This window comes from Xanthomonas sp. NCPPB 2586 (assembly GCF_041475775.2).
GTDB classification, from domain to species: Bacteria; Pseudomonadota; Gammaproteobacteria; order Xanthomonadales; family Xanthomonadaceae; genus Xanthomonas; species Xanthomonas campestris.
On sequence record NZ_CM192981.1, the window covers coordinates 4759180 to 4874522 of the forward strand.

Here is a 115343-nt window from a genome sequence, read left to right on the forward strand (position 1 = left end):
AGCGGTCGTTGACGCGGTTGTCGGTGGCTGCGGAAATCAGCTGCGCGCCGGTGTAGTTGGCGCTGATGCGCGCACTGAACGGGCCCACGTCGTACAGCAGCGACGCATTGGCGCTGCGCCTGGGCGATTCCATCAGCCCGGGCAAGCCGCGCTGGCTGCCATCGGCCATCTGTATCTCGGCCGTGCGCGGGTCGAGCACGGTGAGGTTGAGCATCGCGCCCAGGTTGGACCAACCGCCGGGCAGAAAATCGAAGCGGCTGTCGATGGCGGTGAACTCGATGCCCTGCACCTGCGCGGTGCCGGCATTGATCGCCTGGGTGGTGGTCACCTGGTAGGTGCCGCTCAACCCGCCGGGATCGCGCTGGGTGTCGGTGCTGGTGGTGCGTACGATCTCGTCGTCGATGCGCTTGTGGAACAGCGCCACCGACAGTTGCGAGTCGCGGTCCGGGTACCACTCCAGCGACAGATCCAGGTTGTCCGAGCGGCGCGGGCGCAATTGCGGGTTGGCGATGCTGCGGTTGATGGTGAAGCCGGTGACATCCACCACCGGGCTGCTGTTCTGGCCGATGTCGCCATAGGTGGGCAAGCCAATGGTGCGGCTGCCGGCCATACGCAGCTTGAGTGCCTGGGTGATGTCCCAGGCGAAGTTCGCCGATGGCAGCAAGAAGCGGCGGTCGCTGTCGGCCGATTGCTGGACGTAGTTGCTGGTGCTGGTCAACGGCTGCGGCACCGCGCTGAGCACGGTGCGTTGCAGGTACTCGTTGCGCAGGCCCAGCGTGGCCTGGGTGCGTGCGCCATGCCAGACACCCATCGCGTAGGCGGCGCCATTGCGCTCATCGATGCGGAAATCACTGATTGCGCTGTTGCGCGCGTTGGTATTGGCCAGCACGTAGGCGCCAGGTGCAGCAGCGGCGAATGCGGCCACCTTGCCGGGGTCGACCAGCAGCAGGCAGTTGAAATCAGCGAACGGGCAGATGCGCGCGTCATCGGTACCAACAGTGGCCAGCGTCACGCGCCCGGATGGATTGCGGCGCACTTCGTCCAGGTTGTAGCGCTGTTGCAGATCGCGGTACTGCAGTCCGGTGCGCAGCCCCCAGCCTTGCGCGTCGGCATCGGCGTTCTGGCTGTAATCCAGCTTGACCGTGGTGGTGTCGGTGCTGCTCTTCTCAGTACGGGTCAGGAAGTACGACTGCGTATAGTTGGCCGGGTTGGCGTAGTACGCCGGGTCGGCCAGCGTGATGGTGGGCCGCGTGTTGCTGCCCAGCGCATAGCCAAAGCCCAGCCGCGCGGACGCGGCCGCCGCAAAGACGTCTTCGCGGGTGTCCTGCACATAGCGCCCGGTGGCGCGGTTGAGCACCAGATCCACATGGCCTTCGGGATTGAGCCGGAAGCTGCCGCCAAGCTGGGCGTAACGCAGCGTGCGGGTCTGGTCGAAACGGTTGGCATCCACCTGCGCGCTGCCCTGCGCGAACCGGCCGCTGTCGGCATCGGTCACCGCCGCATTGCCGACGCGGTTGATCCACTGCGAACGGCGCTGCTCGTCGTTGCTGTGCTCGAACACGCCGGCGCTGAGCGCAAGTTTCAGGCTGTCGCCATCGTCGTATTCCAGTTTGCCGAACGCGCTGCGGCGCTGGCGCACGTTGTCGTAGCTGAGCGGGCGAAACCGGTCTGGCGCGATCGCCAGGCCCTCGGTGTCCAGTGCCGGGGTGAGGTCCTGGCGGCGGCCGTTGGCGTAGTAGCTGTAACTGTCGATGGCGGTGTTCAACGACGACGAATCGCGGCGGAAGTAGTCCGCAGCCAACACCACGCCGAAGTGATTGTCCGGCCCGAAGGTCTGGCTGAAACTGCCTTGCACCTGCCCGGACGGCGTGCTGCCCTGCAGCTGCCGGCGGTTTTCCCAATCGGCCACATTGGCCCGCACGGTGGCGAAGCGGCCGTCGTGATCGAAGGCACTGCGCGTGCGCAACGCGGCGATGCCGCCAATGGCATTGCTGTCCATGTCGGCGTTGAAGGTCTTGTAGATATCCACCTGCTGCGCGAGCGAGGCGGGAATGACGTCCAGCGATTGCACGCGCCGGCTGGTTTCGGTGGACGGCAGCGCCACGCCGTCGATCAGCACCGTGTTGTAGTCCGGGTTGAAGCCACGCAGGCTCATGAACTGCGCTTCGCCGCGGCCGTTGTTGACCACCATCGACACGCCGGGCACGCGCTGCAGCGCCTCGCCCAGGCCGAAGTCCGGGATCGAGCCGATGTCATCGGCCGCCACGCCATCGGAGACCACCGCCGCCTCACGCTTGGCGCCAATCGCCTGGCGGATGGACAGGTGCTGGCCGGAGACCTGCACGGCATCCAGCTGCACCGGGGCGGTCTCGCCCCCGGCCGCGGCAACCACGGGTTCGGCGGCCTGCGCGCTCAGGCTGGCCGCGACACCCAGCGCCAGCAGACCGCGACGAGGGCAAAGAAAGGTGCTGAAACGTGACATGGCGCAACCAATGAGGGCGGAAGCTGCTAATTTAATAACTTACTGTGAATTAATTATTTCAGCCGCAGCGGCTATGCTTGCGCGTTGCTGCCCCGCCCTGCTCACCCATGCCGTCCTCGACCGCCTTCGCCGCGCCCGCGCACCGCCAGCCCTTCGAGGGGCTGAGCCTCAATGAGCGCGACATGCTCAACCGCCTGCGTCTGGCCGGCGTGCTGACCCGCGCCGACCTCAGCCGCGGCACCGGGCTGACCGTGCAGACCGCGGTGCGGCTGATCGAAAGCCTGCAGGCACGCGGCATGGTGCGCATGGGCGAAGGGCTGGCGCGGCCCGGCCGCGGCAAGCCGGGCATCGCGGTGTCGTTGCGCCACGGCCACGGGCACACGCTCGGGGTTTCGATTGCCACCGACGCGCTGACCCTGGCGCTGATGGACTTCGCCGGGCAGGTGCTCGGCGTGCAGGAGCTGCCGCTCACCGATCCCAGCGCCGCCGGCGTGCTGGCGCAGCTGCAGGCCGGCGATGCCGCGCTGCTGGCCAGCCTGCCGCATGCGCCCGGCCCGCGCCTGGGCATCGGCGTGGCGATGACCGGGTTCTTCACCGGCCAGGACGGGCGTATCAATCCGCCCGACCCGTTGCGTGCGCTGGGCGAGTTCGCCCTCTGCCCGTGGCTGGCCGAGGCCTGCGCGCAGCCGGTGTGGATGGACAACGACGGCAGCGTGGCCGCCGCCGGCGAGGCGATGCTCGGAGTAGGCCGGCGTCATCGCGACTTTGCCTATCTGTATCTCAGCTACGGCCTGGGCGGCGGCCTGGTGATCGATGGCCAGGTGCTACGCGGCGCGCGCGGCAACGCCGGTGAATTCGCCGGCATGTTGCCCGCACAGCGGCTGGAACGCGCCACCCTGGAATTGCTGCGCGAGCTGCTGGCCGAAGACGGCGTGGAGCTGCCGGATATCCGCGCACTGCTGGCCGCCTACGACCCGCGCTGGCCGGCGATCGAACGCTGGCTGGCGCGTAGTACCCCGGGTGTGTCGCTGATCGTCTCGGCCATCACCGCGGTGTGCGACCCGGAGGCCATCGTGTTCGGCGGCCGCCTGCCTGCAGATCTGGCACGCCGCCTGATTGCCGCGGTCCGCATCGACAACCAGCCACGCCGCGGGCAGGCGCGCCCGATGCCACTGCTGCTGCCGGCCGAAGCACCGGCCGATGCCTGCGCAATTGGTGCGGCGACATTGCCGTTGCAGACGCGCTATTTCGGTTGAGCAATTGCACCGCGGTTAGGTGCGTCATCGGCTGCACGACGACAGCAGGCATCGAAGATCTCCCACGCCAGGGTGCGTGCCTGCGCGCCCTGCTGTTCGCTCAAACCGTCGAGCAGTTCCTCCTCGCCTTGCAACGCTGTGGAAGCATCGTGCGATGACCCCGCAGGTTGGCGCGCGGCCAGGCGCCAGGCCGCGGCATACACCGGGTCAGGCGCACGCAGCAGTGGTGATGCCACCACCTGCGCCAGGCTCTCGATGGCATCGGGCTGCCCCTGCAGCGCCAGCAACTCCAGCGCACTGACGATCGAGGCCATCTCCCGCTCGTCATTGGGCGCCAGCCGTGCCTGCTGGCCGGCGGGTGTCGCGGCGGCAGTGGCTTGCATCACCTGCGCGGCACGTTGCGCCAACAGATAGCGCTGCGCGGCCAGATCGCCACGCGCCGCCGCCGTACGCAGCAGCGCGTCGACCTGTTCTGGCGGCATCGCCGTGCACAGCGCCTGCGCAGGCTGCGCGGTTGCGCCACGGGCGATCTGCGCCGTGCGTTGCTGCAGCCGCTCGGTGCAGGCAAGCGCCTGCATCGCAGTGTCGAACAGGTCGCCTGATGTTGCGTGTCGAACGGGCGCACGAGCGGCGACCTTCACCGCCGCTGGTACGGCCACGACGGCTACAGCACGGCCCGCGGAGTTCGCCGCACCGTGCATGCACCACGCCACCACCAGCGCGGCGACTGCCAACACGGCCGCCAACACCCAGCGTGATCTGCCGACGGCAGCGCGCGCAACGGGGACGGACATCTCCATCGGTTCCTGCCTTTAGCGCAGCGCCGCTTCCAACGCGGCATGATCGAACTGCAACGGGTTGGCCTGCCGCAGTCGCTCCAGCGCGGCCGTCGCCGCCTGCTCACGCAACTGCACCTCGATCTGCCCGCGTGCAGTCTCCAGCGTGGCGGGGATGCGCGCGTCCACACGGATCAGGTGATAGCCCTCTGGCCCACGCACCGGTGCCGATACGTCGCCCACGCCCAGCGCCTGGACCGGGGCAGCGAAGACATCGGCCACGTTGCGCAGGAAGATCGATGACAGCTCGCCGCCCTCTGCGGCCGTGCTGCCATCGTCGGATTCGCGCTTTGCCAGTTCCTCGAACGGCGTGCCGCTGTCCAGCTGACGCTTGAGCTGCTGTGCACGGGCCAATGCCTGCGCATCGCTCAGCGGCGTCCCACGGCGGGCATCGCCTTGTGGCTGCAGTGCCACGAACAGATGGCTCAAGCGGACTTCGTCATAGTCGTGCGGGTGCGCGTTGAATTGCGCCTGCACTTGCGCTGCATCGATGTGGGCCGTGGTGCGGGCGCGCCGCTGCATCGCGTCGGCAAGGATGGCGTCAGTGGCCTGGCGGAGCTGCACAGCGACCACCGGGTCGTCTTGCAGGTGCACCTGACGTGCCTGATCCAGCAGCAGCCGCCTGTCGGCAAACGCGCGGACAAATGCCGGGTCAGCCGCACCGGCCGGGTTGGCGCCCCGCGGCAGATCAGCCAGCGCAAGCGCGCGATATTCCGGTGCAGTAAACGCCTGCTTGCCGATCTGTAACACCGTGGTGACGCTGTGGGATACGCCGGAATCGGCGGTGGCGGCCTGCGCCGACGGCACGCCAGCAATCAGACCCAGCGCAAGCGCGCCGGACAAACAAAGGGACTGCAACATGCAAGAGATCTCCGTGATGACAGGCCCCGACGACGGGCGATGCCGGCGTCGGGGCCACTGGCCCGCATGGGCCGGGAAAGGCACCAGTTAGTCGTGCTTGTGGGCTGCCTGCAGATACCGGATCGCGGCCTTCGGATCATCAGTGGTGATCAGGCCGAAGGCCTGACTGTGGACGATGTAGTCCAGATTGCCGCGGTTGTCTGCGGTATCGCGGCCACCGGAATAGGAGAAATACAGATCCGACAGGGCGTAGCAGCAGGCGCCGCTGTTCTGATAGAACTTGCCGGCAGACGGGCCGTCCGGAATCGCCTGGAACACGCCGACACGATAACCACGCTCGCGGATGAAATCGGCATCGCTCTGCAGCAAGCCACGGAGTTGCTTGACGTTGATCTCCATCGTCTGGTTACCCGCACTCATCCATGCCGAGATCGTCTGGCGCACATTGATCTTGCCCAGCATGTTGGTCGTGAACACTGGAATGCCGACCATGCCGCTGCCATCTGCACGGTAGGCATCGCGACTGGTATACAGCGTCGCATTGACCTTGGCGGCGACGTAGCTTGCGGATGCCACGCCGAACTGGCTCTCGGCGGCCTTGCGCACCGCGCGTACCGTGGCCGCATCCTTGATGTCGAACACCATCGGGGTACGCAAGTTGTGCTGCTTGTAATAGGCGAACAGCTCATCCACGCGCGGCACGTGATAGCCAGTGGCGGTGCGGCGGTCCGGAGTCAGCAGGAATAACTGGCTGACCTCCGACCATGGGGTGACCAGAATGGATGGATTGACGCCCTGGTTGGTGATCGGGTCGTACTTCACCCCCGGATGGTGCTGCCACACAGTGGTGGTGCGGCCCAGGTTGTAGTCATGCAGCAGCACCGGCACGCCGTCACTGGTGAGCTTGACGTCAAGCTCCACGCCGTCCATGCATTGGTCGTTGGCAGTCTGCAGTGAGCCGCGCGAGTTTTCCGGCATGTCGGGGATACCGGCGTATTTGCCCCATAGGCCACGGTGCGCCAGCACAACGGTATTGGAGGAGTTGAACAGGATGCGTTGCATTTTGAGGCTAGAGCTGTCGCTGCAGGCGGCCAGCGCCAGCTGCGGCAGTGCAGTCAGCACGGCCAGTGCGCCGAGCAGGCGGCAGGCGCGGGCCAGCGGATGTGGAGCAAGGATGGTAGACATGGTCTCTGTGTCCCGGTTCGTAGGTGCAGGAAGGGCAAGGGATGGACGAGAGCCGATGGGTCGACGCAATCGGCGAACTCGCTTGCAGCGCACTCGCCAGCCGGTGGATACCGGGGAGAGGCCAAGCCGGGCGTGATCAGCGTTCGGCTTGCGGGCCAATTTAGTCACTCTCGATGACTTAATTTCTTCGCTGGTGTTGCCGTTTTCTACGACCACGCAGCAGTGGCGCGAAAAACGAAGTAGATGACGGCATCACCCGAATCGGCGCGAGATGAGGCGACGCCTGACCGCATGCAGATGCGTGCACATCGGGCATGGCGCGCCGACGTCGACGGTCAGGGGTGTGGTGGTCAGGCGCGGGACCTTCGGCATTCGATCCGTGCATCGCGTGCGCGCTTCGCAGACGGTCGGCTTCTGGAGAAGGGTTCGGCTGCGCCTTTGCACAGCCGCAGCCGCCGGTGCACGCGCAGGCGCATGAACCCATCGACGAAAGGTATCGCAGCACGCCGGTCCGTCGCTCGGTCTCATCGCCCCCAAACGCAAGACGCCGGCACAAGGCCGGCGTCTGCGTGACAGCACTCAGTGATGTGGTGGATCAGTGACCGGAGGCGCCGGACGCACCCAGGCCGGTTTCGGCACGGATCTGCTGTGCCTTGAACGCGGCGCGTTCGTTGGCCGCCTGCGGGCTGCGGTCCAGCACCGAGAACAGCCAGATACCGACGAAACCAATCGTCATCGAGAACAGCGCCGGCGAGGTGTACGGGAACGGCGCCGAACCGGCTGCGTTACCCAGCGTGTCCACCCACACCGACGGCGACAGCACCGTGAGCACCAGCGAGGAGATCAGGCCCAGGAAGCCGCCGACCACCGCACCACGCGTGGTGCAGTTCTTCCACAACAAGGACAGGATCAGCACCGGGAAGTTGGCCGAGGCGGCGATGGCGAAGGCCAGCGACACCATGAAGGCCACGTTCTGCTTCTCGAACACGATGCCCAGCAGCACGGCGATCACGCCCAGCACCAGGGTGGTGGCACGCGAGACCTTCAGCTCCGAACCCGGCGCCGGCTTGCCCTTCTTGATCACCGTGGCGTACAGGTCATGCGACACCGCCGAGGCGCCGGACAGGGTCAGGCCTGCGACCACCGCCAGGATGGTGGCAAAGGCTACCGCCGAGATGAAGCCCATGAACACGTTGCCGCCTACGGCGTTACCGACCAGCACCGCCGCCATGTTGGCCGCGCCCTTGCCGCCGTGGATGGTGCCGGTGGCGACATCGGCGAACTGCGGGTTGGTCAGCACCAGCGCGATCGCACCGAAGCCGATGATGAAGATCAGGATGTAGAAGTAGCCGATCCAGGTGGTGGCCCACAGCACCGACTTGCGTGCCTGCTTGGCATCGGGAACGGTGAAGAAGCGCATCAGGATGTGCGGCAGCCCGGCGGTACCGAACATCAGCGCCATGCCGAAGGAGATCGCCGAGATCGGGTCCTTCACAAAGCCGCCCGGCCCCATGATCGACAGGCCCGCCTTGGCTGCATCCTCAGGCGATGCACCGCCATTGGCCGCAATCGCGGTCTTCACCCGCACGCCCTCGGCAAACAACGCCTCGAAGCTGAAGTTGAAGTGCCACATGATCGCCACGGCCATGAAGGTCACGCCGGTCAGCAGCAGCACCGCCTTGATGATCTGCACCCAGGTGGTGGCGGTCATGCCGCCGAACAGCACGTAGATCATCATCAGCACGCCGACCAGGGTGACCGCCACCCAGTAGTCCAGGCCGAACAGCAACTTGATCAACGCACCGGCGCCGACCATCTGTGCAATCAGATAGAACAGCACCACCACCAGCGTGCCCGATGCGGCAAAGCTGCGGATGGCGGTCGGCGCGAAGCGGTAGCCGGCCACGTCGGCGAAGGTGTACTTGCCGAGGTTGCGCAGCCGTTCGGCCATCAGGAAGGTCAGGATGGGCCAGCCGACCAGAAAGCCGATCGCGTAGATCAGGCCGTCGTAGCCGTTGGCCATCACCGCCGCGGTGATGCCCAGGAACGAGGCCGCCGACATGAAGTCGCCCGCGATCGCCAGGCCGTTCTGGAAGCCGGTGATGCCACCGCCGGCGGTGTAGAAGTCAGCCGCCGACTTGGTCTTGGCGGCCGCCCATTTGGTGATCCACAAGGTGCCCAGCACGAAGAAGCCGAACATGCCGATCGCCACCCAGTTGGTGGGTTGCTTGTCGACCTGGCCCATGTCGCCGCCGGCGGCCAGCGCGAGGCCGGCCGGCAGCAGGCCGGCCAGAATCAGGAGAAGGCGCGAAGTCTTGCTCATTTGCGGGCTTCCTCCAGGATCTGCGCGGTCAGCTGGTCGTAGGTGTTGTTGGCACGACGCACGTAGATGGCGGTGATGATGATGGTGAACACCATCACCCCGATCGCGATCGGGATGCCGACGGAGGTCACGCCGTCGCCGATGGGTTTGGCCAGGAACGCCTTGTCGAAGGCGATCAACCCGATGTAGCCGTAGTAGGCCAGCAACATCAGCGCAGTGAGGGTCCAGCCCAGCGTGTTGCGCTGGCGCTTGAGGGCGTGGTACTTCGGATTGGCATCGATCTTGGCGATCAGTGCGTCATTCGAGACGGTCATGGTCAGTCTCCAGTGCTGCGGGGGCGGTACGGCCCCTGCCACCGCGGTGGGAGGGGCGACCGATGGGTGAAACTTAGAAGCTGTACTTGGTGGTGAACTGCAGGCGCGAGATGTCGCCGCTGTCGCCGTTTTCGGCTTCGCGGCGGCCATACATCAGCTCTGCGCCCACATCCACCTTGGGCAGTGGTGAGTAGAAGACGTTGGCGCGGATGCTCTGCTGCGACTTGCTCGCCAGCGCGCCGGTATTGGCAATGTCGTGATCGTAGTTCACGCGCGAATACATGATCGTGCTGCGCAGCTTGGCGTTGTAGTCGTGGCGCCAGGCCACCCAGCCGGCAAGCGTGCTGACGGTCTGGATCTTGCCGTCGATGTCGATCTCCACGTCCGAGCCGTTACCCAGGCCCAGATACCGCCCCAGGCCTTCGCCGTAGCTGAGCTGGTAGCGCAGATCGTTGTTGGCATTGATGATCCAGCGGCCGCCGCCGGCGATGGCGCCGCCGAAATCGGTGTCGTTGGTCAGCGCGCTACGCGTGCGGTACTGGCGCGCAATCGCCGACAGGCCGAAGGTGCCCCAGGTGCCCTTCCAGTTGTAGCGCGCGGTCAGGTCCGGCATGGCGCCGTGGTCCGAGGCCAGGATGGTGTTGCCGCCCTGGTAGGGCGTGGTCAGGGTCTCGGGGTTTTCTGCCGACACGCTGAAGGCGCCGCGGGTGTAGCGGATCTGGGTCTGGCGGCTGAACAGCGCGCCGTCGGTCGGCCCGACGATGTCGGCCGCTTCGGGCAGGATCGTGGCATCGACGAAGTTGGACCAGGTCTGGCCGGCCAGCCAGTTGTTCCAGCTCATGTAGGCGTGCCGCAAGGTGCCGCCGTACAGATTGTTGACTTGGTTGGCCAGCGCGTTGCCGAAGAAATCCAGCTCGATGAAGCCGGTGAGCTTGTCGCCGTTCTCGGTGACGGTGTCCACGCCCAGGTTGAAGCGCGAGAACTTGGCATGGAAGTCGGTGTCCGTGCTCGAGGCCTGTCCCCCGACAGGCGTCTGCGTCGGGATATACAGGTACCGCCCCACCGCGCCTTCGGGCAATGCGCCGTCGGAGGTGCGGGTGGTCATGAAGTCGGCCTTGATGAAGCCATCGAAACGAAACGTCGTCCCCGGCAACGCATTCGGCGTAATGCTGGTCAGCTGGATCGGCCGCTTGCCCGCCGGCAGTGCCGGGGCCGCAGGCGCCTGTGCCTGCGCCGCACGCACCTCGCCGACCTGGGTCTGCGTCTGGGTGATCTGGCCCTGCTGTTGCTGCTGGGCGGAGACCAGCATCTGGACCTGGCGTTCCAGATCGGCAATACGTGCTTCCAGCGCCTTTTCCTTGGAGGTCTGCGCGAACGCGACACCCGGCAGGATGGTGGCCACGAACAAAGCGGCAGCCAGCGGTTTGCGCACCAACGGTGCTTTACGGTGTTTCATGGAACCCCCTCCCCGGTGAAGGCATCGCGCATGGACGGCGACGCTAGGCGGAGCGTGCGGCAGGCCACGCTTTGCCGCCTATTCGCCTTTGGTCGTAGCTGCAATGCAGCATTTCGCAAGGCGACCGACTGTCGCAGCGGCAGTTACGACCATGGTCTAAGACTCCGTTGACCGCCGGGACAGAATGGATGCGGCACACTGATTGTCTACGGGGCGCGCGCAAGCGGCCCTCTTCCGACAAGTTGATCGCAAGTGAGGGTGCCATGGCTGATGTTTATCCCGTCGATCCCGCGTTCGCCGCTGATGCGCGCATTACGCGCGAGCAGTACGCAACGCTGTACCGCGAATCGATCGAACACCCCGAGCAGTTCTGGGGCAAGGCCGCGCAGCGGCTGGACTGGTTCAAGCAACCCACCCAGATCAAGGACGTCAGCTTCGCGCTGGACGACTTCCACGTGCGCTGGTTCGGCGACGGCGAACTCAATGCCAGCGTCAACTGCCTGGACCGCCAGCTGGCCACCCGCGGCGACAAGACCGCGCTGCTGTTCGAACCCGACAGCCCGGATTCGCCGTCCTACCCGGTCACCTACCGCGAGCTCTATGAGCGCGTGTGCAAGCTGGGCAACGCGCTGCGCAACCTGGGCGTCAAGAAGGGCGACCGGGTCACCATCTATCTGCCGATGATCGTCGATGCGGCCGTGGCGATGCTCGCCTGCGCGCGCATCGGTGCGGTGCACTCGGTGGTGTTTGGCGGCTTTGCGGCCAACTCCATCGCCGACCGCGTGATCGACTGCCAGAGCAAGCTGATCATCACCGCCGACGAAGGCCTGCGCGGCGGCAAGAAGATCCCGCTCAAGGCGAACGTGGACGCGGCGCTGAAGATCCCCGGCACCAACACGGTCGAAACCGTGCTGGTGGTGCGCCACACCGGCGGTGCAGTGGACATGCAGGCCCCGCGCGACCGCTGGTTCCATGACGTGGTCGATGGCCAGCCGGCCGAGTGCGAACCCGAGCGCATGAACGCGGAAGACCCGTTGTTCATCCTCTACACCTCCGGGTCCACAGGCAAGCCCAAGGGCGTGCTGCACACCACCGCCGGCTACCTGCTGTTTGCCAGCTATACGCATGAAGTGGTGTTCGATCTGCGCGAGGACGACATCTACTGGTGCACCGCCGACGTGGGCTGGGTTACCGGCCACAGCTACATCGTCTACGGCCCGCTGGCCAACGGCGCCACCGCGGTGATGTTCGAAGGCGTGCCGAATTACCCCAACGTCTCGCGTTTCTGGGAAGTGATCGACAAGCACCAGGTCACCATCTTCTACACCGCGCCCACCGCCATCCGCGCGCTGATGCGCGAAGGCGAAGCACCGGTCAAGAAGACCTCGCGCAGCAGCCTGCGCCTGCTCGGCAGCGTTGGCGAGCCGATCAATCCCGAAGCCTGGCGCTGGTACTACGAGGTGGTCGGCGACAGCCGTTGCCCGATCGTGGACACCTGGTGGCAGACCGAAACCGGCGGCATCCTGATCTCGCCGCTGGCCGGCGCGGTGGACCTCAAGCCCGGCTCGGCCACCCTGCCGTTCTTCGGCGTGCAGCCGGCCCTGGTCGATGCCGAAGGCAAGATCCTGGAAGGCGCCACCGAGGGCAACCTGGTGCTGCTGGATTCGTGGCCGGGCCAGATGCGCACCGTCTACGGCGACCACCAGCGCTTCATCGACACCTACTTCCGCACCTACCCGGGCAGCTACTTCACCGGTGACGGCTGCCGCCGCGACGCCGATGGCTACTACTGGATCACCGGCCGCGTGGACGACGTGATCAACGTCTCCGGCCACCGCATCGGCACCGCCGAGGTGGAAAGCGCGTTGGTGTCGCACCCGAAGGTGGCCGAAGCGGCCGTGGTCGGCTTCCCGCACGACGTCAAGGGCCAGGGCATCTACGCCTACGTGACCCTGATCGCCGGCGAGACGCCCAGCGAAGAGCTGCACAAGGAACTGGTGAGCTGGGTGCGCAAGGAGATCGGCCCGATCGCCTCGCCGGACCATCTGCAATGGGCCCCGGGCCTGCCGAAGACCCGCTCGGGCAAGATCATGCGCCGCATCCTGCGCAAGATCGCCGAAAACGCCCCGGATCAGCTGGGCGATACCTCCACGCTGGCCGATCCATCGGTGGTGGATTCGCTGGTCAATGAGCGGCTGACGCGCTGAGGAGCTGGGAGTGGGGAATCGGGAGTGGGGAATCGTGAGAGCGGTTCCCTGGGGGCTGGGGAGTTAGGGCGCGAGGTGGGGATTGGTGAGACGCCGATCCCTGTTCGCGCACCTCCTCTTCGGCGCCCCGCTCCCGCCGCCTTACACGCCCAACGCCAGATCGCACGCCCTTCGCTTTCCGCTGTTGCTTTTGCAATTCCCGATTCCCCACTCCCGATTCCCGGCCCCACAATGACCACCCTGCTGATTGCCGACGACCATCCCTTGTTCCGTGAAGCCTTGCGCGGGGCGGTGCAGCGGGTGATGCCGGGGGTGGAACTGTTCGAGGCCGACAACGTGGATGCGCTGTATACCCTGGCCGATGCGCAGCCCGATGCAGACCTGTTGCTGATGGATCTCAACATGCCGGGCGCGCAGGGATTCAGCGCGCTGGTGCATATGCGCTCGCTGCATCCGCAGCTGCCGGTGGTGGTGGTGTCTGCACGCGAAGAACCCACCGTGATGCGGCGTGCGATCGACCATGGCGCGTTCGGCTTCATCCCCAAATCCGCCGACTCCGACACCATTGGCCGCGCCCTGGCCACGGTGCTCGATGGCGAACGCTGGATTCCGGCCGAGGCACAGAACCTGCCGCCGACCGACAGCGAAGAACGTGAGGTTGGCCAGCGCCTGCGCGATCTCACCCCGCAACAATTCCGTGTGCTGCAGATGCTGGGCGTCGGCCGCCTCAACAAGCAGATCGCCTACGACCTGGGCGTGTCCGAAGCGACCATCAAGGCACACGTCACTGCCATCCTGCGCAAGCTTGGCGTGACCAATCGCACCCAGGCGGTGCTGATGGCAGGCAAGCTCGCCATCGATGCCGACGGCATCGTGCTGCCGCCGCCGGAAGACGACTGACGCCCGCCAGCGTGCGTGTGCGGGCGTTGGGTTGGTCGGGAGAAGGCCGGTCGCGCGCGAGCGCGCTCCTACGTGTGATCCCGCTACCCTTGCCGTCGTTGTCGTTGGGTAATCGATAGAGTTGCTATGCCGCGCAACGCAACCCGCACCAGCGCCCGCACCAGCGCAGGAGCGCACCTGGGCGCGAAGGCTCTCTCGTCAAAGCCGCGTGTTGCAGAAGAATCCTGATGCGCGTTGGCGCGTACGACTGTGGTGGGCGTTACCGGTAAAGCTCCGTAGCGCCCGGGTGCGCGCCTACATGTGGAGCTCTGCCGTCTATTCCGGCGCGCGCACGAACAAGATGTTCAGATCGCGCATCGGCACGAAGTTGGCCTGCGTGAACTGGAAGGTCAGCGGGTCGACCTTTTTCAGCTCACCATCGAAGCACAGGCTGAGGATGTCGCTGGCGGCCTGCTTGCGGATGGTCAGCTGGAAGTCCTTGATCGGGCCGTTCCAGTTCTTGCCGGTGGTGAGCACATAGCGCAAGTTGGCCCAGGCCAGGCCGGACTGGCCTTCGCGGCGTTGCATACTGGTCTTGGTGCCCGGTTCAATGCAGGTGTCCTTGGCATAGGACTCCAGCAAATACGTGCTGGGCCGCGGCACGCCGGTGGACAGGCTGGGCGCATACGCATGCCGGATCTGCACGCTGCGGCGCGCCGGAAAAGCCTGTTGCCACACGAAGTACTCGTTGAGGGTGAAACGCGGTTGCGCGTCGGCATCGACCCAACGCGCGGGCAGCGGTTTACGGCCCTTGGGTGGGGTGCCGGATTCGGTGAAGGCGGCCACATCGTCCTGGGTCCAGCCGGTGGCGGCGAACGCCTTGGAGATGTCGCTGCCGTCGTCCAGCAACACCACCAATTTGCGCGTGGTGGCGATCGGCCTGCCGTCCGCCCACAATTTGAAATCGGTGAGTTCGCTGTGGTCGGCCATGCCGAAATACATCGGCGGCATCGGGAAGGCCACCGGCACGCTGAGGTCGCGCTCGCTGTTGTTGGTGAACACGTAGTCCACCTGCACGCGCTCCTCGCTCAGGAACAGCACTTCCTTGTCCATGCTGATGTCGGGCTGGTGCAGCAAGCGGATGGTGCCGTTGTCATCGCCAAAGCTGCTGTCGTTGGCCTGCGCGCTGGCGCAGACAAGCACGGCCAGCGCCAGCAGGCGGCGTGCGGAAAAGAGCGTATGCATGGGTCCCCTGGTACAGCGCGCACCGACGCGCCGCAGAGCGCTAGCATGCCACGCCGTCTCCAGGCGCAGCAGACCCAAGCGCCACACCGCAGTCACTGCGCGCAAGCGGGTGCGACACGCTTGCTCACCTTTTGCCGGCCGCCGGCGAACCCACACGTTCTGTAACACGACCTGTTGGCAACATGCGCACCGCGCGCCAACCGCGTGCACTTGCGCAACTACCGGCTACGTCACGCTGAAAGACTGGCAAGCCCAAGCGCTGCGGCGTGATCGCTTCCACATCCAGGTGCCGCGCGCCATCGCAGTTGTCGATATCACCATTGACCATCTGCTGATGCCTGGACAAGGCTCGTGCTCACGCGATGCAGCAGGAGCACAGATGGCGCGACGTTTCCCATGGCTATGGTTGGGCTTGCTGGCGGCGTGCGTCCTGGTGGCGGTGCTGGCGTGGCAGAACCAGCAATTGCGCACGCAGCAACAGTGGCTGCAGACGCGCGTGACTGCGCCCTACGCCGGCATGTACGTGCCGACCATCGCTGCTCCGGGTGTGGATGGACGCAGCTATACGCTGGGCGCCGCGCAAGGGCAGCCACAAGTGCTGTTCTTCTTCACCACCATCTGCCCGTATTGCCGGCGCTCGGCGCCGACGGTGGTGCGTGCGGCGCGCCAGTTGCAGGCCAACCTGCCGGGCCGTCCGCAATTGCTGGGTGTCTGCCATTGCGACCCGGCGCAGGCTGCGCGCTATGCGCACGTGCATGGTTTCGATTTTCCGGTGGTCACGCTGACCGACCGCCGCGCGCTGATGCTGTTTCGGGCGCGCAATGTGCCATTGGTGATGGCCGTCGATGGGGAGGGGCGCGTGCGCCATTCCCATGTTGGCCTGTTCGATACCACGGAGCGGGTGCAGGACCTGGTCGCCGCGTTGCGCCGCACGGATGCGCCAGCGGCATTGGCAACGGTGAAGGAGTGAGTGCATGAACAAGCGTTGGTTATCTGTACGCAATGCGTTGGTGGCAGCGGCGTTCCTGGCCAGTACCGGCTTCGGCGCATTCCAGGTCATGGCAGGCAGCAACACCCAGCCGACGGCCGAGGCCTGCAGCGCATGGCAATGCGCGGCCGAGTGTCCGGAATTCGGCGGTCAATTGGGGCAAGGCAACGTGTGCTATTGCTGCGGCTAAGCCGCCAGGCGGGGCCACGTGGCCCCGCTTTTTTGCACGCACGAACTGTGAGGCGCACTGCGTGCAAGGCAGCAAGCACCTGGTGGATATCGCATTAGACGGCGCGCGTGATGTGCGCTGTTTTTCTCGGCGTTGCAATGTAGTGACGTGCGCATGCGCTGAGTGCCTAGGTGATAGCGCTGCCTCAACGTGTTCCTGCATGGCCTCGCGCATGCTGTCCACACGTGCGCATGCACTGGCAATTCACCCAAGCGCAGCCAGCCGCATCAACCCAGCGCGCGATAGCGGAAATCACGTAGCACCACGCTGCCCTCCTGCGCGGCGTAGATGCCCAGCTGCAGACTCAGAAAGCCACCGAACACGTTGTGATGCATGCCGGAGACTTCCATGCGGGTGGGATGGCGCACCCAGTTGCGGCCCTCATCGAACGAATAGTGGTAGGTCACCACTTGCTGATCGTTGGTCAGGCGCAGGCGGATGTGGCGCTGCGTGGTGGGCGCGCGTGCCCACACCAGTCTTCGGAATATTCGTAGGTTTTCATGGTGTCGGCGGTGAAGCCAATCCCGACGAACGCCTTGTGGTTGTAGAACAGCAGGATGCCGCCTTCGGCATTGCCTACCAGCTCCAGTGAGACCTCGGCCGCGTAGGCATGATCGGGGACGCCGCAGGTCAGCGGTGCGCTGTCTGCCGGCGATGTGCCGGTGCAGGCCAGCGTGAGCACACGGTCGCCACGTTGGATCCGCGCCTGTTCGCCCGGCTTGGGCGCATGCAGGCTCCACTGGGTGCCGAGCTTGTCGGTGGAAAAATCATCGGACAACGCGAAACCGGTCGCCACGTTCGCACTACCGGTGGCAGTGCGCGCCGGCGTGCGCAACGGCCTGGACAGATCACCGCCGGTGGCCCGGAACCAGCCATCGGCGGTCCATTCGATCGGCTCCAGCAAGGTCTGCCGGCCCAGCGTGCGGAAGCCGTTTTCGTAGCCGTGATAGACCATCCACCAATCACCGCGTGGGCCTTCCACGAGCGTGGCATGGCCGCGCGACCACCACGGCTCCTGCGGTGATTGCGTGCGCACCAGTGGATTGTGCGGGCAGTGCTCCCACGGCCCATGCACCGAGCGCGAACGTGCGGCGATCACCATGTGCCCGGTCACCGGCCCGGCGGTGCCGCCGACCGCGGTGACCAGATACAGCCAGCCGTTGTGCCAGGTGAGCTTGGGGCCTTCGGGCGCGAAGTTTTCCACCACCCAGTCGTCTGGGTAACGCCACGGCGCGTATGCCGGTTCGAGCGGGCCGTCGGTGGCCAGGCCATCGGCGCGTAGACGGATCTTGCGGATGCCGTTGACGAACAGATAGCGCGCGCCGTCTTCGCCCACCACGTGGCCCGGGTCGATGCAGCCGGCGATCTTCAAATCGATCGGCGCGCTCCACGGGCCACGAATGTCATCGGCCCAGATCACGAAGATCGACCAACCGCGGTCGTCCGGATTGGCCGGGATGTAGATGAAGTAGCGGCCGTCGTGCTTGCACAGGTCCAGCGCCCAGATGGTGCCGAGCTGCTGGCGCAGGGCCGGGCCGATCGGCGTCCAGTTGACCAGGTCGGTGGAATGCCACAGCACGATGCCCGGGTAGGAGAAGAACGACGAAAACGTCATGGAGTAGTCGTCGCCATCCTTGAGGATGGTTGGGTCCGGGTGGTCGCCGGCCACGATGGGATTGCGATAGGTGCCGTTGCCCAGATCCGCAGTGCGCTGGCCCTCGACTCCGCGCCCCCACTGCAGGAGTTGCCCGCAGGCTGCGGCCGGCGGGGCTGCGGTGGCGCCCAGCGCCGCCGGTGCCACGGCGGCACCGGCACTTGCCGCCAGCAGCTTGAAAATGTCCCGCCGGGTGGTGGCTGGCATGCAGGGCCTGTGGCGTCATGAGGACCTGGTATCTAGCCCCAGCGCCTGCGTGCAGGCAACCGCAATCGGCCCTGCTATAGGAACCTCGACTGGCAGGCGCGCCTGCCGGCATATGCTGCACTGCAGCGTGCCCTGTTCACTTATGATTGCGATATTCATATGCGAACAGCCCGGCCCCACCGGCTGCTGGATGTCCCCGATGTCGCATCACCGCTGCGCCGATCACGTTCGCCCACTTGCCGCCCGCGCCCTGCGCACCCGGTGGCCGGCATGAATGTGCCGCGCCAGCGTGTGGGCAGCACCGCGGTGCAGTTGTCGGCGCTGGGCTTTGGCGCGGCGCCGATCGGCAATCTGTACAGCGCGGTCGACGAGGGCGACGCGCTGGCCGCGGTGACGGGCGCGTTCGAGGCCGGCATCCGCCATTTCGATACCGCGCCGTACTACGGCTACGGGCTGAGCGAGGCGCGCCTGGGCCGTGGACTGGCCGGCGTGCCGCGCGCGGACTACACGCTGTCGACCAAGGTGGGCCGCTGCGTCTACGACGACGCAACGGCGGTGGCCGGGCGCGACGGCTTTGCGGTGGCCGGCCGGCGCGCCGAGTTCGACTACAGCGCCGATGGCGTGCGGCGCGCGTTCGCCTCCAGCCTGGAACGCTTGGGCACCGACTACATCGATGTGCTGTTGCTGCACGACATCGGTGCGCTGACCCACGGCGACAACCACGCCAACGTGCTGCGCCAGGCCTTGGAGGAGGCCTTGCCGGCGATGGCGGAGCTGAAGGCGGCCGGTGCGTGCGGGGCGATCGGGCTGGGCGTCAACGAGCAGGACGTGGCACTGGAGGTGTTGCCACGGTTTCCGCTCGACTGCGTGATGCTGGCCGGCCGCTACACGCTGCTGGAACAGCACGGCGCACGCGCGCTGCTGGACCAGGCGCAGCAACGCAACGTGGCGATCCTGTCGGCCGGCCCGTACAGCTCGGGCCTGCTGAGCGACGCGCGCGGCCCCGGCGCCACCTATAACTACGCCCCGGTGGATGCGGCCACGCTGGACCATGCGCAGCGTCTGTACGCCGCCTGCGCCGCGTTCGGCGTGGATATCGGTGCGGCCGCGCTGCAGTTCCCGCTGGCGCATCCGGCGGTGATCACGGTGGTGGCAGGCATGCGCAGCGTGGCAGAAGTGCAGTCGGCCAGTGCGCGCCTGCAGGCGACGGTGCCGGCCGCGCTGTGGCAGCGGCTGCGCGACGACGGCCTGCTCGACGCGGCGTTACCCACGCCATGAGCCGGGTCGATGCGCACCTGCATTTCTGGCACCTGGGCCGTGGCGACTACGACTGGCTTACGCCGGAGCTGAGCGCGCTGTACCGCGACTTCGGCCCGGACGATATCAGCGCCGCGCTGGATGCGGCCGATGTCGACAGCGTGGTGGTGGTGCAGGCCGCCGCCACCGAGGCGGAAACCTGCTACCTGTTCGAGCTGGCGCGCGACACCCCGCGCATCGCCGGCGTGGTGGGCTGGGTGGATCTTGCCGCGCCCGATGCACCTGCGCGGATCGGCGCATTGGTGCGCGCCGGCGGCGGCCTGCTCAAGGGCCTGCGCCCGATGGTGCAGGACATTGCCGATGTGCAGTGGCTGGCCAGCCCCGCGCTGGATGCCGCCTTCGATGCACTAATCGCGCACGACCTGGCATTCGATGCCTTGATCCGCGCCGCGCACGTGCCCGCGTTGCAGGCGCGCGTGCAGCGTCATCCCGGCCTGCGCGTGGTCGTCGACCATGGTGGCAAACCGGCGATTGCCGCTGGCGAATTCGTTGCCTGGGCCGCCGGCATCGCGGCGCTGGCGCAGCATACCGGCGTGCACTGCAAACTCTCCGGCCTGCTCACCGAAGCGGCGCGCGGCGCCACCGCGCAAACGCTCGAGCCCTATGTGGCGCATCTGTTCGCACGCTTCGGCGCGCAACGTGTGCTGTGGGGTAGCGACTGGCCGGTGCTGACCCAGCGCGCGGACTACGCACAGTGGCTGCAGATCGCACAGCAGCTGGTACAGCAGTACGCCGACGGCCACGCCGCGGCGGTGTTCGGCGACAACGCACGCACGTTCTATCGTCTGCCACGGCCGGCGGCCCCCACCCACGGAACCTTATCGGTATGACAGTCTCCATTCCCACGACGCCCAACACCCGCCTGCAGGGCAAGCGCTGCCTGATCACCGCCGCCGGCGCCGGCATCGGCCGCGAAAGCGCGCTGGCCTGCGCACGCGCCGGTGCGCACGTGATCGCTACCGACATCGACGCCGCCGCGCTGCAGGCGCTGGCCGCCGAATCCGACGCCATCACCACCCAGTTGCTGGATGTCACCGACGCGGCGGCGATCACTGCGCTGGTGGCCGCGCACGGCCCGTTCGATGTGCTGTTCAACTGCGCCGGCTACGTGCACCAGGGCAGCATTCTGGACTGCGACGAGCCGGCCTGGCGCCGCTCGTTCTCGATCAATGTCGATGCGATGTACTACACCTGCAAGGCGGTGCTGCCGGGCATGCTCGAGCGCGGCCGCGGCAGCATCATCAACATGTCCTCGGTCGCTTCCAGCATCAAGGGCGTGCCGAACCGCTTCGTCTACGGCGTGACCAAGGCCGCGGTGATCGGCCTGAGCAAGGCGCTCGCCGCCGACTACGTGGCCCAGGGCGTGCGCTGCAATGCGATCTGCCCCGGCACCATCAAGACGCCGTCGCTGGACCAGCGAGTGCAAGCGCTGGGCGGCGACGAGCAGGCGGTGTGGAAGAGCTTCACCGACCGCCAGCCGATGGGCCGCCTGGGCGACCCGCGCGAGATCGCGCAGCTGGTGGTGTACCTGGCCTCAGACGAATCGTCATTCACCACCGGCCAGACCCACATCATCGACGGCGGTTGGTCCAACTGAGCGCGGCAACGCATCAAGGTGCCGCTCCCCACACCGTGGACGCGGCCAGTCCCAGATGCGGTCTGTATCGCACGTCCGCCTTGATTTGAGCACCCCGTCCTTACCCACCCGATGCACGCGCGCTAGGTTTGCTAGCCGCTCCATTCCTCATCTGCAAAGGAAGACTGCATGAAACTCGTACGCGTAGGCGCCCCCGGCCAGGAACGTCCCGGCCTGATCGACAGCGACGGCAAGCTCCGCGACCTGAGCGGCGTGATCAGCGATGTGGCCGGTGAGCACATCACCAACGCCGGTCTGGACACGTTGCGCGCGCTGGATGTCGCATCGCTGCCGCTGATCGAAGGCGAGCAGCGTTATGGTGCGGCCGTTGGCCAGATCGGCAAGTTCATCTGCGTGGGTCTGAACTACGCCGACCACGCCGCCGAATCGGGCATGGAAGTACCCAAGATGCCGATCCTGTTCATGAAGGCCACCACTGCGGTGTGCGGCCCCAACGACACCGTGATCATCCCGCGCGGCTCGGTCAAGAGCGACTGGGAAGTGGAACTGGGCGTGGTGATCGGCGATGTGGCGCGCGATGTGTCGGTGGACGAGGCGCTGAACCACGTAGCCGGCTATGCGGTGATCAACGATCTGTCTGAGCGCGAATTCCAGCTCGAACACGGCGGCCAGTGGGTCAAGGGCAAGAGCGCCGACACCTTCGGACCGATCGGCCCATGGCTGGTGACGCGCGATGAGATCGCCGACCCGCAGAGCCTGTCGATGTGGCTGGAGGTCAACGGCCACCGCTACCAGCACGGCAGCACCCGCACGATGGTGTTCGGCGTGGCCGAACTGGTCAGCCACATCAGCCGCTACATGACGCTGATGCCGGGCGATGTGATCAGCACCGGCACCCCGCCGGGCGTGGGCCTGGGCCAGAAGCCGCCGGTGTACCTCAAGCCGGGCGACGTGATGGAGCTGGAGATCGAAGGCCTGGGTCGCCAGCGTCAGCCAGTGGTGGCCCATCCGCGTGATGCGGCCTGAAGCTGCCTAAAGCCTTCCCTCTCCCTTCCCGGGATGCTGGTCCCCTGGGAGCGAGCTTGCAGTCAAGACAGGTAATGATGCATCCGCGCGATGCAACTTAAGCCCCTCTCCCCGCGGGAGAGGGGTTGGGGTGAGGGTACGTAGCGACGTATCCGAACAGTTCGTCGCGCTGTCACGATTGTTGTTAGATGTGACGTGTCGGCGCTTGTATTGATACGTCATGCGTAATTTGTTTGCGGTACGGCTGCGCGTTGAATGACTAAGCGCTGTCGCGCGTTGATATCGATGCATCGTGAGTTGTGCAGTAATTCGTCGGTCTGTAGTGCAAACGCTTGAGTGACTGCAGTGCTTCGACAACCTAGGCGCTGCGCGTTCGTACCCTCACCCCAACCCCTCTCCCGGTGGGAGAGGGGCTCTGGCGCCTTTCTCCGCCTCCGTCTCCGTTCCCCGTTTCTGTTTTATTTCGCACGTTTTATCCCCGTTTCCATCGCCCAGGACTTCCATGCGCACCATCATCGCCCTCGAGACCCACGACGTCCGCTTCCCCACCTCGCGCGAGCTCGATGGGTCGGACGCGATGAATCCCGATCCGGACTACTCGGCCGCCTATGTGGTGCTGCGCACCGACGGTGCGGAAGACCTGGCCGGTTACGGCCTGGTGTTCACTATCGGCCGCGGCAACGACGTGCAGACCGCCGCCGTGGCCGCATTGGCCGAGCACGTGGTAGGCCTGTCGGTGGACGAAGTGATCGCGGACCTGGGCGCGTTCGCACGCCGCCTCACCAACGACTCGCAGCTGCGCTGGCTGGGCCCGGAAAAGGGCGTGATGCACATGGCGATCGGCGCGGTGATCAACGCCGCCTGGGATCTGGCCGCGCGCGCAGCCAACAAGCCGCTGTGGCGCTTCATTGCCGAGCTCACGCCAGAGCAGCTGGTGGACACCATCGACTTCCGCTACCTCAGCGACGCCCTCACCCGCGACGAAGCGCTGGCCCTCCTGCGCGATGCACAACCGCAGCGTGCAGCACGCATCGCCACGCTGATCGAACAGGGCTATCCGGCCTACACTACCTCGCCCGGCTGGCTCGGCTATTCGGATGAAAAGCTGGTGCGCCTGGCCAAGGAAGCGGTGGCCGACGGCTTCCGCACCATCAAGCTCAAGGTCGGCGCCAACGTGCAGGACGATATCCGTCGCTGCCGCCTGGCGCGCGCCGCGATCGGCCCGGACATCGCAATGGCGGTGGACGCCAACCAGCGCTGGGACGTGGGCCCGGCGATCGACTGGATGCGCCAGCTGGCCGAATTCGACATCGCCTGGATCGAAGAACCCACCAGCCCGGACGATGTGCTTGGCCACGCCGCCATCCGTCAGGGCATCACCCCGGTGCCGGTCTCCACCGGCGAGCACACCCAGAACCGCGTGGTGTTCAAGCAGCTGCTGCAGGCCGGCGCAGTAGACCTGATCCAGATCGATGCCGCGCGCGTGGGCGGCGTCAACGAAAACCTCGCCATCCTGCTGCTGGCCGCCAAATTCGGGGTGCGCGTGTTCCCGCACGCCGGCGGCGTGGGCCTGTGCGAACTGGTGCAGCACCTGGCCATGGCCGACTTCGTCGCGATCACCGGCAAGATGGAAGACCGCGCCATCGAATTCGTCGACCACCTGCACCAGCACTTCCTGGACCCGGTACGCATCCAGCACGGCCGCTACCTCGCTCCAGAGGTGCCCGGTTTCTCGGCGGAAATGCACCCCGCCTCGATCGCAGAATTCAGCTACCCCGACGGCCGCTTCTGGGTCAAAGACCTGGCAGCCAGCAAGGCGAAGTCATAAGCAGCGTCAACGCACCGCGTGCTGCAGCAGTGCGCGGTGCAATAACGGCTTCAGTCGCGACAGGCAGTTCGCCAAGCCTGATTGCGACTGAAGCCGTTCTTCGTTGGGGCGCAGTGCACTCGCGCCTGGACCGAGCGGCGCACTGACAAACACAGTTAGGCGGCGCGGGGCGCTGCTCTATGGGTCACTTAGTGCGCAGGTGTGGAGTGACGCACCTCCAACGAGCGACAAGGGGCGGCAACGTGCCGCATTCCACAACAACCCCACACCGATCGGCTGCCCAACAGCCGCGGCCGGCACTGCGACCGCCACAGCAAGAAACGCATCTTCGGTACGCAACGTCAGCACCGAAGCGAGAAGGCAACACGACAACAAGGACAGGCCAGGCACATCGCGTAAGCGTCACCACGCAACGTGACCGCCTTCTTCGCGCTTTTCTTCAGTGCTTTGGCAAACCGGGTCGGGAAACTGACGTTGATGTACAGACCTTCTGGCACCTGGTATCGCTTGCACATCCGCGTTTCCGGCGAGCGACGCGGCAGCACACCAACCGATGAGAACCTACTGCCCTCGCCTAATACCTGAGCCGCCGTTATTGCTTGGCTATTGTTGCTTTGGCACTGCTGCAATGCTTGCTGCACCGACTTTTTTCTTCGAGCGTGGCTCCGAATGTTGCGCTGACTCTCGCTCTCACTCGCTCACTCGCTTTGGCTTTCGCTGTTGCTCTTGCTTTGCCATTCCGCTTCCGGGGCCCCATACCGCAGCGGCAAGGCCGGCAGATACAACCCGCAGGGCGGCGCGCATGGCTCACCGCCTCACTCAACGCAAAAATCCGCCCAGCCTCCCGCCACTTCTCCCCAGGCGCACTCCCAGGCAAGGCTTTCTGAAACCGCCACATCAGCGCCTCCCATGCCTGGATGCGCGGATCCCCCGCATCACGCGCGGCCTTGGCCGCCGGGTCGTAGTCCTCACCGACCGTCATCAACATCACCAACCGGTCACCGCTGCGAAAGATTTCCAGCTCCGCGATCCCGGCCTGCTGCAACGACGCCACCACCTCCGGCCACACCTCGCTCGGCCGATGCCAACGCTCGTACTGCGCAATCAACGCCGCATCGTCGTGCAGATCCAGCACATAGCACAGCCGCTGCATGCTCATGCCCCCGCCACCACAGGCGCAGCGCGACGGGCACGCAACGCGAACAGCAGGATCACGCCGAAGCACACGCCGGGCACCACCATCGCCCAATGGATGCCGGCCATGTCCGACACCGCACCCATGAGCGCAGTGAGCAAGGCGCCACCAATGATGGCCATCACCAGCAACGAAGACCCCAGCTTGCGTGCGTCATCGTGCATGCCATCCAGGCCCAGCGCGAAGATGGTCGGGAACATCACCGACATGAACACGCTGGCCGCAACCAGCGCATACAGGCCAGTCCAGCCGGGCAAGGCAATCGCGACTGCGCACAGCAGCAGATTGATCGTGGCAAAGCTGGCCAGCAACTTGGCCGGCGCCAGATAGCGCAGCAGTGCGGTGCCGACAAAGCGCCCGGCCATGAACAGCACCAGCGAGATCGTCAGATAGGTGGCCGCGCTTTTTTCCGGCGTACCCGGCACTGCATCCTGCAGATAGCGGATCAGGTAACTCCAGATGCCGACCTGCGCGCCCACGTAGAAGAACTGCGCCACCACCGAAAACACGAACAGCCGGTTACGCAGCAATTCGCCGAACTTGGCACGCTTGGGGGCCGCCGCGCCCACGCCGGCGTCGCCGGTCGGGAAGCGCACCAGCGCGATCAGGATCGCCCATAGCACCACCACCACGCCGATGATCAGATAGGGCATCTGCACCGCTGAGGATTCGGTGGCGAAGAAGGCCTCGCGCGCGGCCGGCGCCATCGCCGCCAGCTCGGCTGGGGTGTGCTCGACGCCGGAGAAAATGAAATGCTGGCCCACCAGCACGCCGGTGATCGAGCCCAGCGGATTGAAGGCCTGCGCAAGATTGAGCCGCCGCGCCGCGCCGTCGGCCGGGCCCAGCACGGTGACCAGCGGATTGGCGGTGGTTTCCAGAAACGCCAGGCCGCTGGCGATCACGAACAACGCCAGCAGGAACAGCCAGTAGGTGTGCACCTGCGCGGCCGGATAGAACAGGAACGCGCCGCAGGCATATAGCAGCAGGCCCAGCACCACCGCGGCCTTGTAGCTGTAGCGGCGCATGAACATCGCCGCTGGCATCGCGAACACGAAATAGCCCAGATAAAAGGCGCTTTGCACCAGCCCGGCCTGCAGGTCGGACAGTTCGAAGGCCTTCTTGAACTGCTTGATCAGGATGTCGTTGAGGTTGTTCGCCATGCCCCATAGAAAAAACAGGCTGACGATCAACAACAGGGGCACCACGGCGGTACGCGCCAGGTTGCCGCGCGGTGACGCGGCGGTATCGCTGTAATGCATGCGACCTCTCCCCTCCCAAGGCTGTGGCGCTTGCGCAGATTGTGCAGGCGAGCGTACTGCGCGCCGCAGTGGCATGCAAATATAAAAACTTTGTTTATATTTGCACCGAGTGGCGTTGGCGAGCCTCCAGCCGATGCCTGTACCCTGACGCGCCGCATCGTGCCTGGAGTTGCAAACGGATGAGCATCGAACCCGCCAAGTACCGTGCCCCCGCCCTGGACAAGGGCCTGGACATCCTGGAGCTGCTGGCGCGCCAGGCGCAGCCCATGAGCATGGGCGCGATCTCGCAGGGCATTGGCCGTTCGCGCGGGGAGATCTTCCGCATGCTGCAGGTGCTGGAAGAGCGCGGCTACCTCACCCGCGATGGCGAAGGCGACTACGTGCTGACCAACCGGTTGTTCATGCTCGGCATGCAGCAGCCGCAGGTGCAGACCATCACCGATGCCGCGCTGCCGGTGATGCGCCGGCTGGCCGATGCGATCTTCCAGCCCTGCCATTTGGTGGCGCCCTCCGGCGACCAGATCGTGGTGATCGCGCAGATGGACGTGCCCAGTGACCTGGGCCTGGTGGTGCGGCCCGGGCATCGCCGCCCGCTCGCCCATTCCACCTCGGGCCTGGTGCTGTTCGCCTTTCAGCAGCCGGAGGTGCAGACCCGCTGGCTGGAGCAGCTGGACGCCAGCGACGTGCCCTACAACCGCGCGCAGTTCCTGCGCGATGCCGAGCAAACCCGCCAGGCCGGCTACGCGATGCACGCCAGCGAGGCGGTGGTGGGCGTGGTGGACCTCACCGCACCGATCCTGCAGCGCGGCAGTGCCACCTACACGCTCACCGTGCCCTTCATCGAACGCCGCCCGGAGCTGGTCGGCCCGCAGGCCGCATTGAGCGCGCTGCGTGCGGCAACTGCCGAGATCTCGGCCGGGCTGCATTGACACACCGTTGTTGCGAGGCTGCGGAGATGGCTGCACGCACCTGATGCACCGCGCCGCGGACGCGGGCCTATACTCGGCGCGATCGGCACAGCGGGATGACATGTCCAGCATCAGTTTCGGGATGTGGAGCACCAGCCTGCTACTCGGGAGTGCGCACGGCGTGATCGGCGCGGGACTGCTGCTCTGGGCGCCGCGCAACCGCATCGCCAACCGCTGTCTGGCCGCACTGCTGCTGGTGGTGGTGGCGCTGATTACGCCCTATACGCTCGGCTACGCCGGTGCCTACGACGCCTATCCCGACCTGACCTACGCCCCCTTGTTTTGGGAGCTGGCGATCGGCCCGCTGGTCTGGCTCTATGTGCGCCAGTTGGCGCGCGCGCATCTGCCACGCCGGTGGGCGCTGCACTTGCTGCCGGCACTGCTGCAGGGCGGCTACTACGCCTGGCTGTTCACCTGGCCGCTGCAGCGCAAATGGGCCTGGGACGACGCCGTGCAGCGGCCCTGGATCGCGCCGCTGCAGGACGCGCTGGTGCTGCTCTCGCTCGGCGTGTATCTGCTGATGGCCTGGCGCGAATATCTGAGCTATCAGCGCTGGCTGGAACATCACAGCGGCGCACGCGAGGAACTACGCCTGCCCTGGCTGCGCGGCTTCCTGCTGGCGGCCAGCGCGCTGCTGCTGTTGCGGCTCGGCTTCACGGTCAGCGACCGCTGGTGGCACCGGCTGTCGTACTTCGACGAATTTCCACGCTACCTGGCCACCGTGGCAGTGGTCTATTACCTGGGCCTGGAAGGCTGGCGCCATGCGCGGGCCCGGTATCCGCGCCGCGATCTCCTGCTGAGCGGCGATGCGCTGGCCGATGCGCCGGCACGTGCAGGGTCCGCGCCACCCGTCGTTCCGCTGCCGGAGCACGCCAGCGCCCCGGCGGGGCTGGCAGTGGTCAGCGCGACCCAGGAAAAAGACTGGCACGCGTTTGGCGCGCGCATTGCGGCCGAGGTCGATGCACATGGTTGGTGGCGCGAGCCGGACCTGAGCCTGCCGGAGCTGGCGCGGCGCATGGGCACCAACAGCAACTACCTCTCGCGCGGCCTCAACGAGGGGCTGGGGCAGACCTTCAGCGGGTTCATCAATGGGCTGCGGATTGCCGAGGCGCGGCGTCTGCTCACCGGCGACCAGGACATCCTCACCATTGCACTGGCGGTCGGCTTCGGCTCCAAGGCCAGCTTCAACCGCGTGTTCCGCGCCAGCGTGCAGTGCACGCCCAGCGACTACCGCCGCTCGCAACGTCCCATCGCCTGAAAATCGTCGCGTCATTGGGCCGTTGAGTCGTCTGCTGCAGCAGCGATCAGCAGGCTGGGTGCTCCCTATCAAGGAGTCGCCATGTCCCGTCGCCTTCGCCTGTTGTTGGTCGTGGCACTGCTGAGCTGGCAGCCGGCTGGCGCCACCCCTGCAGCCTCTGCGCCACCGGTGCGCAGTGATAGCGTCCTGCCCGGCCCCGCCCTGCTTGCCGACATCGCGGTGCTGGAGCAGGCCTACGCTGCGCTGCATCCTGGGCTGTATCGGTATTCCAGCGAGCAGGCGGTGGCGCAACGCTTTGCAGCGCTGCGTGCCGAACTCGGCCAGGGCGCCACCCTGGCCCAGGCCTATCTGGCGATCTCCCGCCTGACCGCCAGCGTGCGTTGCGGCCACAGCTTCCCCAATTTCGTTAATCAACCCGAGGCGATCCAGCACGCGCTGTTCGACCACGACCGCCATCTGCCGTTCTACTTCCGCTGGCTGGACGGGCGCATGGTGATCAGCCGCAACGGCTCGAACCAGCGGTCGCTGGTCCCCGGCACCGAGGTGCTGGCGATCGACGGCGTGCCCGCCGCGCAGATCCTGTCGGCCCTGATGGGCGTGGCACGCGCGGACGGCAGCAACGATGCCAAGCGCATCGCGCAGATGGAGGTGCAGGGCTTCGCGCGCATCGAGGCGTTCGATGCCTACCTGCCGCTGCTGTTTCCGCAGATCAGCGCCGAACCGCTGCTGCGCGTGCGCGGGCCTGGGGGTGGCGCAGTGCGCACGCTGCAGGTACACAGCCTGACGGCGGCGCAACGGCAGGCGATGGCGCCGATCCAACCGCGCGACAGCACCGCGCCGGCATGGCGCCTGGAGATGCCAAACGCACGGCTGGCGATCCTGCGCATGCCCGATTGGGCCTTGTACGACAGCCAGTGGGACTGGCGCGGATTTCTGGCGCAGAGTTTTTCCACCCTGGCCGCGCGCAAGGTCCCCGCGCTGGTGATCGACCTGCGTGGTAACGAAGGCGGGCTTGATGTGGGCAGCGTGCTGCAGGGGTATCTGTCCGCGCGTGCGCTCGGTGTGCCGCCGATGCGCAAGCGGGTGCGCTACCGCCGCCTGCCCGCGTCGCTGGCGCCATTCGTCACCACCTGGGACGCTTCCTTTCGCGATTGGGGCGCGCGCGCGGTTGAAGACGCTGACGATGCGCGCTTCTACACACTGCATGACGCGGCCAGCGACGATGCATCTACCAAGACGTCAACGCAGATCGCGCCGCGCGCGCCGCATTTCGCCGGCAAGGTGTTCGTGCTGATCGGCGCCGAGAACAGCTCGGCCACGTTCGAATTCGCCCAACGCGTGCAAGCCAATGGGCTGGCCACGCTGGTCGGGCAACCCACCGGTGGCAATCTGCGTGGCATCAATGGCAGCGCGTTCTTCTTCGTGCAGCTGCCCAACTCGCACATCGAAGTGGACCTGCCGCTGGTGGGCCAGTTCCCTTTGACCGCACAACCGGATCGCGGCGTGCTGCCCGACATCACCGTGCGGCCAAGCGCTGCGGATCTGCAGCACGGCACCGATGCGGAAATGGCGGCGGTCACCGCGTTGCTGCCCGGTGCGTGAGCCGGGTCAGTCGCCTTCCGCAGTGCTGCTACATAGCTTCGGCTATAAAGATCAGACCGACCTTCGCGTGCAGGCAAAACGCGCTGATCCGTGGCGCACGTTGGTACACTGCGCGCCCCCTTGGGGAGTAGCCTGCTTCCAGTCGATGGAAGCGCCCGCATCAACATACTCGGCCGTTGCGCCGTGGTGCGGGCAACCACTCTTGGTTTGGCGAGACCAGCGGCATGCGTGCACAACGATGGTTGGGCGCGGGCGCATGCCGTTGTGATCGTGCCCAACCCGAGGTTGTCGATGTCTCCGCTCTCTATCGTGTTGCTTGGTTTTGCGATGTCCACCGACGCGTTTGCCGCGGCCATCGGCAAGGGCGCGGCGATGCGGCGGCCGCGCTGGCGTGATGCCGTGCGTGCCGGGTTGGTGTTCGGTTGCATCGAAGCGATCACCCCGGTGATCGGCTGGATGCTCGGACGCGCGGCCTCCGATTACCTCGCCGCCTTCGATCACTGGATCGCCTTCGGCCTGCTCGGCGCGCTGGGGGCGCACATGATCGTGGCCGGGCTGCGCAACGAGTCCGAGGTGGATGAAGCACTGCGCGATACGCCCAAGCGCTATGGCTTGCTGGCACTGGCCGCCACCGGCTTTGCCACCAGCATCGATGCGATGGCGGTGGGCGTGAGCCTGGCGTTTCTGGATGTGCACATCGGCGTGGTGGCGGCCGTGGTCGGGCTGTGCACGTTGAGCATGGTCACCGCCGGCGTGATGCTCGGCCGTGCACTGGGCGCGCTGATCGGCAAGCGTGCGGAGATCCTGGGCGGCGTGATCCTGATCCTCATCGGCAGCACCATCCTCTACGAACACCTCAGCGGCGCGGCGTAGGCAGCGCGATTGCCGTGGTAGGAGCGCGCTTGCGCACGATGGGGCGTTATCGGTGATGTGGCGTTCTCGGTAACGCTTCATCGCGCGCGAGCGCGCTCCTACCGTGTTGCGTGTCCTGTAAGAAGCGTGGTGCATCATAGATGCCGCCGTGCATCAACGCATCTTGTCGCGATGGGCGCTCAAGAATGCGCACGGCAACATCAGCGACCGTTGCCTGCGCACAGGCTCCTGGATCAGGGCGCGACTCACTCGTAGGAGCGCGCTCGCGCGCGATGGGGCGTTCCCGGTGATATGTGGCGTTCCCGGTACGGCTTCATCGCGCGCGAGCGCGCTCCTACGGTGCTGCGTATTCTGCAAGCAGCGCGATCGAGTCAGGCCTCCGCGTATCAACGCATCATGTCGTGATACGCGCTTAAGACGTGCACACGTCGAGATCAGCCGACAACTACCTGCGCGCAGACTTCTATATCGGCCCGGGCACTGGTAGGAGCGCGCGCGCGATGGGCATTCCCGGTGATGTGTGGCGTTCTCGGTACGGCTTCATCGCGCGCAAGCGCGCTCCTACGGTGTTGCGTGTTTTGTAAGCAGCGTGGTGCATCATAGATGCCGCCGTGCATCAACGCATCTTGTCGCGATGGGCGCTCAAGAATGCGCACGGCGACATCAGCGACCGTTGCCTGCGCACAGGCTCCTGGATCAGGGCACGACTCACTCGTAGGAGCGCGCTCGCGCGCGATGGGGCAGTCCCGGTGATGTGGCGTCCTCGGTAACGCTTCATCGCGCGCGAGCGCGCTCCTACGGTGCTGCGTGTTTTATAAGCAGCGCGGTCAAGCCACAACTGGCGCACGTCACCGCATGGTGTCGTGATACGCACTCAAGAACGCGCGCAATGACGCCGGTTTGACCGGTTTGGTGAGCAGGCGGTAGCCGCGTTGGCGCGCCAGTTGCTTGAGTTCATCGCGGCCGTCGGCGGTGAGCAGTGCGCCGGCGATCGGGTCCACGGCGGCGGCCTGCAAGGCGTCCAGGGTGTCCAGGCCATCGAGGCGGTCGTGCAGGTGGTAGTCCACCAGCATCACGTCCGGGCGTTCGCGGGCAAGCTCCAGCGCCTGGTCCACGGTGCTGGCAGTGATCACCTCCACCTGCCAGCGGCCGAGCAGCGCGCGCATGCCGTCCAGAATCTCGCGGTCGTTGTCCACGCACAGCACGCGCAACCCGGCCAGCGAATCGCCGCTGGCCTGCGGGCGCACCGCCAGCACCGGCACCGGTGCGGCCGGCACCGCGTCCACGCGCGGCAGCAGGATCGAGAACATGCTGCCCTGGCCCACCTGGCTGCGCGCGCTCAGGTCGTGATCGAGCAGGCGCGAGATGCGCTGGCAGATCGACAGGCCCAGCCCCAGCCCTTGTTCGCCCCAGTCGAATGGCTGCTGGTAGCGGCGAAATTCCTCGAAGATCTGCCGCATGTGGTGCTCGGGAATGCCCGGGCCGGTGTCCCACACCTGCAGCTCCACCTGCGCGCCGCGCCCGCGCATGCCCAGCACGATGCGGCCCTGGCGGGTGTAGCGCAGCGCATTGGCCAGAAAGTTCTGCATCACCCGGCGCAGCAGGCGGCGGTCGCTACGCACCCACAGCGCGCGGGCGTGCACCTGCAGCCGCAGCCCGCGGCTGGCCGCCACCGGCGCGTATTGCGCGGCCAGCTCGTGCATCAAGGCACTGGCATCGAAATCCTCCACCGTGGGCCGCAAGCCGCCGGCATCCAGCCGCGAGACGTCGAGCAGGCCGTCCAGCAACTCTTCGGCTGCACGCAGCGAGGCATCTACGCGCTCGGCCAGGTGGCGCTGTTCTTCGTTGTTCTGGTGGCTCTCGCGCAATGCCGAAGCAAACAGCCGCGCGGCGTTGAGCGGCTGCAACACGTCGTGGCTGATCGCCGCCAGAAAGCGCGTCTTGGACTGCTGCGCCAGCTCGGCCTCGCGCGAGCGGTCGGCCACGCGTTGCTCCAGGTTTTCGTTGGCGTCCAGCAGCGCGCGCTCAGCGCGCTTGTAGTCGGTGATGTCGTTGTAGCTGGTGACGTAGCCGCCGCCGGGCAGCGCCTGGCCACGCATTTCGATCACCTTGCCGTCGCTGCGGGTGCGCTCGAACACGTGCGGCGAGCCGGCGCGCATGTGGCGGATGCGGCGGTCGATCTGGTCTTCGATATCGCCCTCGCCCAGCTCGCCGCGCTCGGCGTTGTAGCGGATCAGGTCCGCCACCGGGCGGCCGACGTAGAGCATGCCGTCGGGGTAGCCGAACAGCTGCTGGTAGCGGCGATTCCACGCGGTCAGGCGCATGTCCGGGTCGACCACGCTGACTGCGGCGCTGATGTTTTCCAACGTGGTGGAGAGAATTTCGCGATTGAAACGTAGCTCCTGGCCGGCCTCGTCGAGCACCGCCACCACCTCGCCCAGCTCCATGCCCGAGCCACGCAACAGGCTGGTCAGCACCAGGCGCGCGGACGCGGCGCCAATGGACGCGGCCAGCAGGCGCTCGGTGAACTGCACCCAGGCGCGGTCGGCCACGGCGGTGGGCTGCAGCTCGCGTTCCAGCAACTGCGCCTGATCCAGAAACGCACGATGCGCATGCCGCTCGCCCACCACGCGCTCGGCCAGCGCCTGCAGGTCGGCCACATGCACGTGGCCAGGCCATTCGCCGGCCACCGCTGGCCGCTGCGAATACGGGTCCAGGAACGGCGCTGCGCGCAGGCGCTCGTCCACACCGGGCCGCCAGCGCGCCGACACCACCATCATGGTGCCGGTATTGATCAGCAGCGACCAGAACGTGCCATGCGCCAGCGGGTCCCAGCCGCTCATGCCGAACAGTTGCTGCGGCTGAAGCCAGCCGATGCCGAACGGGCCATCCACCAGCCACTCCGGCTGCAGCCAGCCGGCGCGCGTGGCCGCCGGCAGCAGCAGCGTGTAGATCCAGGTCATGAAGCCCAGCACCATGCCGGTCTCCACGCCCTTGCGGCTGGCGCCGCGCCAGTACAGCCCGCCGATCACGCCCGGCGCGAACTGCGCCACCGCCGCGAACGCCATCAACCCGTAGGCGGCCAGCGTGGTGTCGTTGGCCACGCTGCGGTGGTAGCCGTAGGCGATCAACGCCAGCAACAGGATTGCCACGCGGCGGATCCACAACACCCGCGAGGCCACGGTGGCGCGCGCGTCGGCACTGCTGCGCCGGCGCAGCAGCACCGGCATCACCAGGTCGTTGCTGACCATGGTGGCCAACGCAATGCTGGCCACGATCACCATGCCGGTGGCCGCAGAGAACCCGCCCACGTAGGCCACCAGTGCCAGCACGGTATTGCCCTGGCTCAGCGGCAGCGCCAGCACCACCGCATCGTCCACCACCGAGCTGTCCTGGCCGAACAAGGCCACACCGGCCGAGGCGATGGGCACCACCATCGCCGAGATGATCACCAGGTAGGCCCCGAACAACCAGCGCGCGCGGCGGATGTCGCCGACATCGCTGCATTCCACCACCGCCACATGGAACTGCCGCGGCAGGCACACCACGGCCAGGAAGCTGAGCAAGGTCTGCGAGATGAAGCCCACCGATGGCGTGTGCTGGAACAGCGTGCGCGCCGAATCGGCGATGCGCAGCTGGTGATCACCCAGCCACAGCCAGGCGAACACGCCCACCGCCACGATCGCCACCAGCTTGATCACCGACTCCAGCGCAATCGCCAGCATCATGCCGTGGTGATGCTCGGTGGCATCCACCTGGCGGGTGCCGAACAAGGTGGCGAACAACGCCATCAGCAACGCCACGTATAGCGCCGGATCGGCAAAGATGCCGCGCCCGGCGCTGCTGTGGCCGGTGAGCACTTCCAGGCTCATCGCCACCGCTTTGTACTGCAGGGCCAGGTAGGGAACGATGCCGACCAGCGCGATCACCGCCACCAGCGCCGCCAGCCGCCGCGAGCGGCCATAACGCGAGGAAATGAAGTCGGCGATGGAGACGGTGTTTTCGGCGCGCGCGATCAGCGCCAACCGTTCGATGATGCGCCAGCCAAACAGCAGCAACAGCAGCGGGCCCAGGTAGATCGGCAGGTAGCCGATGCCGTTGCGCACCGCCGAGCCCACGGCGCCGTAGAAGGTCCACGACGAGCAGTACACCGCCAACGCCAGGCTGTAGACCGCCGGCCGCAGCCACGGCCGCTCCGGGTACAGCGGGCGGTGATCGCCCCACCACGCCACCCCGAACAGCAGCGCGGCATATCCCAGCGAGACCAGCAGCAGTATCCAGCTCGAGACCAACGGGCTTCCTAGGCGGGAATGCGAGGGGGGAGTTTACGCAGTGGGGTCGGAAATCGGGAATCGGGAATCGGGAATGGGGAATGGGGAATGGGGAATGGGGAGTCGGGAATCGCAAGAGCGGCTGGCTGGGGCGCGGTGGAGGGTGTTGGCTATGGCGGTGGATGCCGGTTATCCGCGCAGGGCACTGGCCGGCGTCCGCTGGCCGGCTGTCGTAGGAGCGCGCTTGCGCGCGATGGGCTTCACCGGGACGCCCTTCGTGCTCCTCACCCACGCTGCGCCGTTATCCGAGCGCTTAGCGCGGGCAGCCGTATCTGCCGCTGGGCCGTAGCTACAGCTACTAGATGAGGCGCCCTGCCGGACGTGCACGGCCTGGGGGCTAACAGCCGCGGTGAGACGGCGCTATGCGTTCGGCGTATCGGGACAGCTTCATCGCGCGCAAGCGCGCTCCTACAGGGCGTTGTGTTCGTGGCGACTGGCTGGTGGCGGCCTGCGGGGGGCATCGAGAACCGCATGTGCTGTCGTATCGAAACGCGCGTGGCCTATCCGTTGGCGTTTAACGTGACAGCGCGGCCGATGGCGCCCATCCGCACAGGAACGATCTGGCCAACGTCCGCTGCCCCGCTCCCGTAGGAGCGCGCTCGCGCGCGATGGGCTCTACCAGCGATGGGCGTCACCAGGAACCCCATCGCGCACCTCAATCCTCAACACTGCGCCGTCAAACGCTCCACCGTCACCGGGCGCTTAGCCCGGCAACCGTACCTGGAGCTGGTAGGTGCGTCCGGCGACGATGCCGTGCACGCGCTGGTCCGGGCTGACCACGCCATCCACCTGCACTTCCAGCTGCGTGCGGCCCGGCTCGCGGGTCAGGGCCACCTCGAACTGCGCGCCGCGGAACTGCCGGGTCACCTGCGCCTGCGGCCAGTGCGAGGGCAGTTGCGGGCGCACCGCCAGTGCATCGCCGTCACCCACCAGCCCGAACAGGCCCTCGAGCACGCAGCGGTACACCCAGGCCACCGTGCCGGTGTTGAAGAGCTGGCTGGAACGCCCGGCGGTACGCGGATACTGGTGCCAGGCACCGCGGTAGTAATTGGGCAGCGACACCGGCAGATGGCCGCGTTGCAGCGCGTCGGCCATGTCCGGGCCCGGCAACATGGCGCGCAGGATCTCCCAGGCACGATCGGCGTCGCCGATCTGATACAGGCTGTAGAGATAGAACGCCACCGCGTGGTTGTAGACCGCACCGTTCTCCGCGGCGCCCGGCCATTTCTGGGTCAGGCGGCCCACGTCGTCGCGCATGTGCGTGTACGCCGGCGCCAGCATCACCGGCCCGTACGGGGTATGCAGTTGCTCGCGCACCGCGGCCAGCAGTGCCGTGCGTTGTTCGGCATCGGCGGTCCCGGCCAGCAGCGCCCAGCTCTGTGGATTGAGATAGATACGGCCTTCTTCATCGTCGGCGATGCCGAAGCGCACGCCATCATCGGTGATGCCGCGCGCATACCAGTGGCCATCCCACAGCTCGCGGTTGGCGGCAGCGTTGACCTCCTCCACCGCCTGGCCGAACTGCGTTGCCTGCGCGCTGCGCCCGTTAGCGGCGCAGATCCCGGACCACAGCCGCAGCGCATAGGCCGTGGCCACGGTCAGCCAGCCGGACACCCCCACGCCGCGCCAGCCCACCATGTTCATCGGGTCGTTCCAATCGCCTTGCGCGATGAAGCTCAGCCCGCGTGCATCGCGCGCATCCAGCAGCCATTGCATCGCTGCGTCCAGCCGCGCGGCCACGCTGAGCGCCTGCCCGTCGTGCGTGCGCACCACTGCATCCAACACCGCCACATCACCGGTTTCGGCCAGATACGCATCCAGGAAGATCGGCAGCCACACGCAGTGGTCGGTATGCGGCACCTGGTTGATGTATTTGAGCTCGGCGCCTTCCACCAGCAGGATGCCGTCCGGCATCGCACCGCTGGGCTCCTGTTGCGACAACGCATGCAGCAACGCCGCGCGCGCGGTGGCCGGCTGCAGGTAGGCCATGCCCATGTGGTCCTGCAGATAGTTGCGCGTCTGCGGATCGGTGGTCAGGCGATTGACGTCGCCGTGATAGAACACCTGGCGCGGCAGCCAGTGATTGACCAGGTTGTCCAGCGCCGCATCGGGCGTGGCGATCTGCACGCAGCCGCGCCCGGCCTGCAGATACTGCGCATAGTCCTGCGCGGCAGCGGCGAAACCTTCGGCAGACAGGTACCGCGCACGCAGGGCCGCAATCTCCGCATCGTCCTTGGCCGGGCCGAACGCGAAGCGATACACGGTTGCCGCATCCGGCGCCAGGCTGAGCCGGTACTGCAGCGCCGCGGCGGGGTTTTCGTAATGCGCGTCGTGGTTGCCTAGTTGCTCGGCCTGCACTGCCGACGGTGCATGCAACCCGCCCTCGCCTTCGAACGCCATTTGCTGCGCGTCCCAGGCCACTGGCGGCTGCTCATGCAGCAAGAAGGTGCAGTCCTTGAAATCGCGCTGGCGGAAGTAGTCATCCACCTTTTGATACGGCGTCACGCTGCGGCAGACGATGCCACCGAGCTCCGGCGAGTAGCCGCCGCTCTGGTGCATCCACGACATGTAGCCGATCGGGAAATACGGATACAGGCTGAGCCGCCGCGTACGCCCGGACTGGTTGTGCACGCGGCATTCCCATAGCTCCACCGCATCGTCGGTGGGCAACGACACGCACAGCTCCACCACGATGCCGTCGTGGCGCACCCGCCAGCGCACATCGTGCTTTCCGGCGGAAAACTCGAACGTTTCCGCCGGCGCACGCACCGGTTCATGCGGCACCGAATACAGCGCGCCGGTGTCTTCGTCCTTGAGGTAGAAGAAGCGCCCGGGATGATGCGCGTAGTACGGCTGCTCAGGCATCATGAAATTGCGCGCTTCCAGCAGCGGCGCATGCGCGTACTTGGCCGGCTCCGGCTGCATGAATTGCGCGGTGGCGTAACCGCGGCAGGTCAGCTGCACCATCATGCGGCGGTTCCACAGGAAGCCGCCGGCCGTGGGCATGGCGGTGGGGCTGTAGAGCGCATAGCGCATGCCGTCGGCGCTGGGCGCCATCAACGTGGCGAGATCGTCGGGTGCGGGGGAAGCTGCAGACACGGTCAGGGGTGCTCCGGTTCGTCGCGCTTGCGCGCGGCCAGTTCAAGCTGGATGCGACGTAGCAGGCCGTCGTCCAGCGGGTAAAAACGCATGGTCCAGGCGGCCAGCAAGGCCACCACGCCGGGGATCACCGTCAACAGCAGCACGATGCCCGTCAACGATGCTTGCGACTGCGCGCTGTTGGCGACATAGCCCATGCCGGCCAGCACCCAGGCGATGCCGGCCGAGGCCAGCGCGCCGCCAAGCTTTTGCGAGAACGTGGCCGCGGCAAAGGTCATCGCGGTGGCACGCCGCCCGGTGCTCCATTCGGTGTAGTCGGCGCTGTCGGCATACATCGAGAACGCCAATGGCGATTTCGGCCCCAGCGCCACGCCGATCAGCATGTTCAAGGCGAAGATCGCCCACACCATGTCGGCGGGGATGAAGAACATCAGGCAGCTGAGCAGGCCCACGACGGCCATCAGCGCAGTCATCAGCGTTCGCTTGTCCCAGTGACGCGTCAGCAGCGGCGTGATTGCCGCACCCACCGCCAGCGACACCGAATAGCCACCCAGAAACAACCCGGTGAGCTCCGGGCGCTGCACGTAATACTTGAGGTAGTACACGCCGGCACCGCCGCGCATCACGATGGTGATCATGATGATCAACGACAGCACGAACAGCACGCACCACGGGCGGTTGTGCAGCAGGTCGGCGATGTCCTGGCGGATCGGTGAGCGCTGCTGCGGCGGTGGCTGCACACGTTCGCGCGTGGTCAGCGCCACGGTGACGAACAACGCCACCGCCACCGCGCCATACAGCATCATCGTGCGTTGCCAGCCCAGCGCATCGTTGCCGCCGCCGAACCACTTCACCAGATCCATCGTGCAGTAATTGACCAGCGTGGTGCCGGCAAAGGCGGCGATGAAGCGCAGGCTGATCAGACTGGTGCGCTGGTTGCTGTCGGCGGTGATCACGCCCGACAACGCCGAGTACGGAATGCTCACCACCGTGTAGGCCAGCATCATCACCAGGAAACTGATCGTGGCCCACCACATGCGCCCGTTCTGATCCAGCGCCGGCGTGGTGTAGGCGAGCACGCCGGTCACCGCCATCGGGACGGCGCCCCACAACAGATACGGGCGGAACTTGCCCCAGCGGCTGCGCGTGCGGTCGGCCAGCGCGCCCATCGCCGGGTCGGCGATCGCATCGGCGATCTTGGTGAGCAGGATCATCGTGCCCACGGCCGCGGCCGGTAGGTGCATGGTGTCGGTGTAGAAGATCAGCAGGAACGCGGAAATGTTGGCCCAGTACAGATTCAGGCCCAGATCGCCGGCACCGTAACCGAGTTTTTCGCGCAGGCGCAGTGGCGCCAACGGCGGAGGCGTTGCAGGCGATGACGTCATCGACAGACCTTCGGATGCGTTGAACCCGGCGGAGCGCACCGTTACGCTGCTGGACCGCTCACCTGGCAAGGAGCGCCGACGCTACACCACGCATCGGCCTGCCGCCAACGTGAAATCCGGCAACATGCCGAATCGATCCGGAGATATAACCTGACGTGATGGAGACTGCAGCAGCTGCCACGCCCGCGTCCGCTTCGCCCCTGGCCATCGTGGTGATGGGCGTTTCGGGCAGCGGCAAGACCACCATTGCGCAGGCCCTGGCCACGCACTACGGCTTCCGTTTTCTCGATGCCGACGACTATCACAGCGTGGCCGCGCGCGCGCAGATGGCATCCGGGCAACCGCTCACCGATGCGATGCGGCTGCCCTGGGTAGAGCTGCTGTCGGCGACCTTGCGCGACTGTGTGCAGAGCGGTGAATCGGTGGTGCTGGCGTTCTCCGGATTGCGCGGCACGCACCGCCAATTGCTGCGCCGCAGCGGGGTTCCGATGCGCTTTGTGTTCCTGCATGCCGCGCCGCACGTGATCGCCGCACGCCTGAGCGCACGCGCGGGCCATTTCATGCCGCCGAGCCTGCTCGACAGCCAGCTGCAGACGCTGGAACTGCCGCTGGACGAAGCCGACGTGGTATCGGTGGACGTGGATGCCACCGTGCCGGAGGTGGTGCAGGACGCGATCGCGCAGCTGGCATTGGAGTAGCGCAACGCGTTGCAGTGGCAGTGGGATCGATGGGTCGCATGTGTGGGCGGCGTGCGTGCGATAACGCCGCTGCAACGCCAACTCAGGTGCGGTGACGGCGTGATGTGTGGCAGCGCGTGCGGTCCGCCGCACAGCATGTAGCTTCAACTTGCGGATGCGATAGAAATTGCTGCCGCAGAACGCGCTGCTGACGCTGCGGCGCACGGCACGTTGCAGCAAACGGCACCATCGCGTTCGCATTCGGCGACGATGCGCAGCTGGCTGCTTCCGCGACATCCAACTCAGTGCGCCCTCGCATATCCGCGGGCACGCGCCAATACGTAATCGGTGCATGCATCGAACCCCACCGTGACCCGCGCGCGCGTAGACACGCAGCATGCTGCGCCGCTACAGGATTGAACGCATCGCGCCGCTTGAAGCGCGGCGTATTGGTAGTCTGCAGATGCCGCGATGCAGGGCAGCTCACGCGAGTGCCAGGCGTCACACAGGATGCGCAACGTGGCCAGGTTACTTTCAGTAGACCGCTGTTTTACAGGGGTTTGCGTGATCGTCCGATTGAATCATTTTGTCTATCACAGCCCGCGCAGATCGTGATGCATCATCAGTATTTGTGCGAATAACGAACGCGCTGAACAGAATTTTTCCAAGCTGGTACTACCAGACACAACCAGACCCGACCGCGACATGAACACGGCGCCACCGATGGGTTGCACGGTCATCGCAATCGGCGATCTTCACCACGCAGATCCGGGGGGATTCAGCGCTTTCCTTCACCAATGGACACGCCGTGATGACCAATTCTCTTCGCCGCTTGCGGTTTCGCAGTTTGACGCTCATCCCCTGCCTGCTCGCCAGCGCAGTGGCTTTCGCCCAGTCCGGCACAACCGCCCCACCGTCGGTGTCCTCCCTGGATACCCGCGCCTTTGCAGCGTCCGGCCAGGTCTGGCGTTCCTTTGGCAGCAATCTTCCGTTTGCCAGCCCCAATAATTGGCCTACCGCTGGTGGCGGTTATTTCAACAGCCGCTTCGCGCCTGGCGAATGGAAGATCAATCGCACTACCGCCCCGACCCTCAAGCCGGCGTGGACCTTGACCACCACTGGCGACATCTCGGCGACGCCGAGCGTAGAAGGCGGCACGCTGTACGTGCCCGACTGGGGCGGCACGCTGTATAGCGTGGACACGCAGAGCGGCAAGCCGAACTGGCAGGCCAAGCTGTCCGACTACACCGGCAACGCCAACTCGGTGACGCGCAATACGCCGGCGATCAGCGGCAAGAGCATCATCGTTGGCGACCAGGCCTCCGGTACGGTGATGGCAATCGACAAGAAGACCGGCAAGTTGCTGTGGAGCAGCGTGGCCGAATCCAACCCGCAGGCACGCATCACTTCTTCGCCGGTGATCTACGGCAACCGTATCTACGTGGGTATTTCCTCGGGTGACTGGGGCAACCTGGACGCCACGCATACGTTCACGTTCCGCGGCAGCGTGGTGGCGCTGGATCTGAACACCGGCAAGAAAGTCTGGCAGTTCTACAACGTGCCCGAGGGCTATACCGGCGCATCGGTGTGGGGCCAGGTGGCAATCGATCCGATCAGCCGCCGCCTGTATTTCGGCACCGGCAACAACTACAACATCCCCGCTGGCGTGGGCAACTGCGTCTCCAATGCGCGGTCCTACCGCGGCAGCGAACTCACCGTGCAGGATGAGTTGAACTGCATGGCGCCGGACAACTACGTCGACTCGGTGGTCGCCTTGAACCTGGACACCGGCAAGCTGGCCTGGGCCGACCGCGCGCAGGGCTACGACGCCTGGAACCTGTCCTGCATCGTGGCGCCCACCAATGGGCTGTGCCCGAACACGCAGGCCACCAACCTGACCGGTCCTGACTACGACTTCGGCGGCGCCGGCGTACAGCTGTTCACCGTCTGGCGCGACGGCAAGCCGCAGCAGTTGGTCGGCGCCGGCCAGAAGAGCGGCATTTACTGGGCCTTCGACGCCAGGACTGGCGCCAAGGTGTGGTCCACGCAGGTGGGCCCGGGCGGCACCACCGGCGGCGTCGAGTGGGGCACCGCGTTCGACCCGTACAAGTCGCAGGTCTATGTGGCCATCAATAACAGCTCCAACGCCACCTATACCCTGGGGCCGGACAACACCGTCAGCCACAACGGCGGCTCGTGGGCAGCGCTGGATGCGGCCACCGGCAAGATCAAGTGGCAGGTCAAGGTGCCCGGCGTAAACAGCGTCAACCCGAACGTGCCGGCCGGTGGTCAGGGCTCGCTGACCGTGTCGCCGAACCTGCTGTACGCCGGTTCGATGGCCGGCAACATGGTCGCCCTGGATACCGACACCGGCGCCACATTGTGGAACTACAACGCCACCGGTTCGGTGATCAGCTCGCCGGCAGTGGTCGACGGCGCGCTGTATTGGGGCGCGGGCTATGGCCGCTTCAACTTCGGCACCGCCGCCACCAGCAACCAGCTGATCAAGTTCGTGCCGGACAGCGGCGCGGCCAAGTAATCGGCTAGCACGTGCGCTGCGTTGAATGACGCGTAGTGACAGCAAAACAGCGACGCCACCTTCGGGTGGCGTCGTTGTGTGTGGCGCCAAGCGACGGGCCACATCTGATGTGCATGTGCACTTGATCGGCGCCCTCATTGCTGCACGTCCCACACCGGCCTTGCTTCGAGCGCGAGCACGCCCTACAGCCGCGTGACCTGGCATAAGCGGATCTGTCCCGCCTCCAACCCATGCGCTTCGGCCGCGCGACGGCGCAACGCGCACACCAGTTCTGCGGCATCGAGCACACCATCGGCAGGCACCGCCACGCTGTGGGCCAGTTGCCCCCACAGCACCGGCCGACCATCGCAATAGCCTTCGTAGTCGGCGAAGTAATGCAGCAGCTGCCGCTCAGGTGCCAACGTGGACATCGCCCTGAATCTCCGTGCAGCCCAGATGTTCCAGCGCGATCTCCAGCCCAAGCAAATAACTCTGCGCGCAATAGCCACGCACGATGGCCACCCGCTGGCCCAGCCCGGCGGGCAAACAACGCTCCGGCCGGTCCGTGCTGTCGTCGTGGGCTTCCACATACGGATACGCGAGCCCGGCGAGCACGCGGTGCAGCCGCACGCTGTCCACGCAGCTGCCCGGATCGATCAGCGCGATCTCCATGCGCGCCTGCCCGGCCACGCGTAAGGCATCCAGCAACTCCTGCTCCGACCCACAGGCGCGCAGCGCCACCGTCTTGCCCGCATCCCCGGCGCAGCGCACCAACTGGGTGATCACCGCACGCGGCAATGCCTGCGGCCCACGCACCAGCGACGACGCCGCTTCCGGCCCACGCAGAATCATGATCGACATGTCGGCGGCCTCAGACAGCCACGCGCATCGGCGCATGCAGCGCCGGCAAACACCGCGCCGCAATGCCGAGTGACATCGCATACGCACGCGGCGCATCGTGTGGCGTAATCACCACCGCCAGCGGCGCATGCTGCGGATGCAGCCACGGCTCCAGCTCCTGGCCGGCGTCGGCATGCAGCTCGATGTACGGCGTGGGCAAGGCATCTACTGCCGCACGCAAGGCCGTCGCACACGTCCGCTCGTGCAGCGGCAGATCGCCGGAATCAAGCAGCACCAGTTCCACATCGGAATCGCCACCGGCTGCCTGCAGCCCGGCAATCAGGCTCGCAAGGTCAGCACACGCCAGCGTGCGCAGGTCACGCCCGGCACACAGCGGCAGCGGCGCCACCGGTATCGCATCGGACTGCGGGCCACGCAAAATCAGGATACACATCGTCTTCGACTCAACGCACCACGGTGCGGGAGTGCCAAAGTAGGCCTGCCGGGCATAAAGCGGCTATGCGTACGTCAGAGTGCCGGCATAAAGAGTTAGTAAATACATAGAAATGGACGCGCGTCGATCCGATCACTCGCACTCCAAGAATAAAGGCAGCCGTGGTAGCGCTACAGCTTGATCGCGGACTGCTACAGGGATTTTATCCTCGGCCCGATCAATCCTAAGGCATTATGCTGTTCGAATGAGATCCCCCCTCTCGGCAAGATATCGAAGCATCCACCCGTAAAAAAGGCCGGCAGTAATTTTGAAGTCCCAAATTGGGTCACCTTCTCCAAACTGACGTTTGCCGCTGCCTTTGCCATATAGCTCGATCGCGCTCACCATAACGCTAGGGTCACTCATAAATAGCGCCTCGCGCAAAGCATCTACCTTTTCGGCAAACTTGAAAACATCTTCGCGTCTAAGCTGGTGGCCGAGCCTATGCCCTAGTTTATTTCGCAATCCATTTAGCTCAAGCGTCGCCAACCCCATCTCCACTGGCATTCCAAACGCAGTGGCGAGTTGAACTTTGTGAGAAAAGTTTTGAGGCAATGTGATTATCTTTGCAGTTTCGATCGTGATTGACGAATTTATGAATACGGCCAGTAACTCCTCAATGTGAAGGTGGAGGCGAAGCACGCAACCGATAATATCCTCAGTCTCGAGGGCCCTGACAAATTCGTCTTGAGGGGAGGGTCCGATAAAATCTGCACTAGTCACCATTGACCATCCTTCCTTCTCGAATTTCGATATAGCTAAATTATGTCGACTCCCAGCAATTCAGTGCTAGATAAAGCTAAAAGTCTGCACTTTGATTTCATTCGCCGAGGCCGGAGAGCGCTGATCCGCTAAGGCTCTTTCGCCCGGCATCTATTGGTCTTAGTTGGCTAACCAATGTTCGTTATGTTCGCAAACCTGCTCAGCGTGCGGAAGATCTCGATGTCAAACACGCCACGACAATACACCTTCATGCTCTTGCCGTACCCGCTCTTCTGGACAAAAAGCTACTTCTCCCGCCGCCAATTGATCGATCCCTTGGTCTCCACCGTGCTGGATTCGGCTTCCACATCGAAGCCGCGGCTGAGCAGATATTTCAGCGTCAATACCGAGCCGCTGCCGACCATCGAGACGCCGTAGCCGACGTAGAGTTTGGGCGAGAGGTACTTGCCGAAGCCCACGACCGAGCCGACGGTGCTGGATTCGCTCACGCCGGCTTCGTCGAGGCCGAGCTTGGCGCCGATCTGCGAGGCAATCAGGCTGCTGCCGGCCGACAGGGCCGCCGAGGCGGCGCTGACTTGCTGGGTTTCGTCGCTGCTGGCGGTGGACAGGCCGCGGCCGAGCACCAGGTACGACAGCGCTTCGGATTGCGACATCGCGGGCTCCGACCACACATCCGCACGCGGCGATTCGGCGCGGCCGCTGACGTCGATGCCGGCGGTGACGTCGCCGATCTTGCGTTCGGCGCGCAGGCTCACGCGCGGGTCGGAGACGATGTTGTTGTTCCAGGTCAGCTGGCCGCGGCTGATGGTCAGATCCTGGCCATAAGCCTTGTAGCGGCCGCGCACGTCCAGCCCGCCATTGGCAGTCATTTCGCGGCCCGGGCGCGCGCGGATCTGCATCTGCCCGCTCAGCCCGCCTTTCAGGCCGAAACCGCTCATGTTGACCTTGTCGCCGAGCACGATGGCTAGGTCCATATCCAGCTGCGAAGCGGGTGCGGCTTCCGGGTCCACCGGGTCCAGCACCACCACGTCTTCGGACACCGAGGTGCCGCGGTCGAGCCGTTCCAGATCGATGTCGGCCTCGGGCACGGTGACCTTGCCGCGCAGCTGCATGGTGGTGTCGACGATGCCGAACTGCATGTCCGGGTTGGCGACGATGCGCAACTCGCTGGTGTTGTAGGCCAGCACGTTTTCACCGCGGATATTGAGCAGCAGCGGCGTACTGGTGCCGAACCACGACAGCCCGCCATCGATGTTGAGCGTGCCGTCGCCGGACTTGGCCGAGGCGGTGATCTTGGCCGAGCCATCCGGCAGCGCGTCGAAGCGGCCCTTGCCCTCGCTCAGGGTCAGGCCCATCGACGGGTATTCGGCGGTGAAATCGCTCAAGGTCGCATCGCCGCCAAGCAGCGGTTTGTCGCGGGTGCCGCGCAGGCTCACGTGGCCTTCGACCAGCCCCTTGGGCCGCACCACATCGGCCACCACCAGCTCCAGCCAATACAGCCGCGACATGTTGAGATACAGCTCGCCGTTGAGCGGCGCGTACGCATCCCAACCGGTGTTGAACTTAGCGTCCACAAAGCCATTGCCCTGGAAGCCCACGCCGAGCTTGCCCTGGATCTGTTGCGGGGTGAAATCGGCCTGCACGCTGAACTGGTCGTAGCGCAGCAACTCGCCACGATTGGGATTGCCGGCCACCGCCGCGTAGCGGTTCTCGCCCAGGCGCACGCCGCCTTCTGGCGAAGCGATGCGGAACGAGCCTTCCCAGGCATTGCCGCGTGGCTTGAAGCTGCCGTCCAGGGTGAGGTCACCGCGCAGATAGATCTGCCGGCCTTCCTGCTTGGGCAGCCACGGCTGCACCAGCGACAATGGCAACGCATCGCCATGCACCACCATGCCCTCACGCGGCCAGTTGGCGCTGGCGCACAGCGCACCGCCGGTGGCTGCGCCGAGGCAGGTGTCCGACAGGGTGAATGCGGCACCTTCGGTGCTGAACTGCGCCGGCTGGCGCAGCGCCCAGGCATCGCCCTTGGCCGGCACGATGCGCAGCGTGCTCACCTGCCCCTGCCAGCGCGCGCCGTTGCGGCGCACATCGCCCTGCAGCGCGACGCTGGCCATGCTGTTGGCGATGTCCGCATCCAGCCGCAGCGCTTCCACCGCACCGCGTGCCTGCACGCGCACGCTATCCAGCACCACGCCCGCTTCGATGGCAGTGCCCTGCAAGGCCAACTGCCCGTCGCTGCCGCTCCATGGCAGGCGCCCGCGCAGGCTCACGCTCTGCGCGCTGTAGTCGTTCCAGCGCAGGCCAGTGCCGGCCAGGTCGGCGGTGATGGTCGGCGCACCGCGGCGGCCGTTGACCTGCAGCTGCCCACGCACGGTGCCGGTGGCGCCAGGCAACAGGTCGTCCAGCTGCAGCGGCTGCAATTGCGCCGCGATGTCGAGCTCGTCGCCCACGGTGCCCTTGGCGTCGATGCGGCTGCTGCCCAGTGCCAGCTGCAGCTGGCCTTCGCCCTGCGTGCCGCGCAAGGCGAACTTGCCATTGGCCGACAGCGCGCGTTGGCGCAACTGCCCGGTCAAGGTCGGGATGTCGGCGGTGGCCTCGTAGCCCGGCGAGACGCCCCCGGCCGGTGCCGGCAACCGGCGGCCCTTGGAGGCGACCTTGCCGGACAGATTGCCGTTCCAGCCCGGCACGAAATAGCCCGGGTCGAACTTGGCCAGCTGCGCGGTGAGGTCCCACTGCAGTGCGGGCGCCCAGGCCACCTCGCCGGTGAGATCCAGCGAGCCACCCGGGGTCTTGGCCTGCACCTGCTTGAGCTGGGCACGCTGGTCGTTGCCGCGGCTGTCGAACACCAGTTCGGCCTGCTGGCCATCGCGCTGCACGGTGGCCCGCCCGATGGCGGCCCAGGCCTTGAGCGTCCCGGCCAGGCCCAGGCGTGCGTCGGTGAGCTCCACCGGCACCGCCGGCGCATCCGGAGTGGCGGGGTCCGCAGCTGGCGTGAAGCGCAGGCCGCTGGCATTGACCGAAAACCGGAAGCTGGCGTTTTCGGGGTCGCGGAAATCGGCGCTGCCGCGTAGCTGGGTGCGGCCTTCGAACGCATCGATGATCAACGGCTCCACCGTGAGCACCTGGTCTTGCAGGCTCACGTGCGAGGGCTGCAAGGTGGCGCTCAACTCGCCTTGTTTGACGCTGCCACGCAGGTCGGCCTTGCCGCCCTTACCCGAGGCCTGCAGGTCCAGCGCGATCGGCGTGGCCGGCGGGGTCTCCTGCCCGGCGGGCGCCGGTATCAGCAGCGAGGTATCCAGAGCCTCGGTCACCGCCTTGAAGGCCCAGGTCGGGTCGTCGCGGCCGGTGAACACCAGGCTGGCGCGCAGCGGCGCCGGCGCGCGCCCGGCGATCGCCACTTCCATCTTGTCCAGGTCACCGCGTGCCACCAGGCCCAGGCTGGCCGGCGTGCGCCCACGTGCGGCCGGCAACACCGCGGTGGCGGTGAGGTCGGCGCGGTAATCGTCACTGGGCACGTAATCGCCGTTGAGGCGGAAGTCGCCCATGTCGGTATCGACCACCAGATTGCGCGTGCGCAATTCGCCGGTGGCCACTTCCAGGCCGCCCTGCACGCGGTGCAGGGTGATCATTGGCTGTTGCAGCTGGGTGATACGCAGGTTGTCCACGCCAATGTGGTCGGCCTGGATCGCCAGCGGCACATTGATCTGCGGCAGCGACTCCGGCCAGCTCGGCAGGGTGAAGGGCTCGTCACTCTTGCCCAGGTTCAACGTGGCATTGCTGACCTGCACCGCATCCAGTTGCAGCTTGCGGCCCAGCAGCGGGCGCAGGTCGGGTTCCAGGTACACGCGCTCGGCGGTGAAGTGGATGTCCTGATACCTGAAGTCGACATTGCGCAGGGTCAGCGGGCCGGCCACCGGGCCTTCGACGCTGCCATAGGTGAAGCTGGCACCCACCGGCAGGCGCGCGGTGACCTGGGCCAGCAACACATCGCGCCCGGCCACGGTCTGCAGCAACCAGTACAACGCAATCAATGCCAGCAGGCCCAGGCCGAGCACGGTCAGGCCGGAGCCCACCCAAAAACGGCGGCGCCGGTAGAAGCGCGGGCGCGGCGCGGGGCTGGTGGGGGGCGTTGGTGTACTCACAGGTTCGCCCCGATGTCGATGTAGAGCTGGAACTGCGAATCGGGGTCGTTCAAGCCGTGCGCAATATCCACCCGCACCGGCCCCACCGGCGAGCGCCAACGCAAGCCGAAGCCAATGCCGGTGCGCCAGTCCGGGGTGTCATCGAAAGCACTGCCGCTATCGACGAACACCGCCCCGCCCCACGGCCCGCCCTTGAGGTAATGCTCGTATTCGGCGCTGGCGGTGACCACGTTCTTGGCACCCAGCGCGAATTCATCCGGCTTGGGCGTGCGCGGGCCCACTTCGCGGAATGCATAGCCGCGGATGCTGTTGGGGCCACCGGCAAAGAACCGCAGGCTCGGCGGCATCGCCACCAGATCGCTGGTCCAGGTGGTGCCACCTTCGCCACGCAGGATCACCCGCCCATTGTCACCGGCGCCCAGGAACCACCGCAGCTGGCCATAGAGCTGACCGAAATTGGTGTCCGACCCGGCGCCCTCGGCGCCGCCGCGGATGAACATCTGCCCGGACACGCCGCTACGTGGAAACAGCCGGTCATCGACGTTGACGTAGTTGGCCTGCAGCTGCGGATAGATCAGCGTGGAGGTCTCGTACACGGCATCGGTGAAATCGCTGCCGCTGCTGAAACGCCAACGCTCGCGCAAGGCGTTGATCGAAGCGATCGCACTCCAGCGCTCGTTGATCTGGCCACTGCGGCTGCCGGTGAGTTTGACGTTGCGCAGGTCGATGTATTCGGTCTGCTCGTCGTACAGCCGCGCCGAGGCGGTGTACCAACCATCCAGCCAGCGGAACGCCGGCACCCGGTAGCTGGTGGTCAGGCTCTTGCGGTTCTGCGCGTAGTCCAGCTGCGTGTCCATTTTGTGGCCGCGCGAATTGACATAGCGCCGCTCCACGCCCCCGCGCACGCCGGCGCCGCTCTCGCTGCCATAGCTCAGACCGGAGGTGTACACGGTGCGCTTGGCGCGGGTCAGCTTGACGTCCACCGGCACCCGGCCCTGGTCATCGGCTTCCTCCGGCTTGGGCTGGATGTCGATGGTGCTGAAGTAATCGAGCTTGGTCAGTGACTCGCGCAGCCGATCCAGCTTGCCTTCGTGGTAGTAGCTGCCCTCGTCCCAATACACCAAGGGCTCGAACAGGCCGGGGCGGAAGTAGTCGTAGTCAAAGCGCACCTTGCCCATGTCGTAGCGGCGGCCGCTGTCCCAGTTCAGATCGATGTCGGCGGCATGCTCGGCACGCGTCACCGCCACCCGGCGCTGGGTGAAGTCGGCATCAAAGTAGCCGCGCTCGGCCAGGCGGCGGGTGATGCGCACCTTGCTGGCTTCGTACTGTGGATGGCTGAAGACCTGCCCTTCGCGCGGCTCGAACTGCTTGAGGTCCTGGCCCAGGTAGCGGTCTTGCTCGGCCCAGCCGGTGATCGAAATATGCGACTGCCGCACCCGCACCGGCTCGCCACGGTTCACCGTGATCACCACGGTCAGGCGCTCGCCATCGCGCGGCGCGGCGATGTCGATGGTGGGCGAGTAATAACCAAAGGGCTCCAACGCCTCGCGCGTCTGCCGCTCCGCCTGCGCCAGCAGGTACTCCAGCCGCGACTCGCCCTGCTCCTTGCCGACAGCCTCATACAACGACAAGGACACCTCGATGTTCTCGATCATCTCGGCGTCGTCGTCGCCGTCCAACCCCTTGATCTCGACCTTGTCGATGGTTCCGCGGGCAAAGGCAGAACCGGCCAGGATGCACAAGAGCAGAAAAACGGGACGAACCCGGAGAATGAATCGCATCGGCGCAGGATACCGGGAGGACCGCGAGGGTCTGTTAATGGGGCGTCTAGGCGTCGAGAGTGCCATGCCGTGTGTCATATAGGCATGCACATCATGGACATACATGCACAGGTCTTCGCATGGAAGGCGGTCCGGGCGTCTCACCTGGTGCGGCAAATGCCAGGTTTCGGCGTGTTCGGGCCTGCTGTGTTGGGCGCAAGCGCTGCTGTGGCGTGCAGGCATGCGGCATCTGCAGCGGGAATGGCACAGCAGCCTCGTGGCAGCGGCTACCGATGAACCAGTCAGCATTCGCCAGCCCTGTCCGGCACGCGATAGTTGCAGCGCCATCGCGCGCGGTTCGCATCAGCTGGACAGATGCTCGATGGCGGCCACGCTGCCCAGGCGGTCGCCGAGCTTCTTCAGCAGGGCGAGCCGGTTGGCGCGTAGTTGCGGGTCGTCGGCATTGACCATCACGCCGTCGAAGAATGCATCCACCTGCGGGCGCAGGCGGGCCAGGCGGGCGAGCACGGCGACGTAGTCGTGGCGGTGCAGCGCATCGCCGGTGTCGCCGATGGCCGCTTCCACTGCTTCGGCCAGGGCTTCTTCGGCCGGTTCGCGCAGCAGCGTGGTGTCGATGTCGCCGGGGATTTCACCTTCGACCTTGCGCAGGATGTTGCGGATGCGCTTGTTGGCTGCAGCCAGCGCTTCGGCCTCAGGCAAGGTGGCGAAAATGCCGATGGCGTCGATGCGGCGGTCGAAGTCGTAAAGCGATGCGGGCGTCAACTCGGCAACGGCATTGAAGTGCGTGGCCGCGACGCCCTTGTCGGCGTAGTAGCCCTTCAGGCGGTCGAGGATGAAGTCGTAGAGATCCGCCCGTACCGTCTCTGTGTTGCGGTCGGCATGCGGTTTCACTGCATCCGGCAACGACGCCAGGCCCACATCAATCAGCTTCGGCAGATCCAAATCAAATCCAGACTCAATCACCGTCCGCGCCAACCCCAACGCATTGCGCCGCAACGCAAACGGATCCTTGTTACCCGTCGGCTTCAATCCAGCCGCAAAGCCACCCGCCAACGTATCCAGCCGCTCGGCAATCGCCAGCACCTTGCCCAGCGGCGAGAGTGCGATGTCATCGCCGGCAAAACGCGGCTGGTAGGCCTCGTCGATCGCCAGCGAAATTTCGCTCGGCTCACCGGCAGCCTTGGCGTAATGCCGGCCGGCGATACCCTGCAGTTCCGGGAATTCGTTGACCATGCGCGACTGCAGGTCGTTCTTGGCCAATTCCGCGGCGCGACGCGCCTGCACCGGATCGGCACCTACTTGCGGCGCAATTGCTTCCGCAAGCGCGGCCACACGCGCAACCTTGTCGGCCACCGTGCCCAGCTTGGCCTGATACGTGACGCTGGCCAGGCCCGCGCCCATCGCTTCCAGCCCCTGCTTGAGGTCTTCGTCAAAGAAGAACTTGGCATCGGCAAACCGCGGACGGATCACGCGCTCGTAGCCCTTGGCCACTTCGGCGACATCCTTGGAGACGATATTGGCAATCCCGATGAACTGCTCGGTCAACTTGCCGCCGTCGTCCAGCACCGGGAAGAATTTCTGGTTGATCTCCATCGTCTCGATCAGCGCTTCCTGCGGCACCGCCAGGAACGCGCGCTCGAAACTGCACAACACCGCCGACGGCCATTCGACCAGGTTGACCACCTGCTCCAGATTGTCGTCGCTGATGCGTGCGCTGCCGCCGGCCTGCCTGGCGGCCGCATCGACTTCTTCGACAATGCGCGCACGGCGTGCGTCCGCATCCACCAGCACGTGCGCGGCGCGCAGCGCGTCGATGTAATCGCCCGGCGCCGCCAGCGCGATGTCGCCGTCATGCATGAACCGATGGCCGCGGGTGATGCGGTCGCCACGCACGCCCAGCAGCTCGGCCGGGATTACCGTATCGCCGAACAACAGCACCAGCCATTGCACCGGCCGCGCGAACGCGTATTCGTGTGCGCCCCAGCGCATCGGCTTGGGGATCGGCATCGCGGCAATCGCTTCGCGCAGGATCTCCGGCAGCAGCGCGGCGGTCTGTGCGCCCGGCGTCACCGCACGGTGCACGAAGCGCTCGCCCTTGGAGTCGCTGGTGCGCTCCAGCGCGGTCCAGTCGATCCCGGCCTTGGCCGCAAAACCGGCCAGCGCCTTGGTCGGGTTGCCTTCGGCATCGAGCGCGATGTTGAGATACGGGCCCAGCACTTCGGAGCGTTGCTCGGGCTGCTCGGTGGCCACGCCGGGCAGCAGCACGGCCAGGCGCCGCGGTGTGGACAGCGGCTTGGCATCACCGCGGGTGACGGCGACGCCGCGCTTTTCCAGCCCGGCCAGCACGCCGTCGAAAAAGGCCTGCGCCAGGCCCGGCAGCGCCTTGACCGGCAGCTCTTCGGTGCCCAGTTCGATCAGCAGGGGAAGTTGTTCGCTCATAAGACGTGGACCTTGACGTGTTCCCTTCTCCCGTCGGGAGAAGGTGCCCCGAAGGGGCGGATGAGGGTACGGGCGAAGCTTTGCGGAGTTTGGATGCACGAGGGCTACGCCCCGTACCCTCACCCCAACCCCTCTTCCGGTGGGAGAGGGCTTGCTGGTCCATTCTCCCATCGGGAGAAGGTGCCTCGAAGAGGCGGATGAGGGTACGGGCGAAGCTCTGTGGAGTTTGGGTGCACGAGGGCTACGCCTCGGACCCTCACCCCAACCCCTCTCCCGGTGGGAGAGGGGCTTTGAGTTACTTCTTCACGCCGGGAAAGCCCAGCTTCTCGCGCTGCGCGTAGTAGGCCTGCGCCACGCCCTGCGCCAATGCACGCACCCGCAGGATGTAGCGCTGGCGCTCGGTCACGCTGATCGCACGGCGCGCATCCAGCAGATTGAAGGCGTGGCTGGCCTTGGTGACCTGTTCGTACGCCGGCAGCGGCAGGCCCACCTCCACCAGATGCTTGGCTTCGGCCTCGCAGGCGTCGAAGCGGTGGAACAGCTCTTCCACATTGGCATGCTCGAAGTTGTAGGCGCTCTGCTCCACTTCGTTCTGGTGGTACACATCGCCGTAGCTCACCGGCGTGCCATCCGGGCCATAGGTCCACACCAGGTCGTAGACGTTGTCGCAGCTCTGCAGATACATGCACAGCCGTTCCAGCCCGTAGGTGATCTCGCCGAGCACCGGCTTGCACTCCAGCCCGCCAGCCTGCTGGAAGTAGGTGAACTGGGTCACCTCCATACCGTTGAGCCAGACTTCCCAGCCCAGCCCCCAGGCGCCCAGCGTGGGCGATTCCCAGTTGTCTTCGACAAAGCGCAGGTCGTGCACCAGCGGGTCGATGCCCAGCGCCTTGAGCGAGCCCAGGTACAGGTCCTGGATGTTGTCCGGGTTGGGCTTCATCGCCACCTGGTACTGGTAGTAGCGCTGCAGCCGGTTGGGGTTTTCGCCGTAGCGGCCATCGGTGGGACGGCGCGAGGGCTGCACGTAGGCCGCATTCCACGGCTCCGGTCCCAGCGCGCGCAGGAAGGTGGCCGGATGGAACGTGCCCGCGCCCACTTCCAGGTCCAGTGGCTGGATCAGCACACAGCCCTGTTCGGCCCAGTACTGGTTGAGGGTCTGGATCAAGCCCTGGAAAGTGATTGGAACGCGCCGGGAATCGGACATGCAGCAAAGGCCGTGCGGAAGGGGTGCGCTAGTATACCGGCCGACCCGTAGCGCTTTGCCGCGGGAGCACCGCCGCAGGGGACTACAGCAGATGGAACAGCGGCGCCCGGCCGACCCCAGCACCTCCGCACCGCTGCCGCGCGGACGCCTGATGTTCGATCCGGTGGCCGCCGCGCTGCTGGCCGATGGCATGGTGGTGCCGCACGAACACGAGCGCGTGCAGTTCTCCGCTGCCGGCGTGCGCAACGCCAGCGAAGTGCATCCGCTGGTACTGCTGGCCAACCTCAAGCTGCACGCCGCGCAGCCGCCGGCCGGTGAACTGGGCCTGGAGCGGCTGACCGAATGGCTGGCCACCCGCACCGGGCTGCGCTACCTGCGCATCGACCCCACCCGCATCGACGTGGCCGCAGTCACCGGCGTGGTCTCGCATGCGTATGCACGCCGCCACCGCATCCTGCCGCTGGCACTGGACGCCGAGCGCGTGCTGGTGGCCACCAGCGAGCCGCTGGCGCTGGACTGGCTGGCCGACGTGCAGCACCTCAGCCGCCGGCGCATCGAGCTGGCGCTGATCAACCCGCTGGATCTGCACCGCTACACGATGGAGTTCTTCGGCGTCACCCAATCGGTGCGTGGCGCGCGTGGCGATGCGCGCAGTGCCGAACCCGGCTCGGGCCTGCCCAGCTTCGAACAGCTGGTGGAACTGGGCCGCGCCGGCGACGTCAACGCCGACGATCACCACATCGTGCATATCGTCGACTGGCTGCTGCAATACGCTTACGAACAACGCGCCAGCGACATCCACCTGGAACCGCGCCGCGAAGCCGGGCGCATGCGTTTTCGCATCGACGGTGTGCTGCACAAGGTGCTGGAAGTGCCGCCCACGGTGATGACCGCGGTGGTCAGCCGGATCAAGGTGCTCGGGCGCATGGACCTGGCCGAACGCCGCCGCCCGCAGGACGGCCGCATCAAGACCCGGTCGCCGGGCGGGCGCGAAGTGGAAATGCGTCTGTCCACGATGCCCACCGCGTTCGGCGAGAAGTGCGTGATGCGTATCTTCGACCCGGATTCGGCATTCAAGAGCATCGAACAACTCGGCTTCAGCGCCGAAGAGGCCGCCGGCTGGAGCGCGCTGGTGGAGCGCCCGCATGGCATCGTGCTGGTCACCGGCCCGACCGGCTCGGGCAAGACCACCACGCTGTATTCCACGCTCAAGCGCCTGGCCACGCCGGATGTGAATGTCTGCAGCGTGGAAGACCCGATCGAAATGATCGCCCCCGAATTCAACCAGATGCAGGTCCAGCAAAACATCGACCTGGATTTCGCCAGCGGCGTGCGCACGCTGCTGCGGCAGGACCCGGACATCATCATGATCGGCGAAATCCGCGACCTGGAAACCGCGCAGATGGCGGTGCAGGCCTCGCTCACCGGGCATCTGGTGCTGTCCACCCTGCACACCAACGATGCCGCTTCGGCGATCACCCGTCTGCTCGATCTGGGCGTGCCGCACTACCTGGTCGCCTCCACGCTCAACGGCGTGCTTGCCCAGCGCCTGGTGCGCACGTTGTGTGTGCATTGCAAGCGCCCGCACACGCTCAGCGAGGCGGATTGGGCGGCCATCCAGGAACCGGGCGAAGCCTTGCCGGAGGTGCTCACCGTGCACGCGCCGGTCGGCTGCCTGGAATGCCGCCGCACCGGTTACCTGGGCCGCGTGGGCCTGTACGAACTGCTGCCGGTGACCCCACGCTTGCGTAGCCTGATCCGCGCCGACACCGACCTGGCCAGTTTCAGCCAGGCCGCCCGCGGCGACGGGCTACGCACCCTGCGCCGCACCGGCCTGGAAAAGGTCGCCGCCGGGCTGACCACGGTGGAAGAGGTGTTGTCGGTGTTGCCACCTCGGGAATAGCGGATTGCCGGGGTTTGCACCGTTAACGGCGCAGGCAACCCTCACCCCAACCCCTCTCCCGGCGGGAGAGGGGCCTCGATCGCGCCCCGGCCCGCGTTTGCGACGTGGGCGCCCGAAGGCACGCGCGCCAGTGGCGCGCAAGCCGAGCCCTCTCGCCCGGGCGGTAGAGGGGCTCGCTCCGTTCTCACACCGTTGCTCCCTTCTCCCAGCGGGAGAAGGTGCCCGAAGGGCGGATGAGGGTACGTCAGCACGCACATGTCGCCATCGGCGGGGGAATTCTCACCATTGACCAAGTCCACGACACGGCCGAGGACGGCCGGATCAGTGGCGCGGCGATCACTGCACAATCAAGTCGGGGACCAACGTGACCACAAACCATCTCAACCATCACTGCTCTTCCCTGCACAGCGCGCGTAGCCAGCCCCCCGCCTAGCCCGGTCTCCAAACCTCATACATAGCCATCCGGCATAACCTTAGCTACATGCGTTGGCACGCCAGTTGAAAAAACCCGGCCGCTGCTGCCTACAATCGGACCCATCCATCGCTGCCGGGTGTTTCGTCCGCATGTCCGCCTTGCCGTTCCTGATCATCGAAACCGGCCACCCTGTGTCGGGGATGAAACGGTACGGGCGATTTCCGCATTGGATCCGCGTGGCGGCCGGGCTGGCCGAGCGTGAGACGGTGGTCATCGATGTCGCCAACGGCGACCGCCTGCCCGACCGCCGCGGCTTTGCCGGCACCTTGATCAGCGGCTCGGCCGCGTTCGTCACCGATCGCGCCGACTGGAGCGAGCGCAGCGCCGAGTGGCTGCGCGATGCCGCCCACGCCGGCATGCCCTTGCTAGGCATCTGCTATGGCCACCAGTTGATCGCACACGCGCTTGGCGGGCAGGTCGACTACAACCCGGCCGGGCGCGAATCCGGCACCATCGCCCTGGAACTGCACCCGCCCGCGCACGAAGACCCCTTGTTCGCCGGGCTTCCGCCGCAGTTCCCGGCGCATGCCACCCATTTGCAGACCGTGCTGCGTGCGCCCGACGGCGCGGTGGTACTGGCGCGCTCGCCGCAGGATCAGTGCCACGCGTTCCGCTGGGGCCAGTCCACCTGGGGCGTGCAGTTCCACCCCGAATTCGCCACCCACCATATGCGCGGCTATGTGCGCGCGCGGGCGGACTGCATCGCCCGCCACGGCCGCTGCGCCCGCACCGTGGCCAGCGAGGTCAGCGCCGCACCGATGGCGCGCAAGCTGCTGCGGCGCTTCGTCCACCACGCACGTGGCTTGCAAACTGTGGCCGGCCATCCCGCCGCGCACACGCAAAAGCAGCGATAATCCCCATTCGCCGGGTGGTCCGGTGCGTATCGATCCGGAATGGGAATGAGCGAAATCCGCAAGGTGCCGGCATCTGCCGGCGCAGAATGGCTGTTGACCGGGTTCTCCCTGCTGAAGCGGGCGCCGCTGGCGCTGGGCACGCTGGGGGTGATCTGGAGTGTGGCCGCCACCCTGGTGGTGTCGCTGTCGGTGCTGGTGCCGTTGCTGGGCCCGGCGCTGCAATTCCTGATGGTGCTGGCCGGCCCGTTGTTCATGGGCGGCCTGCTGTGGGCGGTGCGCGAAGTGGACGAAGGCCGCGTTGCCCGGCCCGGGCACCTGTTGCACGGCCTGCAGGACGGCCGCGCGCCGCATTTGCTGGTCTCGCTGCTGCCGCAGTTGCTGGCCGGCCTGGTCCTGGGCGTGCTGCTGCTGGTGATGATCGGCCCGAGCGGGCTGCAGCAGCTGTCCGAGGTGATGGTCAAGATCAACGAGATCAGCCAGTCCGGCGCGCAACCGGACCCGGTGCAGATCGAGCAACTGGCCGCCAGCTTGCCGGCCGGCCGCATCCTGCTGTGGTTGCTGCTGATGGTGGCGACCTTCGCCGCGCTGACGCTGGCCCTGTTCGTGATGCCGCCGCAGGTGATGTTCGACCGCAGCACCGGCGGCCATGCGTTGCGCGAAAGCCTGCGGGCCAGCCTGCACAACCTGCCGGCGATGCTGGTGTTCTTCGTGCTGGCCTTCATCGCCATCTTCGCGATCTATTTCGCGGTGATGATCGTGGCGCTGATCGTCGGCCTGGTGGCCGGCCAGACCGTGGCGATGTGGCTGGCCCAGCTGCTGCTGATGGCCGTGCTGATGCCGGTCTTCGCCGGCTCGGTATACGCGGCCTGGAAGCAGATGTTCACCCACGAAGGCGCCGTCGCCCGCCCGCCGCCGCCCTCGCGCCCGGACGTGTTTGCTGCCTGATACCGCAGCAGCCGTAGGAGCGCGCTTGCGCGCGATGAAGCGCTACCGGTAAGGCCTCATCGCGCACAAGTGCGCTCCTACCAGAAGCCATTCTGGCGAGCGCGGAGGCTAGCTTCTCTCGACGCCGAAGATTCCCGCCAAAGCCCTTCGCGCCCGGGTGCGCTCCTACGAAGCCGCATCTGCCAGCGCTCTCTCGTCGCGCGTATGGCCGTTGCTTTGGGCGGCTATGGCACGCCCTAGAACCAGATCATGCCTTCACGTCTACTTTTGGATGAGCCGAGCCTGGTAGGAGCGCGCTTGCGCGCGATGCGGCTCTACCGGTAAGGCCTCGTCGCGCACGAGTGCGCTCCTGCAAGCAGCCGTCCTGCGGCGCGCTCTAGCTTGCCTTCGGCGCCACGGCACGTGAGGCGATGATGCCAAGTTCGTAGAGCAGGCACATCGGGATGGCGAGCATCAGCTGCGAGACCACGTCCGGGGGGGTGAGCACGGCGGCCAGGACGAAGATGCCGACGATGGCGTAGCCGCGGCCTTCGCTCAGTTGCTTGGGGCTGACCCAGCCCATCAACACCAGGATCACCAGCGCCACCGGCAACTCGAAACTCGCGCCGAAGGCGAAGAAGATCGCCAGCACGAAGTCCAGGTAGGAATTGGCGTCCGGCGTAATGGCGATGACGTCCGGCTTGAAGGTCGTCAGGAAGTGGAACACCGCCGGCAGCACCAGGAAGTACGCAAACGCACAGCCGATGTAGAACAGCGCCACCGCCGAGGCCAGCAACGGGAAGGCCAGCTTCTTTTCGCGCTGGTACAGGCCCGGCGCCACGAACGCCCAGGCCTGGTACAACAGCCACGGCACGCTGAAGAACACCGCCACGAAAAAGGTCAGCTTGAGCGGGGCGAAGAACGCGCCGGCCGGGTTCATCGCGATCATCGTCTGCCCCAGCGGCAGCTGCGAGATCAGCGGGGCGGCGAGCCACGAGTAAATGGTGCGCGAGAACGGCAGCAACGCGATCAGCACCACACCCAGACCGATCAGCGCGCGGACCAGCCGGCTGCGCAATTCGACCAGATGCTCGATCAGACTGCTTTCGGCCTGTGCGTCGTCGAACAGGCTCACGGCGTCTTCTCCTGGGGACTGGTGCTGCTGGCGGTCGCCGACGCGCTGGGAGCATGCGTCGTGACCGGGGTGGAGGTCAGGCTGCCGTGCGGTGCCGGCACCAAGGTCTGCTTGGGCGCTGGCGCCATCGGTTGTGCCTGGGCGACCACCGGCGCAGGCGCTGGAACAGGGGTGTGCGGCTGCGCGCTGCCCGGCTCCAGCACCACCGGTGCATCGGCCTGAAGCTCGAGCGGTGCGGCAAGCGGCGTGGCGCTGGTGCGGATGTCGATATCGCGGCCGACCTCATCGTGGAGTTCGCGTGCCTGGTCATGCAGGCCGCGGGCGCCGTCTTCGACCTGTTGCTGCGTATTGCGCAGCTGGCCTTCGGCTTCGCGCAGCGAGGCCTGCACATCCTGCAGGCTGCGCTTGAGCTCTTCGGCTTCGAGCTCGCGTTCGAGTTCCTGCTTGACCGAATCCCACTGCATGCGCGCGCGGCGCACCCACAACCCGGCAAATCGCGCGGCCTTGGGCAGGCGCTCGGGACCGAGCACCACCAGGGCAACCACCGCGATCAGCGCCAGCTCGCTAAACCCAATATCGAACACGGACGCTGTTCCGGATCAGCGCGCGTCGCGGTCGCGCTCGGCCTGCGCCTCGCGGGCCTGCTCGGCGCTACGCGAGTCGTCGCCGAGCTTGCCAGCCGGCTTGTCGTCGTCGTGCATGCCCTTCTTGAATTCCTTGACTGCGCTGCCGAGATCCTTGGCACCACTGGTGAGCCGCTTGGTGCCAAACACCAGCAGCACGATCACCAGCACGATCAGCCAGTGCCAAATGCTGAAACTGCCCATGATCCGCTCGCTCGCTTGAAGAATAGGAGACTCAGGATACCCCACCGCACCGCGCAGGGGGATGACAGCCGGTCAGCGGTTGCCGTCTAGTGATTCGGTGCGGATTTCACCATCGGAGACCGGCTGAAAGCCTTGCTGCTGTGGCGGCGTGGCCGAAGGCTGGATCGGCATGGTGCTGGCCTCGTTGCTCGGCGGCGGTGGCGTCGCCGGGGCCTGCGCGGGTGACTGGCTGACCGGGCGCGGCGCGGGCGGCGGCGTGTCGCCATCGCTGCTGCGGTTGGTGCGCGCGGTGTAGGTGACCTCTTCCAGACGGTCGCGGAAGGCGATCACGTCGGTGGACGGGCGCTCGTTGGTGCGGCCTTCGAAGATCATGCGCGGGGTGGCGCCGCCGCCGTAGGCGTTGAGGTCGGCGGCATCGTCGATCTGCAGCACCGCACCGTCCAGCGCCACGCCGGCAAACAGGCCGCGCGCGCGCGACCAGGACCAGATTTCGGCCTTGAGCTGGCCGTCGGTGGCGGCAGCGGCGTTGCGGCCCACCGGGCCTGCGGCCACGCCGGCATCGGCGCCCAGGGTGAACTTGCCGTTGACGATGTTGTCCAGGCTGCGGTCGTTGCGGAACACCAGCACCACATCGGAAGACTGCACGCCGGCCTGGAAGCCGATGCTGCCGCCGGTGAGCTTGACGAACACCGGTTGCGACCAGCTGCCGTCGGCGTTCTTCATCGACATCAGGCCGTGGCCGCGACGGCCGCCAATCACCAGGCCGGCCTTGAGCGTGTCGGGGATGACCACGATCGCGCGTGCCTCATCGAGCAGCTTGTCGGGGATGGCCTGCTCGGGGATGTTCATGATCTCGTTGAGCACCCGCACCGCATTACGCGCGCGCTGGTCCTCTTCCGGGCCCGCCACGGCATGGCCGGCGGCGAAGGTCAGCGACAACAACAGGGCCAGGCGCGACAAACGGGGCATGACAAGCTCCAAAGGGCAATCCGTCAAAGATAAATCAATGGCGCGACGTTAGTCGCGGGGCAATGAATCGGTGGTGAGCGCAACCGGGGCGCAGACGGGCCCGATCGCAGTGATCGGATCGGTGCATTCGGCAGGCTCGCCAAGCTCTGCCAGAATGGTCGCCATGAACACCACTTCCGACACCGCCCTGCTGGTGGTCAACCTCGGCACCCCCGAGTCGCCCACTGCCCCGGCCGTGCGCCGCTACCTGGCCGAGTTTCTCAGCGACCGCCGCGTGGTCGCCATCCCGCCGCTGTTCTGGAAGCCGCTGCTGTATGGCGTGATCCTGCCCATCCGCGGCCCCAAGTCGGCAGAAAAATACGCCAAGGTGTGGCTGCCGGACGGCTCGCCGCTGGCGGTGTACACGCGGCGTCTGACCGAAGGCCTGCAGCAGGTCATGCCCGACTGGCACGTCACCTGGGCCATGCGCTACGGCGCGCCGGCCCTGCGCAAGGCGCTGGACGGCCTGCGTGCGCGCGGCATCAAGCGCATCGTGGTGCTGCCGCTGTATCCGCAGTATTCGACCACCACCACCGCCTCGATCCAGGACGTGGTCGATGCCTGGCGCCCGAGCGCGCCAGAGATCGCGGTGGAGGTGATCCAGGACTATTGCGAAGACGCCGGCTGGGTGGCGGCGATCGCCGATTCCATCCGCACGCACTGGCAGGTGCATGGGCGCAGCGAGAAGCTGATGTTCTCCTTCCACGGCCTGCCGCAGCGTGTGGCCAACGCCGGCGACCCGTATCCGCAGCAGTGCGAACGCAGCGCGCAGGCGATCGTCACCGCGCTGGGCCTGGGCCCGGATGCGTGGCAGATGGGCTACCAGTCGCGCTTCGGTGCAGAACGCTGGTTGCAGCCGTATGCCGAACCCACGCTGTGGGCACTGGCCGAGGGCGGCGTGCGCAGCTTCGACCTGGTGTGCCCGGGCTTTGCCACCGACTGCCTGGAAACGCTGGAAGAAGTGGCGCTGGGCTTTGCCGAAACGCTGGCCGAACGCGGCGCCACGCTGAGCTACATCCCCTGCCTCAACGACAGCACCACGCATGCGCAGGCGTTGGCCGCAGTGGCCCGCCGCGCGTGAGGTTGCAGCCGTTTCACTGCGACCTGCCGATTGGCCGCATCACCGGGCTGCGCACTGCCGAGCGCGGGCCACGCCGGGTGCTGGCGCTGCATGGCTGGCTGGACAACGCAGCCAGCTTCCTGCCGCTGAGCGCACACCTGCCGGCCGATGCGCTGGATCTGGTGTTGCTCGACCTGCCCGGCCACGGCCATAGCGCGTGGCTGCCGGTGGGCGCCGAATACACGCTCAGCAGCGCCATCCACAATTTGCTGCTGGTAGCAGACGCGCTGGGCTGGGAACGCTTCACCGTGCTGGGCCACTCGCTCGGCGGCGGTGTGGCCAGCCTGATGGCCGCGGCCGCGCCAGAACGGGTCGAGGCCTTGATCGCGATCGAGGCGCTGGGCGCGCTGGCCGAGCCGGTGGAGAGCACCGCCAGCCGTCTGCGCGAGGCTGTCAGCTCCACGCGCACGCTGGCGCAGCGGCCGCTGCGGGTGTTCCCGTCGATGGAGATGCCGGTGCGCGCGCGCATGATGGCCAACCAGCTCACCGAGCCGGCGGCCCGCCTGCTGGTGGAGCGCGGCGTGCGCGTGGTGGAAGGGGGCTACAGCTGGTGCTCGGACCCGCGGCTCACCCTGCCCACCGCCATCCGCATGACCGAAGTGCAGATCGATGCGCTGTTGAGCAGTATTGTTTGCCCCACCCAGGCCATTTTCGCCACGCCGGCGCAGCCGTATTTCCCCGACGACCTGCGCGACCATCGCGTGGCGATGGTGGCCGATGCGCGCCTGCACCTGCTGCCCGGCACGCACCATGTGCACATGGAGGCACCCGAGGCGGTGGCGGCGGTGATCAATGCGTTCCTGGCCGGGCTGCCGACGCCGCGCGTGTAAGAACCTGTTCACGATCTTTCCTGAGCAGTGCAGACTATGCGGATGCGCCAAAAGACCTATCCGAGTGACATGAGCCGGGAGCAGTTCGAACACGTGCTGCCGATCCTGGAACAAGCGCGTAAGCGCACCAAGCCACGCCGTGTGGATGTGTATGAGGTGTGGTGCGCAGTGTTGTACGTACTGCGAACCGGTTGCCAATGGCGAGCGTTACCCAGCGACTTTCCGAAGTGGCGGACCGTGCACTCGTACTTTGCCAAGTGGAGCGAGTGCGACGATGAGGGAGTGAGCCTGCTGGAGCAGGCACTTAAAAAATCAGGTTGGCGTGGCCCGCGCCAGACAGGAGCGCAACGCCTGCACCAGGTTCTTGATCGTGGACGCGCAGAGCGTAAAGAACACGGACACAGCGGGGCAAAAGGGATATGACGCGGGCAAGAAGGTGTCGGGCATCAAGCGGCATATCGCTGTTGATACTCAGGGATTGCCCCATGCAATCGCGGTGACGACGGCGGAGGTGACCGACCGCAAAGGTGCGCTGCAGGCGTTGGAGCGCTGCCAGTCAAATTTGACGCATGTACAAAGCTTACTGTGCGACAGCGGTTACACCGGCGTACGGTTTGCCGACGGCGTGCGAGAGATTTTAGGCGAGCAGCTCACGGTGCAGATTGCCAAGCGCAGCGAACTGCACACCTTCAAGGTCATGCCCAAGCGATGGATCGTCGAGCGTAGTTTTGCTTGGCTGGAGAAGAACCGAAGGCTATGGAAGAACTGCGAGCGCAAACTCAACACCAGCCTGCAGTTCATCCATTTGGCCTTCTTGGCACTATTACTCAGAAGATCGTGAACAGGTTCTAAGAACACACGCTCCGCTGACAACGGCACTCGACAAACGCGTGCACTGAAAAACGCATCGTCTGTAGTCGTCTGCACGGCGGATCACTGCACATACCATCGAGGTCCCGCGCTGGAGACGCACCTACACGTTGTCACCGCGATCGAAGCGTTCCAGGCGTGGCACACGCCGTGGACATTCTTCGACAGCGTGTGCGCAGCACTGCAAGCGCAGGAACGTCCTCTTCTGCAGCAGGTCTGGGCCGCAGCCTGCGACCCGCCGCTATGGCGCGGCAACGCGCCGCTTGCTGTGATGATTGATGCCGTGCAGACCGCATTGGCGACCCGTTATCCGTGGCTGTCGTCGCGTGCGTGTGGGCAGCTGGCGCGCGCAGCGGCGTATGCGTGGCGGTAGCGCGATGCACGTGGCACGGCACGCACTGCCGTGAGGTCTGCGTTGTCCAGCCCGACCCTGCCCGTTCTTTCAGCACTGCCAAGCGTCGGCGAATCAAGACGGCTGGACAGATGGGAGATCGGTGCGGCGTCAGCGCACCACGCGTCCGTTCTCTGGCGCCAGTGACGTTGCGTTCGCCAAGAGTTGCCCACCACGCGCGCACCAAGCCTCGCACGCACGCTTACGCGCCGCCGATCACTCCGCCTGCAGCAACCGCCGCAATTGCGCCTTGAGCTGGCGGCCGTGTTCGTGGAAATAGCTGCGCTCGTCGCGCCAGGCGGGAAAGCGCTGTTCCACCTCGGCCCAGAACGCAGGCGAATGGTTGGCCTGCACCAGATGGCAGAGCTCGTGCACCAGCACGTATTCGAACGCCGAGGGGCGGCCGAGCACGAGCGCCAGGTCCAGCGCCAGCGAGCCGTCCGGTGCCAGCGAGCCCCACTGCGAGGACATCACCTTCAACCGCAGACGGGCAGGCGCGCGCGGTAATCCTGGCAGGTAGGTGGGCAGCCAGCGGCCGAGATCGGCGCGCGCCTGCGCTTCGTAGAATTCCTTCAAGGTGCGCCGCAGCCCGGCATCCCCCAGGCGCGCCGGGACGTGGAACCGGGCGCCGTCATCGGTGACGTCGATGCGGGCATAGCGGCCGTCGTGCCAGCTCAACGGCAGCAGCGCGCCGCGCAACGGCAGCAGGCCTGGCACGCCACGCTCCAGCGGCGGTAGCGCTTCCGCCTGCTGGTAGCGCGACAGCTGCGTGCTCAGCCAGTCCAGATGCGCGTGCAAAAACCGCTCGCCGGCCACCAGGCTTGCACGCAGCGGCAGGGTCAGCCGCGCGCCGCGTTCATCCACGCTGAGCTTGATGCGCCGCGCGCGTGGATCGCGCACGCGCAGCACGACGATCTCGCGCCCTTCCAGCTGCAGGCGCACGCAGTCGCGTTCGACAACCTGCGGTGCGGGTGCGATGAGGCGGCGGACAGGCTTGAACATGGCCACAGGATAGCGCTGCGATGTGTCAGCCGGTGAGACCGATCAGGCCTCGGCCTTGCTCAGCTTCAAGGCGTCTTCCAGCAACAGGAACAGGCGTCGCACTTCGGCGCTCATCAGCGCAAAGCGCGCGTCGAGTTCGGCACGTGCGCCGTCGCCTTCGCTGTGCTCGAGCTGGTCCAGTGCGCCATCGAGGAACTTGAGCTTGCGGATCACCAGATCGTCGCCGAGCACGAAGGACAGGTTGTCGTCCATCACCAGCGCCAGCTTGGTGACCTGCTTGCCGGCTTCCAGGTGCTTGTCGATCTCGTCGCCGCGCAATTCCTGGTGCTGGCACTTGACCACCGCACCGCCTTCGATCGGGTCCTTCATCTCGCACTCTTCGCCCAGGCTCAGGCCTTCGGGCAGCGGTTCGCCGGCGATCCAGCCGGTGAGGATCGCGCGCGGGGCGACTTCGGCATTCAACGGCAGCGCCGGGAAGCTGCCGAGTGCGCCGCGGATCTCGCTCATCACGTTCTCGCCGCTCTTGCGGCTGGAGGTGTTGACCGCGATGTAGCCGTGCTGCAGGTCCAGGATGGCGTCGGTGCGCGAGCTCTTGACGAAGGCACGCGGCAGCAGCTCATGAATCAGGTCGTCCTTCAGACGCTTGCGCGCCTTGCCACCGGGGCGGCGGCCTTCCTTCTCTTCGATCTCGGCCACCTTGCGCTCGAGCAGATCGTTCACCACCGCGCCGGGCAGGATCTTGTCCTCGCCGCCAATGGTGAGCCACAGGAAATCCTCAAGCCGGTGCGAGAGCACTTCGTGCTCGTCGCGGCCGAACGGGGAGATGAAGCCGCGCGAGGTCATTTCCAGCGGGCCAACCGGCTTGAGCTGCACCTGCGGCAGCAGCGTTTCGATTTCGGAAAAATCCAGGGTGGTCGGGAAGCGGAACAGCGTGAGATTGCGAAAGAACATGCGAAAGACCGAAGAGGAGGAAAGAAGGTGGCGCGGGAGTGAGGTGGTCGGTAACGGCGTCTGCGCTAGTCGCGCGCGTACTCGGCAGCGCTGCCGGCCAACCAGCCAGCGGCATCGGGCAGCGGTGCGTCGGCGCCGCCGCCCAATCCCAGAAAATCAAACAGTGTGCGGTCGGCCAGCTGCTCCGGACGCACATCGCCCAGCGCGCGGGCGATCTGGTCCACGCGACCGGGCTGCTCGCGGTCCCACTGCTGCAGCATGCGCCCGACCTGCTGACGCTGCAGGTTTTCCTGGCTGCCGCACAGGTTGCAGGGAATGATCGGGAACTGGCGGGCCTGCGCGTAGGCGGCGATGTCGGCCTCGCGCACATACGCCAGCGGACGGATCACCACATGCGCGCCGTCGTCGCTGCGCAGCTTGGGCGCCATCGCCGCGAGCCGGGCGTGGTGAAACAGGTTCATGAAAAAGGTCGCCACGATGTCGTCGCGGTGATGGCCCAGCGCAATCTTGGTCACGCCGTGAGATTGCGCGTAGGCATACAGCGCGCCACGGCGCAGCCGCGAGCACAGCGAACACATCGTCTTGCCCTGCGGAATCACCCGGCTGACCACCGAATAGGTGTCCTGCTCGATGATGTCGAACGGCACCTGCTGGGCGCGCAGGTAGGTGGGCAACACGTCGGCGGGAAAGTCCGGCTGCTTCTGGTCCAGGTTCACCGCCACCAGCGTGAACGGCACCGGGGCCTTGCGCTGCAGCTGCAGCAGCATGTCCAGCAAGGTGTAGCTGTCCTTGCCGCCGGACAGGCAGACCATGACCTTGTCACCGGGGGCGATCATGCCGAAATCGGCAATCGCCTGGCCCACCGCGTGGCGCAGCCGCTTGGCCAGGCGCAGCGGCTCGCGCTGCAGCCGCGGGGTGCGCGGCGCGGGATCGGCCAGGGGAAGCGGCAGCGGCAGGACAGCGGTCATAAGCCGGCCATTGTAGCTGGCCGGACCGCCGCTGCCTGAGCGCCGGCCCGCTGGCGCGGTGTGACCGCGCCGATGCCGGCGATGGCCGCCGCGCCTGCCTTGGCGGCGGCCGGCCGCTGGCGGCCCCGCCCCTGCGGCGATTGTGTGACAGCGCACGCGGCCACGCTGCGCATCTCGCAGCGCAGCAAGCCTTTCTGGCGCGGGCTGGGTAAAGTCGCCCGGACCGTTCGACGCAGGATCGGCATGACCCACTCGGCTTCGCTCCATGGCGCGGCTTTTTTCAGTCGCAGTTTTGGTAGCGCTAACATTGCGCAATCCCCGAGCGTGCGCTGCATGCAACCCTGCTCCGCGCGCAGCACCGTCACGGCGTTGCGCGCAGCCCCATTGCCCTCTCCCTCTGCAGGAGCTTGACCCCATGAGCAACACCGTTTTCATCGGCGCGAAAGAATATTTCCCCGGCATCGGCAAGATCGGCTTCGAAGGCCGCGATTCGGACAACCCGCTTGCGTTCAAGGTGTACGACGCCAACAAGCAGGTCGCCGGCAAGACCATGGCCGAGCACCTGCGCTTTGCAGTGGCTTACTGGCACAGCTTCTGCGGCAATGGCGCCGATCCGTTCGGCCCGGGCACGCGTGCGTATCCGTGGGATGTGGGCAACACCGCGCTGGCACGTGCCGAGGCCAAGTCCGATGCCGCGTTCGAATTCTTCACCAAGCTCGGCGTGCCGTACTACTGCTTCCACGACATCGATCTGGCGCCGGATGCGGACGACATCGGCGAGTACGAAACAACCTCAAGCACATGGTGGGCATTGCCAAGCAGCGCCAGGCCGACACCGGCGTCAAGCTGCTGTGGGGCACCGCCAATCTGTTCTCGCACCCGCGCTACATGAATGGTGCGTCCACCAATCCGGACTTCAACGTCGTGGCGCGCGCCGCGGTGCAGGTCAAGGCCGCGATCGATGCCACGGTGGAGTTGGGCGGCGAGAACTACGTATTCTGGGGCGGTCGCGAAGGCTACGCCTGCCTGCACAACACGCAAATGAAGCGCGAGCAGGACAACATGGCGCGCTTCCTCACCCTGGCGCGCGACTACGGCCGTGCAATTGGCTTTACCGGCAACTTCCTGATCGAGCCCAAGCCAATGGAGCCCATGAAGCACCAGTACGATTTCGACAGCGCCACGGTGATCGGCTTCCTGCGCCAGCACGGCCTGGACCAGGATTTCAAGCTGAATATCGAAGCCAACCACGCCACGCTGTCCGGCCACAGCTTCGAGCACGACCTGCAGGTGGCCAGCGATGCCGGCCTGCTCGGCAGCATCGATGCCAACCGCGGCAACCCGCAGAACGGCTGGGATACCGACCAGTTCCCGACCGACCTGTACGACACCGTCGGCGCGATGCTGGTAGTGCTGCGGCAGGGCGGGCTGGCACCGGGCGGGCTGAACTTCGATGCCAAGGTGCGGCGTGAATCGTCCGACCCGCAGGACCTGTTCCTGGCACACATCGGCGGCATGGATGCGTTCGCACGCGGGCTGGAAGTGGCCAATGCGCTGTTGACCTCCTCACCGCTGGAAACCTGGCGCGCGCAGCGTTACGCCAGCTTCGACAGCGGCGCGGGCGCAGACTTTGCCAACGGCACCAGCACGCTGGCGGATCTGGCCAAGTACGCCGCCGGCAAGGGCGAGCCGACGCAAGTCAGCGGCCGCCAGGAAGCCTACGAGAACCTGATCAATCAGTATCTGACGCGTTGATGCCTCGCTGCTGCTCGCCCAGTGCATCGGGCGAGCGCGCAATGCCGTGACGCTGGCGACAGCGTTTACGGCCCGGCGGAGGGCTGCTCTGCCGCGTCGGCTGCCGGTGCAGCCACCGAATCCCGCTTGACCAGCAGGTGTGCGACCACATGATCGACCATCGTCCGCGCGGGCCGCTCCTTGGCGCGAATCGTCTTCAACAAGATGTCCAATGCGGCATCGGCCATGGCGGCGATCGGCTGCTGCACGGTGGTGAGTTCCGGCCACACCGCGGTGGCGGCAGAGGTATCGTCGAAGCCGACCACCGACAGATCACGCGGCACATCCAGCCCACGCCGGTGCGCGACCGAAATGGCAGCGGCGGCCATGTCGTCGTTGCTGGCAAAGATCGCGCTGGGGCGCCGCTTGCGTGCGAGCAATTTTTCGGCCGCAAGCAGACCCGAGCGGTAGGTGTAGTCGCCGGTTTGCACCAGGTGACGATCCAGACGCAGGCCGGCATCGGACAGCGCAGCCTGGAATCCCTCAAAACGCCGCGTGCTGGCCGACAGGTTCGGGTGGCCGGCGATATAGCCGATGCGCGTGTGGCCCTGCGCGATCAGATGCTCGGTGATTTCCTTGGCGGCGGCGAATTCGTCGATGCGCACGCAGGCCACATCCGGGCTGAAATGGTTGGAGGCGATCGCCACCACCGGCACCTTGGCACGCACCAGTTCCAGCACCGCCGCCTTGGATTCGCACAGCGGCGGCGGCAGGATCACACCGGCCACGCCCTTGGCGAGCTTGCGTGCGGCCTTGCGCTCGGCATCGGCGTCCAGATCGTCCCAGCAGTCGATGACCAGCTGGATCGAGGTGCGCGAGGCCACACGCAGCACGCCGAGCAGCAATTCGCGCAGATACGCACCGCTGGGGTCGCTGTAGATCAATGCGATGCGCGTGCTCTGCGCGGCGGCCAACGCGCTGGCAGCGAGGTTCGGGGTGTAACCCAGTTTGTCGACTGCGCGCATGACGCGCGCGCGCGTGGCATCACGCACATTGCCGTTGCTGTTGACCACGCGCGATACCGTCATCGGCGAGACCTTGGCCAGCGCTGCCACCTCGTTGATGGTGATCGCACGGCTGGTGCGGCGGACCGATTTCCTGACCTTCTCCAAGCGTGGCCTCTTCAAATGGCTGACGAACATGCGGTATGCAAGCGCACCGCGGCGCTGGTGCAGCGGCGAGCAACGCGCCGAGCTGTGCGTCGCATGGTACCGGGAAGCAGGCAGAGCGGCGACAGGCACGCACATCACGATCAGGCAACCGGATGCAAGGTATGAGCGCACGCATGACCAGGAAATTTGTGCGGCGCACGCAGGCCGCCTGCGCGCATTGGCTGCTGCTGGCGTTGCTGGTGTGCAGCGCGGTGTTGCCAGCGATGACCGCACATGCCGAAGACGGCTACGATTTATGGTTGCGCTACCATTTATTGCGCGATGCGGCACAGAAGCAAGGCAGCGCGCGCGAATTGGTCGTGCTGGGCGCAACGCCCACGCTGCAGGCGGCCAGTGACGAGTTGCAGCGCGGCCTGCACGGTCTGCTCGGTGTGGCGCCAGCGCTGACGCAAGCGGCCACGCGCGATGGCGCGATCGTGCTGGGGACCGCGCAGACACCGCAGATTGCCGCGTTGGGCCTGGCAACCCAGGCGCTGGGGCGCGAGGGCTACCTGATCCGCAGCACGCGCGTGGATGGCCATCAGGCGACCGTGATTGTTGGCGGCAGCGATGTGGGCGTGTTGTACGGCGCGTTCCATCTGCTGAGGCTGGTGCAGACCGGGCAGTCGCTGAGCGCGCTGGATATCCGGCAGACGCCACGGCTGCAGCTGCGCCTGCTCAATCACTGGGACAACCTGGATGGCGTGGTGGAGCGCGGCTATGCCGGCGCCTCCTTGTGGAACTGGCAGACCCTGCCCGGCTACCTGGACCCGCGCTACACCGACTATGCACGCGCCAACGCCTCGCTCGGCATCAACGGCACGGTGCTCAACAACGTCAACGCCAAAGCGTGGAGCCTGACGCCGCAGTATCTGGACAAGGCCGCGGCGCTGGCCACGGTGTTTCGCCCCTATGGCATCCGCGTGTTTCTCAGCGCGCGCTTCAGTGCACCGATCGAGATTGGCGGTTTGAAGACCGCCGACCCACTGGACCCGCAGGTGCAGCGTTGGTGGCGTGAAACGGCCGATGCGATCTATGCGCGCATCCCTGATTTTGGCGGGTTCTTGGTCAAGGCCAATTCCGAAGGCCAGCCGGGCCCGCAGGATTACGGCCGCAGCCACGCCGACGGTGCCAACCTGCTTGCCGATGCACTGGCGCCGCACGGCGGCGTGGTGATGTGGCGTGCGTTCGTCTATTCGCATGAGCAGCCGGACGACCGCGCCAAGCAGGCGTATAGCGAATTCCTGCCGCTGGATGGCGCGTTCCGCGACAACGTGATCGTGCAGGTGAAGAACGGTGCGATCGATTTCCAGCCGCGCGAGCCGTTCCACCCGTTGTTCGGTGCAATGCGCAAGACGCCGCTGATGCCGGAGTTCCAGATCACCAAGGAATATCTAGGCTTCTCTACGCATGTGGCCTACCTCGGCAGCCTGTTCTCCGAAACGCTGCAGGCCGATACCTATGCGCGTGGCAAGGGCTCGACCGTGGCAAAGACGGTCGATGGCAGCCTGTTCAAGGCCACCACGCGCTCGCCGCTGACCGGGATTGCCGGGGTGGCCAACATCGGAGCAGATCGCAACTGGAGCGGCTCGATCTTCGACCAGGCCAACTGGTATGCGTTCGGAAGGCTGGCCTGGGATCCGGATCTGCGCCCGGAAGCGATCGCGCAGGAATGGGTGCGCATGAGCTTTTCCAACGACAGCGCGGTGGTCACGCCGGTGGTGGACCTGTTGCTGCGCTCGCGCGAGGCGGTGGTGAATTACATGACTCCGCTCGGCCTGCATCATCTGATGGGGCGTGGCCATCATTACGGTCCGGCGCCGTGGGATGCCGGCAGCGAGCGCCCGGACTGGGACCCGGTGTATTACCACCGTGCTGATCACAACGGGATTGGATTTGATCGCAGTGCCAGTGGCAGCAATGCGGCTGCGCAATATGCCGCGCCGGTGGCGCGCGTGTTCGGCAACGTGCAACGCGTGCCCGAGCGTTACCTGCTGTGGTTCCACCACGCGCCATGGGACCACCGCATGGCCTCGGGGCGGCCGCTGTGGGACGAGCTGGTGTGGCATTACGACCACGGTGTGGATGAAGTGCAGCAGATGCGTGCAACGTGGCAGCAGCTGCACGGCCGCATCGATGCGCAGCGTTACCAGCAGATCGCAGCGTTTTTGGCGATCCAGCAGGACGAGGCGCAGTGGTGGCGCGATGCCAGCATTGCGTATTTCCAGCAGGTGTCCGGCCGTGCGTTGCCGGCTGGCACGGCGCCACCGGCGCATCCGCTGGCGTACTACCAGGCGCTGAAGTTTCCATACGCACCGGGGAACCCGAAATGAGTGCACGGACACGGGTGGCATTGATCGCGGCGCTGGGCGTGTTGCTCGCACCTTCCCATGCAGCGGCAGCCGACGCGCCATTGCTGCATGCGTTATTCCAGCCGCACATGGTGCTGCAACGTGATGCGCCGATCCGCCTGTGGGGCGATGCGCCGGCTGGCGAACAGGTGACGCTGCGCCTGGGCGAGCAGCAGGTGCAGGTACGTGCCGACCGCCAGGGACATTGGCAGGCACGCCTGCCGGCGCGCGCCGCCGGTGGCCCATACACGCTGAGTGCGCGCAGTGCAGGCGGCGTGACCCAGCAACTGGACGATGTGCTGGTGGGCGATGTCTGGCTGTGCTCGGGCCAATCCAACATGGAGCTGCAGGTGCATCGCACGCTGGATTCCCGCAGCGAAATCGCCGACGCCGATCACCCCACCATCCGCATGTTCAAGGTGCCGGCGCAGTCCAGCCCGACCCCGCAACGCAGCTTCGCTGGCGCTGCCGTCTGGCAACCCACCACGCCTGAAACGGTGAAGGATTTCTCGGCAGCTTGCTATTACTTCGCACGCGAACTGCAGAAGACCGTGGCGGTGCCGATGGGCTTGATCAATGCTTCGTGGGGCGGCTCGCAACTGCAGGCGTGGATCGGTGACGCCGCACTGCGCGCGGCCGGCGATGATGGCCCCGCGCTGGACGTGCTGGCGCGTTACGCCACCAGCCCGACCGATGCCGCGCCACGCTGGGGCAGGTTGTGGGAAACCTGGTGGCGTACGCATGGCGACGGCGCGCCGTGGCAGCCGGATGCGCCGGGCGCATGGCAACCCGCGCCGGCCACGCTCGGTGCCTGGGACGAGTGGGGCGTGCCGCAGCTGGTCGGTTTCAACGGCATGGTCTGGTACCGCAGCACTGTTGAGCTGACCGCGGCGCAGGCCGCGCAGGACGCTACGCTGCTCCTCGGGCCGGTGGACGAGCTGGACCAGACCTGGGTCAACGGCCATGCGGTGGGCAGCAGCTACGGCGCCGACCAGCCGCGCCGCTACAGCGTGCCACGCGGGCAGCTGCAGGCCGGGCGCAACAGCATTGTGCTCAACGTGCTCAACACCTACCGCCGTGGTGGGTTACTGGGCGATGCGTCCTCGCGTGCGCTGCAGTTTGCCGACGGCAGCCGCGTGCCGCTGGACCGCCCCTGGCAGTACCAACGCGTGCCGGCCGCAGTGGGCATGCCGCCCCGCGCGCCCTGGTCGTCGGCGGCCGGGCTGACCACCTTGTACAACGGCATGATCGCCCCGCTCGGCCAGCTGGGCCTGCGCGGCGTGCTCTGGTACCAGGGCGAATCCAATGCCGGCGATGCGGCGCACTACCCGGCCTTGCTCGACGCCTGGCGGCGCGACTGGCGGCAGCGCTTCGGCGCGCAGTTGCCGCTGCTGGTGGTGCAGCTGGCCAACTACGGCATGCCGCCTACCGAACCGGTGGAAAGCGGCTGGGCACAGCTCCGCGAAGCGCAGCGCCGCTTCGTGGCCGGCGATGCGCATGCCGGGCTGGCGGTGGCCATCGATATCGGCGACCGCTACGACATTCATCCGGCCAACAAGCAAGAACTTGGGCGGCGCCTGGCACGTGCGGCGCGCAAGGTGGTGTATGGCGAGGCGATTGCCGCTTCCGGCCCGGTACCGCGCGATGTGCAACGCGATGGCGAGGCACTGCGCGTGCGCTTCGATGCCGTGGACACCGCCTTGCAAAGCTACAGCGCCAGCGCGCCGATCGGCTTCGAGGTCTGCGGCGCGGCCAGCGGCAGTTGCCGCTATGCGCCGGCCAGCGTGCACGGTGACACCGTGACGCTGCGCGTGCCGGCCGACCTGCAGGCCACGCGCGTGCGCTACTGCTGGGCCGACAGCCCGGTGTGCACCTTGTACGACCGCAGCGGCCTGCCTGCAGGCCCGTTCGAACTTCCCATCACTGCCGCCACTTCCCGATGAGCGAGACCCCGATGTCACAGACCGTCGACTCCCCCTCCCCGCTGCAAGGCTCCGCCCGCGATCGCGAGATCGTCGAGGCGCGCGTCATCGTCACCTGCCCGGGGCGCAACTTCGTCACCTTGAAGATCCGCACCCGCTCGGGCATCACCGGGCTGGGCGATGCCACGCTCAACGGCCGCGAACTGGCGGTGGCGGCGTACCTGCAGGAACACCTGGTGCCGAACCTGATTGGCCGCGATGCCGGGCGTATTGAAGACATCTGGCAGTTCTTCTACCGTGGTGCGTACTGGCGGCGCGGGCCGGTGACAATGAGCGCGATTGCCGCGGTGGACGTGGCGTTGTGGGACATCCTGGGCAAGATGGCCGGCCTGCCGCTGTATCAGTTGCTGGGCGGGCGCTCGCGCGAAGGCGCGCTGGTCTACGGCCACGCCAACGGCCGCGACATCGCCGAAACCAGCGACGAGGTGGGCCGCTTCCGCGAGATGGGCTTTATCGCCATCCGCGCGCAATGCGGCGTGCCCGGCATCAAGAAGACCTACGGCATCTCCAGCGGCGGCAAGCCGTACGAGCCGGCCGAAAGCGAACTGCCCACCGAAACCGTGTGGTCCACGCCACGCTACCTGGGGGTGGTGCCGAAGTTGTTCGAGCAGCTGCGCGCCGACCACGGCGATGAGATCGAATTGCTGCACGATGCGCATCACCGCCTCACACCGATCGAAGCTGCGCGCCTGGGTCGCGACCTGGAGCCGTACCGCCTGTTCTGGCTGGAGGACGCCACCCCGGCGGAAAACCAGCGCGCGTTCGAAGTGATTCGCCAGCACACGGTAACGCCGCTGGCGGTGGGCGAGGTGTTCAATTCGCTCTGGGACTGCAAGCACCTGATCGAGCAACAGCTGATCGACTACATCCGCACCACCATTGTCCATGCCGGCGGCATCACGCATGTGCGCAGGCTGGCCGATTTTGCCGCGCTGCATCAGGTGCGCACCGGCTTCCACGGCGCCACCGATCTGTCGCCGGTGTGCATGGGCGCGGCCCTGCACTTCGACACCTGGGTGCCCAATTTCGGTATCCAGGAATACATGTTCCATTCCGACGAGGCCAATGCGGTGTTCCCGCACGACTACGTGTTCCGCGACGGGCGCCTGCATTGCGGGGAAACGCCCGGGCATGGCGTGGACATCGATGAAACCCTGGCCGCGAAGTACCCCTACGTGCCCAAGCAGTTGCCGATCGCGCGTCTGGAAGACGGCGCGATGTGGGACTGGTGAGGCGCATGCGTGCCTTACTGCTGGCTGTAAGCGTGGCGTTGGTCGCGCCGCTGGCGGCGTATGCGCAGCCAGCGGCGCCGAAGCAGGCCGTGGCGTTCGACTGGTTCGAGTACCGCGGCGATGACCCGGTGTTCGCAACGCCACTGCCCGCCGGGCATTATCGCAATCCGATCCTGGCCGGGTTCTATCCCGACCCCAGCATCACGCGCGTGGGCGAGCGCTATTACCTGGTCAATTCCACCTTTGCGTATTTCCCGGCGATTCCGGTGTTCGAGAGCACGGACCTGGTGCATTGGACGCAGGTCGGCAATGTGGTCGAGCGGCGTGAGCAGCTCGATTACGATGGCCTGGGCGTGTCGCGCGGCATGTTCGCCGCCAGCATCCGCCACCATGCCGGGCGGTTCTATGTGGTGGGCACCGCGGTGGACAGCGGCGGCAATTTCATTGCCAGCGCGACCAGTGCGGCCGGGCCGTGGTCCAGGCTCAGCTGGCTACCCGGCGTGGACGGTATCGACCCGTCGTTGTTCTTCGATACCGATGGCAGCGCGTACCTGCTCAACAACGGCCCGCCTGAAGGCACTTCGTTGTACGAAGGCCATCGCGCCATCTGGATGCAACGGTTTGATCTGGCCACCCACCAGCCGGTGGGCCTACGCAAGGTGCTGCTCAACGGCGGCGTGGACCTGGCCAGCAAGCCGATCTGGATCGAAGGCCCGCACCTCTACCAACGCGATGGCTGGTACTACCTGTCGTGCGCCGAAGGCGGCACCGGGCCGCAGCATTCACAAGTGGTGCTGCGTAGTCGCAACGTGTGGGGCCCGTACGCGCCCGCGCCGCACAACCCCATCCTCACCCAGCGCGACCTGCCTGCCGGGCGCGCGCAGCCGATCAGCAATGCCGGCCATGTCGACCTGGTGGACACGCCCGACGGACAGTGGTGGGCGGTGTTCCTGGCCAGCCGGCCCTACGCGCACGACCGCTACAACACCGGGCGCGAAACCTTCCTGCTGCCGGTGCAGTGGCGCGATGGCTGGCCGTCGATCCTGCCGCCGGGCGCACCGATTCCCTACGTGGCCAAGGCACCGCACGGCACGCCGGCGCGCATCGACCAAACGCCGCTGTCCGGCAACTTCACCTGGCGCGACGGGTTCGACGCCCCCACGCCGCAGCGCGAATGGCTGTCGTTGCGCGTGCCCAAGCGTGACTGGGCCGACCTGCGTGCACGCCCGGGCTGGCTCACCCTGCACGCCACACCGCAAGGACTGGCCAGCACCGGCAACCCGGCGTTTCTGGGGCGGCGCCAGCAGCACACGCACTTCACCGCCAGCACCGCGCTGGAGTTGCCAGCCCACGCGGGCATCAGCGCCGGCCTGGCCGCGGTGCAGAATTCCAACGCGTGGTACGCGCTGGGCGTACGCCGTGATGGCGATGGCGCGGAGGTCTTCGTGGACAAGCGCGACGGCACGCGCACCACCACCCTGGCACGTACGCGCATCCCGGTCACCACCGCCCCATTGCGGCTGCAGATCAGCGGCGATGGCGGGCGCTACAGCTTTGCCTTTGATGCAACCGGGCACGGCTGGCAATGGCTGCAGCGTCACGACGACGCCAGCATGCTGAGCACTGCACAGGCCGGCGGCTTTGTCGGCAGCACGATCGGACCCTTCGCCCAGCTGGACCCAGACCGCACCAAGGAGGATTGAGCATGCATTCCCATCCTGCCCCGCATGCCCGCGTGCCGCACCGTGCCCTGGCGCGGGGCCTGTTGCTGGCGCTCGGCGTGGCCGCCGGCAGCACGCACGCCGCAACGCCACCGCCGCCATATCTGGACCCCACGCAACCGCTGCAGGCGCGCGCCGCCGATCTGGTATCGCGCATGACGCTGGAGGAAAAGGCCGCGCAGATGCAGAACGCCGCGCCCGCCATCCCGCGCCTGCAGGTGCCCGAATACGATTGGTGGAACGAAGCCCTGCACGGCGTGGCCCGCGCCGGCGGTGCCACGGTGTTTCCGCAGGCGATCGGCCTGGCGGCCACGTTCGATACCCCGTTGATGGCCGAGGTGGCCACCGCCATCAGTGACGAAGCGCGCGCAAAGCACCATGCCTTCCTGGCGGGCGGCGAGCACAAGCGTTACCAGGGGCTCACGTTCTGGTCGCCCAACATCAACATCTTCCGTGACCCGCGCTGGGGCCGTGGCCAGGAAACCTATGGCGAGGATCCGTTCCTCACCGCGCGCATGGGCGTCACCTTCGTGCAGGGCCTGCAGGCGCAGCAGGGGCCGTATCGCAAGCTCGATGCCACCGCCAAGCATTACGCGGTGCACAGTGGCCCGGAGGCGGATCGTCATCATTTCGACGTGCATCCCAGCGAGCGCGATCTCTACGAGACCTATCTGCCCGCCTTTCAGGCGCTGGTGCAGGAAGGCCACGTCGCCGCGGTGATGGGTGCCTACAACCGCGTCAACGGCGAGTCCGCATCGGCCAGCACGCGGCTGGAAGGCATCCTGCGCCGTGATTGGGGTTTCGATGGCTACATCGTCAGCGACTGCGCGGCCATCCGCGACATCTGGCAGAACCACAAGATCGTGCCCACGCCCGAAGCCGCCGCCGCACTCGGCGTCAAGCATGGCACCGACCTGGATTGCGGCGACACCTATGCCGCGTTGCCTGCCGCCGTGCGTGCCGGCCTGATCGATGAAGCCACCATCGATCGGTCGCTGACACGGCTGATGGCCGCGCGCCTGCGGCTGGGCATGTTCGACCCGCCGGCCAAGGTGCCGTGGGCGCAGACCCCGGCATCGGCCAATCAATCGCCGCAGCACGATGCACTGGCCCGGCGCACCGCACGCGAATCGCTGGTACTGCTGAAAAACGACGGCCTGCTGCCGCTCAAGCCCACGCTCAAGCGCATTGCCGTGGTCGGCCCCACCGCCGATGACCCGATGTCGCTGCTGGGCAACTACTACGGCACACCGGCCGCGCCGGTCACCATCCTGCAAGGCATCCGCGACGCCGCCCCGCAGGCCGAGGTGGTGTATGCACGCGGCAGCGACCTGGTGGAAGGCCGCGAAGACCCCAACGCGGCCGCACCGATCGACGCGCGCTACCTGCGCCCGGCCGCCGGTGCCAGCCAGAACGGCCTTACCGGTGACTACTTCCGTGGCCGTGCACTGGCAGGCCAGCCGGTGCTCACCCGCATCGACCCGCGCATCGCCTTCCGTTGGGACCGCAATGCGCCCACCGACGATGCGGTCGGCCGCGGCGAACTGCAGCCCGGCCAGGCGCTCGGCAAGGACGACTTCAGCGTGCGCTGGCACGGCCAGTTGCTGCCGCCGGTGTCGGGAAACTACGAGCTGCAGATCGCCGCCGACGACGGCGTGCGCCTGTATCTGGATGGCAAGCCGCTCATCGACCAGTGGAGCGATGCGCCGCGCATGCGTGGCGGCACGGCCACCGTGGCGCTGCAAGCCGGCAAGGCCTACGACCTGCGCGTGGAGTATTACGAAGCCACCCGCGATGCCGGCGTACGCCTGGCGTGGCGCATGCCCGGCGCCAAACCGCCGTTGCAGGAAGCCGTGGATGCCGCGCGCAATGCCGATGTGGTGGTGTTTGTCGGCGGCCTCACCGGCGATGTCGAAGGCGAGGAAATGGACGTCAATTACCCCGGTTTTGCCGGCGGCGACCGCACCGACACGCGCCTGCCCAAACCCCAACGCGAGCTGTTGCAGGCACTGCAGGCCACCGGCACGCCAGTGGTCGCGGTGCTCACCACTGGCTCCGCATTGGCCATCGACTGGGCGCAGCAACACGTGCCCGCCATCCTGCTGGCCTGGTACCCCGGCCAACGTGGCGGCACCGCAGTGGGCGATGTGCTGTTCGGCCAAGCCAGCCCAGGCGGGCGCCTGCCGATCACCTTCTACAAGGAAGACGAACGCCTGCCGGCCTTCGACGATTACGCCATGCGCGGGCGCACCTACCGCTACTTCGACGGCAAGCCGCTGTACCCGTTCGGCCATGGCCTGGCCTACACGCAGTTTGCGTATTCGAACCTGCGGCTTGACCGCACCACCGTTGCCGCCGATGGCACGCTGCGCGCCACCGTGTCGGTGAAGAACACCGGCCAGCGTGCCGGCGATGAAGTGGTGCAGCTGTATCTGCACCCGCTCAACCCGCAGCGCGAACGCGCACGCAAGGAGTTGCGCGGCTTCCAGCGCATCACCCTGCAACCAGGCGAACACCGCGAGGTGAGCTTCACCATCACCCCGCGCGAGGCGCTGCGTATTTACGACGAGCAGCGCAAAGCGTACGCCGTGAACCCAGGCGCCTACGAGCTGCAGATCGGCGCCTCCAGCGCAGACATCCGCAGCAAACAACGCTTCACCGTCACCGCAAACTGATCCCACCGCACGCCGCGGAATCAACGCCCCTCTCCCGTCGGGAGAGGGGTTGGGGTGAGGGTACGGCCACCAAGCGAACTTGCATCACCCCACGATTTCAAACAAACACCCATGCCAATTCCAACGCTCTCCATCGCAACACTCGCCCACCTACCTGCCACCGTCCTCACTCCCACCTACACTCCCAAACACACCACCATCGGCATCGTCCACCTAGGCGCTGGCGCCTTCCATCGCGCGCACCAGGCCGTCTACATCGATGACCTGCTCGCCGACGACCCCGCCTGGGCCATCTGCGCGGTGTCGCTGCACAACCCGCAGGTGCGCGATGCGCTGCGCCCGCAGGACGGCCTGTACACGCTTGCACTGCTCGATGCACAGCCACAGCTGCGCGTGATCGGTGCCATCGCCGAAGTGCTCTGCGCCAGCGATGAGCAACCTGCCGTGCTCGCCCGCCTCGCCGATCCGGCAGTGCGCCTGGTCACTCTCACCGTCACCGAAAAAGGCTATTGCCTGGCAGGCGATGCGTTGGACCTCAGCCACCCCGATATCGTGCATGACCTTGCGCATCCGCAGACACCGCGCAGCGCGATCGGCTACCTGGTCGCCGGCCTGTATGCACGCAGGCAGCACGGCCGCGCACCGTTCACCGTGCTCAGCTGCGACAACCTGGCCGACAACGGCAGCCTGCTGCGCCGCGCCACCGTGCTGCTTGCGCAGCAACGCGATCCCGCGCTCGCCGCCTGGATCGAACAGCACGTCAGCTTTCCGCGCTCGATGGTGGACAGCATCACCCCTGCCACCGACGAGGCGCTACGCGCGCAAGTGCACGCACAGACCGGCCTGCACGACGCCTGGCCGATCCAGCGGGAGCGCTACACCCAGTGGGTGATCGAAGACCGGTTCTGCAACGGCCGCCCGGCGTTCGAACGCGCAGGCGTCACGCTCAGCGACGATATCGCCGGCTACGCGCGCGCCAAGCTGCGCCTGCTCAACGGCCCGCACTCGGCGCTCGCCTACCTCGGCAGCCTGCTGCAGCTGGAGACCGTGGCCGATGCCATGCAGCACACGCCGCTGGCCAGCTTCGTCGCAACGCTGATGCGCGAGGACATCGCTCCCAGCCTGGCGCCGATGCCCGGCTTCGACCCGCACCGCTACAGCGAGGCCATCCTGGCCCGCTTCCGCAACCCCGCCATCCGCCACCTGCTGGCCCAGATCGCCTGGGACGGCTCGCAGAAGATTCCGGTGCGCCTGCTCGGCACCATTGCCGACGCACTCACCGCCGGCCGCCGCATCGATCGCCTCTGCTTGCCGGTCGCAGCCTGGCTGCACTTTGTGCGCAGGCAAGCACACGCGGGTGTTGCGTTGGTTGATCCGCTGGGCGAACAGCTAAGTGCGATCGGCCGTATCGCAACCGGCGACGCACACCGGGATATCGCTGCATTTCTCACAGTTGACGCAGCGTTTGCGCCGCTGTCTGCTGACGAGCGTTTTGTAGAAGCGCTACAGCAGGCGTATGCCCTCTTCCAAACTGCGCGGCCGGCAGATGTACAACAGCTTCTGGCAACTGCATAGATCAAGCGCTTACCTCGGTCACACCCAAATGTATTGCAGGACAACGTTAGTCCTGACACATCCGGCCTCATGCAAACAATTCGCTCTCCCCCGACGAGTCCTAGCGAACTGATCCATGCGTCAACCACAAAACTTGTGCCTATTGCGTTCTCGTCGCTTTGCTGTGGTAAAAATTACACAACAGGGGAAGGGAGCGGGTTAGATGGATTTTATTGATCAGTTGCGTGTGCTTGCGACACGCATCAGTACGACACGCGCGTTAATTCAGACAGAAGAGGCCACCAAGAATGCAATGGTGATGCCCCTCATCCAAATTCTTGGATACAATGTTTTCGATCCACTCGAAGTCACGCCGGAAATCGTTGCCGATGTCGGCACGAAGAAAGGCGAGAAAGTCGACTATGCGATTCTTCGCGATGGCAAACCCATCATTCTTTTCGAGTGTAAGAAAGCGGGTGCCGAGCTAAGCATCAATCATGCAGGCCAGCTATTTCGCTACTTCCACGTCACTGCGGCACGCTTTGGTGTTTTGACGAACGGCTTGGTCTACAGGTTTTTCACTGACCTAGAACAGCCGAACAAGATGGATGAAAAGCCGTTCTTCGAATTCAACGTCCTTGATTTCAAAGAACGCGATGTCGAAGAACTCAAAAAGTTTGCCAAGTCGGCGTTTGACCTAGACACGATCCTGACGACCGCGAATGAATTGAAGTACACACGCGCTATCCAGACACGTCTGGCAGAATGGATGCATCAGCCTACCGAAGAATTCGTCAAGCTGGTCTCGGCTGATCTGGTCGGAACAAGACGCTTTACGCCGGCAATCCGCGATCAATTCACAGCGATCACGCGCCGCGCGTTCGATCAGCTGGTCAGTGAGCGAATCAATGAACGGCTTAAAGGTGCCATGGCACCTGAAACTGCCTTGATCGGTGATCACATCTCGCATGTCCCCGCAGATCAGCCTACGGCGGCAGCCTCACTTGCTCCTGATCCACTGATCGTCACAACGCCGGAAGAGGTCGAAGGCTTTCACGTTGTCAGAGCGATCGTACGCGAAGCCATTCCTGGAAGACGCGTCTTTATGAGGGATGCTCAAAGCTATTGCGCCATCCTCCTGGACGACAACAATCGGAAGCCGATCTGCAGACTTCGGTTCAACAACCCTCAAAAGCTCCGGCTTGGGCTTTTCAATGCAGCCAAGGAAGAGGAGCAGATCGATCTCGGTTCGATTGACGATATTTATAATTTCGCAGAAAAGATTCGCGCCACTGTCGCAGCGTATTTGCCACAGGAAGACTGTGCTTAGTCGGCCTCAGCACTCCATGCGCCGGGCGTTATAATCTCCCGGTGCGTCACGGCTCGAGCTGTTGACCGATCCGCAGCAAGTTGCCGCTCTCATCCACAATCGCAAATTCGCGCATGCGCCAAGGCTTGTCGCCGAGCGGATCGATCCGTGGGATGCCTCGTGCCGGAAGCGCTGCTGCCAGCATCGCGGCATAGACAGCGTCCACATCAGTCACGCGCAGATAGCAGCCCGCATAACAGGCCGCCGGGTCCAGATCCGGATGCGCAAAGAAGTGCAGTTCCACATCGCCGCGCTGCAGGATCGTGTAGCCCGCATCATGCGGGTGCGCATCGCCGGTGAAGCCAAGCGCGCGATAGAACGTCAGCGTCTGCGCGATCGAGCGGCTGGGGAGGATTGGGATGGTCTGGTCACCGACATTGGCGCTGGCATTCATTCTTGTCTCCTCTGTCCAAGGGATCAGTGCTGAACACATTACGGCGATCATTGGCAGCGTAATAGCCCAAGCGGTGTTCACGCCACCGCCCTGCGATTTACCTGATTCACCACCCAGCTCAGAACCTGCCAGCGGCCCAGGCTTCATCATCACATTGTCGCTTGCAGATAGTGCCGCCCGCTCCCTCAGACCGCCTGATCACTTCGCATGGCGGCGTTCTTCTTCAAAAGACGCATCAGCACCACTGCAAGCAGGATCAGAAAGCTCAACTCCCACATGTAGAACGCGGCGCCCACGTGATCGATCATGACCTGATGACCGGCCTCGTTCTTGTCGAACCTGGTTGCGCGAAAGGTATCCAGTCCGATCAGGCAGGCTGATACCAGCAAGGCCGCAGCCAACTTGTCCAGTTTGAGGAAGTAACAAAGCCACGCCAGGAAGAGCAGTGGGTTGCTTAACCAGGCGATACATTGGCCATCGACCAGCTGGATCCAGCCAAGCAGCAAAATGACGAAACCGCCAAGTTGATCGTTGCCTCCATGCAATGCGGGAAGACAGAGCGCAATGCCATAGAGCAGTGCAGATAACACGAGGAGAGATACTTTCACGACCGTCCTTGTCTGAGACGAAGCCTGCGCTTCATCGCGTGGGGTGGGTCCACAGAGCAGGCGCCTGCCAGCGGCCCCCCACTATAGACAATGGGCCCGAAGTTGTGGCCTGCCAGATGACTGGCCATGTCACCTCGTGAGCGATTCATTCCCGAGGCATGGTTACGGTACATGGCTATGACATGCTTGAGACCTCATCGCCATGCCTCTTGAGTCAGCACCCACATGGCAGCGCCCAAGAAACAACACTTGCCAGAGAAGGTTTGCGTTCACTGCGGACGACCGTTTCGTTGGCGCAAGAAGTGGGAGCGTGTCTGGGACGAGGTGAAGTACTGTTCCGATCGCTGCCGTCATGCGCGTAAGGCTCAGCCGGGCAGCTGAGGTCCGTTGAGTTTGCGCAGCGCCCCTTTCCAACGTACCGCGTTGTGGCGAGCGAGGGCACCGGCTTGCCAAGCCGCGCCGGTTAGCGCGGAGCATCCGCGCTGCCTGGTGGCCTGCTGCGGTGCAGACGTGCTGGATGGATGCTGCGTACTGGCGAGTTGGAGCAGCCATCAAAACGACGACGCAGCCGCCCGAGGCCGGTGCACGGAATCCTTATGCAGCGCCGTGCACTCCGCCTCCTCCGTGCCGTCCGCACCCACCCAACGCACACTATGTTGTGTTGGCGCTCCTACTCCGCGGCCTTCCTGGTTTTCGATTGCTTCGCAACCGCCATGTTGTCGACCAGGTTGGGGTAGGGGCGGCCTGCAGCCTTGGCGCGGGCCTTGGCTTGGGTTTTCTGCGCAGCCGACAGTGGCCTGGATGTCTTGGCCGGGTTGGGCTTTTTCCAGGGTGCAGTCCTCTTGCTGGCGGGTTTCTTGGCAGCCGTCTTGTTGCTTGTTGCTTTTTTGGCAGCCACCTTCTTGGTGGCGCCCTTCCGCACGCTGCTCTGCTGTGTCGCGCGTCTGCTAGTGGCTTTCTTTGCCGTGCCCTTGCGGGGTGTCGCGCGCTTCTTCGCGGCTGTACGTGCTCCGCTGTTCGACGTGGCGGCGCTCGCACCTGTTTTCGCCGCGCTTTTTTTGGCGGACGACTTCGTGCTGGCGGCTTTCTGGGTAGCCGCTCCGGCCTGCTTGTTGTCGCCCTCCTGCAGGCGGGCATGCAGTCGCTCGGCCCACCGCTGCCCGGCATCGCCGCCCCACAGCAGCCAGGCGATGTAGCCGGCGGATGGCTTGGTGCGATCCGCCCATCCCTTGCCGGTCTTGTCCACGCTGTGGCGAGCGAAGTACGCGTGCATCCGCCGAATGGTCTGGGCCGAGAGCTGCTTCTGGATGGAGAGGTCCCGTGCACGTGCCACACCAATCGCGGTGCCACCGCGCCCGTGTTGCTCACGCAAGCGCAATCCGCGGGCTGCTGCGTTGGCGACGGTCTTGGGTGGCGTGGTGTTGAGGATCTTTGTTGTCGAGGTGCGTGCCACGCAGCTCTCCTGTCAGTGCGTTGCCGTAGTGTTCGCATTGCGGGGTGCTGTTGGACGTGAAGAGCATGCGCCTGAGAGCACCCACCGCTGCCAGTGCATTGTGGGCGCAGGCATCTGTGCGATCCGCTCTCTGGCGTGCTGCATTGGGCACGCCGTGCAGCGGTTGATAGATGCGTCCACCGGGCTCCATCGACTTGATGCAAGCAGCGTAGCGTGACGTCGCAATAATTTTGCATGGCGTCGCTGCACCACGCGGATCAGCCTGCTTTTGCAGGGTCACGGCGCACGCGCGTGCCGATACACTGGCCAGTCATCGCAATCAGGCAGAGACGTCCATGAGCTCTTTGGCGACTTCGTTCCGCGCAGCCGTGTTCGCTGCCGGGGTCACATGTATTCCTGCGCACGTTGGCGCCACACCCGATGGCAACCGCACATCGGCTGAAGCCGCACAGGCGGTGCAGCCTGCGCAGTGGCGCACGGTGGCCACGCACAACACGCCGCACGCGCGCCATGAGAACAGCATGGTCGCCATCGATGATCGTCTGTACCTGCTGGGTGGGCGCGACGACCGGCCGCTGGAGATCTTCGATACCACCACGCAGCGGTGGTCGCAGGGCGCGACGCCGCCGCTGATGGTCAATCATGCCCAGGCCGTGGTGTCGTCCGGCAAGCTCTACGTGGTGGGTGGCTTTTCAGGCAACTATCCCGAAGAAGCCTCGCTCACCAACATGCTGATCTACGACCCGAAGACCGACCATTGGCAGGTCGGGCCGGAGATTCCCACGCAGCGCCGTCGCGGTGCCGCCGGCACGGTGGAGCATGCCGGTGTGTTGTATCTGGTCGGCGGCAATACGCGTGGCCACATGAGCGGCTACGTGCCCTGGCTGGATGCTTTCGACACCCGGACACAACAATGGACGCAGCTGCCCGACGCACCGCATGCGCGCGATCACTTCCATGCGGTGGTACTCGACGGCAAGCTGTATGCCGCCGGCGGGCGTCGTTCCGCGCATGAAAGCGGCAATACCCTGGCGCAGACAATCAGTGAGGTCGATGTGTATGACATTGCACAGCGCAGCTGGACAGTTGCACCCGCCATGCTGCCGACGCCACGTGCGGGCACCGCCGCGACCGCGCGCGATGGCCGGCTGCTCGTCATGGGCGGCGAGAGCACGCGTCAGGTGAAGGCGCACGAAGAGGTGGAGGCCTACGACCCGCGTACGGCGCGCTGGACGACACTGCCGACGTTGCCGCGGGGCCGCCACGGCACGCAGGCCGCCGCGGTGAAGGGCGATGTCTATCTCGCTGCGGGTAGCGCCAACCGGGGCGGTGGGCCGGAGCTGGAGGATGTGCTGGTGTTGGCGAAGGCGCAGGGGACGCAGTCACTGGACTAGCCAGTGCGCTGCGGGCGTGCCTGCATCAAGCGCCTGCGCATGCCGTACATCGGCGCTGCCCTGTCGCGGCCAAGGCCGCTCCTACGGTGGAGCGGCTATCGCGAGCCTTCGGTGCGTGGTGCGCTTGTCAGCGTGCAAACTCCAACCCAAGCGAGGTCACCTGCACCCGCGCCAGCAGTGCGTGCGAGGTCATGTACAGCGTGTGGCCGTCATTGCCGAACGCGCAGTTGGAAATGGCGGCACCGGTTTCGATGCGGCCGAGTCTGCGGCCATCCGGATCGAACACAATGACGCCGCCGGGGCCGGTGGCGAACAGGCGGCCCTCTGCCGACACCGCCATGCCATCAGGCAAGCCGGGCGTGTCTTTGTTGACCAGGTCGGTGGCATCGGCGAACACACGCTTGCCGGTCACCGCGCCCTGCGCATCCAGCGCATACGCCATCCAGATCGGGCGCGCCGGATCGGAGTTGGCCACGTAGAGCGTGCGCTGATCTGGTGACAGCGCGATGCCGTTGGGAAAACTCAGGCTGTCGTCGAGCAGGTGCACGCTGCCGTCAGTATTCAGGCGATACACGCCGTTGAAGCGCAGTTCCTTGACCGGCGAATCGTTCATGCCCTTCAAGCCATACGGCGGGTCGGTGAAGAACACCACGCCATCCTCGCGCCGCACCACATCGTTGGGGCTGTTGAAGCGCTTGCCGTCGAAACTGGTGGCCAGTGGAGTTTTCGTGCGCGTGGCAGGGTCCAGCCGCGCCACGATGCGGGTACCGGAATCGGCCAGCAACACGGTGCCGCCCGGTTCGGCAAACAGGCCATTGGCACCGGCTTCGCGCAGCGCGGCGACATCCGTGCCGGCGTAACCGGAAGGCGACAGGAACACCGATAACCCTGAGTCGTCGGACCAGCGATACAGCTTGTTTTCTGGCACATCGGTGAACAGCAGATAGCCGCCCTGCCGCACCCAGGTGGGGCCCTCGGACCAGGTGAAGCCTTCGGTGAGCTTTTCGATGCGTGCGTCGGTTGCAACCACATCGCTGAAGCTCGCATGGAAGCTTTCAAGATGGCCAATCGCCGGGTATCGCGATGGCGGTGCATTGCTCTTGGTACAGGCAGAAAGCAATGCGAGCAGCGGAATGACCAACAGCATCAAAAGTGACAGGCGCATCGTAAATCCCATTCGTCAGTGACACCCATCATGCCACCAAGCGGCCGAGCTCATTACGGTGTTCGCGGCATTAATGCAAACTAACCTTAACCTGTCATGCCGAAACGCAGGAACAGCAGTCAGGCGCTGCGCTTACTATCGAGCACTCATAGCACAGGCCAGAACTGCAAGACCTTTACAGAAACCATCCCGGGAGCTGCCAGCCACGGAGTCCCTGCCCACCTTACTTATATTGCCTATAAAATTTAAATCCATATTGGCAACTAGAGTGTGACCAAAAGCAATAATTCTATCTAAAATCAGTACTAGCTTATTCCCGAGCCAAGCCAATCAGGCACTACTCAAGACGAACCGAGGGGGAAGAATGAAAAACCGAATTGCTCTTTTCTTATCCGCGCTCGCGTTCATCACACCCCTGTGTGCAAGTGCAACCAAGCAGAGCACCCAGGTTGAAGCGAACAGTGCACACGCAGCATCCATTCAAAGCGAGACGCAAAAGATTCGTAGCCGCGACTTCGCATTGGCACCTTTGAAGAATAAGCAAGAGGTAAGGCGCTATCTGGCCAAGAGCCCATCGGATCCCCACTATCAGTGCTGAACCGGAATTCTGCTCAGCGTTTTACCGAAAGCATCGAGTTCAACGAGCGTGGGGTTACGACGTTTTCTTACAAGGAATTGAGCGGACTCAGCATTCGCCAAGCTTATGCAATATTGTCATTGCTTGGCATCCAGGATGCGACAGCTTCCGTTCCCGGACTGCGTGTTGAGAGTGAGGTTGATCGTGCAATCCTATCGGCAAGCTCCTCATTGATTCAGCCTGCTGCTTCAAAGGACCCCGAAGTAGATTACGGCGACTATCGCTGCGCGGGTCGCGGAACTTGCCAAAAGTCCATCGACTTTATATGCACTGGAAATTGCTGATCTACCTGACGGTGCTTTGCTCAACCCTGGTGCAACTTTACGCAGGGGACGCATGCGCAAGCGACGATTCTTCGTCTGGAGTCCTGAAGCTACGTGCCGATATAATCGCAGCTGCCGAGAATCCTGACCAGGCGTCAGAGAGTAAAAGACTGGCCCATGCCATGCAGACATATGCGTTGGCAGGCATCCGCTTGCGGCTCAAGCAAGATGCCCAGAAGCTCTCGCCAACCGACGCACGAGCCCTCTTTGAAGCGGCAAATGCCGCTTCGTTTTATACAGACGATGCAGGCATTGCCAACGACCAAGTAAAACTTTTGAAGGTACTTGAGGGCAAGAGACTGATGCAGCCAAGTGATATCGTCAACACCTATGGTGCATTGGTGGCAGCACGGGACTTCAATGCAGCTCAGGCGTTCTTTCATCATTATTCTTACGCACTACCACGCCGACCACCCAAATTAATTCCGCTCAAAGGTCGCGAAGCAGGAATGGCATCGGAGTTGGTCGTGAATACGGATGGGGCAGTACTGAAGGAGTCGATGGCACGACTTGAACCAACGACAATTCTCGTCGTAGGCGATCCTCTGTGTGCTTACACACAACAGGCCGCTGATGACATCTCCAGAAGCTCGCCACTCAGGGAACTCATGCGGGACTATTCCAGGTGGATAGCACCACCCAGCAGACAACCTGACTTTTCTGTCTACGCGCAATGGAACGCACATCATCCCGACGCACATTTCTCACTTGTTTATCGACGGTCTGATTGGAGGATGATCAACCATTGGGAGACCCCGGCATTCTATTTTTTCAAGAATGGGAGAGTAGTACGACAGGTGACGGGATGGCCACGCGGGGGGCGTCAACAAGAGCTGTTGTCTGCCGCAAAGGCCATCGGGCTGCCTACCGACTAGAAGAATGCTCCGTTACACAACCGGAGTGCGCGTCGTTAGAAGCGATGATCATCAGCCCTCCGCTTACTTTCCGCTAGCGCCTGCCGGCACCGCCAGCACCGCATCCAGGGCCGGCTTGGGCTGGTGGTTGCGGTCGAACAGCAACGGGTAATTGGTGCGGCCGGGCACGGGGTAGTCGTTCTTCCAGGACATGCCATCGCTGACGCCCCAGACGCTGACGCGCGCCAGCTTGTCGCGCTTGCGCCAGAACAGCGCGAACAGTTCCGCATAGCGGTCACGTAGCTGCGTCTGCACCTGTGGCGGCAGGCCATCCGGGTACGGGTCGAGGAAGTGCTTGAATTCGGGTAACTGGAACTGCTTGTGCGCAAAACCCGTGCCGATCACCTGGCCTTCCTTGGTGACCGGCAGCACGTCGATGTCCAGCTCGGTGATCATGACCTTGACCCCGAGCGCAGCGTAGGCGTCGATGGCGGCTTCGATGTCCTGCACGCTGGGGTAGTTCAGGCCCCAATGCCCTTGCATGCCCACGCCGTCGATGCGGATGCCGGCCTGCTGCAGCATCCTGACCATGCGCACGATGCCGTCGCGCTTGGCCGGCCGCCAGGCGTTGAAGTCGTTGTAGTAGAGCTGTGCGTCGGGCGCATAGCGCTGCGCGAAGGCGAACGCATTGCGCACCACGGTATCGCCATCGCCGACGCGCTGCACCCAGTTGGTGGAGCGGTAGCTGCCGTCCTCGTCGAGGATCTCGTTGACCACGTCCCAGGCCTGCACCTTGCCCACGTAGCGGCCGGCCACGCGCGCGATGTGCGCGCGCATGCGTTCCAGTTGGACTTGCGACGTATTCGGTTTGCCGTTTGCATCGACAAAGAACCACTCCGGCGTCTGGTTATGCCAGACCAGCGTGTGGCCAACGATGAACATGCCACGCCGCTGCCCGTCGGCGACAAAGGCATCGGCCGCGGTGAAATCGAACACGCCCGGCTGCGGCGCCACCACCTCGGCCTTCATCACGTTCTCGGCGGTCACCGCGTTGAAGTGGCAGCCAACCAGCGCTGCGGAGGCCGCATCCTTGCCGGAGACGATGTCCGCATTGACCGCAGTGCCGATCAAAAAGCCGCCTGCATACGCGTCCTTGAGCGCCGTGGTGCCCGGTGTGCAGGCCGCCGAGGCGATGGGCGAAGCGGCTGTGCCGAGCAAGCCCAGCACCATTGCACATCGAAAGAAGAGTGGGCGAAACAGGCGCATGCAGTGGTTCCTGGAAGTGCTGCTGTCACAGCGGGTGCAGTTGCGCGCGCGTTGGGCGATGGACGCCTCTGTCATTGAGCGGGCGACCAATGGCAACACCACGCTCATTCTGCCCGCACCTGCACGCTGGCGGATTGCAGCGTGTCGGATTGCACATGCACGGTGATCGGCCCCTGCGCGCCTGGCTTGGCGCGCACGATCGCCAGGCACAGACCGTTGAAGGCGTTGCGCTCGGGCAGGACGAAGGCCTCCAGGTTGGTCGGGTCACCGTTGTCGGTGGCGACCAGTTCGCCTGCGCCTTCCACGCGGAACCGCAGGCGGTCGCCTGCAGTCGGTGCAGGGCGCCCGTCGGCATCGAGCAGGCGCACGGTGATGAAACTCAGGTCCTTGCCATCGCCACGGATCCGGCTGCGGTCGGCGCTGAGCTGCATGCGCGTGGCGCGGCCGGCGGTCTGCACGCGGTCGCTGGCCCACGGCTTGCCATTTTTGTAAGCCTGCACGCGCAGCTCGCCTGGTTGGTACACCACCGCATCCCAGCGCAGCCGGTACTGCAACGGTGCCTTGCGCTTGCGGCCTTGCGAGACGCCGTTGACGAATAGCTCGGCCTCGTCGCCGGAGGTGAACACGTGCACCGGCGTCACCTGGCCCTCGCGCCCAGGCCAGCTCCAGTGCGGCAGCAGGTGCGCCATCGGCAGCTCCGGCCGCCAGCGCGCCTGGTACAGCCAGTAGCGGTCCTTGGAGAAGCCAGCCAGATCCAGAATGCCGGAATAGGAACTGCGTGAGCTGTAGTACGGCGTGGGCTCGCCGAGATAGTCGAAGCCGGTCCACACAAACTCGCCGGCCACGAACGGATGCCGATCCAACGCGGCAAAGACCTTGTCGGCACTGGAGCCGAAATCCACCGCGTGCAGTTCATACGCGCTGACCTGGTGGGCCACTGAATCGCCACCGCGGCCATCGCGCACCGGCGCGCTGCTCTGCGCACTCACCGGAAACAGGTACACGCCGCGGCTGCTCAGCGCCGAGGCCGTCTCACTGCTGAGGATGGCCTTGCGCGGGAATTTGGCATGGAAGGCCGGGTATTGCGGCAGCTTGCGGATGCGCTCGGTGCCTTCGAACTCGGGCGTATCGCGGATGCCTTCGCCCTGGTAGTTGAGGCTGATCACATCCAGCGCCGCCGGCAGCGGCATCTCGGGCGAGGCGTAGTTCATTGCCGCCGTCGCCGGGCGCGTGGGGTCTTCGGCGTGCACGATGGCGTGCAGCCTGCGCGCGATTGCGGCGCCCGCTTCGCCGGTGTATTGCTCGCCCACTTCGTTGCCCACGCTCCACAAAATGATGGAGGGATGGTTGCGGTCGCGGCGCAGCATGGCGCGCAGATCCGGCTCGTGCCACTGCGGAAAGATCAGGTGGAAATCCAGCGGGGTCTTTTTCATTTCCCAGCTGTCGAACACCTCGTCCACCACCAGCAGGCCCATGCGGTCGGTGAGCTCCAGCAATTCCGGCGCGGGCGGGTTGTGGCTCATGCGGATGGCATTGGCGCCCATCTGTTGCAGTAACTGCAGCTGTCGCGCGGCGGCGCGCACATTGAACACGGCCCCCAGCGCGCCCAGATCGTGATGGTTGTTGACCCCGCGGATGGGCACGTGTTCGCCGTTGATGACTAAGCCCTTGTCCGGGTCGAAGACCAAGCTGCGCACGCCGAACGGCGTTTCGACACGATCGACCACGCGGCCACCCTGGCTAACCTCGGTCACCGCGACATAGCGATGCGGTTGCTGTGTCGGTGGTGGGCCCCAACGCCGTGGCGCCTCGATCTGCGTACTGCCCTGCACGCGCGCACTGCCACCCGCCTCCACCTGTACCTGCACCGCGGCGATCTGCGCCACCGCCGGGCCACGGCGCAGGCCGCTGGCGTCATCCAGCGCGTACAGCGCGGTGCTCACCTGCGCCTGCACGGGGGCGGCACCGGCATTGTCCAGCTGCATCGCCAGCTGCACCTGCGCGCGCTCGGCCGACACCTGCGGCGTGCTCAGCTGCGTGCCCCACTGGGCAACGCGGAGCGGGCCGGTCTTGGTCAACCAGACATTGCGATACAGGCCACCGCCGGGATACCAACGCGCCGAATCAGGCGGGTTGTCCAGCCGGATCGCGAGCTGGTTGTGCCCGCCCGGCACCACATACGGCGTGAGATCCACGCGCCAGCTGGTGTAGCCGTACGGCCAGCCGCCCACCAGCTTGCCGTTGAGCCAGACGGTGGCGTAGGACATCGCGCCATCGAGATCGAGAAACAGCGAGCGGCCGCGGTCGCTGGCCGGAATCTGCAGCGCCTTGCGATACCAGCCAACGCCCCAGCTCGGCAATCGCCCCATGCCGCCATGCGGGCCATCGGCCAGGAACGGCCCTGCGATTGCCCAATCGTGTGGCAGGTCCACGCGCTGCCACGCGCTGTCATCGAACGTGGGCTGCACGTAGGCCACCGCACTGCCCGGGTGCCCGGGCGGGCGCACATGCCGCTGCGTGGGGTCGGCGATCAAGCTATTGGCAGTCGGCAGGATCCACGGTTTGAGCACGTCGCGCGCGTCGGCGTCGATGTGTTGCGCCTGCTCGGGCCGCGCATCGGCCACCTTGCCGTCTTCGCTGCGAACCACCTCCGGGCGTACGTCGTACTCCAGCCGCACGGTATTGCCAGGCGGGTCGCCACGCTGGAAGCGCCAGTCGGCGTTGAGCGAGATCCGTTCGCGCGGCGCGTTGGTTGGCTCCGCCGCTGTGACCACACCTGCGGTAGTGCAGAGGCAGATCAGCGCCATGCATCCAGCGCGCAGGCTGCGCTGCAGCGGCTGCTGCGTAGTGCCTGGGCGCCCATCGCGTGCACGCCTGCAGAGGCGATACAGCACAACGCGTAGGCGCATGGCACCGGTCATCGCCACACCTACGCCGCACTCGCTCACGCGCTGTGCGGCCGTGGTTGCCTGCTGCTGCATAACGGCTGGTGTCATCCTCTCACTCCCCTCAGGTGCAGGCCGCCTGCAGTGCGCCAGTCCTCGCAGGGCGCACGCAGTGCGGTTGCCCGCTCTCACAATTTATAGGCCTGCTTGGGCAGGCGGTTCGCCAGATCGCTCGCGACCTCCATGGCCTCGTCTTCGTCCAGCCGATGCTCGGCCACCAGCTTCGCAAGGAATGCACTGTCCACGCGCCGCGCCACATCGTGGCGTGCGGGAATGGACAGAAATGCGCGGGTGTCGTCGTTGAAGCCCACCGTGTTGTAGAAGCCGGCACTGGCCAGCGTCTGCTCGCGAAACCGCCACATGCCTTCGGGCGCATCGTGGAACCACCACGCCGGGCCCAGCAGCAGCGCCGGGTAATGCCCGGCCAGCGGCGCCAGTTCGCGGCTGTAGCTGGTTTCGTCCAGCGTGAACACGATCAGGCGAAAGCGCGGGTCGTTGCCGAACCGGTCCAGCAGCGGCTTGAGCGCATGCACGTAGTCGGTGCGCATCGGGATGTCGGCGCCCTTGTCGCGCCCGTACCGCTCAAACAACTGCCGATTGTGATTGCGGAAACAGCCCGGATGCAGCTGCATCACCAGACCGTCGTCTACGCTCATCGCCGCCATTTCGGTAAGCACCTGCGCGCGGAACAACTCTGCCTGCGCCGGCGTGGCCTGACCACGCACCACCGTGTCGAACAGGCGCTGTGCCTCGGCGGGCGAAAGGTCTGCGGTGGCCGCACTGGGATGGCCGTGATCGGTGGAGGTGGCACCGGCCGCAGCGAAGAACGCGCGGCGCTGCCGATGCGCACGCAGATAGCCGGGCCACTGCAGGACATCCTCGCCGGTCAGCGCGCCAAACTGCTGCAGCGCGCTGGCGAATTGCTCATGCTCTGGGTCCACCACCGCATCCGGGCGGTAGGCGGTGAGCACGCGCCCGCCCCAGCCGCTGTCGCGAATGGTGGCGTGGTGCTCCAGTGTGTCCAGCGGCGACTCGGTGGTGGCGATCACCTCGATGTTGAAGCGCTCGAACAGCGCGCGCGGCCGGAACGCCGGCGTCTGCAGCGCGGCGGTGATGTGGTCGTAGTAGTGGTCGGCGCTGCGGGCATCCAGGCGGATGCGCAGATCGAACACCTGATGGAAGACGTGGTTGAGCCACAACGCCGAGGGCGTGCCACGCAACAGCGCGAACTGGCTGGCGAACACGCGCCAGGCCTCACGCGGGTCCACCGGCGCACGCGATCCATCGGCATGCGGAATGCCGAGTTGATCCAGGTCGATGCCCTGGCTGTACAGCATGCGAAACACGTAGTGATCGGGCACCAGCAGCAGCTCGGTCGCGTTGGCGAACGGGGCATCTGTGGCAAACCAGGCCGGGTCGGTATGGCCGTGCGGGCTGATGATCGGCAACGCCGCGGTCTGCGTATACAGGCGGCGCGCGATGGCACGCGTGGCGGGGTCTGCCGGCAGCAGTCGGTCGTCGTGCAGGATCAAGGGTGTGGGCATGGACTCAGGTCACCGGACAACAGGGGAAAACGGTACAGCCACGGCAGCGCATCACGGTGCGCGCACGCCAGGATGCTGGGCCACGTAGTCGCGCAACCAGGCCAGCGCCGGCCGCTCGCTGCCATCGGCGCGGATGAGATAAGCCGCTTCCTTGTCGCGCCACAAGCCGGGGCGATAGCCCCACAGCGTGATGCCGGCCACCGCCGGGTGCTCCCAGAACACCGGAAACACACGCTGGTAGCTGGCCACCTGCTGCGCATCGCTTGGGCCATCCAGATCGAATTCGGTGATGTAGATCGGCAGGCCGGTGCTGGCCAGCGTGTCGAGATTGGCGCGGTGCACCGACATCGCCACGTTCGGTGTGGTTTCGAACGCGTGCTCCTGCACGCCAATCGCATCCACCAGCTGCTCGCGCTGCAACAGCTGCACGATCTGCAGGTAACGCTGCGTGGCCTGCGGGCTATTGGTGATGCTGTAGTCGTTGATCATCAACCGTGCGCGTGGAAACTGCTGGCGCGCCAGCCGGAACGATTGCAGCACCCACTCCCAGCCGCTGGCACCGTCGCCGCCGAGCGCCTGCAGATAATTGCCGCCACCGTTATCGTCCTTGCTGGGCGGGTCGTTCAGCGGCTCGTTGACCACTTCCAGCAGGTCGATATCCGGGTAGCGCTGCGCCACCGCGGCAAACCATTGCTCGATCTCGCGGCGCTGCTCGGCCGGCGGCAGGTGCTTGATCCATTCCGGCTGCTGGTTGCCCCACACCAGCACATGCATCTGGAACGGCATGCCGTTGGCCTTGGCGAAGTTGTAGGCGGTATCCAGGCCGCTCCAGTCCATCTGGTCGCGCACCGCCTCCACACTGCCCCACTTGCCGGCATTTTCCGGCGTGAGCTTGTTCCAGTACTGGGTAAACCCCGGCGCCTGCTGCGGGCCATAGGCACTGCCCAGGAACTTGGACGCACCCGCCGCCAGCGGCGCGGCCTGCGCGGCTGGCGCCAGGCCAGCGGTGAGCATCAACAACAGTGCGCATGCATGCGTGGACATGGTCGGCCCTCAGGGGTGCGTGGCGGGAGGTGCGGGTGCATCGGCGGGCAGCTGCGCCGGCTCCAGCCGCGGCACCAGATGGTGCACGATGGCCAGCGCCAGCAGGTAGGCCGAGCCCGCCATCAGGAACACCGGCACGTAGCTGCCGGTGGCTTGCAGCAAGAACCCGATGAAGGTGGCGATCAACATGCCGCCCACCGCGCCGGCAAAGCCGCCGATGCCCACCACCGTGGCCACCGCATGGCGCGGAAACATGTCAGAGGGCAGCGTGAACAGGTTCGCCGACCAACCCTGATGCGCGGCCGTCGCCAGCCCGATCAAACCGACTGCCACCCAGAGATTGTCGGCACGCGCGGCAAACACGATGGGCACCACCGACAACGCGCAGATCAGCATCGCGGTCTTGCGCGCGCGGTTGACGCTCCAGCCGCGCGCAATGAAGCGCCCGGCCACCCAGCCGCCGGCGATGCTGCCGATATCGGCCAGCACGAAGATCACAATCAACGGCGCGCCCAGTTGCAGCAGGCTCAGGCCGTATTCGGCGTGCAGGAATTTCGGCAGCCAGAACAAAAAGAACCACCAGATCGGGTCGGTGATGAACTTGCCCAGCACAAATGCCCAGGCCTGCCGGTGCCGCATCACCTGCAGCCACGACAACCGGCGCCGCACCGGCTCGTGCGCATCGCTGCGGATATGCGCAAGCTCGGCCGCCGTCAGCCCCGGCTGCTGCTCGGGTGGGTGGTAGCTGCACCACCACACCACCAGCCAGGTGGCACTGAGCACACCGGTGAACAAGAACGCGGCCTGCCAGCCCCAGGCGGTGGCGATCACCGGCACCAGCAAGGGCGCGACAATGGCGCCGATGTTGGAGCCGGAATTGAAGATGCCGGTGGCCAGCGCGCGCTCGCGGCGCGGGAACCATTCGGCCACGGTCTTGATCGCCGCCGGGAAATTGCCCGATTCGCCCAGCCCCAGGAAAAACCGCGCAATCGCAAAGCCCACCACGGTGGTGGCCAGCGCATGCCCCATCGCGGCCAGGCTCCAGATGCCGATGGCCAAGGCATAGCCTGCGCGCGTGCCGAAGCGGTCGATCACCGCGCCGCTGCATAGCAAGCCGAGGGCATACGCGGCCTGGAAGGCGGTGACGATGTAGCCGTACTGGATTTCGTTCCAGCCAATCTGCGTCTGCAAAAACGGCGCCAGCACGCCCAGCACCTGGCGGTCGACATAATTGATGGTGGTGGCCGCCAGCAACAGCGCGCATACACGCCAGCGCATCCGGCCCAGCCGCGCCAGCGGCCCGGTCGCTGCAGCGTTCACCGGCAACTCGCTCACAACGTGCACCGCGGCGGCAGCGCGCAACGGCAATCCGCCAATGCCCTGTACGCGTTGCCCCTGTGCGCAACGCGGCAACGCGGTGAACGTGGCGCGGTGGCCGTGTGTTCTTCGGTTCGATTCATCGACCACTGCACCTGCACGAGGGTGGCATTGCGCCACGGGTGATAGCGCTACCATTACCATGCGCATCGGCAGAATCCATTACGCAGTGCAGCACGCCAATGCGCACTGCGGTGATGCGACACCACGCACCTGCCTGCCATACAGCCGCCTCCGCTATGCCTGCCAATCTATGCTGCCCTGCAGCGTGATGTCTGCGATTTGGTAGCGCTAACATCCGGCGCCACCAGTCGCCTGTTGCTCCGCCGCTTCATCGCCGCCCCGCATCCGCCGGTGCCGGCACTCCCTGCGCAGGGGCGATGCGTGGGACATCTGCTCACCTGATAGGGAAGGGATTACGGTGAAGAACAGTTATGCACGTACCACGTTGTCCTGCGCATTGAGTACCGCCTTGCTGGGCATGGCCAGCACCTGCGCCTTTGCGCAATCCACCGATGCAGGCGCTGCGGCCACGACCGCACAGACGCCGCCCACCACCGCCGGTAGCGGCGATGCCGTCACCCAGCTCGATACCGTCACCGTCTCCGGGTACCGGCGCAGCATCCAGTTTTCCACCGATGCCAAGCGCGATTCGGTCGGCTTTGCCGACACCGTGTTTGCCGAAGACATCGGCAAGTTCCCGGACATGAATATCGCCGAGTCGCTCAACCGCATCCCCGGCGTACAGCTCTCGCGCGACGTCAATGGCGAAGGCCTCAACATCGCCATCCGCGGCCTGGGCACCAGCTTCACCAAGACCACGCTCAACGGCGCCAGCATCGCCACTGCCTCGATCGGCCTGAACGCGCAGAACCAGAACCGCGAGGTCGACCTCAACCTGTTCCCCACCGAGTTTTTCACCCAGCTCACCGTGAGCAAGACGCCCACCGCCAGCATGCTCGAGGGCGGCGTCTCCGGTGTGGTGGACATGCGCAGCGCGCGCCCGTTCGATCGCCCGGGCGTGCATTTCACCTACCAGGCGCAGGCAGACTGGAACAGCACCAGCGAAAAGACCACCCCGCGCGGCGCGGTGATGGGCAGCTGGACCAACGAGCAAGGCACCTTCGGCGCGCTGTTCGGCGTGGCCTCGGTGCGCAGCAAACTGGGCGTGGAGGGCTTTGAGAGCGTGGGCTGGACCAATCCCGGCCTCACCTACACCCAGTGCGGGCTCACCCCGCCCGCCGGCACGCCGGCAACCAACCAACCCACCGCCTGCAACGTCAACGGCGGCGGCAACTGGCGCATTCCCGACCGCGTGCCGGCCACCGCCGGCAGCGGTCTCACCACGGGCGAAACCATCGATGCGGCCTGGCTGCTGGCGCGCAACCCGGGCCTGAGCATCGACCAGATCAGCGATGCATTGATTCCGCGCCTGGGCCGCAGCGTCTACATGACGGGCGATCGCGACCGCGATGCCTCGGTGATGTCGCTGGAATGGCGCCCGTCCGACAGCATGCATTTCTACCTGGACACGCTGTATTCGGAAGCCAAGCGCACCACCGAGCGGATCAGCATGAATTTGATCGGCCGCAACGGCAACATGATCCCGCTCGGCATGCAGCTGGATCAGAACAATGTGGTCACCAGCGCCACCTTTGCCAACGCGCAGTACTTCCTGGAAGCGCGCCCATACCGCGAAGAGGTCGAATTCTGGAGCGTCAATCCGGGCGCAGAGTTGCTGTTCGGCGAGAACCAGGACATCAAGCTCAACGTGCAGGCCAATGCCACGCGCAGCTGGCTGGAGCGCGAGTCGCCCAGCATCCTGGTCACCTCGCCGTTCACCACCGTGGACTACCGCAACGAGGGCGGCGACCGCCCGTCGATCAGCAGCCCGCTGGACCTCAACGACCCCAACCTGGGTTGGGGTTGGGCCGGTGGCCGCGTCAACATCCAAAACGAAAAGCGCGTCACCCAGACACGCGGCGCACGTGCCGACCTGCAGTTTGGCGAAGACAAGCGCAACATCAAGATCGGCACCTCCTACGACCAGGCCGAGCGCACCATCCGCGGCTTCGACAACAGCACCGCGTGGGAACAGGTGATCTGCCGTGGCGGCGGCGGCAACGTGTGCAATGGCGGGCCGGGTTCGGCGATCCCCAACGCGGCCCTGTCCAGCTATTTGCGGCCCGGCCCGGGCGGGTTCATCACCGCCGACTTTAATCGCTTCCTGGGCGATACCAACTACTACGCGTTGCGCGATTCCGCACCGGAAACCAACTCCGCCAACACCGGCGCCTCGGCCGGCGGCATCCGCGAAAAGAACCTGGGTTTCTACATCGAAACCAACGCCGAAACCGAAGTGTGGAACCGCACGCTGCGCCTGAATGCCGGCGTGCGCTACGTGACCACCGACCAGACCATCACCGGCCCGGTCACCATCAACGGCATCCGCCAGGTGCAGGTGCTGGATTCGGACTACAAGGAAACCCTGCCTTCGTTCAACGTCGCCTGGGATGTGGCCGACAACGTGGTCATGCGCCTGTCCAGCTCGCGCACGCTCACCCGTCCCGACCCCAGCGCGATGTTGCCCAACACCAACTTCAGCGACCCCTCCGCGCAGACCGCGACGCAAGGCAATCCCAACCTGGCACCGTACCTGTCCACCAACGTCGACTTCGGCGGCGAGTGGTACACCGGCGGCGAAGGCTATGTGGGCCTGACCCTGTTCAACAAGCGCATCAGCGGCTTCACCGTCAACGGCGTGCGGCGCATCCCGTTCAATGATCTGGGCGTGCCGTACGAGAGCCTGCTGCCGATCCAGCAAGCCGGCCTGGACCAGCGCGGCGGCCCGAATGCGGCCACCGTGGACGTGCAGACCCAGGTCAACGCCGATGGCGTGCTCAACATCCGCGGCACCGAAGCGATCTGGGTGCAGCCGCTGGACAAGCTGGTCGACGGCCTGGGCTTCAGCGTGAACTACACCCACGTCACCCAGTCCTCCGAAGGCGAAGGCGTGCCCGCCGTGGCAGTGGGAGTGGCGCCCAACCTGTGGAACGGCACCGTGTACTGGGAAAAGAACGCCGCCTCGGTGCGCCTGTCTTACACCTGGAACGACGACATGGTGATCTCCGGCGCCAACCAGAACGGCATCCCGTATGCACGCCTCAACGCCGACGCACGCGGCCAGCTGGATCTGTCGGCGAGCTACGCACTGGATTGGCTGCCCTCCAAGCCGCAGATCACGCTCAACGTGACCAACCTCACCGACGAACCGCTGCGCACCACCTACGCCTGGCCCAACGCCACCTATGACCTGTACCAGCCGGGGCGCACGGTGATGCTCGGCATCCGCGGTACCTTCTGAGTGTTGCCGTCACCGGTCGCGGGTCCTCCCAACCGCGACCGGTGGCGCACTGCGCGCCGCGGCGTTTCCGCAGCACTCCTCGAGCCTGCCCCACCTCATGAATGATCGGTCACAGCAGCTGTCCTTGCACGAAAAGATCGGCTACAGCCTGGGCGACCTGGCGGCCAATCTGATCTTCCAGACCCTGGTCACCTTCCTCGCGTTTTTCTACACCGATGTCTTCCGCATTCCCGCAAGCGCGGCCGCCACGCTGATCTTCGTGGTCGGCCTGCTGGGCGCATTTGTGTTCACGCCCATCATCGGCATCCTGGCCGATCGCACGCGCACGCGCTGGGGCAAGTTCCGCCCGTGGATCCTGTGGACGGCACTGCCGTTCGGCGCGCTCTCGTTGGCCGCGTTCAACACCCCGGCACTGGGCGAGCACGGCAAGCTCATCTACGCCTTCGCCACCTACACGCTGTTGATGCTGGTGTACGTGGCCAACAACCTGCCGTATTCGGCCTTGAGTGGCGTGCTCACCGGCAGCATGGAGCAACGCAATAGTTTGTCGGCGTATCGCTTTCTGGCGGTGACCTTCGCGCAGTTCATCATCCAGGTGCTGTTGCTGCCGCTGGTGCTGATCCTGGGCAATGGCGACAAGGCGCAGGGCTTTCGCAACACCATGGCGTTGTTCGCCGCGATCGGCACGCTGTGCTTTTTGATCACCTTTTTCACCACCCGCGAGCGCGTGCTGCCGATCACCGAACAGCGCACCAGCGTGCGCCAGGATCTCACCGATCTGGTACGCAACAAGCCGTGGCTGGTGATGCTGGCGCTGACCATCCTGGTGTTCATCAATCTCGCCATGAAAGGCGGGATGTACATCTACTATTTCAAGTACTACCTGGACGCCGGCGCCTTGGCGCAGTTCCTGGACAACGGCGGCTTCAACCGCTTCATCGGCGCCATCAACAGCGTGCTCACCGGTGCCGGCATGAGCGCGCTGCAGTGGCCGCAGGATCCGCCCACCTCGGCCTTCAGCGTGTTCAGTGCCGGCGGCATCCTGGCGATGATCGTGGGAATTGGTTTTTCCAAGCGCCTGGCGGACCGCTACGGCAAGCGCAATGTGTTCGGTGGCGCGCTGCTGATGTCCACCCTGTTCCTGCTGGCGTTCTACGTTTACTCGCCCACGGCGATCGGCTGGGTGTTCGTCTCCTACATGCTGCACGGCTTTTTCTACGGCATCACCATCCCGCTGCTGTGGGCGATGATCGCCGACGTGGCCGACTACTCGGAATGGAAGAACCACCGGCGTGCCACCGCCATCATCTTCTCGGCCATGTTGTGCGGCCTGAAGATCGGGCTGAGCGTGGGCGGCGCCCTGGTCGCCGGCATCCTGGCGTTCTACGGCTATGACGCGGCAATCCCGCAACAGAGCGCCGCGGTCACCGGCGGCATCCGCCTGGCCATCAGCGTGTATGCGTCCATTCCGTTCCTGCTCGGCACCGCGCTGCTGGCGCTGTACGAGATCGACAAGGCGCTGGAAACCCGCATCGAACACGAGCTTGGCACGCGCCGCCAGGCCGCGCCGCTGGCCGCCGGCTGACACCCCTCCCCTCCCTCTCATGCACAGGTACGCGCATGTCCAATGAACTGGAAGCCGCCGCACTGCAGGCCCTGGCGCGCACCGCCATTTCCGCACCGCTGGTCAGCCACGTCTACACCGCCGACCCGTCCGCGCACGTGTTCGACGGCGCGCTGTACATCTATCCCTCGCACGATATCGATGCCGGTGTCGCCTTCAGCGACGATGGCTCGCACTTCGACATGGCCGACTACCACGTGTTCCGCATGGCGCATCCTGATGCGGCGGTGGAAGACCTGGGCCAGGTGCTGCACGTGCGCGATGTGCCGTGGGCACAGCGCCAGATGTGGGCACCGGATGCCGCGCAACGCGATGGCAGGACCTACCTGTATTTCCCGGCAAAACGGGCCGACGGCATCTTTCAGATTGGCGTGGCGGTCGGCGATGGACCACAAGGCCCGTTCGTGGCCGAACCCGAGCCCATCGCCGGCACCTACTCGATTGACCCGGCCATCTTCGCTGACGACGACGGCGCGCATTACCTGTATTTCGGCGGCATCTGGGGCGGCCAGCTGCAGCACTACCGCGACAATGTCTACGCGCAGACCCATCAGGAACCGGCCGACGATGCGCCCGCACTCGGCCCGCGCGTCGCACGCCTGCGCGAGGACATGACGCAACTGGCAGAACCCACCCGCGAGATCGTCATCTTCGACGAACACGGCGCCCCGCTACGCGCCGGCGATCACGCCCGCCGTTTCTTCGAAGGCCCCTGGGTCCACCACCACGCCGGCCGCTACTACCTGTCGTATTCCACCGGCGACACCCACCTGATCTGCTACGCCACCAGCGACTCCCCGTACGGCCCGTTCGTCTACCAGGGCGTGCTGCTCGACCCGGTGGTCGGCTGGACCACGCACCACTCCATCTGCGCGTTCGAAGGCCAGTGGTATCTGTTCTATCACGACGCTGTGTTGTCGGGCGGCCAGACGCATCTGCGCAGCATCAAGATGACGCCGCTGGAGCACACTGCAGATGGGAAGATCGCGCGCATTTATCCGTATGGAGAAACGGCCGTGTCGCCTTGGTGACATGCTGGTGGAGTGTTGCTGGTTGGGATGTCCAGGAACCGGTCATTTGCTTGCTCGTGACATACACGGGCACTGCTCGCTTGGGTGAACCTGCGCATCGCTTGAACGTCTGTGTGGCGACTGGCTCTTGATCGGGCAGGCACGAACTTGAGGTTCACTATATTGCTGACTCACACGCAATCTCGATGCGCGCTAGCGTTCTCAACGCAGCGCTGAGCAACCTGCACGGTAGCGCCCAGTCAACACGCTAGAGCTCGTCGCATCTCGGTAAGTGATGCCCTGCACAAGGTGCATCCAGACGCATCGTTGCTACGTAGGCCTAGGAACGTATTTCTCTTGGGTGAGGTTGCCATGCGGCAGGGTTCGATGCTGTTCTTACTGACACTCGCAGTCTGCGGGAGTGCAAGCGGCAGCGAGCCGCGTCCCGCATTGCCCCGCGCAGACAGCGTTGACGTGCCGCGCTTCATGGGCGACTGGTACGTCATCGCGCATATTCCCACCCGGCCCGAGCGCAAGGCCTACGATGCCGTGGAGCGCTATGCGCTGCGGCCGGACGGCCGCATCCAGACCACCTTCACCTACCGCAAGGGCAGCTTCCAGGCGCCGCTCAAGTCCATGCATCCGATCGGCCAGGTGGCGAAGGAAGGCAATGGTGCGCTGTGGAGCATGCAGTTCTTCTGGCCATTCAAGGCCGAATACGTGATCGCCTGGCGGGATGCGGCCTACGCGCAGACCATCGTGGCGCGCAGCAAGCGCGATTACGTCTGGTACATGGCGCGTACCCCGCAGGTGTCCGATGCCGACTATCAGCAGGCTGTCCAACGTATCGCCGCCATGGGCTATGACGTGTCAAAGCTGCGCCGAGTACCGCAGTCACAGCGGTAAGAGTGCAACCAGCTTAGCGATGCAGTGACTGCATCGCCGGCTCTCGCACGCGGGCTGCGTCAAGCGTCCTTGTCATCCACGGAAAACTCCCAGCCGTCATTCAAGCCACCCAGGGGCTTGGCCTCCACGGCCAGCTCCTCCTCGAATGCCGAAATCGCCTTGTGCGACGGCACCATGGTCGGATACACCGTCACATCCATCGGAAACGCGGTGTTTTCCGGATAGTGGCAGCAACGCACCTTTTGCTCGAAGCGCAGCAGCGTCACGGAAAATTCCAATGCCGATTCTTTCGTCGGGAACACCACGGAAAACGCAATCTCCCGAGGCTTGGAAAGATCCACCCCTTGCTGGGCGATGTGCCAGAGGGTGTCGCCGTTATCGTCGTTGGGATACAGGTCCGGATGTCGTTGCATGTGAGCTTCGGTCTTTGGCGGCCGGTTGGCAGAGGAAGAATTCTAGCGCCTGGCTTGTGAAGCCTGTCATTAACTGCGGCCTGAAATCGAATCGTGTGATAATTCTTTTCGAGCCCACGATTCTTTTTAGAATTACGTCATTTCCGCTTTGTCAGCTAGCGTATTCGATCCCCCAATTATACCTCCGATCTGAAATTTCTGTATATTAATAAATATATCTTTGCGACACGACATTGATAATCCAAAGAGCACGAGGATTCCGGGCCTGCATCTTGACTCCTCCATGCATCGGTAGCACACTCCTGCACGGAGCGTAGCAACTCCACAAACAGCGGCGCCCACCCCCGTAAAGCGGTGGTTTTTTGTGCCTGATGTTCGGGCACATGCTCGGCGTCTTCACGTCGGGAGGGCGGCGAATACAACACCCGCAAGGGAAATAAGCCCGCCGTCTGTTTGCGGTTGCTAACCTCCCGGCATCCCGCCGCATCGTGCGGCGGGAGCCTGTTCCGGAGGAGTGAGCATGGAGCAGTCTCTGTTCGGGTATTACCTGCTGCCGGAAGACGCGCAGCTTCGGTTGGTGCAAACGCGCGATCATCTACGCTTCCTCTCAGTGTTGGCACGTCCCCGTTGCATGCCGACCTCAGGCATCAACGAGACTCCCGTACCGATCGATGCTTTGGCGTTTTGCTTCGATCTGTTAGCTGAGCAATTGGATGATGTGCTGATGCAGACCAAGGTGCCTGACGAAATGACAGAGCGACGTGCTTCGTCATAGCATGCACATGACTTGAATCAACATGGGCAATCGCTTTGGTCCCGATCTCGGCTACCTATTGTTGCTTTTACGAGCTATAAGAAATCTGACAGAGAAAAGTGCCAAGCCACTGAACATCGTCTTTCAAGGGAATTTTTCAGCGATGCACTTGGCAAATGAAGGGAGCATGCGGAATGAAATTTAAAGCAAATCTAGTGGTAGTCGTAGTGCTCATCTGCTTGGCAACTTCTTGTGCAACTGCCAAACCGAAGGCTGAAGAACCTCGAGGAACAAAGATGACAACACACACTGAGCTGACACCCCAAGTCCTGATGGATCGCTTCTTATCCTTGATAAGAGATGTCGAAAATTTCGACGAGCTGTCGCCATTGGTTCTTGAAAGGTATCTAGAAGTTCCCTTCACCAGGAATGCAGGTGAAAACTCTGGGTTCTATGTGCTCGATCAATCCTCTCCTTATTCAAAATATACCACCACTTACAACTTCGACGAGAAATTTTCGGAGTATTCGAATGTCACTCTGGAACTTTTACCGCCGAGCAGCATTCCTCCTTCAACCGTTCCTCCTTGCGAGCTAGTCTTTGAGAAATACGACAAGGCCTTGAAAGACGCTGGATTCAAAACTGAAATAGGATATTGGTCTTACAATGAGTTTGGGCGGGTCCTGTCTTTTCAATACTTACGTAAGAATATACGTGCCCAGATCAATCCATGGCACCCTGTCTCCGTAGACCCCCAAAGAAAATCAAGAGAAAACTGTGTCAAGTCGATAAGTCTGCACAAGTTTGAGGAGTAACGATAATGGCAAACGCCAACACTCAATTGCAGTCCATATTGGCGCAGTTCGCGGGTCGGTCAGATGTCACCCCCGATCAAGAAGCGCAGTTACGCTCGACGATTGCGTCCGATCCGGACCTTACACAGAGACTCAATCAAGAAGCAGCCAGCGGCCATCTGAAAGGATTCTTACCAGGCGTTGGCGGCTCCGAACCGCTGACGGGCTCCTACGACAAGGCATCCGGAATCGTCACCCTCCCGGCGCTTGATCCAGGATCCACACCGACGGCGAGCTTGCGCGGTTCGCTCCGGCTGCAAGAGATGGGTATGCGTTTCGCAAATAGTTCGTACATAGATGCAAACCAACAAAGCCAGCCTGTAACGCAAGATATGGTCACCAACCTGCAGGCGACAATCAACAGTTCGCCGACGCTGGCGAACGAGATGAAGCGAGCTGTTACGACCATTGACAGTAGCGACCCCCAAAAACGCATGCTGCTGGAAAATTTCGCTCCTCTCAGCGGCACGATTGCAGGTGGGACGTTCAACCCTATCAGCAAAACCATGAGCATTCCACCAGCTACGGTCGGGCAAACCCAGAGTCAATTCAATAAATTCAACGCTACTGATCTAACATTTGTTCTTGGTCATGAGACGCAGCATGCCTTCAATCAAGTAAGCATGACCAACTCATACAAACAATTTGATTCCGCGGTGAAAGCGATTGCAAAAGACAATAATCCGGTCAACGATTACACGCTCCCCGTGGAGAATCTAGTTAAAAATGCGCGCGACGATGAGGCCAAGGCTCAGATTTCAGGTTGGAACGCATTGATTGATCGGGAGCGACAAATCAACCCAGCCGTCGATTTGAATGCAATGAGACGGCTTGGAAACGGCCGTTTGGATGACTTTGTTGAGGCCAATCCGAACAACAGGACGCAGACACAAGCGCGGCAAGGGATTACGTTCAATCAGGACGGCTCAATGCCCATGACGCCTCAGAATCTGTCTGCACAAGCGACCTACTACTTCGACAAACAACCCAAAGGCACGCCAGGACTTCCGCAAAATCAGACGACAGGCATTGGATTCCACGGCGACTCGGACTACCCCAACTACTATGGAGCCGGCGCTGTCAGCCGTGCGATTGCATTCGACAGGGCCTATGCGCATCCAGTGGGTGGGGTTGCCCCGCAAATGCAGCTTGATATGCAACGCCTGCGCTTCAAAGAAGAGCTTTTAGAACATAACGGAATTACGCTGCCCCCAGGCACCACCGCCACACCGCAGATCTATTGGGACACTGGCAGCAATCCGCCAACCCGCGGGCTGTTGCAACATACAAAAGGATCGCACCAGCACATCAGCCCGACTCCCGACATCGATCCTCAACAGCCAGCACTCAACGTACCCGGCAAGACAGGGCAACCAGACAGTGAGTTGCTGGAGAAGATCCGTAGTGGCGTTCGCAGCCTTGACCAACAAGCGGGGAAATCGTGGGATGAGAATAGCGACCGGCTGAGCGCAAGTTTGATGCTGATGGCTGCAGAAAAGGGCTTTACAGCAAAAGACGATCTGAAATTTGCGTTCAATTCACCAACGGAAAAGATGGCGGGCGGCGAAATCCTGCACATGTGGCGAGAGGGCCACCAGTCCCCCGATCCGGCTGCACATCGAGCGCATATGACTACACAGGAAGCGCTTTCTGTTCCTGCGGATCAGCGTATGGCACAGGTGGAAGTAATCCAGCAAACAAAGGCGCAGGAAGCCATACAGGCTCAACAACAAGAGAATGTGCAGACACAATCAACACAAGCTCGGTCGATGTGAAAAACCATCGGTAGCTAGATGCCACACTTTGAAATGGAATCTACCAAGTAAATAGCTGCCAAATTATTTCTGAATTCCTGCTTGCTCACACTCTTGAGCCTCAGTCCGCTTTGCAATTCGGTAGTTGGCCTCATCTTTGGCCTGAAGATAAGCCGCGCTCACAAGACCCGCCTGTACGCAGATTTGCGAAGCGTCCCCCTGACGCTTTGACCTGCCCCCACCGGCCATACCAGTGATTACTGATAAAGCCCGGGGTTGAAGGGTACTGCGTTGTTGCCGGTTTGTGCTCGGTGGTTGGAGGCAAACTGCGCTGGCGGGATGCGACCACAGCTGCTGTGCGGACGTACCTCGTTGAAGTCACGCCGCCAATCGGCGATGACCTCGCGAGCCTGGATCAGCGACGTGAACCAGTGTTCGTTGAGACATTCGTCGCGGAACTTGCCGTTGAAGCTCTCGATGTAGCCGTTCTGCATGGGTTTGCCGGGTTCGATCAGGATGTGTTCGATGCCACGCTGCTGTGCCCAAGTGATGAAGGCGCGGCTGGTGAACTCCGGGCCGTTGTCCGTGCGCACCGCGCGGGGATAGCCGCGGAAGCAGGCGATCTGCTCCAGCACACGCACCACGTAAGCCCCGCTGATGCCATGGTCCACCGCGATGTCCACGCATTCATGGGTGAAGTCGTCGGCGACGGTCAGGCATTTGATGCGGCGGCCACTGGCCAACTGATCAAAGACGAAGTCCATGCTGATTACCTCGTTGGGATGCCGCGCTGGCCGTAACGGCTGCCGCTGTGCCGCCGGGAACTTGGCCTTCTTGCGCCGGCGCACGCTCAGCTTCGCCTCGCGGTACAGACGGTAGATCTTCTTATGGTTCACCTGCGGAAACTCCGGGCGCAGCAGGTCGTGCAGGCGGCGATAGCCGAAGCGGCGACGCGCCTGCGCCAGTTCCACCAGTCTGGCCGACAGGGTTTGCGTCGCCGGCGTGGGTGTCGGCGCGTGGCGGAAAGCATCGCGGGAGATCCCCGCAAGGCGACAAGCCCGGCGCTCGCTGATCGACGTCAGCTCGCACATGCGCCGGATTGCCTCGCGCTTGCGTTGCGGGGCTAGCGTTTTACCCCGAACCCGACCTTCAGCGCCTCGATGTCCAGGTGCGCCTCGGCCAGCAACCGCTTCAGGCGGTTGTTCTCCTGCTCCAGCTCCTTCAGGCGCTTCGCGTCTTCGGCCTCCATGCCGCCGTACTTGGCCCGCCACTGGTAGAAGCTGGCCGGGCTGAAACCGTGCTGGCGGCACAGCTCAGCCACCGCCATCCCGGCATCCGCCTGCTTGATGAATCCGATGATCTGCTCGGTGGTGAAACGACTCTTCTTCATGTCCGTCCTCGTGGTTGACGGACTTTACAGCTTCACGTGGTACGGCTCAGTGGGGGCAGGTCAATGGTCATAGCCCTCTGGCAAACTGCGGGACGGAAGCGTGCATTCAAGCACTGAAACCACCAAGTACTAGTTGGATTAGTACGCAATGCCGGAAAATCGAGCGGTGACACAAGCAGTTCGTCCCAAGCCCCCTCACTTGCTAGCGAGCTCTCAATATTGATGAGCTCATCAGACTCTCTAATAAAAGAATGCCACCTTTTAAGAACCTGTTCACGATCTTCTGAGTAATAGTGCCAAGAAGGCCAAATGGATGAACTGCAGGCTGGTGTTGAGTTTGCGCTCGCAGTTCTTCCATAGCCTTCGGTTCTTCTCCAGCCAAGCAAAACTACGCTCGACGATCCATCGCTTGGGCATGACCTTGAAGGTGTGCAGTTCGCTGCGCTTGGCAATCTGCACCGTGAGCTGCTCGCCTAAAATCTCTCGCGCGCCGTCGGCAAACCGTACGCCGGTGTAACCGCTGTCGCACAGTAAGCTTTGTACATGCGTCAAGTTTGACTGGCAGCGCTCCAACGCCTGCAGCGCACCTTTGCGGTCGGTCACCTCCGCCGTCGTCACCGCGATTGCGTGGGGCAATCCCTGAGTATCAACAGCGATATGCCGCTTGATGCCCGACACCTTCTTGCCCGCGTCATATCCCTTTTGCCCCGCTGTGTCCGTGTTCTTTACGCTCTGCGCGTCCACGATCAAGAACCTGGTGCAGGCGTTGCGCTCCTGTCTGGCGCGGGCCACGCCAACCTGATTTTTTAAGTGCCTGCTCCAGCAGGCTCACTCCCTCATCGTCGCACTCGCTCCACTTGGCAAAGTACGAGTGCACGGTCCGCCACTTCGGAAAGTCGCTGGGGAGCGCTCGCCATTGGCAACCGGTTCGCAGCACGTACAACACTGCGCACCACACCTCATACATATCCACACGGCGTGGCTTGGTGCGCTTACGCGCTTGTTCCAGGATCGGCAGCACGTGTTCGAACTGCTCCCGGCTCATGTCACTCGGATAGATCTTTTGGCGCATCCGCATAGTCTGCACTGATCAGGAAAGATCGTGAACAGGTTCTAAGGCAGTCCGGCCCGTCAAGATCACCGAGCCAGCCCACGAGGTCTTCTGTGAAAAGTGAAATTTGATCATCAAGTACATTCCGCAGGACATCACCGCCTACACGCTCTCCGTTTTTAAATTTCGCGATCATTATTCAGCTCGCTAGTTGGCTCCCCATTCTATGGCAGCGCAATTGCAGGGGAAGTGCTGAAATTGGCATTAGATCTGCGTCATCGAGAGCACTCGCTCAATTCTTTGAATTAATTAGTGCTACTCGATGACATCTTGCCTTGTACGTCAAAGTGGCCGTACTGACCGAAGCTACTTCAAGGAACCTTAAGGCACCCAAATCAAATTCATCAACTGCGGGTCCGCGGTGACCTTGACCAGCTTGCCGCTAGGGCCGAACTGCACCTGATATTCGGAAAAACTGTCACGCCAGTAGCGCCACAGCGAGGCGTCCAGATTGGGGTTCTCGCTGCTGATCGGGTAGCCGACCGCCATCAGCACCTGTTCGCGGGTCATGCCGCCGGTGAGCTTGCCTTCGGTGATGGCCAGGCGAATCTTGGGCGGGAAGGTGGCCAGCTTGAGCTTGGGGTCGGCGGTGACCACATAGCGTGCGGCGAAGGCGGTGTTGTCCAGGTCGCGGCTGTAGTCATTACCGATGGACTGCTTCTCGCCGGCGACCTTGATGTTGACGCGGTTGCGGCCAAAGCCGGTGACGCTGACCGGGGTGCCCACGGCAAGCACGCGCTTGCCATCTTCGGCGTAGTTGCTGTCGCTGATCCAGCTGCCGTCGGTGCGCAGGTTGCAACACAGGAAGCCGTCGTACTTGGTGACGTCGGCGGCCGTGGTCAGGCCGGAGGCGGTGAGCAGGCTCAGGGCCAGCAGGGAAGAACGCAAACGCATCGTACAGACTCCTTTCTCGACGGCCGTGGCCGCGCGGCAATGATGGGGTGAGGCGCGCCGCCGTTTCCCCAACGGCGCGCCCGCATTGTCGCAGCCTCCGCCGGGTTGGCAAGCCGGGTGACGCAGGTCGCCGGGGGTTGTGTATGCTCGGGGGGTGGAGACGCTCTCACCCGCCGAGATTGCCGAGCAGATCGCCGAGTTGCGACGCGCACACCGCGCGTTGGACGAGGAGATCCAGCGCGTGCCTGCCAATGTGGACGACGAGCTGCAGATGAAGCGCCTGAAAAAGCGCAAGTTGCACCTCAAGGACTGCATCACCCGGCTGGAAATGGAGCTGGTGCCTGACGAGCCGGCGTGAGGTTGGTGCGTGCGGCCGCTTGGGTTTGCTTTGTGGTTGTTGGTATCGGCAGCGCGTAGATAGGCAGTTGGGTCACTAAGAGCGGCTAACAAAACGTAGCGAGCAGTCGTCAGGTGGGTGCGGACGGCGCGGAGGAACCGGAATGTACGTGGGTACATGAGGATTCCGAGCACCGGCCGCGCCCGCCTGGCGGCTGCGCAGTAGTTTTGATAGCTGCTCTAAGTGATGCAGGCAGCGTTTGTCTGATGGCCACCGCGGGCTTTAGCTGAGGCTCGTCGCGTTGGTCGCTTGGGCCGTACCCTCACCCCAACCCCTCTCCCGGGGGGGAGGGGCTTTGTGTCCTTGTTTTTGGGGCTAAATGCGGCCTGCTGGCGAGTCGCGCCCTTGTCCTAGCCGGCGCGCAGCAGGATCTTGCCGCTGCGTCCGGGCTCGTCGCTGGCCGCGGCGGCCTTGGCGGCATCGTGCAGGTCGAACACCGCTTCCACCGGCAGCGCCAGGCTGCCATCGAGCGCGGCCTTGAGCAGTTCGCCGATCATGCGGCGCTTGTCCTCGGCCTTGGTGGCCTGCATCACCTTGCTGCCCCAGAAGCCGCGCACGGTGGCCTGCTTGAAGATCACATCGCCGCTGGAGATCTGCAGCGGCTCGCCGGTCATCGAGCCAAAGGAAATCAGCTCGCCGCCTTCGGCCAGCAGCGCCATCAACTCGCCGGCCGCGCTGCCGGCGACCGAGTCGATGGCGCGCACGATGGGCGCATCGCCGGCCAGCGCGCGCACCTTGTCCTGCCAGCCTGCTTGCGCAGTGGAGATTGCGTTGCCGATGCCCAGCGCTTTCAGCTCGTCCACGCCGGCGTCGCGGCGCACCAGGTTGATCACGTTGATGCCGCGCGCCGCGGCCAGCATCGCCACCGTCTTGCCGACCGCACCGTTGGCGGTGTTCTGCACGATCCAGTCGCCCTGTTTCACCTGCAGGAATTCGATGAGCATCAGCGCGCTCAGCGGCATGGCGATCAACTGGCAACCGCGATCGTCGTCCAGGCCATCCGGCAACGGCACCACGCCGGAGGCGTCGGCAAGGAAGTACTCGGCCCAGGCCTCGTGCACACCGGCGGCAACCACGCGCTGGCCAACCTGCAAGCCCTCGACGCCCTCACCCAGCGCATCGATCACACCCGCCGCTTCGCTGCCGCCGATGGCTGGCAGTTCCGGCTTGTAGCCGTAATTGCCGCGCACGGTCCACAGGTCGTGGTTGTGGATCGGCGCACGCCGCATCGCAACGCGCACCTGGCCCTTGCCTGGCTGGGGCGTGGGGCGCTCGCCCAGTTCGAGCACCTTGGCCGGATCGCCGAATTGGGTATGGATGGCTGCGCGCATGGAGGTCTCCTGCCGGGCACGCTCTTGCTGCGACGCGCCCGATCGTTGTGAAAGGTGGCGCGATGCTATCGACAGTGCTGCAAGGAAGGGATGAAGCGAACGGAACTGCTGTGTGAAGTTGTTGGCGTGCGCGCGTAGTGACGATGCTCTGCTGCAGCGCTGGAGGACTGCGTGCAGGCCGACCCTCATCCGCCCTTCGGGCACCTTCTCCCGGGGAGAAGGGAGGCGCCTTGCGCGTCTGCGCCTACCTAGACGTGCCCTGCCATTGGCCCACCCTCACGTACGGCGGAGACGATGGGGTTTGTACCGCCGTCTTACTCCGCCGGCGGCGACACCACATCCGGCTTTGCCGCTTCCGGGCTGACGCGTTCGATGGTGTGGCGCAGCTCGCGGCCGAGGATGAACTTGGCGTCCTTGGCCCACGCGTCCAGGCGCTCGTCGAACATCAGCTTGCTGTTCTCGTCCGGCCATACCAGGCGCAGTTCGCGCAGTTTCTGGATGAAGCTGCGGAACAGGGTCTTGTCGAAGAACTCCGGCGCGGCCGGTGCGTACAGCAGGCTCAGACGTTGCGCGGCCTGCTGGCACAGGCTTTCCAGCTCGCCGGCACCGAGCACGCCGGGGCCGTTCTTCACCAGCACCGAAATGGCGATGTAATAGCGCTCGAACGCCTGCTGCAGCGAATGGCCGATCGCACGCAGGCGGAACACTTCGTCGGTCTGCCCGGTGTTGCGCGCCAGGATGCCGCCATCGTCATCGGTGACATTGAGCAGCAA

Annotated in this window: 83 protein-coding genes, 2 other RNA genes, 3 pseudogenes and 1 riboswitch (2 of these 89 only partly in view); of the genes and pseudogenes, 42 read left to right on the top strand and 46 right to left on the bottom strand. The window is 65.1% G+C overall.

Annotation, left to right across the window (positions count from 1 at the left end; all coding sequences use genetic code 11):
* Positions 1–2482 carry the 5' portion of a TonB-dependent receptor gene (locus ACCQ09_RS20965; protein ID WP_228428068.1) on the bottom strand. Its footprint begins 191 nt before the window's first position, so the window shows 2482 of its 2673 coding nt (coding positions 1–2482); the start codon lies at positions 2480–2482; the stop codon falls past the left edge of the window.
* Between the two features lie 107 nt (positions 2483–2589).
* On the opposite strand from ACCQ09_RS20965, the gene ACCQ09_RS20970 reads away from it, so the two are divergent.
* Positions 2590–3738, top strand: coding sequence for an ROK family transcriptional regulator (locus tag ACCQ09_RS20970; protein WP_014506112.1), 1149 nt, complete (start codon positions 2590–2592; stop codon positions 3736–3738).
* Here ACCQ09_RS20970 and ACCQ09_RS20975 read toward each other — a convergent pair.
* From ACCQ09_RS20975 to ACCQ09_RS21000, 6 genes are all read right to left on the bottom strand, one after another.
* On the bottom strand, positions 3726–4439 hold the full coding sequence (locus ACCQ09_RS20975; protein WP_372355089.1) for a hypothetical protein: 714 nt from the start codon (positions 4437–4439) through the stop codon (positions 3726–3728). The genes ACCQ09_RS20970 and ACCQ09_RS20975 overlap by 13 nt on opposite strands.
* Positions 4440–4550: 111 nt before the next feature.
* Entirely contained in the window at positions 4551–5435 is an 885-nt protein-coding gene (locus ACCQ09_RS20980; RefSeq protein WP_014506109.1) for a peptidylprolyl isomerase, read from the bottom strand.
* Between the two features lie 87 nt (positions 5436–5522).
* Positions 5523–6530 carry a glycerophosphodiester phosphodiesterase family protein gene (locus ACCQ09_RS20985; RefSeq protein WP_029629077.1) on the bottom strand — a complete coding sequence of 336 codons (1008 nt, stop codon included), beginning with the start codon at positions 6528–6530 and terminating at the stop codon, positions 5523–5525.
* A gap of 685 nt (positions 6531–7215) precedes the next feature.
* Positions 7216–8943 (bottom strand): cation acetate symporter, encoded by a 1728-nt coding sequence (locus ACCQ09_RS20990; RefSeq protein ID WP_372386264.1) that lies wholly within the window; start codon positions 8941–8943, stop codon positions 7216–7218.
* Positions 8940–9257 (bottom strand): DUF485 domain-containing protein, encoded by a 318-nt coding sequence (locus tag ACCQ09_RS20995; protein WP_011039127.1) that lies wholly within the window; start codon positions 9255–9257, stop codon positions 8940–8942. Before ACCQ09_RS20995 ends, ACCQ09_RS20990 begins: the two co-directional genes overlap by 4 nt.
* A gap of 73 nt (positions 9258–9330) precedes the next feature.
* Entirely contained in the window at positions 9331–10713 is a 1383-nt protein-coding gene (locus ACCQ09_RS21000; protein WP_012439602.1) for a DcaP family trimeric outer membrane transporter, read from the bottom strand.
* Between the two features lie 263 nt (positions 10714–10976).
* Between ACCQ09_RS21000 and acs the strand changes: the two genes are divergently transcribed.
* Together acs and ACCQ09_RS21010 are read left to right on the top strand one after the other, a co-directional pair.
* Positions 10977–12920 (top strand): acetate--CoA ligase, encoded by a 1944-nt coding sequence (gene acs, locus ACCQ09_RS21005; protein ID WP_011039129.1) that lies wholly within the window; start codon positions 10977–10979, stop codon positions 12918–12920.
* Between the two features lie 231 nt (positions 12921–13151).
* Positions 13152–13820, top strand: a complete 669-nt coding sequence (locus tag ACCQ09_RS21010) for a response regulator transcription factor (RefSeq protein WP_014506104.1) — start codon at positions 13152–13154, stop codon at positions 13818–13820.
* A gap of 315 nt (positions 13821–14135) precedes the next feature.
* Here ACCQ09_RS21010 and ACCQ09_RS21015 read toward each other — a convergent pair whose 3' ends face one another.
* Positions 14136–15044, bottom strand: coding sequence for a DUF4424 domain-containing protein (locus ACCQ09_RS21015; protein ID WP_227971561.1), 909 nt, complete (start codon positions 15042–15044; stop codon positions 14136–14138).
* Positions 15045–15450: 406 nt separating this feature from the next.
* Between ACCQ09_RS21015 and ACCQ09_RS21020 the strand changes: the two genes are divergently transcribed.
* Together ACCQ09_RS21020 and ACCQ09_RS21025 are read left to right on the top strand one after the other, a co-directional pair.
* Positions 15451–16014 (top strand): peroxiredoxin family protein, encoded by a 564-nt coding sequence (locus tag ACCQ09_RS21020; RefSeq protein WP_170873849.1) that lies wholly within the window; start codon positions 15451–15453, stop codon positions 16012–16014.
* A 4-nt stretch (positions 16015–16018) separates the two neighbouring features.
* Complete coding sequence (locus ACCQ09_RS21025; RefSeq protein WP_014506100.1) at positions 16019–16222, top strand: hypothetical protein; 204 nt, start codon at positions 16019–16021, stop codon at positions 16220–16222.
* Between the two features lie 266 nt (positions 16223–16488).
* On the opposite strand, the pseudogene ACCQ09_RS21030 reads toward ACCQ09_RS21025, so the two are convergent.
* Positions 16489–18122 (bottom strand): annotated as a pseudogene (locus ACCQ09_RS21030) (family 43 glycosylhydrolase).
* A 270-nt stretch (positions 18123–18392) separates the two neighbouring features.
* Between ACCQ09_RS21030 and ACCQ09_RS21035 the strand changes: the two are divergent.
* The 5 genes from ACCQ09_RS21035 to ACCQ09_RS21055 all read left to right on the top strand — a co-directional run bounded on the left by ACCQ09_RS21035 (position 18393) and on the right by ACCQ09_RS21055 (position 23890).
* Complete coding sequence (locus tag ACCQ09_RS21035) at positions 18393–19400, top strand: aldo/keto reductase (protein WP_040942071.1); 1008 nt, start codon at positions 18393–18395, stop codon at positions 19398–19400.
* The gene (locus ACCQ09_RS21040; protein WP_040942072.1) at positions 19397–20269 is read left to right on the top strand and encodes an amidohydrolase family protein; all 873 of its coding nucleotides are present in this window, start codon (positions 19397–19399) and stop codon (positions 20267–20269) included. The genes ACCQ09_RS21035 and ACCQ09_RS21040 overlap by 4 nt, the downstream gene beginning before the upstream one ends.
* The gene (locus ACCQ09_RS21045) at positions 20266–21036 is read left to right on the top strand and encodes an SDR family oxidoreductase (RefSeq protein ID WP_040942073.1); all 771 of its coding nucleotides are present in this window, start codon (positions 20266–20268) and stop codon (positions 21034–21036) included. Before ACCQ09_RS21040 ends, ACCQ09_RS21045 begins: the two co-directional genes overlap by 4 nt.
* Positions 21037–21204: 168 nt before the next feature.
* A complete protein-coding gene (locus ACCQ09_RS21050) occupies positions 21205–22062 on the top strand; it encodes a fumarylacetoacetate hydrolase family protein (RefSeq protein ID WP_040942074.1) in 858 nt (285 codons plus the stop codon).
* A 502-nt stretch (positions 22063–22564) separates the two neighbouring features.
* Entirely contained in the window at positions 22565–23890 is a 1326-nt protein-coding gene (locus tag ACCQ09_RS21055) for an L-fuconate dehydratase (protein ID WP_040942075.1), read from the top strand.
* An 805-nt stretch (positions 23891–24695) separates the two neighbouring features.
* Here the strand turns inward: ACCQ09_RS21055 and ACCQ09_RS21060 are convergent.
* Positions 24696–25049: pseudogene (locus tag ACCQ09_RS21060) on the bottom strand (L-fucose mutarotase); the annotation flags it as partial.
* The gene (gene fucP / locus ACCQ09_RS21065) at positions 25046–26344 is read right to left on the bottom strand and encodes an L-fucose:H+ symporter permease (protein WP_014506092.1); all 1299 of its coding nucleotides are present in this window, start codon (positions 26342–26344) and stop codon (positions 25046–25048) included. The pseudogene ACCQ09_RS21060 and the gene fucP, both read right to left, overlap by 4 nt.
* 179 nt (positions 26345–26523) lie before the next feature.
* Between fucP and ACCQ09_RS21070 the strand changes: the two genes are divergently transcribed.
* The 4 genes from ACCQ09_RS21070 (at position 26524) to ACCQ09_RS21085 (ending at position 31045) form a co-directional block, all read left to right on the top strand.
* Positions 26524–27273, top strand: coding sequence for an IclR family transcriptional regulator (locus tag ACCQ09_RS21070; protein WP_011039141.1), 750 nt, complete (start codon positions 26524–26526; stop codon positions 27271–27273).
* Positions 27274–27394: 121 nt separating this feature from the next.
* Entirely contained in the window at positions 27395–28570 is a 1176-nt protein-coding gene (locus ACCQ09_RS21075) for a helix-turn-helix domain-containing protein (protein WP_040942076.1), read from the top strand.
* An 81-nt stretch (positions 28571–28651) separates the two neighbouring features.
* Positions 28652–30172, top strand: a complete 1521-nt coding sequence (locus tag ACCQ09_RS21080) for a S41 family peptidase (protein ID WP_228428072.1) — start codon at positions 28652–28654, stop codon at positions 30170–30172.
* A 115-nt stretch (positions 30173–30287) separates the two neighbouring features.
* Positions 30288–30459: riboswitch (yybP-ykoY riboswitch) on the top strand.
* 4 nt (positions 30460–30463) lie between these two features.
* A complete protein-coding gene (locus ACCQ09_RS21085) occupies positions 30464–31045 on the top strand; it encodes a manganese efflux pump MntP (RefSeq protein ID WP_011039144.1) in 582 nt (193 codons plus the stop codon).
* A gap of 848 nt (positions 31046–31893) precedes the next feature.
* Here the strand turns inward: ACCQ09_RS21085 and ACCQ09_RS21090 are convergent.
* From ACCQ09_RS21090 to ACCQ09_RS21100, 3 genes are all read right to left on the bottom strand, one after another.
* Positions 31894–35337 carry a hybrid sensor histidine kinase/response regulator gene (locus ACCQ09_RS21090; protein WP_040942078.1) on the bottom strand — a complete coding sequence of 1148 codons (3444 nt, stop codon included), beginning with the start codon at positions 35335–35337 and terminating at the stop codon, positions 31894–31896.
* Positions 35338–36078: 741 nt separating this feature from the next.
* Positions 36079–38433, bottom strand: a complete 2355-nt coding sequence (locus tag ACCQ09_RS21095; RefSeq protein WP_162274443.1) for a GH36-type glycosyl hydrolase domain-containing protein — start codon at positions 38431–38433, stop codon at positions 36079–36081.
* Between the two features lie 44 nt (positions 38434–38477).
* Positions 38478–39860 (bottom strand): MFS transporter, encoded by a 1383-nt coding sequence (locus tag ACCQ09_RS21100; protein ID WP_011039147.1) that lies wholly within the window; start codon positions 39858–39860, stop codon positions 38478–38480.
* 158 nt (positions 39861–40018) lie between these two features.
* Between ACCQ09_RS21100 and ACCQ09_RS21105 the strand changes: the two genes are divergently transcribed.
* Positions 40019–40558, top strand: coding sequence for a gluconokinase (locus tag ACCQ09_RS21105; RefSeq protein ID WP_012439617.1), 540 nt, complete (start codon positions 40019–40021; stop codon positions 40556–40558).
* Positions 40559–41348: 790 nt separating this feature from the next.
* Positions 41349–43076, top strand: a complete 1728-nt coding sequence (locus ACCQ09_RS21110) for an outer membrane protein assembly factor BamB family protein (RefSeq protein WP_040942081.1) — start codon at positions 41349–41351, stop codon at positions 43074–43076.
* 182 nt (positions 43077–43258) lie between these two features.
* Here the strand turns inward: ACCQ09_RS21110 and ACCQ09_RS21115 are convergent, their stop codons facing one another.
* From ACCQ09_RS21115 to glyQ, 8 genes are all read right to left on the bottom strand, one after another.
* On the bottom strand, positions 43259–43486 hold the full coding sequence (locus tag ACCQ09_RS21115; RefSeq protein ID WP_040942082.1) for a hypothetical protein: 228 nt from the start codon (positions 43484–43486) through the stop codon (positions 43259–43261).
* A complete protein-coding gene (locus ACCQ09_RS21120) occupies positions 43467–43916 on the bottom strand; it encodes a 3-dehydroquinate dehydratase (protein WP_040942083.1) in 450 nt (149 codons plus the stop codon). Before ACCQ09_RS21120 ends, ACCQ09_RS21115 begins: the two co-directional genes overlap by 20 nt.
* A 10-nt stretch (positions 43917–43926) precedes the next feature.
* Positions 43927–44349, bottom strand: a complete 423-nt coding sequence (locus ACCQ09_RS21125) for a hypothetical protein (RefSeq protein ID WP_228428074.1) — start codon at positions 44347–44349, stop codon at positions 43927–43929.
* Positions 44350–44580: 231 nt separating this feature from the next.
* A complete protein-coding gene (locus tag ACCQ09_RS21130; RefSeq protein ID WP_012439623.1) occupies positions 44581–45114 on the bottom strand; it encodes a hypothetical protein in 534 nt (177 codons plus the stop codon).
* Positions 45115–45395: 281 nt separating this feature from the next.
* Positions 45396–49253 carry a translocation/assembly module TamB domain-containing protein gene (locus ACCQ09_RS21135; RefSeq protein WP_040942084.1) on the bottom strand — a complete coding sequence of 1286 codons (3858 nt, stop codon included), beginning with the start codon at positions 49251–49253 and terminating at the stop codon, positions 45396–45398.
* Positions 49250–51034 (bottom strand): autotransporter assembly complex protein TamA, encoded by a 1785-nt coding sequence (locus tag ACCQ09_RS21140; RefSeq protein ID WP_242444058.1) that lies wholly within the window; start codon positions 51032–51034, stop codon positions 49250–49252. Before ACCQ09_RS21140 ends, ACCQ09_RS21135 begins: the two co-directional genes overlap by 4 nt.
* Before the next feature lie 342 nt (positions 51035–51376).
* On the bottom strand, positions 51377–53473 hold the full coding sequence (gene glyS, locus ACCQ09_RS21145; RefSeq protein ID WP_040942085.1) for a glycine--tRNA ligase subunit beta: 2097 nt from the start codon (positions 53471–53473) through the stop codon (positions 51377–51379).
* 295 nt (positions 53474–53768) lie between these two features.
* On the bottom strand, positions 53769–54677 hold the full coding sequence (gene glyQ, locus ACCQ09_RS21150) for a glycine--tRNA ligase subunit alpha (RefSeq protein WP_014506073.1): 909 nt from the start codon (positions 54675–54677) through the stop codon (positions 53769–53771).
* 91 nt (positions 54678–54768) lie between these two features.
* Here glyQ and ACCQ09_RS21155 point away from each other — a divergent pair, with 91 nt between their 5' ends.
* The 3 genes from ACCQ09_RS21155 (at position 54769) to ACCQ09_RS21165 (ending at position 58854) form a co-directional block, all read left to right on the top strand.
* Positions 54769–56580 carry a GspE/PulE family protein gene (locus ACCQ09_RS21155; protein ID WP_011039157.1) on the top strand — a complete coding sequence of 604 codons (1812 nt, stop codon included), beginning with the start codon at positions 54769–54771 and terminating at the stop codon, positions 56578–56580.
* A gap of 564 nt (positions 56581–57144) precedes the next feature.
* Positions 57145–57909: a glutamine amidotransferase gene (locus ACCQ09_RS21160; protein WP_040942086.1), complete on the top strand. Its 765-nt coding sequence runs from the start codon at positions 57145–57147 to the stop codon at positions 57907–57909.
* Positions 57910–57954: 45 nt separating this feature from the next.
* Positions 57955–58854 carry a BPSS1780 family membrane protein gene (locus tag ACCQ09_RS21165; RefSeq protein WP_011039159.1) on the top strand — a complete coding sequence of 300 codons (900 nt, stop codon included), beginning with the start codon at positions 57955–57957 and terminating at the stop codon, positions 58852–58854.
* Between the two features lie 376 nt (positions 58855–59230).
* On the opposite strand, the gene tatC is transcribed toward ACCQ09_RS21165, so the two are convergent.
* From tatC to ACCQ09_RS21185, 4 genes are all read right to left on the bottom strand, one after another.
* Entirely contained in the window at positions 59231–59968 is a 738-nt protein-coding gene (tatC, locus tag ACCQ09_RS21170) for a twin-arginine translocase subunit TatC (protein WP_011039160.1), read from the bottom strand.
* The gene (tatB, locus tag ACCQ09_RS21175; protein ID WP_040942087.1) at positions 59965–60552 is read right to left on the bottom strand and encodes a Sec-independent protein translocase protein TatB; all 588 of its coding nucleotides are present in this window, start codon (positions 60550–60552) and stop codon (positions 59965–59967) included. Before tatB ends, tatC begins: the two co-directional genes overlap by 4 nt.
* A 15-nt stretch (positions 60553–60567) precedes the next feature.
* Positions 60568–60795 carry a Sec-independent protein translocase subunit TatA gene (gene tatA, locus ACCQ09_RS21180; RefSeq protein WP_011039162.1) on the bottom strand — a complete coding sequence of 76 codons (228 nt, stop codon included), beginning with the start codon at positions 60793–60795 and terminating at the stop codon, positions 60568–60570.
* A 72-nt stretch (positions 60796–60867) separates the two neighbouring features.
* Positions 60868–61764, bottom strand: coding sequence for a lipid-binding SYLF domain-containing protein (locus ACCQ09_RS21185; RefSeq protein WP_012439632.1), 897 nt, complete (start codon positions 61762–61764; stop codon positions 60868–60870).
* 154 nt (positions 61765–61918) lie between these two features.
* Between ACCQ09_RS21185 and hemH the strand changes: the two genes are divergently transcribed.
* From hemH to ACCQ09_RS21200, 3 genes are all read left to right on the top strand, one after another.
* Positions 61919–62884 (top strand): ferrochelatase, encoded by a 966-nt coding sequence (gene hemH / locus ACCQ09_RS21190; protein ID WP_040942088.1) that lies wholly within the window; start codon positions 61919–61921, stop codon positions 62882–62884.
* 2 nt (positions 62885–62886) lie between these two features.
* Entirely contained in the window at positions 62887–63753 is an 867-nt protein-coding gene (locus ACCQ09_RS21195; protein WP_040942089.1) for an alpha/beta fold hydrolase, read from the top strand.
* A 42-nt stretch (positions 63754–63795) separates the two neighbouring features.
* Positions 63796–64594, top strand: a protein-coding gene (locus tag ACCQ09_RS21200; RefSeq protein WP_087942062.1) for an IS5 family transposase whose coding sequence is annotated in 2 segments (ribosomal slippage) — positions 63796–64067 and positions 64066–64594 — 801 coding nt in all. Because the reading frame shifts where the segments join, the coding sequence is not laid out codon by codon here.
* Positions 64595–65230: 636 nt separating this feature from the next.
* Here the strand turns inward: ACCQ09_RS21200 and ACCQ09_RS21205 are convergent.
* From ACCQ09_RS21205 to ttcA, 3 genes are all read right to left on the bottom strand, one after another.
* Positions 65231–66016, bottom strand: a complete 786-nt coding sequence (locus ACCQ09_RS21205; protein WP_228428076.1) for a YgjP family zinc-dependent metalloprotease — start codon at positions 66014–66016, stop codon at positions 65231–65233.
* 42 nt (positions 66017–66058) lie between these two features.
* Positions 66059–66967, bottom strand: a complete 909-nt coding sequence (locus ACCQ09_RS21210; RefSeq protein ID WP_040942092.1) for a recombination-associated protein RdgC — start codon at positions 66965–66967, stop codon at positions 66059–66061.
* 65 nt (positions 66968–67032) lie between these two features.
* A complete protein-coding gene (ttcA, locus tag ACCQ09_RS21215; protein ID WP_075286358.1) occupies positions 67033–67935 on the bottom strand; it encodes a tRNA 2-thiocytidine(32) synthetase TtcA in 903 nt (300 codons plus the stop codon).
* 415 nt (positions 67936–68350) lie between these two features.
* On the opposite strand from ttcA, the pseudogene xylA reads away from it, so the two are divergent.
* A pseudogene (gene xylA, locus ACCQ09_RS21220) lies at positions 68351–69690 on the top strand (xylose isomerase).
* Between the two features lie 65 nt (positions 69691–69755).
* Here xylA and ACCQ09_RS21225 read toward each other — a convergent pair.
* Entirely contained in the window at positions 69756–70841 is a 1086-nt protein-coding gene (locus ACCQ09_RS21225) for a LacI family DNA-binding transcriptional regulator (protein WP_228428078.1), read from the bottom strand.
* Between the two features lie 161 nt (positions 70842–71002).
* Here ACCQ09_RS21225 and ACCQ09_RS21230 point away from each other — a divergent pair, with 161 nt between their 5' ends.
* The 7 genes from ACCQ09_RS21230 (at position 71003) to ACCQ09_RS21260 (ending at position 83725) form a co-directional block, all read left to right on the top strand.
* Positions 71003–73213 (top strand): alpha-glucuronidase family glycosyl hydrolase, encoded by a 2211-nt coding sequence (locus ACCQ09_RS21230; RefSeq protein WP_267129948.1) that lies wholly within the window; start codon positions 71003–71005, stop codon positions 73211–73213.
* Positions 73210–75174 carry a sialate O-acetylesterase gene (locus ACCQ09_RS21235; RefSeq protein WP_228428080.1) on the top strand — a complete coding sequence of 655 codons (1965 nt, stop codon included), beginning with the start codon at positions 73210–73212 and terminating at the stop codon, positions 75172–75174. The genes ACCQ09_RS21230 and ACCQ09_RS21235 overlap by 4 nt, the downstream gene beginning before the upstream one ends.
* A gap of 11 nt (positions 75175–75185) precedes the next feature.
* A complete protein-coding gene (manD, locus tag ACCQ09_RS21240) occupies positions 75186–76445 on the top strand; it encodes a D-mannonate dehydratase ManD (RefSeq protein ID WP_011039173.1) in 1260 nt (419 codons plus the stop codon).
* A gap of 20 nt (positions 76446–76465) precedes the next feature.
* Positions 76466–78148 carry a glycoside hydrolase family 43 protein gene (locus ACCQ09_RS21245; protein WP_228428102.1) on the top strand — a complete coding sequence of 561 codons (1683 nt, stop codon included), beginning with the start codon at positions 76466–76468 and terminating at the stop codon, positions 78146–78148.
* Between the two features lie 2 nt (positions 78149–78150).
* Complete coding sequence (locus ACCQ09_RS21250) at positions 78151–80841, top strand: glycoside hydrolase family 3 protein (protein ID WP_228422517.1); 2691 nt, start codon at positions 78151–78153, stop codon at positions 80839–80841.
* Positions 80842–80952: 111 nt separating this feature from the next.
* Complete coding sequence (locus ACCQ09_RS21255; RefSeq protein WP_228428082.1) at positions 80953–82416, top strand: mannitol dehydrogenase family protein; 1464 nt, start codon at positions 80953–80955, stop codon at positions 82414–82416.
* Between the two features lie 202 nt (positions 82417–82618).
* Positions 82619–83725, top strand: a complete 1107-nt coding sequence (locus ACCQ09_RS21260) for a type I restriction endonuclease (RefSeq protein ID WP_040942099.1) — start codon at positions 82619–82621, stop codon at positions 83723–83725.
* Positions 83726–83771: 46 nt separating this feature from the next.
* Here the strand turns inward: ACCQ09_RS21260 and ACCQ09_RS21265 are convergent, their stop codons facing one another.
* Both ACCQ09_RS21265 and ACCQ09_RS21270 read right to left on the bottom strand, forming a co-directional pair.
* Positions 83772–84158 (bottom strand): bleomycin resistance protein, encoded by a 387-nt coding sequence (locus ACCQ09_RS21265; RefSeq protein ID WP_228428084.1) that lies wholly within the window; start codon positions 84156–84158, stop codon positions 83772–83774.
* A gap of 185 nt (positions 84159–84343) precedes the next feature.
* A complete protein-coding gene (locus ACCQ09_RS21270) occupies positions 84344–84766 on the bottom strand; it encodes a hypothetical protein (protein ID WP_040942101.1) in 423 nt (140 codons plus the stop codon).
* A gap of 225 nt (positions 84767–84991) precedes the next feature.
* Here ACCQ09_RS21270 and ACCQ09_RS21275 point away from each other — a divergent pair, with 225 nt between their 5' ends.
* Positions 84992–85147 (top strand): DUF2256 domain-containing protein, encoded by a 156-nt coding sequence (locus ACCQ09_RS21275; RefSeq protein WP_040942102.1) that lies wholly within the window; start codon positions 84992–84994, stop codon positions 85145–85147.
* A 215-nt stretch (positions 85148–85362) separates the two neighbouring features.
* Positions 85363–85433, top strand: a non-coding RNA gene (locus ACCQ09_RS21280) — sX9 sRNA.
* A gap of 3 nt (positions 85434–85436) precedes the next feature.
* On the opposite strand, the gene ACCQ09_RS21285 is transcribed toward ACCQ09_RS21280, so the two are convergent.
* Positions 85437–86219 (bottom strand): hypothetical protein, encoded by a 783-nt coding sequence (locus tag ACCQ09_RS21285; RefSeq protein WP_040942103.1) that lies wholly within the window; start codon positions 86217–86219, stop codon positions 85437–85439.
* A gap of 335 nt (positions 86220–86554) precedes the next feature.
* On the opposite strand from ACCQ09_RS21285, the gene ACCQ09_RS21290 reads away from it, so the two are divergent.
* Positions 86555–87613 (top strand): Kelch repeat-containing protein, encoded by a 1059-nt coding sequence (locus ACCQ09_RS21290; RefSeq protein ID WP_040942104.1) that lies wholly within the window; start codon positions 86555–86557, stop codon positions 87611–87613.
* Positions 87614–87740: 127 nt separating this feature from the next.
* Here the strand turns inward: ACCQ09_RS21290 and ACCQ09_RS21295 are convergent, their stop codons facing one another.
* Positions 87741–88778: an SMP-30/gluconolactonase/LRE family protein gene (locus ACCQ09_RS21295; RefSeq protein WP_040942105.1), complete on the bottom strand. Its 1038-nt coding sequence runs from the start codon at positions 88776–88778 to the stop codon at positions 87741–87743.
* Between the two features lie 902 nt (positions 88779–89680).
* Between ACCQ09_RS21295 and ACCQ09_RS21300 the strand changes: the two genes are divergently transcribed.
* Positions 89681–90613 carry a hypothetical protein gene (locus tag ACCQ09_RS21300; protein ID WP_228428086.1) on the top strand — a complete coding sequence of 311 codons (933 nt, stop codon included), beginning with the start codon at positions 89681–89683 and terminating at the stop codon, positions 90611–90613.
* A 63-nt stretch (positions 90614–90676) separates the two neighbouring features.
* Here the strand turns inward: ACCQ09_RS21300 and ACCQ09_RS21305 are convergent, their stop codons facing one another.
* The 5 genes from ACCQ09_RS21305 to ACCQ09_RS21325 form a co-directional block, all read right to left on the bottom strand.
* On the bottom strand, positions 90677–91858 hold the full coding sequence (locus ACCQ09_RS21305) for an endo-1,4-beta-xylanase (protein ID WP_040942107.1): 1182 nt from the start codon (positions 91856–91858) through the stop codon (positions 90677–90679).
* A gap of 104 nt (positions 91859–91962) precedes the next feature.
* Positions 91963–94854, bottom strand: a complete 2892-nt coding sequence (gene galB / locus ACCQ09_RS21310; protein WP_323370238.1) for a beta-galactosidase GalB — start codon at positions 94852–94854, stop codon at positions 91963–91965.
* A 77-nt stretch (positions 94855–94931) separates the two neighbouring features.
* A complete protein-coding gene (gene uxaC, locus ACCQ09_RS21315) occupies positions 94932–96347 on the bottom strand; it encodes a glucuronate isomerase (RefSeq protein WP_040942108.1) in 1416 nt (471 codons plus the stop codon).
* A gap of 51 nt (positions 96348–96398) precedes the next feature.
* Positions 96399–97391: an endo-1,4-beta-xylanase gene (locus ACCQ09_RS21320; RefSeq protein WP_372386265.1), complete on the bottom strand. Its 993-nt coding sequence runs from the start codon at positions 97389–97391 to the stop codon at positions 96399–96401.
* 9 nt (positions 97392–97400) lie between these two features.
* Positions 97401–98906, bottom strand: coding sequence for an MFS transporter (locus tag ACCQ09_RS21325; RefSeq protein ID WP_080640189.1), 1506 nt, complete (start codon positions 98904–98906; stop codon positions 97401–97403).
* 283 nt (positions 98907–99189) lie between these two features.
* On the opposite strand from ACCQ09_RS21325, the gene ACCQ09_RS21330 reads away from it, so the two are divergent.
* The 4 genes from ACCQ09_RS21330 to ACCQ09_RS21345 all read left to right on the top strand — a co-directional run bounded on the left by ACCQ09_RS21330 (position 99190) and on the right by ACCQ09_RS21345 (position 105672).
* Complete coding sequence (locus tag ACCQ09_RS21330) at positions 99190–102132, top strand: TonB-dependent receptor (protein WP_181921790.1); 2943 nt, start codon at positions 99190–99192, stop codon at positions 102130–102132.
* Between the two features lie 97 nt (positions 102133–102229).
* A complete protein-coding gene (locus tag ACCQ09_RS21335; protein WP_040942110.1) occupies positions 102230–103717 on the top strand; it encodes an MFS transporter in 1488 nt (495 codons plus the stop codon).
* Between the two features lie 35 nt (positions 103718–103752).
* A complete protein-coding gene (locus tag ACCQ09_RS21340) occupies positions 103753–104787 on the top strand; it encodes a glycoside hydrolase family 43 protein (RefSeq protein ID WP_040942111.1) in 1035 nt (344 codons plus the stop codon).
* Between the two features lie 351 nt (positions 104788–105138).
* Positions 105139–105672, top strand: coding sequence for a lipocalin family protein (locus tag ACCQ09_RS21345; protein WP_040942112.1), 534 nt, complete (start codon positions 105139–105141; stop codon positions 105670–105672).
* A gap of 59 nt (positions 105673–105731) precedes the next feature.
* On the opposite strand, the gene ACCQ09_RS21350 is transcribed toward ACCQ09_RS21345, so the two are convergent.
* Positions 105732–106085, bottom strand: coding sequence for a ribonuclease E inhibitor RraB (locus ACCQ09_RS21350; RefSeq protein ID WP_040942113.1), 354 nt, complete (start codon positions 106083–106085; stop codon positions 105732–105734).
* A gap of 520 nt (positions 106086–106605) precedes the next feature.
* Between ACCQ09_RS21350 and ACCQ09_RS21355 the strand changes: the two genes are divergently transcribed.
* The 3 genes from ACCQ09_RS21355 (at position 106606) to ACCQ09_RS21365 (ending at position 109468) form a co-directional block, all read left to right on the top strand.
* Positions 106606–106860, top strand: a complete 255-nt coding sequence (locus tag ACCQ09_RS21355) for an XAC0095 family protein (protein ID WP_040942114.1) — start codon at positions 106606–106608, stop codon at positions 106858–106860.
* Between the two features lie 173 nt (positions 106861–107033).
* The gene (locus tag ACCQ09_RS21360) at positions 107034–107654 is read left to right on the top strand and encodes a hypothetical protein (RefSeq protein ID WP_228428088.1); all 621 of its coding nucleotides are present in this window, start codon (positions 107034–107036) and stop codon (positions 107652–107654) included.
* 5 nt (positions 107655–107659) lie between these two features.
* Positions 107660–109468, top strand: a complete 1809-nt coding sequence (locus ACCQ09_RS21365) for an XVIPCD domain-containing protein (RefSeq protein WP_080640191.1) — start codon at positions 107660–107662, stop codon at positions 109466–109468.
* 236 nt (positions 109469–109704) lie between these two features.
* Here ACCQ09_RS21365 and ACCQ09_RS21370 read toward each other — a convergent pair.
* From ACCQ09_RS21370 to ACCQ09_RS21380, 3 genes are all read right to left on the bottom strand, one after another.
* Positions 109705–110837 (bottom strand): IS3-like element ISXca1 family transposase gene (locus ACCQ09_RS21370; RefSeq protein ID WP_087942920.1). Its coding sequence is split into 2 segments (ribosomal slippage): positions 109705–110582 and positions 110582–110837, totalling 1134 coding nucleotides; the frame shifts between segments, so codons are not numbered across the junction.
* Positions 110838–111110: 273 nt separating this feature from the next.
* Positions 111111–111909, bottom strand: a protein-coding gene (locus tag ACCQ09_RS21375; RefSeq protein ID WP_108133939.1) for an IS5 family transposase whose coding sequence is annotated in 2 segments (ribosomal slippage) — positions 111111–111639 and positions 111638–111909 — 801 coding nt in all. Because the reading frame shifts where the segments join, the coding sequence is not laid out codon by codon here.
* A 360-nt stretch (positions 111910–112269) separates the two neighbouring features.
* On the bottom strand, positions 112270–112842 hold the full coding sequence (locus ACCQ09_RS21380; RefSeq protein ID WP_040942115.1) for a hypothetical protein: 573 nt from the start codon (positions 112840–112842) through the stop codon (positions 112270–112272).
* 154 nt (positions 112843–112996) lie between these two features.
* Here ACCQ09_RS21380 and ACCQ09_RS21385 point away from each other — a divergent pair, with 154 nt between their 5' ends.
* Positions 112997–113200: a YdcH family protein gene (locus ACCQ09_RS21385; protein ID WP_014509561.1), complete on the top strand. Its 204-nt coding sequence runs from the start codon at positions 112997–112999 to the stop codon at positions 113198–113200.
* Positions 113201–113283: 83 nt separating this feature from the next.
* Here ACCQ09_RS21385 and ACCQ09_RS21390 read toward each other — a convergent pair.
* From ACCQ09_RS21390 to plsB, 3 genes are all read right to left on the bottom strand, one after another.
* A non-coding RNA gene (locus tag ACCQ09_RS21390) (sX9 sRNA) lies at positions 113284–113358 on the bottom strand.
* A gap of 231 nt (positions 113359–113589) precedes the next feature.
* Complete coding sequence (locus tag ACCQ09_RS21395) at positions 113590–114570, bottom strand: zinc-binding dehydrogenase (RefSeq protein WP_040942116.1); 981 nt, start codon at positions 114568–114570, stop codon at positions 113590–113592.
* 314 nt (positions 114571–114884) lie between these two features.
* Positions 114885–115343, bottom strand: partial view of a glycerol-3-phosphate 1-O-acyltransferase PlsB gene (gene plsB, locus ACCQ09_RS21400; RefSeq protein ID WP_040942117.1) — the end only. It continues 2211 nt past the right edge of the window; the window shows 459 of its 2670 coding nt (coding positions 2212–2670); its start codon lies beyond the right edge, outside the window — the gene reads right to left on this strand; its stop codon occupies positions 114885–114887.

Coding starts and splice junctions, on each gene's coding strand:
- ACCQ09_RS20970 (WP_014506112.1), top strand. CDS start 2,590: ATGCCGTCCTCGACCGCCTTCGCCGCGCCCGCGCACCGCCAGCCCTTC.
- ACCQ09_RS20975 (WP_372355089.1), bottom strand. CDS start 4,439: ATGCACGGTGCGGCGAACTCCGCGGGCCGTGCTGTAGCCGTCGTGGCC.
- ACCQ09_RS20980 (WP_014506109.1), bottom strand. CDS start 5,435: ATGTTGCAGTCCCTTTGTTTGTCCGGCGCGCTTGCGCTGGGTCTGATT.
- ACCQ09_RS20990 (WP_372386264.1), bottom strand. CDS start 8,943: ATGAGCAAGACTTCGCGCCTTCTCCTGATTCTGGCCGGCCTGCTGCCG.
- ACCQ09_RS20995 (WP_011039127.1), bottom strand. CDS start 9,257: ATGACCGTCTCGAATGACGCACTGATCGCCAAGATCGATGCCAATCCG.
- ACCQ09_RS21000 (WP_012439602.1), bottom strand. CDS start 10,713: ATGAAACACCGTAAAGCACCGTTGGTGCGCAAACCGCTGGCTGCCGCT.
- acs (WP_011039129.1), top strand. CDS start 10,977: ATGGCTGATGTTTATCCCGTCGATCCCGCGTTCGCCGCTGATGCGCGC.
- ACCQ09_RS21010 (WP_014506104.1), top strand. CDS start 13,152: ATGACCACCCTGCTGATTGCCGACGACCATCCCTTGTTCCGTGAAGCC.
- ACCQ09_RS21015 (WP_227971561.1), bottom strand. CDS start 15,044: ATGCATACGCTCTTTTCCGCACGCCGCCTGCTGGCGCTGGCCGTGCTT.
- ACCQ09_RS21025 (WP_014506100.1), top strand. CDS start 16,019: ATGAACAAGCGTTGGTTATCTGTACGCAATGCGTTGGTGGCAGCGGCG.
- ACCQ09_RS21035 (WP_040942071.1), top strand. CDS start 18,393: ATGAATGTGCCGCGCCAGCGTGTGGGCAGCACCGCGGTGCAGTTGTCG.
- ACCQ09_RS21040 (WP_040942072.1), top strand. CDS start 19,397: ATGAGCCGGGTCGATGCGCACCTGCATTTCTGGCACCTGGGCCGTGGC.
- ACCQ09_RS21045 (WP_040942073.1), top strand. CDS start 20,266: ATGACAGTCTCCATTCCCACGACGCCCAACACCCGCCTGCAGGGCAAG.
- ACCQ09_RS21050 (WP_040942074.1), top strand. CDS start 21,205: ATGAAACTCGTACGCGTAGGCGCCCCCGGCCAGGAACGTCCCGGCCTG.
- ACCQ09_RS21055 (WP_040942075.1), top strand. CDS start 22,565: ATGCGCACCATCATCGCCCTCGAGACCCACGACGTCCGCTTCCCCACC.
- fucP (WP_014506092.1), bottom strand. CDS start 26,344: ATGCATTACAGCGATACCGCCGCGTCACCGCGCGGCAACCTGGCGCGT.
- ACCQ09_RS21070 (WP_011039141.1), top strand. CDS start 26,524: ATGAGCATCGAACCCGCCAAGTACCGTGCCCCCGCCCTGGACAAGGGC.
- ACCQ09_RS21075 (WP_040942076.1), top strand. CDS start 27,395: ATGTGGAGCACCAGCCTGCTACTCGGGAGTGCGCACGGCGTGATCGGC.
- ACCQ09_RS21080 (WP_228428072.1), top strand. CDS start 28,652: ATGTCCCGTCGCCTTCGCCTGTTGTTGGTCGTGGCACTGCTGAGCTGG.
- ACCQ09_RS21085 (WP_011039144.1), top strand. CDS start 30,464: ATGTCTCCGCTCTCTATCGTGTTGCTTGGTTTTGCGATGTCCACCGAC.
- ACCQ09_RS21095 (WP_162274443.1), bottom strand. CDS start 38,433: ATGGCGCCCAGCGCCGACGGCATGCGCTATGCGCTCTACAGCCCCACC.
- ACCQ09_RS21100 (WP_011039147.1), bottom strand. CDS start 39,860: ATGACGTCATCGCCTGCAACGCCTCCGCCGTTGGCGCCACTGCGCCTG.
- ACCQ09_RS21105 (WP_012439617.1), top strand. CDS start 40,019: ATGGAGACTGCAGCAGCTGCCACGCCCGCGTCCGCTTCGCCCCTGGCC.
- ACCQ09_RS21110 (WP_040942081.1), top strand. CDS start 41,349: ATGACCAATTCTCTTCGCCGCTTGCGGTTTCGCAGTTTGACGCTCATC.
- ACCQ09_RS21115 (WP_040942082.1), bottom strand. CDS start 43,486: ATGTCCACGTTGGCACCTGAGCGGCAGCTGCTGCATTACTTCGCCGAC.
- ACCQ09_RS21120 (WP_040942083.1), bottom strand. CDS start 43,916: ATGTCGATCATGATTCTGCGTGGGCCGGAAGCGGCGTCGTCGCTGGTG.
- ACCQ09_RS21125 (WP_228428074.1), bottom strand. CDS start 44,349: ATGTGTATCCTGATTTTGCGTGGCCCGCAGTCCGATGCGATACCGGTG.
- ACCQ09_RS21130 (WP_012439623.1), bottom strand. CDS start 45,114: ATGGTGACTAGTGCAGATTTTATCGGACCCTCCCCTCAAGACGAATTT.
- ACCQ09_RS21140 (WP_242444058.1), bottom strand. CDS start 51,034: ATGCGATTCATTCTCCGGGTTCGTCCCGTTTTTCTGCTCTTGTGCATC.
- glyS (WP_040942085.1), bottom strand. CDS start 53,473: ATGAGCGAACAACTTCCCCTGCTGATCGAACTGGGCACCGAAGAGCTG.
- glyQ (WP_014506073.1), bottom strand. CDS start 54,677: ATGTCCGATTCCCGGCGCGTTCCAATCACTTTCCAGGGCTTGATCCAG.
- ACCQ09_RS21155 (WP_011039157.1), top strand. CDS start 54,769: ATGGAACAGCGGCGCCCGGCCGACCCCAGCACCTCCGCACCGCTGCCG.
- ACCQ09_RS21160 (WP_040942086.1), top strand. CDS start 57,145: ATGTCCGCCTTGCCGTTCCTGATCATCGAAACCGGCCACCCTGTGTCG.
- ACCQ09_RS21165 (WP_011039159.1), top strand. CDS start 57,955: ATGAGCGAAATCCGCAAGGTGCCGGCATCTGCCGGCGCAGAATGGCTG.
- tatA (WP_011039162.1), bottom strand. CDS start 60,795: ATGGGCAGTTTCAGCATTTGGCACTGGCTGATCGTGCTGGTGATCGTG.
- ACCQ09_RS21185 (WP_012439632.1), bottom strand. CDS start 61,764: ATGCCCCGTTTGTCGCGCCTGGCCCTGTTGTTGTCGCTGACCTTCGCC.
- hemH (WP_040942088.1), top strand. CDS start 61,919: ATGGTCGCCATGAACACCACTTCCGACACCGCCCTGCTGGTGGTCAAC.
- ACCQ09_RS21205 (WP_228428076.1), bottom strand. CDS start 66,016: ATGTTCAAGCCTGTCCGCCGCCTCATCGCACCCGCACCGCAGGTTGTC.
- ACCQ09_RS21210 (WP_040942092.1), bottom strand. CDS start 66,967: ATGTTCTTTCGCAATCTCACGCTGTTCCGCTTCCCGACCACCCTGGAT.
- ttcA (WP_075286358.1), bottom strand. CDS start 67,935: ATGACCGCTGTCCTGCCGCTGCCGCTTCCCCTGGCCGATCCCGCGCCG.
- ACCQ09_RS21230 (WP_267129948.1), top strand. CDS start 71,003: ATGAGCGCACGCATGACCAGGAAATTTGTGCGGCGCACGCAGGCCGCC.
- ACCQ09_RS21235 (WP_228428080.1), top strand. CDS start 73,210: ATGAGTGCACGGACACGGGTGGCATTGATCGCGGCGCTGGGCGTGTTG.
- manD (WP_011039173.1), top strand. CDS start 75,186: ATGTCACAGACCGTCGACTCCCCCTCCCCGCTGCAAGGCTCCGCCCGC.
- ACCQ09_RS21250 (WP_228422517.1), top strand. CDS start 78,151: ATGCATTCCCATCCTGCCCCGCATGCCCGCGTGCCGCACCGTGCCCTG.
- ACCQ09_RS21255 (WP_228428082.1), top strand. CDS start 80,953: ATGCCAATTCCAACGCTCTCCATCGCAACACTCGCCCACCTACCTGCC.
- ACCQ09_RS21260 (WP_040942099.1), top strand. CDS start 82,619: ATGGATTTTATTGATCAGTTGCGTGTGCTTGCGACACGCATCAGTACG.
- ACCQ09_RS21265 (WP_228428084.1), bottom strand. CDS start 84,158: ATGAATGCCAGCGCCAATGTCGGTGACCAGACCATCCCAATCCTCCCC.
- ACCQ09_RS21275 (WP_040942102.1), top strand. CDS start 84,992: ATGGCAGCGCCCAAGAAACAACACTTGCCAGAGAAGGTTTGCGTTCAC.
- ACCQ09_RS21290 (WP_040942104.1), top strand. CDS start 86,555: ATGAGCTCTTTGGCGACTTCGTTCCGCGCAGCCGTGTTCGCTGCCGGG.
- ACCQ09_RS21295 (WP_040942105.1), bottom strand. CDS start 88,778: ATGCGCCTGTCACTTTTGATGCTGTTGGTCATTCCGCTGCTCGCATTG.
- ACCQ09_RS21300 (WP_228428086.1), top strand. CDS start 89,681: ATGCACTGGAAATTGCTGATCTACCTGACGGTGCTTTGCTCAACCCTG.
- ACCQ09_RS21305 (WP_040942107.1), bottom strand. CDS start 91,858: ATGCGCCTGTTTCGCCCACTCTTCTTTCGATGTGCAATGGTGCTGGGC.
- galB (WP_323370238.1), bottom strand. CDS start 94,854: ATGACACCAGCCGTTATGCAGCAGCAGGCAACCACGGCCGCACAGCGC.
- uxaC (WP_040942108.1), bottom strand. CDS start 96,347: ATGCCCACACCCTTGATCCTGCACGACGACCGACTGCTGCCGGCAGAC.
- ACCQ09_RS21320 (WP_372386265.1), bottom strand. CDS start 97,391: ATGTCCACGCATGCATGCGCACTGTTGTTGATGCTCACCGCTGGCCTG.
- ACCQ09_RS21325 (WP_080640189.1), bottom strand. CDS start 98,906: ATGGTAGCGCTATCACCCGTGGCGCAATGCCACCCTCGTGCAGGTGCA.
- ACCQ09_RS21335 (WP_040942110.1), top strand. CDS start 102,230: ATGAATGATCGGTCACAGCAGCTGTCCTTGCACGAAAAGATCGGCTAC.
- ACCQ09_RS21340 (WP_040942111.1), top strand. CDS start 103,753: ATGTCCAATGAACTGGAAGCCGCCGCACTGCAGGCCCTGGCGCGCACC.
- ACCQ09_RS21345 (WP_040942112.1), top strand. CDS start 105,139: ATGCGGCAGGGTTCGATGCTGTTCTTACTGACACTCGCAGTCTGCGGG.
- ACCQ09_RS21350 (WP_040942113.1), bottom strand. CDS start 106,085: ATGCAACGACATCCGGACCTGTATCCCAACGACGATAACGGCGACACC.
- ACCQ09_RS21355 (WP_040942114.1), top strand. CDS start 106,606: ATGGAGCAGTCTCTGTTCGGGTATTACCTGCTGCCGGAAGACGCGCAG.
- ACCQ09_RS21360 (WP_228428088.1), top strand. CDS start 107,034: ATGAAATTTAAAGCAAATCTAGTGGTAGTCGTAGTGCTCATCTGCTTG.
- ACCQ09_RS21365 (WP_080640191.1), top strand. CDS start 107,660: ATGGCAAACGCCAACACTCAATTGCAGTCCATATTGGCGCAGTTCGCG.
- ACCQ09_RS21380 (WP_040942115.1), bottom strand. CDS start 112,842: ATGCGTTTGCGTTCTTCCCTGCTGGCCCTGAGCCTGCTCACCGCCTCC.
- ACCQ09_RS21395 (WP_040942116.1), bottom strand. CDS start 114,570: ATGCGCGCAGCCATCCATACCCAATTCGGCGATCCGGCCAAGGTGCTC.